This window comes from Methylophaga sp. F7 (assembly GCF_056863975.1).
The window spans coordinates 2,880,001-2,995,343 of the sequence record NZ_CM166511.1 but is presented as its reverse complement, the minus strand read 5'-3'; the positions used below and the strand labels follow the sequence as shown (position 1 = coordinate 2,995,343).

The 115,343-nt window shown below is 45.9% G+C and carries 104 protein-coding genes and 3 pseudogenes (2 of these 107 only partly in view); 63 read left to right on the top strand and 44 right to left on the bottom strand.

Annotated elements, in window-relative coordinates; translation table 11 throughout:
• Nucleotides 1-1,114: the 3' portion of an exopolyphosphatase gene (ppx, locus tag AC08OG_RS15035; RefSeq protein WP_318989631.1), read on the top strand. It extends 392 nt beyond the left edge of the window; the window shows 1,114 of its 1,506 coding nt (coding positions 393-1,506); its start codon lies beyond the left edge, outside the window; the stop codon is at nucleotides 1,112-1,114.
• A gap of 54 nt (nucleotides 1,115-1,168) precedes the next feature.
• Nucleotides 1,169-1,699 (top strand): hypothetical protein, encoded by a 531-nt coding sequence (locus AC08OG_RS15030; protein ID WP_318989630.1) that lies wholly within the window; start codon nucleotides 1,169-1,171, stop codon nucleotides 1,697-1,699.
• A 78-nt stretch (nucleotides 1,700-1,777) separates the two neighbouring features.
• On the opposite strand, the gene AC08OG_RS15025 is transcribed toward AC08OG_RS15030, so the two are convergent.
• Together AC08OG_RS15025 and AC08OG_RS15020 are read right to left on the bottom strand one after the other, a co-directional pair.
• Nucleotides 1,778-2,179 (bottom strand): c-type cytochrome, encoded by a 402-nt coding sequence (locus tag AC08OG_RS15025; protein ID WP_292402799.1) that lies wholly within the window; start codon nucleotides 2,177-2,179, stop codon nucleotides 1,778-1,780.
• Between the two features lie 25 nt (nucleotides 2,180-2,204).
• Nucleotides 2,205-4,253, bottom strand: coding sequence for a TonB-dependent receptor (locus tag AC08OG_RS15020; protein ID WP_482929842.1), 2,049 nt, complete (start codon nucleotides 4,251-4,253; stop codon nucleotides 2,205-2,207).
• Between the two features lie 145 nt (nucleotides 4,254-4,398).
• Here AC08OG_RS15020 and AC08OG_RS15015 point away from each other — a divergent pair, with 145 nt between their 5' ends.
• The 5 genes from AC08OG_RS15015 (at nucleotide 4,399) to AC08OG_RS14995 (ending at nucleotide 8,310) form a co-directional block, all read left to right on the top strand.
• On the top strand, nucleotides 4,399-5,151 hold the full coding sequence (locus tag AC08OG_RS15015) for a sulfite exporter TauE/SafE family protein (RefSeq protein WP_482929841.1): 753 nt from the start codon (nucleotides 4,399-4,401) through the stop codon (nucleotides 5,149-5,151).
• Nucleotides 5,152-5,166: 15 nt separating this feature from the next.
• Nucleotides 5,167-6,105 (top strand): sigma 54-interacting transcriptional regulator, encoded by a 939-nt coding sequence (locus AC08OG_RS15010; RefSeq protein WP_292358327.1) that lies wholly within the window; start codon nucleotides 5,167-5,169, stop codon nucleotides 6,103-6,105.
• Between the two features lie 118 nt (nucleotides 6,106-6,223).
• Nucleotides 6,224-7,057 carry a thymidylate synthase gene (locus tag AC08OG_RS15005; RefSeq protein ID WP_292358325.1) on the top strand — a complete coding sequence of 278 codons (834 nt, stop codon included), beginning with the start codon at nucleotides 6,224-6,226 and terminating at the stop codon, nucleotides 7,055-7,057.
• A 1-nt stretch (nucleotide 7,058) separates the two neighbouring features.
• Nucleotides 7,059-7,490 carry a bacteriohemerythrin gene (locus AC08OG_RS15000; RefSeq protein WP_292358323.1) on the top strand — a complete coding sequence of 144 codons (432 nt, stop codon included), beginning with the start codon at nucleotides 7,059-7,061 and terminating at the stop codon, nucleotides 7,488-7,490.
• A gap of 85 nt (nucleotides 7,491-7,575) precedes the next feature.
• On the top strand, nucleotides 7,576-8,310 hold the full coding sequence (locus AC08OG_RS14995) for a cytochrome b/b6 domain-containing protein (RefSeq protein ID WP_292358322.1): 735 nt from the start codon (nucleotides 7,576-7,578) through the stop codon (nucleotides 8,308-8,310).
• 8 nt (nucleotides 8,311-8,318) lie between these two features.
• Here the strand turns inward: AC08OG_RS14995 and AC08OG_RS14990 are convergent, their stop codons facing one another.
• The 3 genes from AC08OG_RS14990 to radC all read right to left on the bottom strand — a co-directional run bounded on the left by AC08OG_RS14990 (nucleotide 8,319) and on the right by radC (nucleotide 12,734).
• A complete protein-coding gene (locus tag AC08OG_RS14990) occupies nucleotides 8,319-9,455 on the bottom strand; it encodes a PepSY-associated TM helix domain-containing protein (RefSeq protein ID WP_482929840.1) in 1,137 nt (378 codons plus the stop codon).
• A gap of 459 nt (nucleotides 9,456-9,914) precedes the next feature.
• On the bottom strand, nucleotides 9,915-11,942 hold the full coding sequence (locus AC08OG_RS14985) for a TonB-dependent receptor (RefSeq protein ID WP_482929839.1): 2,028 nt from the start codon (nucleotides 11,940-11,942) through the stop codon (nucleotides 9,915-9,917).
• Between the two features lie 117 nt (nucleotides 11,943-12,059).
• Nucleotides 12,060-12,734 carry a RadC family protein gene (gene radC, locus AC08OG_RS14980; RefSeq protein WP_482929838.1) on the bottom strand — a complete coding sequence of 225 codons (675 nt, stop codon included), beginning with the start codon at nucleotides 12,732-12,734 and terminating at the stop codon, nucleotides 12,060-12,062.
• A gap of 359 nt (nucleotides 12,735-13,093) precedes the next feature.
• Between radC and AC08OG_RS14975 the strand changes: the two genes are divergently transcribed.
• The 3 genes from AC08OG_RS14975 to AC08OG_RS14965 all read left to right on the top strand — a co-directional run bounded on the left by AC08OG_RS14975 (nucleotide 13,094) and on the right by AC08OG_RS14965 (nucleotide 15,884).
• A complete protein-coding gene (locus AC08OG_RS14975) occupies nucleotides 13,094-14,146 on the top strand; it encodes an FRG domain-containing protein (RefSeq protein WP_318989620.1) in 1,053 nt (350 codons plus the stop codon).
• Between the two features lie 110 nt (nucleotides 14,147-14,256).
• Nucleotides 14,257-14,610, top strand: a complete 354-nt coding sequence (locus AC08OG_RS14970) for a hypothetical protein (RefSeq protein WP_482929837.1) — start codon at nucleotides 14,257-14,259, stop codon at nucleotides 14,608-14,610.
• 269 nt (nucleotides 14,611-14,879) lie between these two features.
• Nucleotides 14,880-15,884 carry a YihY/virulence factor BrkB family protein gene (locus AC08OG_RS14965; protein WP_482929836.1) on the top strand — a complete coding sequence of 335 codons (1,005 nt, stop codon included), beginning with the start codon at nucleotides 14,880-14,882 and terminating at the stop codon, nucleotides 15,882-15,884.
• A gap of 346 nt (nucleotides 15,885-16,230) precedes the next feature.
• Here the strand turns inward: AC08OG_RS14965 and AC08OG_RS14960 are convergent, their stop codons facing one another.
• The 3 genes from AC08OG_RS14960 to AC08OG_RS14950 all read right to left on the bottom strand — a co-directional run bounded on the left by AC08OG_RS14960 (nucleotide 16,231) and on the right by AC08OG_RS14950 (nucleotide 21,594).
• Nucleotides 16,231-18,216 (bottom strand): site-specific recombinase, encoded by a 1,986-nt coding sequence (locus tag AC08OG_RS14960; protein ID WP_482929835.1) that lies wholly within the window; start codon nucleotides 18,214-18,216, stop codon nucleotides 16,231-16,233.
• Nucleotides 18,217-18,462: 246 nt separating this feature from the next.
• A complete protein-coding gene (gene pstS / locus AC08OG_RS14955) occupies nucleotides 18,463-19,527 on the bottom strand; it encodes a phosphate ABC transporter substrate-binding protein PstS (protein WP_482929834.1) in 1,065 nt (354 codons plus the stop codon).
• A gap of 228 nt (nucleotides 19,528-19,755) precedes the next feature.
• Nucleotides 19,756-21,594, bottom strand: a complete 1,839-nt coding sequence (locus tag AC08OG_RS14950; RefSeq protein WP_482929833.1) for a metallophosphoesterase — start codon at nucleotides 21,592-21,594, stop codon at nucleotides 19,756-19,758.
• Nucleotides 21,595-21,933: 339 nt separating this feature from the next.
• On the opposite strand from AC08OG_RS14950, the gene AC08OG_RS14945 reads away from it, so the two are divergent.
• Complete coding sequence (locus AC08OG_RS14945) at nucleotides 21,934-23,394, top strand: phospholipase D-like domain-containing protein (RefSeq protein ID WP_318989662.1); 1,461 nt, start codon at nucleotides 21,934-21,936, stop codon at nucleotides 23,392-23,394.
• Between the two features lie 234 nt (nucleotides 23,395-23,628).
• Here the strand turns inward: AC08OG_RS14945 and AC08OG_RS14940 are convergent, their stop codons facing one another.
• Nucleotides 23,629-24,915, bottom strand: coding sequence for an MgtC/SapB family protein (locus AC08OG_RS14940; protein ID WP_292358287.1), 1,287 nt, complete (start codon nucleotides 24,913-24,915; stop codon nucleotides 23,629-23,631).
• Nucleotides 24,916-25,157: 242 nt separating this feature from the next.
• Here AC08OG_RS14940 and AC08OG_RS14935 point away from each other — a divergent pair, with 242 nt between their 5' ends.
• The 6 genes from AC08OG_RS14935 (at nucleotide 25,158) to AC08OG_RS14910 (ending at nucleotide 29,198) form a co-directional block, all read left to right on the top strand.
• Complete coding sequence (locus AC08OG_RS14935) at nucleotides 25,158-25,412, top strand: DUF1488 family protein (RefSeq protein ID WP_292358285.1); 255 nt, start codon at nucleotides 25,158-25,160, stop codon at nucleotides 25,410-25,412.
• A gap of 40 nt (nucleotides 25,413-25,452) precedes the next feature.
• A complete protein-coding gene (locus tag AC08OG_RS14930; protein ID WP_482929832.1) occupies nucleotides 25,453-26,073 on the top strand; it encodes a uracil-DNA glycosylase family protein in 621 nt (206 codons plus the stop codon).
• Between the two features lie 119 nt (nucleotides 26,074-26,192).
• Nucleotides 26,193-26,468: a TehB family protein gene (locus AC08OG_RS14925; protein ID WP_292402858.1), complete on the top strand. Its 276-nt coding sequence runs from the start codon at nucleotides 26,193-26,195 to the stop codon at nucleotides 26,466-26,468.
• Nucleotides 26,469-26,567: 99 nt separating this feature from the next.
• Nucleotides 26,568-26,888, top strand: coding sequence for a hypothetical protein (locus AC08OG_RS14920; RefSeq protein WP_292358280.1), 321 nt, complete (start codon nucleotides 26,568-26,570; stop codon nucleotides 26,886-26,888).
• 284 nt (nucleotides 26,889-27,172) lie between these two features.
• On the top strand, nucleotides 27,173-27,469 hold the full coding sequence (locus tag AC08OG_RS14915) for a DUF1840 domain-containing protein (RefSeq protein ID WP_292358278.1): 297 nt from the start codon (nucleotides 27,173-27,175) through the stop codon (nucleotides 27,467-27,469).
• A gap of 154 nt (nucleotides 27,470-27,623) precedes the next feature.
• Nucleotides 27,624-29,198, top strand: a complete 1,575-nt coding sequence (locus AC08OG_RS14910) for a cation:proton antiporter domain-containing protein (protein WP_482929831.1) — start codon at nucleotides 27,624-27,626, stop codon at nucleotides 29,196-29,198.
• Nucleotides 29,199-29,250: 52 nt separating this feature from the next.
• Here the strand turns inward: AC08OG_RS14910 and ycaO are convergent, their stop codons facing one another.
• The 3 genes from ycaO to AC08OG_RS14895 all read right to left on the bottom strand — a co-directional run bounded on the left by ycaO (nucleotide 29,251) and on the right by AC08OG_RS14895 (nucleotide 31,800).
• A complete protein-coding gene (ycaO, locus tag AC08OG_RS14905) occupies nucleotides 29,251-30,993 on the bottom strand; it encodes a 30S ribosomal protein S12 methylthiotransferase accessory factor YcaO (protein WP_482929830.1) in 1,743 nt (580 codons plus the stop codon).
• A gap of 139 nt (nucleotides 30,994-31,132) precedes the next feature.
• Nucleotides 31,133-31,336 (bottom strand): DUF3185 family protein, encoded by a 204-nt coding sequence (locus tag AC08OG_RS14900; protein ID WP_292358272.1) that lies wholly within the window; start codon nucleotides 31,334-31,336, stop codon nucleotides 31,133-31,135.
• A gap of 29 nt (nucleotides 31,337-31,365) precedes the next feature.
• On the bottom strand, nucleotides 31,366-31,800 hold the full coding sequence (locus AC08OG_RS14895; RefSeq protein WP_292402871.1) for a GlcG/HbpS family heme-binding protein: 435 nt from the start codon (nucleotides 31,798-31,800) through the stop codon (nucleotides 31,366-31,368).
• A gap of 214 nt (nucleotides 31,801-32,014) precedes the next feature.
• Between AC08OG_RS14895 and AC08OG_RS14890 the strand changes: the two genes are divergently transcribed.
• From AC08OG_RS14890 to AC08OG_RS14835, 12 genes and pseudogenes are all read left to right on the top strand, one after another.
• Complete coding sequence (locus tag AC08OG_RS14890; protein WP_292358268.1) at nucleotides 32,015-32,326, top strand: hypothetical protein; 312 nt, start codon at nucleotides 32,015-32,017, stop codon at nucleotides 32,324-32,326.
• Nucleotides 32,327-32,424: 98 nt separating this feature from the next.
• A complete protein-coding gene (locus tag AC08OG_RS14885) occupies nucleotides 32,425-33,687 on the top strand; it encodes an acyltransferase family protein (RefSeq protein WP_439503171.1) in 1,263 nt (420 codons plus the stop codon).
• A 72-nt stretch (nucleotides 33,688-33,759) separates the two neighbouring features.
• Nucleotides 33,760-35,355 (top strand): glucan biosynthesis protein G, encoded by a 1,596-nt coding sequence (locus AC08OG_RS14880; RefSeq protein ID WP_482929829.1) that lies wholly within the window; start codon nucleotides 33,760-33,762, stop codon nucleotides 35,353-35,355.
• Between the two features lie 143 nt (nucleotides 35,356-35,498).
• Nucleotides 35,499-36,839 (top strand): tRNA (N6-isopentenyl adenosine(37)-C2)-methylthiotransferase MiaB, encoded by a 1,341-nt coding sequence (miaB, locus tag AC08OG_RS14875; protein ID WP_292358264.1) that lies wholly within the window; start codon nucleotides 35,499-35,501, stop codon nucleotides 36,837-36,839.
• 21 nt (nucleotides 36,840-36,860) lie between these two features.
• Nucleotides 36,861-37,835, top strand: coding sequence for a PhoH family protein (locus tag AC08OG_RS14870; protein ID WP_292358262.1), 975 nt, complete (start codon nucleotides 36,861-36,863; stop codon nucleotides 37,833-37,835).
• Complete coding sequence (gene ybeY / locus AC08OG_RS14865; RefSeq protein ID WP_292402884.1) at nucleotides 37,832-38,296, top strand: rRNA maturation RNase YbeY; 465 nt, start codon at nucleotides 37,832-37,834, stop codon at nucleotides 38,294-38,296. The genes AC08OG_RS14870 and ybeY overlap by 4 nt, the downstream gene beginning before the upstream one ends.
• Entirely contained in the window at nucleotides 38,293-39,162 is an 870-nt protein-coding gene (locus AC08OG_RS14860; RefSeq protein WP_292358259.1) for an HlyC/CorC family transporter, read from the top strand. Before ybeY ends, AC08OG_RS14860 begins: the two co-directional genes overlap by 4 nt.
• Nucleotides 39,162-40,673 carry an apolipoprotein N-acyltransferase gene (lnt, locus tag AC08OG_RS14855; RefSeq protein WP_482929828.1) on the top strand — a complete coding sequence of 504 codons (1,512 nt, stop codon included), beginning with the start codon at nucleotides 39,162-39,164 and terminating at the stop codon, nucleotides 40,671-40,673. The genes AC08OG_RS14860 and lnt overlap by 1 nt, the downstream gene beginning before the upstream one ends.
• A gap of 6 nt (nucleotides 40,674-40,679) precedes the next feature.
• Nucleotides 40,680-42,130, top strand: a pseudogene (locus AC08OG_RS14850) (TrkH family potassium uptake protein).
• Nucleotides 42,130-42,705: a class I SAM-dependent methyltransferase gene (locus AC08OG_RS14845; RefSeq protein WP_482929827.1), complete on the top strand. Its 576-nt coding sequence runs from the start codon at nucleotides 42,130-42,132 to the stop codon at nucleotides 42,703-42,705. Before AC08OG_RS14850 ends, AC08OG_RS14845 begins: the two are co-directional and overlap by 1 nt.
• Nucleotides 42,706-42,828: 123 nt before the next feature.
• Nucleotides 42,829-43,029: a 50S ribosomal protein L31 gene (gene rpmE, locus AC08OG_RS14840; protein WP_014705308.1), complete on the top strand. Its 201-nt coding sequence runs from the start codon at nucleotides 42,829-42,831 to the stop codon at nucleotides 43,027-43,029.
• 144 nt (nucleotides 43,030-43,173) lie between these two features.
• The gene (locus AC08OG_RS14835; protein ID WP_482929826.1) at nucleotides 43,174-44,532 is read left to right on the top strand and encodes a M48 family metalloprotease; all 1,359 of its coding nucleotides are present in this window, start codon (nucleotides 43,174-43,176) and stop codon (nucleotides 44,530-44,532) included.
• 417 nt (nucleotides 44,533-44,949) lie between these two features.
• On the opposite strand, the pseudogene AC08OG_RS14830 reads toward AC08OG_RS14835, so the two are convergent.
• Nucleotides 44,950-47,174, bottom strand: a pseudogene (locus tag AC08OG_RS14830) (penicillin-binding protein 1A).
• A 362-nt stretch (nucleotides 47,175-47,536) separates the two neighbouring features.
• Here AC08OG_RS14830 and AC08OG_RS14825 point away from each other — a divergent pair.
• From AC08OG_RS14825 to AC08OG_RS14785, 9 genes are all read left to right on the top strand, one after another.
• Entirely contained in the window at nucleotides 47,537-48,595 is a 1,059-nt protein-coding gene (locus AC08OG_RS14825; RefSeq protein WP_482929825.1) for a pilus assembly protein PilM, read from the top strand.
• Entirely contained in the window at nucleotides 48,595-49,155 is a 561-nt protein-coding gene (locus AC08OG_RS14820) for a PilN domain-containing protein (RefSeq protein WP_292358246.1), read from the top strand. The genes AC08OG_RS14825 and AC08OG_RS14820 overlap by 1 nt, the downstream gene beginning before the upstream one ends.
• Nucleotides 49,156-49,157: 2 nt before the next feature.
• The gene (locus tag AC08OG_RS14815; protein ID WP_482929824.1) at nucleotides 49,158-49,745 is read left to right on the top strand and encodes a type IV pilus inner membrane component PilO; all 588 of its coding nucleotides are present in this window, start codon (nucleotides 49,158-49,160) and stop codon (nucleotides 49,743-49,745) included.
• The gene (locus AC08OG_RS14810; RefSeq protein WP_292402902.1) at nucleotides 49,745-50,293 is read left to right on the top strand and encodes a pilus assembly protein PilP; all 549 of its coding nucleotides are present in this window, start codon (nucleotides 49,745-49,747) and stop codon (nucleotides 50,291-50,293) included. The genes AC08OG_RS14815 and AC08OG_RS14810 overlap by 1 nt, the downstream gene beginning before the upstream one ends.
• A gap of 28 nt (nucleotides 50,294-50,321) precedes the next feature.
• Entirely contained in the window at nucleotides 50,322-52,457 is a 2,136-nt protein-coding gene (locus tag AC08OG_RS14805; RefSeq protein ID WP_482929823.1) for a type IV pilus secretin PilQ, read from the top strand.
• An 84-nt stretch (nucleotides 52,458-52,541) separates the two neighbouring features.
• Nucleotides 52,542-53,069: a shikimate kinase AroK gene (gene aroK, locus AC08OG_RS14800; protein ID WP_482929822.1), complete on the top strand. Its 528-nt coding sequence runs from the start codon at nucleotides 52,542-52,544 to the stop codon at nucleotides 53,067-53,069.
• A 5-nt stretch (nucleotides 53,070-53,074) separates the two neighbouring features.
• Complete coding sequence (aroB, locus tag AC08OG_RS14795) at nucleotides 53,075-54,160, top strand: 3-dehydroquinate synthase (protein ID WP_292402989.1); 1,086 nt, start codon at nucleotides 53,075-53,077, stop codon at nucleotides 54,158-54,160.
• 8 nt (nucleotides 54,161-54,168) lie between these two features.
• Nucleotides 54,169-54,417: a hypothetical protein gene (locus tag AC08OG_RS14790; protein WP_482929821.1), complete on the top strand. Its 249-nt coding sequence runs from the start codon at nucleotides 54,169-54,171 to the stop codon at nucleotides 54,415-54,417.
• On the top strand, nucleotides 54,402-55,877 hold the full coding sequence (locus AC08OG_RS14785; protein WP_482929820.1) for a hypothetical protein: 1,476 nt from the start codon (nucleotides 54,402-54,404) through the stop codon (nucleotides 55,875-55,877). Before AC08OG_RS14790 ends, AC08OG_RS14785 begins: the two co-directional genes overlap by 16 nt.
• Here the strand turns inward: AC08OG_RS14785 and AC08OG_RS14780 are convergent.
• Genes AC08OG_RS14780 through AC08OG_RS14760 form a run of 5 tightly spaced genes read right to left on the bottom strand, consistent with a single transcriptional unit; the run spans nucleotide 55,852 to nucleotide 61,032 of the window.
• Nucleotides 55,852-57,033, bottom strand: coding sequence for a pyridoxal phosphate-dependent decarboxylase family protein (locus AC08OG_RS14780; RefSeq protein WP_482929819.1), 1,182 nt, complete (start codon nucleotides 57,031-57,033; stop codon nucleotides 55,852-55,854). The genes AC08OG_RS14785 and AC08OG_RS14780 overlap by 26 nt on opposite strands.
• Nucleotides 57,030-57,605: an amino acid kinase family protein gene (locus tag AC08OG_RS14775; protein WP_482929818.1), complete on the bottom strand. Its 576-nt coding sequence runs from the start codon at nucleotides 57,603-57,605 to the stop codon at nucleotides 57,030-57,032. Before AC08OG_RS14775 ends, AC08OG_RS14780 begins: the two co-directional genes overlap by 4 nt.
• Entirely contained in the window at nucleotides 57,606-58,991 is a 1,386-nt protein-coding gene (gene pabB, locus AC08OG_RS14770) for an aminodeoxychorismate synthase component I (protein ID WP_292402991.1), read from the bottom strand.
• 9 nt (nucleotides 58,992-59,000) lie between these two features.
• A complete protein-coding gene (locus tag AC08OG_RS14765; protein ID WP_482929817.1) occupies nucleotides 59,001-60,044 on the bottom strand; it encodes a hydantoinase/oxoprolinase family protein in 1,044 nt (347 codons plus the stop codon).
• Nucleotides 60,037-61,032, bottom strand: a complete 996-nt coding sequence (locus AC08OG_RS14760; protein ID WP_482929816.1) for an ATP-grasp domain-containing protein — start codon at nucleotides 61,030-61,032, stop codon at nucleotides 60,037-60,039. Before AC08OG_RS14760 ends, AC08OG_RS14765 begins: the two co-directional genes overlap by 8 nt.
• Before the next feature lie 66 nt (nucleotides 61,033-61,098).
• Here AC08OG_RS14760 and AC08OG_RS14755 point away from each other — a divergent pair.
• A pseudogene (locus AC08OG_RS14755) lies at nucleotides 61,099-61,749 on the top strand (HisA/HisF-related TIM barrel protein); the annotation flags it as partial.
• Nucleotides 61,750-61,790: 41 nt separating this feature from the next.
• Here AC08OG_RS14755 and fae read toward each other — a convergent pair.
• From fae to pilG, 13 genes are all read right to left on the bottom strand, one after another.
• The gene (gene fae / locus AC08OG_RS14750) at nucleotides 61,791-62,351 is read right to left on the bottom strand and encodes a formaldehyde-activating enzyme (RefSeq protein WP_269147703.1); all 561 of its coding nucleotides are present in this window, start codon (nucleotides 62,349-62,351) and stop codon (nucleotides 61,791-61,793) included.
• Nucleotides 62,352-62,427: 76 nt separating this feature from the next.
• Nucleotides 62,428-63,306 (bottom strand): triphosphoribosyl-dephospho-CoA synthase, encoded by an 879-nt coding sequence (locus tag AC08OG_RS14745; protein WP_292358223.1) that lies wholly within the window; start codon nucleotides 63,304-63,306, stop codon nucleotides 62,428-62,430.
• Nucleotides 63,296-64,222: a RimK family alpha-L-glutamate ligase gene (locus AC08OG_RS14740; RefSeq protein WP_482929815.1), complete on the bottom strand. Its 927-nt coding sequence runs from the start codon at nucleotides 64,220-64,222 to the stop codon at nucleotides 63,296-63,298. The genes AC08OG_RS14745 and AC08OG_RS14740 overlap by 11 nt, the downstream gene beginning before the upstream one ends.
• Before the next feature lie 9 nt (nucleotides 64,223-64,231).
• Nucleotides 64,232-65,215, bottom strand: a complete 984-nt coding sequence (mch, locus tag AC08OG_RS14735; RefSeq protein ID WP_292358220.1) for a methenyltetrahydromethanopterin cyclohydrolase — start codon at nucleotides 65,213-65,215, stop codon at nucleotides 64,232-64,234.
• Between the two features lie 62 nt (nucleotides 65,216-65,277).
• Complete coding sequence (locus tag AC08OG_RS14730) at nucleotides 65,278-66,519, bottom strand: multifunctional CCA addition/repair protein (protein WP_482929814.1); 1,242 nt, start codon at nucleotides 66,517-66,519, stop codon at nucleotides 65,278-65,280.
• Between the two features lie 9 nt (nucleotides 66,520-66,528).
• Nucleotides 66,529-68,472 (bottom strand): transglycosylase SLT domain-containing protein, encoded by a 1,944-nt coding sequence (locus AC08OG_RS14725; RefSeq protein ID WP_482929813.1) that lies wholly within the window; start codon nucleotides 68,470-68,472, stop codon nucleotides 66,529-66,531.
• Between the two features lie 9 nt (nucleotides 68,473-68,481).
• Nucleotides 68,482-68,967 carry a chemotaxis protein CheW gene (locus AC08OG_RS14720; protein ID WP_292358214.1) on the bottom strand — a complete coding sequence of 162 codons (486 nt, stop codon included), beginning with the start codon at nucleotides 68,965-68,967 and terminating at the stop codon, nucleotides 68,482-68,484.
• Between the two features lie 22 nt (nucleotides 68,968-68,989).
• Nucleotides 68,990-70,804 (bottom strand): hybrid sensor histidine kinase/response regulator, encoded by a 1,815-nt coding sequence (locus AC08OG_RS14715; RefSeq protein WP_482929812.1) that lies wholly within the window; start codon nucleotides 70,802-70,804, stop codon nucleotides 68,990-68,992.
• On the bottom strand, nucleotides 70,792-74,715 hold the full coding sequence (locus AC08OG_RS14710; protein ID WP_482929811.1) for an Hpt domain-containing protein: 3,924 nt from the start codon (nucleotides 74,713-74,715) through the stop codon (nucleotides 70,792-70,794). The genes AC08OG_RS14715 and AC08OG_RS14710 overlap by 13 nt, the downstream gene beginning before the upstream one ends.
• Before the next feature lie 28 nt (nucleotides 74,716-74,743).
• Entirely contained in the window at nucleotides 74,744-76,006 is a 1,263-nt protein-coding gene (locus AC08OG_RS14705; protein ID WP_482929810.1) for a methyl-accepting chemotaxis protein, read from the bottom strand.
• 24 nt (nucleotides 76,007-76,030) lie between these two features.
• Nucleotides 76,031-76,579 carry a chemotaxis protein CheW gene (locus AC08OG_RS14700; RefSeq protein WP_292358208.1) on the bottom strand — a complete coding sequence of 183 codons (549 nt, stop codon included), beginning with the start codon at nucleotides 76,577-76,579 and terminating at the stop codon, nucleotides 76,031-76,033.
• Entirely contained in the window at nucleotides 76,576-76,947 is a 372-nt protein-coding gene (pilH, locus tag AC08OG_RS14695; protein ID WP_292358206.1) for a twitching motility response regulator PilH, read from the bottom strand. The genes AC08OG_RS14700 and pilH overlap by 4 nt, the downstream gene beginning before the upstream one ends.
• Nucleotides 76,948-76,953: 6 nt before the next feature.
• Nucleotides 76,954-77,361, bottom strand: a complete 408-nt coding sequence (gene pilG, locus AC08OG_RS14690) for a twitching motility response regulator PilG (RefSeq protein WP_292358204.1) — start codon at nucleotides 77,359-77,361, stop codon at nucleotides 76,954-76,956.
• A 278-nt stretch (nucleotides 77,362-77,639) separates the two neighbouring features.
• Between pilG and gshA the strand changes: the two genes are divergently transcribed.
• Nucleotides 77,640-78,914 (top strand): glutamate--cysteine ligase, encoded by a 1,275-nt coding sequence (gene gshA / locus AC08OG_RS14685; protein ID WP_292358202.1) that lies wholly within the window; start codon nucleotides 77,640-77,642, stop codon nucleotides 78,912-78,914.
• A 25-nt stretch (nucleotides 78,915-78,939) separates the two neighbouring features.
• Here the strand turns inward: gshA and AC08OG_RS14680 are convergent, their stop codons facing one another.
• From AC08OG_RS14680 to AC08OG_RS14670, 3 genes are all read right to left on the bottom strand, one after another.
• A complete protein-coding gene (locus AC08OG_RS14680) occupies nucleotides 78,940-80,082 on the bottom strand; it encodes an FIST signal transduction protein (RefSeq protein WP_292402935.1) in 1,143 nt (380 codons plus the stop codon).
• 206 nt (nucleotides 80,083-80,288) lie between these two features.
• The gene (gene gatB, locus AC08OG_RS14675; protein WP_292402938.1) at nucleotides 80,289-81,731 is read right to left on the bottom strand and encodes an Asp-tRNA(Asn)/Glu-tRNA(Gln) amidotransferase subunit GatB; all 1,443 of its coding nucleotides are present in this window, start codon (nucleotides 81,729-81,731) and stop codon (nucleotides 80,289-80,291) included.
• A 46-nt stretch (nucleotides 81,732-81,777) separates the two neighbouring features.
• Nucleotides 81,778-82,434 carry a histidinol-phosphatase gene (locus tag AC08OG_RS14670; RefSeq protein ID WP_292358197.1) on the bottom strand — a complete coding sequence of 219 codons (657 nt, stop codon included), beginning with the start codon at nucleotides 82,432-82,434 and terminating at the stop codon, nucleotides 81,778-81,780.
• 148 nt (nucleotides 82,435-82,582) lie between these two features.
• Between AC08OG_RS14670 and AC08OG_RS14665 the strand changes: the two genes are divergently transcribed.
• On the top strand, nucleotides 82,583-83,086 hold the full coding sequence (locus AC08OG_RS14665; RefSeq protein ID WP_292358195.1) for an RNA pyrophosphohydrolase: 504 nt from the start codon (nucleotides 82,583-82,585) through the stop codon (nucleotides 83,084-83,086).
• Between the two features lie 8 nt (nucleotides 83,087-83,094).
• Here AC08OG_RS14665 and argA read toward each other — a convergent pair whose 3' ends face one another.
• Entirely contained in the window at nucleotides 83,095-84,390 is a 1,296-nt protein-coding gene (argA, locus tag AC08OG_RS14660) for an amino-acid N-acetyltransferase (protein WP_292358193.1), read from the bottom strand.
• A 122-nt stretch (nucleotides 84,391-84,512) separates the two neighbouring features.
• On the opposite strand from argA, the gene ilvD reads away from it, so the two are divergent.
• Nucleotides 84,513-86,366, top strand: a complete 1,854-nt coding sequence (gene ilvD / locus AC08OG_RS14655; protein WP_292402941.1) for a dihydroxy-acid dehydratase — start codon at nucleotides 84,513-84,515, stop codon at nucleotides 86,364-86,366.
• A gap of 306 nt (nucleotides 86,367-86,672) precedes the next feature.
• On the opposite strand, the gene AC08OG_RS14650 is transcribed toward ilvD, so the two are convergent.
• The 4 genes from AC08OG_RS14650 to AC08OG_RS14635 are packed head-to-tail and all read right to left on the bottom strand — an operon-like array spanning nucleotide 86,673 to nucleotide 91,217.
• On the bottom strand, nucleotides 86,673-88,457 hold the full coding sequence (locus AC08OG_RS14650) for an ABC transporter ATP-binding protein (protein ID WP_482929809.1): 1,785 nt from the start codon (nucleotides 88,455-88,457) through the stop codon (nucleotides 86,673-86,675).
• A gap of 60 nt (nucleotides 88,458-88,517) precedes the next feature.
• Nucleotides 88,518-89,279 (bottom strand): heme ABC transporter ATP-binding protein, encoded by a 762-nt coding sequence (locus tag AC08OG_RS14645; protein WP_292358187.1) that lies wholly within the window; start codon nucleotides 89,277-89,279, stop codon nucleotides 88,518-88,520.
• Nucleotides 89,280-89,286: 7 nt separating this feature from the next.
• Entirely contained in the window at nucleotides 89,287-90,348 is a 1,062-nt protein-coding gene (locus AC08OG_RS14640) for a FecCD family ABC transporter permease (protein ID WP_292358185.1), read from the bottom strand.
• Nucleotides 90,345-91,217 carry a heme/hemin ABC transporter substrate-binding protein gene (locus AC08OG_RS14635; RefSeq protein WP_292358183.1) on the bottom strand — a complete coding sequence of 291 codons (873 nt, stop codon included), beginning with the start codon at nucleotides 91,215-91,217 and terminating at the stop codon, nucleotides 90,345-90,347. Before AC08OG_RS14635 ends, AC08OG_RS14640 begins: the two co-directional genes overlap by 4 nt.
• A 244-nt stretch (nucleotides 91,218-91,461) precedes the next feature.
• Here AC08OG_RS14635 and AC08OG_RS14630 point away from each other — a divergent pair, with 244 nt between their 5' ends.
• The 3 genes from AC08OG_RS14630 to AC08OG_RS14620 all read left to right on the top strand — a co-directional run bounded on the left by AC08OG_RS14630 (nucleotide 91,462) and on the right by AC08OG_RS14620 (nucleotide 94,711).
• Nucleotides 91,462-93,486, top strand: coding sequence for a TonB-dependent hemoglobin/transferrin/lactoferrin family receptor (locus AC08OG_RS14630; protein ID WP_482929808.1), 2,025 nt, complete (start codon nucleotides 91,462-91,464; stop codon nucleotides 93,484-93,486).
• 14 nt (nucleotides 93,487-93,500) lie between these two features.
• Nucleotides 93,501-93,920 (top strand): heme utilization cystosolic carrier protein HutX, encoded by a 420-nt coding sequence (hutX, locus tag AC08OG_RS14625; RefSeq protein ID WP_292402956.1) that lies wholly within the window; start codon nucleotides 93,501-93,503, stop codon nucleotides 93,918-93,920.
• Between the two features lie 254 nt (nucleotides 93,921-94,174).
• Entirely contained in the window at nucleotides 94,175-94,711 is a 537-nt protein-coding gene (locus tag AC08OG_RS14620) for a HugZ family pyridoxamine 5'-phosphate oxidase (RefSeq protein WP_292358178.1), read from the top strand.
• Nucleotides 94,712-94,755: 44 nt separating this feature from the next.
• Here AC08OG_RS14620 and AC08OG_RS14615 read toward each other — a convergent pair whose 3' ends face one another.
• A complete protein-coding gene (locus tag AC08OG_RS14615) occupies nucleotides 94,756-95,433 on the bottom strand; it encodes a TIGR04211 family SH3 domain-containing protein (RefSeq protein WP_292358176.1) in 678 nt (225 codons plus the stop codon).
• A gap of 140 nt (nucleotides 95,434-95,573) precedes the next feature.
• On the opposite strand from AC08OG_RS14615, the gene AC08OG_RS14610 reads away from it, so the two are divergent.
• Nucleotides 95,574-96,026, top strand: a complete 453-nt coding sequence (locus tag AC08OG_RS14610; RefSeq protein ID WP_482929807.1) for an arsenate reductase ArsC — start codon at nucleotides 95,574-95,576, stop codon at nucleotides 96,024-96,026.
• 32 nt (nucleotides 96,027-96,058) lie between these two features.
• Here the strand turns inward: AC08OG_RS14610 and AC08OG_RS14605 are convergent, their stop codons facing one another.
• A complete protein-coding gene (locus AC08OG_RS14605; protein ID WP_292358174.1) occupies nucleotides 96,059-97,849 on the bottom strand; it encodes a GGDEF domain-containing protein in 1,791 nt (596 codons plus the stop codon).
• Between the two features lie 93 nt (nucleotides 97,850-97,942).
• Nucleotides 97,943-99,325, bottom strand: coding sequence for an OprO/OprP family phosphate-selective porin (locus tag AC08OG_RS14600; RefSeq protein ID WP_292358173.1), 1,383 nt, complete (start codon nucleotides 99,323-99,325; stop codon nucleotides 97,943-97,945).
• A gap of 228 nt (nucleotides 99,326-99,553) precedes the next feature.
• On the opposite strand from AC08OG_RS14600, the gene AC08OG_RS14595 reads away from it, so the two are divergent.
• The 3 genes from AC08OG_RS14595 to groL all read left to right on the top strand — a co-directional run bounded on the left by AC08OG_RS14595 (nucleotide 99,554) and on the right by groL (nucleotide 102,133).
• Complete coding sequence (locus tag AC08OG_RS14595; RefSeq protein ID WP_292358171.1) at nucleotides 99,554-100,009, top strand: FxsA family protein; 456 nt, start codon at nucleotides 99,554-99,556, stop codon at nucleotides 100,007-100,009.
• A gap of 147 nt (nucleotides 100,010-100,156) precedes the next feature.
• Entirely contained in the window at nucleotides 100,157-100,447 is a 291-nt protein-coding gene (gene groES / locus AC08OG_RS14590; protein WP_014705256.1) for a co-chaperone GroES, read from the top strand.
• 57 nt (nucleotides 100,448-100,504) lie between these two features.
• Nucleotides 100,505-102,133 carry a chaperonin GroEL gene (groL, locus tag AC08OG_RS14585; RefSeq protein WP_014705255.1) on the top strand — a complete coding sequence of 543 codons (1,629 nt, stop codon included), beginning with the start codon at nucleotides 100,505-100,507 and terminating at the stop codon, nucleotides 102,131-102,133.
• Nucleotides 102,134-102,222: 89 nt separating this feature from the next.
• Here the strand turns inward: groL and AC08OG_RS14580 are convergent, their stop codons facing one another.
• Nucleotides 102,223-102,591 (bottom strand): DUF6164 family protein, encoded by a 369-nt coding sequence (locus tag AC08OG_RS14580; protein ID WP_289281406.1) that lies wholly within the window; start codon nucleotides 102,589-102,591, stop codon nucleotides 102,223-102,225.
• A gap of 64 nt (nucleotides 102,592-102,655) precedes the next feature.
• Nucleotides 102,656-103,111, bottom strand: a complete 456-nt coding sequence (locus AC08OG_RS14575) for an alternative oxidase (RefSeq protein ID WP_482929806.1) — start codon at nucleotides 103,109-103,111, stop codon at nucleotides 102,656-102,658.
• A gap of 286 nt (nucleotides 103,112-103,397) precedes the next feature.
• On the opposite strand from AC08OG_RS14575, the gene glnE reads away from it, so the two are divergent.
• The 14 genes in view from glnE to ybgF are tightly spaced (at most 48 nt apart) and all read left to right on the top strand, a layout consistent with a single transcriptional unit that may run on beyond the window.
• Nucleotides 103,398-106,235, top strand: a complete 2,838-nt coding sequence (gene glnE / locus AC08OG_RS14570) for a bifunctional [glutamate--ammonia ligase]-adenylyl-L-tyrosine phosphorylase/[glutamate--ammonia-ligase] adenylyltransferase (protein ID WP_482929805.1) — start codon at nucleotides 103,398-103,400, stop codon at nucleotides 106,233-106,235.
• A 42-nt stretch (nucleotides 106,236-106,277) separates the two neighbouring features.
• Nucleotides 106,278-107,207, top strand: a complete 930-nt coding sequence (locus AC08OG_RS14565) for a branched-chain amino acid transaminase (protein WP_318988877.1) — start codon at nucleotides 106,278-106,280, stop codon at nucleotides 107,205-107,207.
• A 48-nt stretch (nucleotides 107,208-107,255) separates the two neighbouring features.
• Nucleotides 107,256-108,005 (top strand): YebC/PmpR family DNA-binding transcriptional regulator, encoded by a 750-nt coding sequence (locus AC08OG_RS14560; RefSeq protein ID WP_482929804.1) that lies wholly within the window; start codon nucleotides 107,256-107,258, stop codon nucleotides 108,003-108,005.
• 13 nt (nucleotides 108,006-108,018) lie between these two features.
• Nucleotides 108,019-108,558, top strand: a complete 540-nt coding sequence (gene ruvC, locus AC08OG_RS14555; RefSeq protein ID WP_292358160.1) for a crossover junction endodeoxyribonuclease RuvC — start codon at nucleotides 108,019-108,021, stop codon at nucleotides 108,556-108,558.
• Nucleotides 108,555-109,151: a Holliday junction branch migration protein RuvA gene (gene ruvA, locus AC08OG_RS14550; RefSeq protein WP_482929803.1), complete on the top strand. Its 597-nt coding sequence runs from the start codon at nucleotides 108,555-108,557 to the stop codon at nucleotides 109,149-109,151. The genes ruvC and ruvA overlap by 4 nt, the downstream gene beginning before the upstream one ends.
• Nucleotides 109,152-109,153: 2 nt before the next feature.
• The gene (ruvB, locus tag AC08OG_RS14545) at nucleotides 109,154-110,167 is read left to right on the top strand and encodes a Holliday junction branch migration DNA helicase RuvB (RefSeq protein ID WP_292358159.1); all 1,014 of its coding nucleotides are present in this window, start codon (nucleotides 109,154-109,156) and stop codon (nucleotides 110,165-110,167) included.
• Nucleotides 110,167-110,571 (top strand): tol-pal system-associated acyl-CoA thioesterase, encoded by a 405-nt coding sequence (ybgC, locus tag AC08OG_RS14540; protein ID WP_292358158.1) that lies wholly within the window; start codon nucleotides 110,167-110,169, stop codon nucleotides 110,569-110,571. The genes ruvB and ybgC overlap by 1 nt, the downstream gene beginning before the upstream one ends.
• Nucleotides 110,561-111,229 (top strand): protein TolQ, encoded by a 669-nt coding sequence (gene tolQ / locus AC08OG_RS14535; protein WP_482929802.1) that lies wholly within the window; start codon nucleotides 110,561-110,563, stop codon nucleotides 111,227-111,229. The genes ybgC and tolQ overlap by 11 nt, the downstream gene beginning before the upstream one ends.
• Before the next feature lie 14 nt (nucleotides 111,230-111,243).
• The gene (gene tolR, locus AC08OG_RS14530; protein WP_292358155.1) at nucleotides 111,244-111,690 is read left to right on the top strand and encodes a protein TolR; all 447 of its coding nucleotides are present in this window, start codon (nucleotides 111,244-111,246) and stop codon (nucleotides 111,688-111,690) included.
• 5 nt (nucleotides 111,691-111,695) lie between these two features.
• The gene (locus tag AC08OG_RS14525) at nucleotides 111,696-112,037 is read left to right on the top strand and encodes a hypothetical protein (RefSeq protein WP_482929801.1); all 342 of its coding nucleotides are present in this window, start codon (nucleotides 111,696-111,698) and stop codon (nucleotides 112,035-112,037) included.
• Nucleotides 112,001-112,828, top strand: coding sequence for a cell envelope integrity protein TolA (gene tolA / locus AC08OG_RS14520; protein WP_482929800.1), 828 nt, complete (start codon nucleotides 112,001-112,003; stop codon nucleotides 112,826-112,828). The genes AC08OG_RS14525 and tolA overlap by 37 nt, the downstream gene beginning before the upstream one ends.
• 11 nt (nucleotides 112,829-112,839) lie before the next feature.
• Complete coding sequence (gene tolB / locus AC08OG_RS14515; protein ID WP_482929799.1) at nucleotides 112,840-114,141, top strand: Tol-Pal system beta propeller repeat protein TolB; 1,302 nt, start codon at nucleotides 112,840-112,842, stop codon at nucleotides 114,139-114,141.
• Nucleotides 114,142-114,162: 21 nt separating this feature from the next.
• On the top strand, nucleotides 114,163-114,732 hold the full coding sequence (gene pal / locus AC08OG_RS14510; RefSeq protein ID WP_482929798.1) for a peptidoglycan-associated lipoprotein Pal: 570 nt from the start codon (nucleotides 114,163-114,165) through the stop codon (nucleotides 114,730-114,732).
• Between the two features lies 1 nt (nucleotide 114,733).
• Nucleotides 114,734-115,343: the 5' portion of a tol-pal system protein YbgF gene (gene ybgF / locus AC08OG_RS14505; RefSeq protein ID WP_292402981.1), read on the top strand. It continues 221 nt past the right edge of the window; only the first 610 of its 831 coding nucleotides appear in the window; it begins with the start codon at nucleotides 114,734-114,736; the stop codon falls past the right edge of the window.

Genomic DNA, 115,343 nt, shown 5'->3' with positions numbered 1-115,343 from the left:
ATTTGATAACACCCGTCGCCTGGTCATGGATATTGGTGGGGGCAGTACCGAATTTATCATTGGCGAGGGCCTGGAAGGGCTACGTCGCGAAAGTCTGGAAATGGGCTGTGTCAGTTTCAGTCAACGGTTTTTCAATGATGGCAACGTCAGTCAATTACGTATGCAGGCGGCGTTACTCACCGCAGCAATCAAATTACGTTCTATTCAACGGCCTTATCAAAACCTTGGCTGGGTTGAGGCGGTAGGTGCTTCTGGAACCATTCGCACTGTGGCCAGTATTGTCACGGCACAGAATTGGAGTGAGAACGGTGTTATCACGAATGAAGCGCTGGATAAAATCATTGCTCACATGGTGGAAGCAGGTCATCAGGATAAGTTTCAACTGGAAGGTTTGAGTCCTGAAAGGGCCAATGTGCTGGCCGGTGGTGTCGCGGTTTTGAAAGCCTCATTTGATCGGTTAAAAATTGATCGCATGATCGTTTCGGATGGGGCATTACGTGAAGGTTTGCTTTACGATCTGCAAGGTCGTATTCAACATGACGATGAACGTGATCGCACCGTAAACTCCCTGGCACGACGTTACCATGTAGATGAAGCCCATGCCGAGCGCGTCAGTAAAATGGCCACCGAATTATATGAGCAAGTGGCTGCTGAGTGGCAAATTAATACCGAAGAACAGTTACACCGTTTGCAATGGGCGGCCAAACTCCATGAAGTTGGACTGGAAATTTCGCATTACCAATATCATAAGCATTCATCTTATTTAGTAGCACACTCAGATTTACCGGGTTTTTCCAGAGAAGAACAGCAGGCACTCGCAGCGATGGTACGAGGCCAGCGACGGAGTTTTCCACGTAAACATATCAAGCAGTTATCGGATGATATGCAACAGGCTACGTTGCGATTAACGATTCTGCTACGTTTATCACTGGTATTTAATCGTGGTCGTAGTGAAAAAACCGATACCCATGTTGGCCTTAGTCTGCATCGTAATACATTAATATTGACCTTGCCTTCTGGCTGGCTGGAAGAACATCCATTGACTGAAGCCGATCTATTGCAGGAAAGACAGGAGCTCAAGGAAATTGATATCCGCCTGAAAATTCGGGATTAAAATGGAATTTCGCCTCACAGCAACAGTCAATTATTTACAAGTGAGGGCAGAGTTATGTGGCAATCTCTATCGATAATGGTGTCAGTGGTGATGTTGGCGTCACCGCTTTATGCTGAAGAAATGCGTTATCAGAGCGAGACAGGTGATCGCTTTACCATCAGTCAAACTCCGGATGGCAAGCACTGGGGCACGTTAATCATCAGCGACAGACACACCGCCAGTTTTTCCCATAATGAACTGATTCTGCTGCAAATTGATGATCAAACGCCCATCTCACTTGAACATGGAAACCTCAGCTGTGGCTCACCAGCTAAAGCAGAGCAAACTGTGTTCTATGATTTTTCAGAATCCGCCAGTGATTTACTGACAAAGGTTGATCCCCAGCCTTTGCCGAAGGGTTTTCAACAGGTCAGACAACGTGATGTGTTTACTTCAATCATGGCAGACCGCCGGGCTGAAACCGTTGATTTTCTGTTAAGCGATGTCGCGCTTAATGCTCAGCAATTGCGCTCTGCAGCGACACTGAAATTCCGGTTTGTTACCGATGATGGCCAGCGTCGCCAGGCTACTTTCCAACTGCACTAATCCTTTTGACTGGTTCTAGGTCTAGGGTCTGAAAGTTCAACAGACCCTAGCCTTAGCCCCAGAGCCAATGGAGTGAGCCTATTTGGCTTTTTTGGGCTTGACTTCGCCGATGGCACCATCAGCACGGGCTTTAAGGTAGGCATAAATTTGATCCATGCCTTCCATCACTTTTGGGTTACTTTCCCAAGCTGGCATCATGCCGATCTGTCCCATCTTGCCATGGGTTACCGTAGCAATGAATTCCTCCTTGGTGATGACGTTTAAACTATCCGCCAGATTTGGCCCTACCATTCCTTGTCCAACTGTGCCGTGACAGCGGGCGCACCAGTTGCGGTAGAGCTTATAACCATTATAGGTTTCACTATCCAAGAACTGTCCATCCGTGACGGTATACGGTTTATCTTCGGCAAAGCTAAGCGAGCTGAAAGCTAACACACCTGCCATCAGAATAAAAAAGCTGTGTTTTTTAACGTTTTGCATCGTGATTCTCCTTAGAAACAACCGATTACCAGGACATCGACAGTGTGACGTAAGCATTTCGGCCTACTCCCGGTATGCGATCACCAATGGCAATATCCGGATTGACTACCCGGTTATAGCCCCCCAAATGATCGTCATATCGACGATCAAAAACATTATTCACCCCAGCATAAACAGTAAGTTGCTGGGTAAACCGGTATTCGCCGGTGAGATTAATTAAACTGTAACCACTGGTTTTAGCTTCCTCATTTTCTGCTGACACTTTTGATTGGGCGGCGACATTGACCAGTTCCACCCCAAGCTGCCAATCAAGTTCAACGTAGCTGAGCTGTGTGCGGGCCGTTAATGGTGCAATACGATAGAGGTTATCGCTGGTATCACGGCGTTCACCACGAACATAGCTTATTGTTCCATCCAGCTGCAAGTGATCATTCAAGGCGGCAAACCAACTGGTATCCACACCATAAAGCTGAGCATCCACGTTGCTGAACTGCAATGGTGTGCTATCACCCATCATGGTGCTGGCGGCAATCGCCAGCGGATCGGTGGCAGCGACACCTTGAATATAATCATTGATATGGTGGTAAAAAATTCGTGGTGACAACGCAAAATCGGGCTGATGCCAGTCCAGCCCCAGTTCAAATTGATAAGCGGTTTCTGAATCCAGATTAATATCACCCAGATAATTGTTGCCATCTGCCAGACCCGATGTGGATTGAAACGGTCCCCACAAATAACGTTCTTGATAACTAGGCGCACGCTGTTTGCGGGCCACACCCATTTGTAAATCAAGATCACTGGATAATTTACGGGTCAGGTTAATTGCCAGATCCACAAGATGTTCAGTCTGGTCACGATCCGCATCATTAAAGCGTTGCTGTAAGGCCAGCATGGCGCCCATTGGGCCATTCGCTGTCACAGCATCAGCATCCATATCGACCAGGCTGTAACGCACACCAGCCTGCATACGCCAGGCATCATTCAACTGACCATCCCACTCGGCAAAAAGGCTATAGCGATCGCGCTCTATATTATTGAAATTCTCGACCAGAAAAGCCGGGTTATTGGGGTTAAAGATAGTGGCATTATGCGTAGCATTATCGGCATCAAAACCAAACATCCAGTCATCTTGCTGATAATGCAATTGATAGCCGTGGGAGATTACATCGGCATAGGTTTGCCTGTATTGCATCGGACTAACCGGCGCCTGTCGCAGACTGAAGTTATTCATCAGATGATCGGCATCCTGATAATTCAACCGGGCGGAGACGAGACCACCATTGGTTAATTGCTGACTGATTTCGGCTTTATAACGCTCACCGCGGGCAAACAGAATGTCCATTGGCAATGCAGGCGTCCCGGTGTTGCCAGTATCATGGTGTTCGGCATCCAATGACATTTCCAACTCATCCGTTTGATAGCCATAGCCCAGAGCAAAACTGTCACGTTCATGCTGACTGGGTAGAATCTTACCGCCATCAAAGCGTTGATCATCGCCTTTGTCGCGGGTTAAGCCTAATTGAAGACGATGATTCTGGTTTGCCAATCCACCCAGAAAACCTAATTGGTAACTATCATTATTGTGCGCATAGCCCGAAGTCGCCTGACCATGAAATTCAACTTCATCACTGTTGGTAAAACTAATCTGTTTTTTACTGGCCTGAATGGTGCTGCCAATGGTTTCAATACCGGAGCTTACCGGCGCAATCCCACGGTACAAAGTGAGATTGTCGAGTTGTGATGCAGCAATATAGCTGAGTGGCGAATCCATACTGTTTGGCCCCGCCTGACTAATGCGTACACCATCAACCAGCGTATTTACCCGGTCACCAAATAAACCACGATATTGTGCGATACTGGTCAGCGGTCCATTGCGATTTACGTTGGCTCCCGGCAGTTTCTTCAGCCATTCAGCACTGTCACTACTGGCCTCAGCATGAGCAGGTAATTCCAAAGGAGTGCCTTCTCCGGCAGTACCTTGAACCGACATTTCCGGTAAGCTGAAATGCTCTGCCATCGCTGGCGGATTTAACGCCAGCAATAACGATGAGACTAAAATTGTTTTTTTGAACATAATCCTCTCCAAGCTGTTTAAAACTATTTTAGAAAAGGCTAATGGATGGGAAATGGGTTATTTGCAGAATCACTATGGCAAATCACACAATTATTACAGGGTTAAAATGTTAATCTGTCCGCAAGATGATTTTCAGGCCATATAAATGGATGCGCTCACAACTTCTTTAGTTACTGCTTTTCTGCTGGGCTTGTTCAGTTCGGCGCATTGCATTGCCATGTGTGGTTCGGTGATTGGCGCATTAACATTGACCTTGCCCGCCCATATTCGCGAGCAGCCACGCAAAATGCTGCCATTTGTTTTGAACTACAATATCGGTCGTATCCTGAGTTATTCCATTGCGGGTGGACTGGTCGGTCTACTTGCCTCTCCTCTGGCGCAAATCAATGGTTTGCCCTTTTTACGTTATCTGTCGGTTTTGGTGATGATTGGCATGGGCCTGTATCTGGCTGGCTGGTTTCCCAAATTTGCCCACGCGGAGAAAATCGGCGCGCCCATCTGGCGCAAGCTGCAACCCATTGGTCAGAAACTGTTACCAGTTCGCAGTCTGAAACAAGCCTTTTTATTAGGTGCGGTTTGGGGCTGGTTGCCGTGTGGTCTGGTTTACGCCGGGCTTGCCGTTGCTGCCACTACGGGTGATGTTGTGTATGCCGCATCAGTGATGCTGGCGTTTGGATTAGGTACTTTACCGGCGGTGATGGGGGCAGGTATGTTTGCTGGCATGCTGGCGTCATTGGCGCGTAATCAACTGTTTCGCAAACTGGCCGGTGCCACGATTATTCTGATGGCGCTATTGGTTTTACTCTGGCCACAGGGCGAACATCATCATGGGACGATGGAGATGAATCCGGTCACTGATTCAGTAAAAGATGATTCGTCTGACGTACATCAGCATTAAGGTGAGTATGCCCACATGACGACAGAAATGATCGGCCACTCTCCGCAAATCACGCATATTCAGCGTGTATTGCCAATGATTGCATTAAGTGATGCCAGCGTATTGATATGTGGTGCGACCGGAACCGGTAAAGAGCTGGTCGCACAACGATTGCACCAGTTAAGTCGCCGTGCTGATAAACCGATGGTTACTATTAATTGTGCCGCATTACCGGTGCATGATGCCGAAGTGGATTTATTTGGCCGGGCCAATGCGGATGGTGAGGTGATAGAACCGGGTCGCTTATTGGCGGCGCAGGGCAGTTCAGTGTTTCTCGATGAAGTTGATGCTTTGCCATTAACGGTGCAGGCAAAAGTACTGCGATTTCTCGAAGCCGGTGAATGCCAGCTGGCCGGCAGTCATAAGCTGCATCTTATTGATGCACGTATTCTGGCCGCTACCAGTGTGGATTTACCTGCCGAAGTCAAAGCCGGACGGTTCCGCGCAGATCTCTATTATCGTCTGCAGGTTGTGCCACTGGAATTACCACCGTTGAATCATCGCAGTGAAGATATTCCATTGTTATTAACTTATTTCGCCAAACAGTTTGCGGGCAACAATGCACCGTTGCGGTTTTCCAAAGAAGTGATTCAACAATTGCAGCGATATAATTGGCCCGGTAATGTGCGTGAATTATCGAACTTCTGCCAGCGCCTCAGTTTGTTACAACCGGGAAGCATGCTGCAACTCACCGATTTGCCCCCTGAAATGCTGCAAAATTCCGCCGTCACGCCTCAGCAGTTCTCTATTCCACCAACCGGAATTGATTTGGCACAAATTGAACTTGATTTGATTGAACAGGCATTGGAAATGGCCGCTGGTAACCGCTCCAAAGCCGCAAGACTATTAGGCATTACACGCGATACCTTGCTATATCGTATGCAAAAATATGGCCTCTCAGACGACGCAAAATAAACTTTAGAGGTTGAATGTTTTTAAAAAGGGTTTTGATCCGACAAACTAACCCGCAGTCAGTGCGAAAAAAGCGCTTATGGTTTACAGTAGCGGCACGGCAATAAACGAGTAATCAAGCATGAAACAATATCTCGATTTACTTCGCGATGTGATGGAAAACGGAACTGACAAAGGTGACCGAACCGGTACTGGTACCCGCTCAGTATTTGGTCGGCAGGTGCGCTATGATTTGGCGGAAGGTTTTCCGTTACTGACCACAAAAAAACTGCATATTCGCAGCATTCTGCACGAACTTCTGTGGTTTCTCAGTGGCGAAACCAATATTCGTTATCTCAAAGAGAACGGCGTATCGATTTGGGATGAATGGGCCACTCCAGAGGGTGAACTTGGGCCGGTATATGGCGCACAATGGCGTAACTGGCAAGGTGCTGATGGTAAAACCTATGATCAGATTCTGGCATTAGTTGAGGGGCTGAAAAGTAACCCTGATAGCCGTCGGCATATTATCAACGGCTGGAATGTCGCCCTGTTACCGGACGAAAAACAAAAGCCCTGGGAAAATGCCGCAGCAGGCCGAATGGCGTTGCCACCATGCCATGTTCTTTACCAGTTTTATGTCGCCAACGGCAAACTCAGCGCGTCGCTGTATATCCGCTCCAACGATTTGTTTCTTGGCAATCCTTATAACACGGCTTCATTAGCCTTTCTAACGCATATGCTGGCTCAGCAATGCGATTTAGATGTTGGCGAAATCGTGCTGAGTATTGGCGATGCACATATCTACAGCAATCACTTCGATCAGGTCGAAACGCAGCTACAACGTACTCCAGGTCCGTTGCCAAAACTGAAAATTCATCGAAAACCGGCCTCTATTCTGGATTACCGTTTTGAGGATTTTGAAATAGTTGATTATGTGGCACAGCCACATATTAAAGCGCCCATAGCGGTCTGAGATGGAAAAACTGACAAAACCACTCTATATCGTCTGGCAGGATGCGTTTCAGCAAGGCGAGCCGATCATTGATGAACAGCATCGTGGAGCGGTGGCGATAATCAATTCACTGCATTATTTTATTCAGCAGGGCTATGGGTTGCGAGATCTGATGCCTACCGTCAATGTATTGAAAAGCTATCTGAATTTTCATTTCAAAACTGAAGAAGGTATTTTGCACGCCTTGGAAAGCCCTTTGCTTAAGCAATATCGGCTGGATGAAGCAAAAATAATGGATGAGTTTGATATTCAATGCCGTCTGGGCTTGAGAGATAACGAACCGCAGATATTGCTGCTATTTCTCAAAGACTGGTGGCAGAACCATCTGAAGCTTCATAAAAAAATCACGCCATTTTTACAGAAATGGGAAGGTGATTACTGTCGTACAAGCTGATTTAGTACACTTTAACGTAGTTAATATTAATTTAAGTAAACAAGCTTAAGCTACGGGTAAATTGATAAATGTAAGGAACATAATAATGGCACAATCAACCTTAAAAGCTTATCCGGTATGGGATGGAGGCGTTCGTTTATTTCACTGGATAAATGTGCTGGCGATTCTGGGATTACTGGCAATTGGTTTAGTGTTGATGTTCAGTAAGGATTTGGGCGTTACTGATGATGGCAAAATCCTACTTAAAGCCACTCATATCTGGGTGGGTTATGTGTTTGTGATCAACTTACTGGCCCGATTTGTCTGGGCTTTTTTGGGTAACCGTTTCGCCCGTTGGAAAGCCTTTTTACCGTTTGGCAAAGTGTATAAAGCGCAATTCCAGGCTTATATGCAAGGTCGTAAAATTGGACAAAATGTGCATTTTCTCGGGCACAATCCATTAGGTCGCTGGAGCATTTTAGTGATGTTTCTGTTGATGATAGGCCAAGGCATCACCGGCCTGATGTTAGCAAGTACTGACTTATACATGGCCCCATTTGGTTCTCAAATGAAAGCCTGGGTCGCGGAGGATGAAGCGGCTATCGCGATTGTTCAGCCCTATGAAAAACAGGGTGTCGACCCCATCGCCTATCAGGAAATGCGCGATTTTCGGAAACCTTTTCGCACGCTGCATACCTATCTGTTTTATCTATTGATGTTGTCGATCGTGATTCATATCGCCGCGGTTATCGTGGAAGAAAAACGCAGACGTAATGGCCTGACCTCAGCGATGATTACCGGTGAGAAAGTCTTTAAAGAAAAACCCTTTGATGCGGATTAACTAAATCGTTAAGCCTTATGGCGACTGTTCACCAGTCGCCGGGCCCGGCGCTTTTGTGACCAACGGATCAAACCGGTCACAAATAATATCAGCGGTAAAAGGCCAGCAATAAACACCAGAATCCGGCCGGTCATGCCAAATACTTCACCGTTATGCAATGGATGTAACCAGTGCATTAATACATCGCCACCAGTGTCTTTTTTAGTATCACGACGCCCTAAAATCTCTCCACTAATTGGATCAATCCAGACCTGAGTTCGTGGAAAACGTCGACTGGGTTCTCCTTCTTGGTAAAACGCAATGCGCCAGGCTTTTTGGTTATTCAAACCCGGTGTTTCAACCCAACGTAATTCCGCGTCAGGAAACCGGTTTTTGGCAATCTCAACAGCCTGATCCGCCGTAATTCGATCTGCACTTTCGCCATGGTCTAAGGCAATCTTCGGTGCACTGGTTAACTGTGAAAAAGGCTTCACCAATATGGCCGTCTCATCAGGTAAGGCGAGTGCTGCACCGGTCAGACTTAAAATCAGCAAAAATACTAACCCATAACTACCCGACAACACATGCAGATCGTAATTGAGTCGAGCTTTGCCAGAGCGAAGCTGCGGTTTTAATGCGTGTTTCAAGCCAACCCAACCCGGCCACCAAAGCCAAATCCCCGAAATAAACGAGATCAAAGAAATCAGCCCGATAATGCCGATAATGATTTTGCCGGGTTTTTCCAGCAGCAGACTGTAATGCAAATCGTAAATCCAGGTCATTGCATAATCCCCCCACAAACGGGAGCTGGTGACTTCCAATGTGACGGGATCCACGGTCAGCATTAACGGCGCAAAGTTTTTCCCAATGGACTCAACCGGTGTGTAATAACGCGCCATAATTGGCCAGTCTGTATGCATTGGCTGTTCAATACGCCAGGGATCGGTTCGAGTGGGATGTGCCTGTTGCAGAGCATCCAAAATTTCCTGTTGGGCCGGCATTTCGTAAGGAACGCTAGTAGGTTCCATTTGCGGATTGAGGATTTGATCGATGTTCAGATAAAACACCAGAATACTGCCGGTCAGCCCAAGCAATACCAGCAAGGCGCCGATACTTAAACCGAGATATAAATGAATGCTCAGCCAGAGTCGGCGGGCGTTTTTCATGTTGGGCTTTTATCCGAATGACGTAGCTGATTTGCTGCCAAATATTGACAGCGAATCAACGAAAAAAGTTATGGGCTAGGGCTTGTTGATCTTTCATCTCCGCCTCTGTTGTGAACTGAAAAAGTGTCAATCAAGGCACGAGGAGCGCCTTTTGTGAGATACATCCATGTATCTCACCCCATTGGGGCTTACGCTCAAAAACGCTCCCGGCGTTTTTGTAGTTATTCTAAATAAGTGACGAGTAACGCAGACCGGCGCGCGCCTCCCTGGCGCGCCGGCATACAGTCCATCCGTGGACATAAGTGGCACTTTTTCAGTCACAACCCGAAGGGCTGGGACTATTTTTGCGGCCGCCTGCGTTGTCAATCACTTATGTAGGATGACTACACTGCGTGATTTCCGCCTTGTCGGACACAAAAATAGTCGCCAGCAGTGGTGGAGATGAAAGATCAACAAGCCCTAAAAGTCTACCTGAACCGAGCCATACACCGCACGACCATCGCCGGGGGAGTGCATGCTTTCGGTATTTAACCAAACGTATTCATAATCGCGATCAAATACATTTTTGAGTTCCATTGCCAGTTTTACTTTGCTGGTGAGCGCATAACTGGCCGAAGCATTGACCAACACATACTGACCAAATTTTCGAGTGTCATTGTCCACGGTCAGATAGTACTCATCTTGTGCACTGACCCAGCTGGAAAGTTTCAATTTTGGATTCGCCTGATAATCGATACCTGCATCAAGTAAATAATTGGGCACGTGATCAATTTCGTTACCTTTGGACGTTGGGTTATCTGAGCCAGCTTTAAGTATTTCCGAATCCTGAAATGCAGCGGCAAACCATAACCCTAATTTTTCGGTGGCTTGTGCATTAAATTGAATATCGACACCACGCCGTTCGGTTTTACCAATATTTTCACTGTCATTATTGGCATCACCTAACTTTGTTTTGAACTCTCCCGAAGCAACCTGCTCCCAGAGTGCAACACGACCATTTAACCAATCGGTGGGGGTAAATTTCAGCCCAATCTCCCAGCCTTCGTTAATAGACGCATCCAAATCTTCGGAGAAAACATTTTTCTGGTAGCTGGCGGCACCTGAAGCTACTTGAAAGGTTTTACCCCAATTACCATAAACCGCATAACGGTCGGTCAGCGAATACACCGCACTGAATTTTGGCTGGCTGATATTGCCATAATCATTGATATCACGATGTACACCGGCATCGTTCAAGCTGCCGCGAACCGTATCGACGCGATAAGCTGGTACCAGTTTTAACTTTTCAGTCGGTTTGTAAATGGCCTGAACAAAGCCGCCGTAGATATCAAAGTCAAAGTTTTGATCACGTGTCTGTGAGGTCCGATTTCGAAAATCATCCACAATATAACGGCGGCTTTCATTGTCTTGAAACTCTGCGCTCAATCCACCCATCAAGGCAAACTCATGCGCCCAGCTCACTTCAGGTCGCCAGGTTAACGTACTTAAAGCGCCTTTATGATCTTCCTGGGTGATGCGTTCATTATGATTACCACCTGCAGCAAAAGTCACATAGCGATATTCATCAAGTTGATTCAAATAGGCTTTGGTATTCCAGAATAAGTTATCGCTGAGATCAACATCCAGATGTGTACTGAATTGATTCATCGAGCGATCTCCGCCATCAGGCGCATTATGAGGACGAGATTGTTCTGGATCATCGCGGGCTTCAAAACGGGTTAAATAACCTGCTTCTTCCGCATCGGCCTGACCATGACGGGCGCTAAAACCAATCTGAGCACGGCCACTTTCCGGTGTATAAAACCACTTACCTGAAAACGTGCTTTTTTCGATATCACTATGATCGCGGTAACGATTTGAATCTAAATAACTGACGGCATAGTTTTGTGAAAAACCGTTGCTTTCGAGGCCACTTACAAATTGCACATGACGCGTATCAAAGCTGCCGTAGCTGGCACGCGCCTTATTATAATTACCGCCTTGTTGGGTCAGTATGTCGGCGTTACCGGCAATATTATGTAATCCGTATCGTGGATCATTGGTGCCGCGAACAACTTCAATACTTTCAATCTCAAGTGGCGTCAGTAATTCAAGATAAGGCATGTTTCCTGAATTCTGGTTACTCGGAACGCCATCAATCAGCAATTTAACGGCATTAATTTCGCCTTCACCATTAAAACCGCGAAAGGATATTTTGCCGGACTCATTCCCCATCCCATATTGTGTGAGCATCACGCCGGGCATTTGATCAAACAACTGCCAGGTGTAATTCACATTTTGATCTTCTATGCGATCCTGGCTTAATACATCCACCGAAGTAGAGAGGTTACGTGAAGTCAGCGGGCCGATATTGTCTGAAGACACAACCATACTTCCCAGACTCAAGCTGGCATCATCCAGCAAATTGGGCGTTTCGGCATATACGCCATTGGCATAAATGACAGCTAGAGCAATGCTAAGAGGTTTGAGCGTTTTGCTTATCGTCATAATGTGGGTCACGTCTTATAAATGGTTAGGTTTTAAAAAACCAAAAGCATAACGATCTGATTGCCAACAAAAATGGGTGATATGCATTAATGGTGTGGCAAAAGCCACAAAAGGGGCTTAACAATGCCCCAATTCAGCCAATGATGTAGTTTCAGCATCACCAACAATAATATGATCCAGCACCCGAATATCCACCAGCTCCAAAGCACTGCGTAACCGTTTGGTGATCTGAATATCCGACTGACTCGGTTCAGCCACACCGGAAGGGTGGTTATGAGCAAAAATCACTGCCGCCGCATTGTGCTTCAATGCCTGCTTCACCACCTCACGCGGATACACACTGGCACCATCAATCGTGCCCCGAAATAACGGTTCAAAACTGATTAACCGATGCCGGGTATCGAGAAACAGACAAGCAAATACTTCATGGGGAAAATGTCGTAACTGACGTTGCAGATAGAGTCGGGTAGTGACTGCATCCGTAAACGCATTGCCTCGTGTCAGAGTTGACTCCAGATGCCGACGACTCATCTCCAGCACTGCTTGCAACTGCACAAACTTCGCTGTGCCCAAACCATGCTGCTGACAAAAGCTATGATGATCTGCTTCAAACAAAGCCCGTAAACCGCCAAAGTCCGAAAGAAGGTTTCGAGCTAAATCAACAGCCGAAATTCCGGTCACACCTGTTCGAAGAAAAATAGCCAGCAACTCGGCATCCGATAAGGCTGCAGCCCCTGATTGAAGCAGTTTTTCACGCGGCCGTTCATCTGCCGGCCAATCCTTTATTGCCATGATTCGCTCCCTGCGATTTTAGATTTTAATGAAGCTTAAATTTAACGATGGTGAATCATAAATACAAAACGAGATTGATGAATCTGTGAACTGGTACGAGTAGTTTTTTAGATGGAAATAAAACAATCCATCAGCGTTGATGCAACATTGAATAATTGTGAATGATTCATGATTAATTTTTTCGGTTATAGTTAACCAAATATAAGAGATTAAATTTCAATCACTTAAAAAAGACAGATTGAATTGAAAAATAATTATGAGGTAGCAGAACTGATTAAACGTTTCTTACTATAACGAGAGGAGGTTCGATGAGAGGGCAATGGCTGGGAAATTATTCCGGAAGCACTACCGGAAAGATAATGATCAACATCGATGAAGTAAATGATCATTTTGAAGGCGTTGCCTATCTACACCCTGACCCAAAAGATCTTCCTGGAACCGTTGCATTTTTTTCAACAGAAGATAGGGGGTTAGAGCACAAGGTAACTGCCTATGCTGCGCCAATTGACCCTAGAACTGGATTCCAAACATCTTGGGATCAGATAAAAGCACTTTATCCTGAGGGAGTCGTGCATTCCCAAGAAGCGGAGACCCTGATAAAGCAGTCGGGTAATTCTCTAACTGTGGGTGGCACAACAGATATAGGAGTGACGTTCTCGGGGGATTTAACTCGGCCAGATCAAAAGGCTGGCTCTAAGATTTCTGGTCAGGTGATGTCGTGGGTAGAGTTCAAGGAGCATGTCTCAAAAATAGCTGGGGCGGGGTACCTTTTTCGAGGTCAGAAAGAGCCATGGAGATTATGTACCTCTTTCCACCGACGTGAACGCTATCGAATAAGTGAGTTTATATCCAAAGATGTAAAACAACTATATCAACGCCTTAGCGCTATTACATCTCATTTTTTTGACCTTACGGTTCCGGAGCAGAATGGTGCTTTTTTTAATTTACTCCAGCATCATGGATACCCAACCCCCCTATTAGATTGGTCTCACTCTCCCTATGTCGCAGCATTCTTTGCCTTTCGAGACCGCCCCATTGGTTATTCTGGTGATGAATCCGTAAGAATTTATCTGTTTAATAATCGAGAATGGCAATATCGTTACAGGCAGATTGATAACCTAGATCCTGCATTCCCACATCTGTCGGTGTCAGAATTTATTGCTATCGATAACCCAAGACTTGTGCCTCAACAAGCTGCGACTACCGCCACAAATCTTTATGACATAGAAGCTTATCTACTTGAAAAAGAAGAAGAATGTGGAGTAAGTTTTCTTCAAGCAGTTGACATACCAGCTCGTGAGCGAGACGCAGTGATGACAGATTTACGTTTTATGGGAATTACAGCGGGGTCTATGTTTCCTAGTATTGACGGGGTCTGCGAAGAGCTCCGAGAGCGTAACTTTGATCGGTAAAAGAATATCAAGGGGGCCAGCCAACTTGATTTTCTGCCAGCTTAAACGTGAATTAGAGTTTTTATCTTTTAATCCTTACTCTCTGAACCTAAAGATTCGAAGGGCTTATTATGAGAAAAACAGTGTGTTATTTATCTTCGATGGTAATTGCCTTTCTTACTTTTTATCTATGGGCTTGCACTCAAACTTCCGATCTACCGCATTTCAGTGAAAATGAACCTTATTCAAGTGTTCGATTGAAAATGTTGGAAGCAGGCTGGGAGCCCTTTCATTCCGACGATGCAGAAACCTGTACCGAAGGTGACTTACGCTGCGAGGGTCGCCCAGAGATGCAGGTTTGTGCCGGCACGGGAATGGCAAATTGTAAATTTTTATGGAAAAAAGAAGAAACAATCACAGCAATTTGCACTGTCGGTGAGGTTGCTGTTTTCGATAGTTTTTGCGATTACACAAGTATTAATTAGATTTTTATCTTTGGATTAATACGCAGATCTGACATCTTCAACCTACTCACGATCTAGGTTAACGCCTGATTAGCCTAACTCATTAAAATCATTATTCACCTAGACCGTAAAAAGCATATAGAGGAACCTGCTTTGTTAGATCCGGTCCTCTAACTATCTCCATCAATTCGACGGATAAACGCATATCAAGTTTTCAGCCAACTTGATTTGAAAGTGACAGAGTCTAAATCCCTGCCAATCTAATCCGATGTCAACAAAAAAGGAGCGCTATGCCAAAAGATGACGTCACTCCGCATTCTGCACAAACATCGTCAGATGATAAACGTGGGCGACAAGCCAGCAAGCCGCCTGAAATCTCCTGGCGAGGCTGGTGGGATATCGGTCGACGAGTCATTGGCAATGTGAATCGACATGATATTTCATTGCTGGCAGCCGGTGTGGCGTTATTTATGATGTTGTCCATCTTCCCGGCACTGAATGTAGGGGTTTCACTTTTTGGGCTTTTTGCATCTCCAGAAAATATCATTTCTCAAGTGGAGCCTTTTCGGCAGCTGTTGCCCGAACAAGCATTCAGTATCTTTACCGATCAGCTTACCGAGCTTACGAATACCGCTGGAGCGGCCTTTAATGTAACGCTGGTCTTATCTCTGTTGGTCTGGCTGTGGGTGGCGCGTAAGGGCGCTATGGCGGTCATTAAGGCTTGCAATATTATTTATAAAGAACAGGAAAAGCGCCCTTTTTGGAGCCTGCTGCTGGTGTCGCTTTTATTTACGGTGGTAAGTATTTTCAGTGTGGTGATGTTAGCGTTGCTCGCCATTTTGGTGCCCATCGTCCTTGGCGTGATCCCCTTGGGCGAAACGTTAGAATCCCTTTTGAGAACATTGCGTTGGCCAATTCTGGCGATGTTATTCATTCTGGTACTTGAGTGCGTTTACCGTTTCGCCCCCAATAGAAAAAATCCGAAGTGGCGTTGGGTCAGTGTCGGTGCGGTCATTGCGACTTTACTATGGCTTTTGGCTTCTTTCGGTTTCACAGCCTATGTGCAAAATTTTTCTAATTACAATGAAACCTACGGTGCGATTGGCAGTGTGATCGTTCTGATCTTCTGGTTTTATATTAGTGCCTTTGTCGTGCTGCTGGGGGCCGAAATAAACGCCGAGATGGAACATCAAACAGAAGTCGACTCAACGGTCGGGGAAGACAAGCCAATGGGCAAACGCGGTGCATATGTAGCAGACACGGTCGGAGCAGAACCATCAGAAAAGCAGCAATAAACGACAAAATAGGAGCGGTTTGTTCCTTATCCTTCAACAGCCTTCAGGCAACTTGCTCATTATTCCGAAATTTTGCATCAGAGTGAAAACGCACGATCATTTGAGAATAAATCAGCCTTTCGTTGAGTCATTACGCTATCACCAAATTATTCTGTGAATCATTATTTGAGATTGTAATCTGGCCTAACAGACCGTTATCGGCCTATTCCAATAGCAATAGAAAAAGTATTCGTAAAGCTGCCAAACGAACCTTTGCATGAGGTAACGATTTAGCTCGGACGACCATTTAAGGATCTTGAATATCCCGATGAATTTCAGGTACAGCAGATTTGAATTTGCAAAGAGTTCAGGACTTATTTTTCTTATCTTCTTTTAATGCTTGTTGAACCGAGGTGACCGGAAAAAATAAACGCAGCGGTTTTTCCTTAATCTGTTCCCATAGGCTGCTTAGCAAGACTGGAAAACGACTTATTTGTGTGCCGCGGGATCGTAATGCGACCATTAAGGCGAGTGAAAAGCTGACCCAGAGATTAACAAAACCTATCAATAATACGTAAAACAAATGGATTAAAAATTCCACTAAGCCCATCTGGGTGCTCAAAGCGCTGTAGCCTAAATTGGCAGATGAAAAAGCCACATGACGTATATCCAGTGGCAAGTCCAGCAAATAGCCTATATAGCCCGTCGTCCCCAGCAATACCCCAAAAAAGAAATTACCAGCTAGCGAGCCGTAATTGTCGTGCATATACTTTGCGAATTTATCCCGGCGTTGTTCTTTTAACCATTGTAATAATCGATGTTGCTGAAGGCGCATTTCTAACTCGAGGTAATCCGCTCGATTATCAAAATATCCGGCAATAATCCCTGAGCAAAACAACCACAAACCTGCAATTGCAGCATAAAACAGGGCGAGACCCTCGAAGGGGGCAATCGCATGCAGCTGGTAACTGACAGTCGAGGCATCTAGTAAAGGACTATCGGTGAACATAAAGAAACTGAATGCAATCACTGCCGCCAGCAAAATGGCTGTTGAAAGATTGCCCCAAACGGCTGCCCACTGAGAACGATTTACGTCAATCAATAAGCTGGCTAATTTGCGATGAGCAGCCCGTCCATTTTCACCTTGTTCAACTTCACTGGCAAAACTGGCTGCTGTCATGGCAGGTTGTTTGGTGGCAATGGTGAAATGTAACAGATGGATAAGGACAAACCCGAGACCATAGTTCAGGCTGGTGAGCACTGTTTCTTTTAATGGACTGAAGCCCATGTTCACGATACTGATTTTTAACAAAGCCATTAACGCAATAATAAAACCCGCACCGGCCGCTGATCGGAAAAGCGCATAAAAGGAGCTTTTACCACGGCTGATGTAATGTTCGCCATGATCACTTTTGTTCTCAGTAATACTGCGGGAGAGCATGGCAAGACTGTTGCGCATCAAGGCGTAGAGGCTGTTCTTGTCAATGGCCGAAACAATCAATGATTGCCAGAGCGCCAGACTTTTACGTTCTACTTCTATTGTTTCTGTGGTGGTTAAAATGGACATAATTTGTTCAATACGCCCCAGCGTCTGTTCAAGACGTTCTAGCAAATGTGCCACCGAGACTGAAGATCCTGCTGCCCCGGCGCCTTTGCGTCTCAAGCGTGAGACCTGTTCGCGACATTGATCCAGCATTACCCAAATATGTTCGGGATCATAGGCCGGAAGTTCAGGTTCCTGAATACGGTCGAACTCCGTTTGTGTAAACAGGCGTAGTTCACGTTGCAGACCAATAAAGGCAGAGTCAATATCGATCAGTCGCCGATCCATTCGAATCAATTCAGGTTCAAGTTCTTCGGCTGCAACCCAGATACCCAGCATTTCAACTGCATAAAGACATTGTTGGCGAAAATGTTTGACGGCGGTATTCAATGTCTCAGGTGTCGTGTGATCAACAAGGATTTGATACAGACGCAGCCATTGATCGTTGGTAATAGTGTCTAGCCATTTTTTATCTGATTGACGGTGAAACAGGAGAGTCAACACCCCTCTTGAGCTTTCGCGATCAATGGGGGGCGGATTAACTTTGTCATAAAGACGGGTCATGAACTCATTAAATACACCCCGCCGGGCAAAAATTCCTAAACTCACCAAAGCCGGATACAGGTTTAATTCAATTAGCCAGCTATGAAACTGCTGACCAAATTCTGCTCTCAGTTCTGGATTCGCTTCGATCATCTCCATAATGTCATCCAGTCGCTTTGATGCGTTTTCTGGATCGGTCTCTCTTAGCTGTTCGATGATGTCGATCAAAGCATCTAACAGTGGAGCCTCTTGTTTTAGGTCATGCATGAGACGTTCAGCGTTGAAATTGCTTGCCATTAAAATCGTTACTCGTTGAAAGAGGGAATTAAGTCATTACAGCTTAACAAAACCAGCATGATTTAACTGTTCTGTTCATATGAAGAAAAATTCATATCGAGAGATAAGAGAGGGGACAAAGTGTTATTGGTCGAGCTGGCATAAGCCAGAGCTAATGTGCTGGATGAAAGCTCCAAAGAGCCAGAGAAAATTGATATTTGCTTCTGACTCTTTGGTTCACTGGATAATATACAGCCCCAACTTTTCCTGTTCTGCCTGAATAATCTCTTTCGATAAAGGAAGGTAATGCAATGGAGCTGCTAATGATTGGCCTTCATTCAGCGTCCATTTTATAAAATCTCTTACATCACTGCCGATGCCAGGGGTTTCATATTTTTTCCGTATTAATGCCCAGGTATATGCGACGATTGGGTAGGCCGATTCTCCCTCAGGATCAGTAATGGATGAAACGACTTGCTCTGCTTCTGAATAAAATTCATCGACGAGTCCTATGTCGCCCGTCTCGTTATTGGGCAGAACAAATTTTCCGCTTTTGTTTTCCAAACTTGCGACTTTTAAGCCAAGGCGCTGAGCAAAGCCGAATTCAACGTAGCCGATGCTATTATTGGTAATTGCCAGGCGTTGGGAGACTCCTTCGTTACCTTTTGCTTCCATTGTTTTTCCGGGCCAGTCCAGTTTTTTTGTTGCTCCAAATATTGTTTTCCAGGCTGGGCTAACCGTCGACAGATGATTGGTAAACGCAAAGGTTGTACCACTGTTATCGGAGCGTGCAATGACCTGTATAGCGCTGTCAGGTAAATTGATATCAGGGTTTACTTCAAGTATTCGTGGATCATTCCAGCGGGTGATTTCACCAAGAAAGATATCTGTATACACATCTCTTGGAAGTTTGAGTGTGTCAGTTAGACCCTCTACGTTATAAGCAATACTGATCATGCCGGATGTGACGACGATTTCTTCAAAATTCTCATTTAAGCGAGCTGCTTCCTTTTCATTAATTGGCGCATCGGTTGTCCCGATATCTGCATCACCCGTTATAAACTGCTCAATACCTGCGCCACTGCCTATCGAATGGTAGCTAAACTTTGTGCCCTGCTCATAGGTCTGCAACACTTTTTCAAAGAATGGGGAGGCGAAGGTCGAGCCTGCAATGATTATTTCAGAACGGTTGTCATTAATCTCTGATATTTCAGCGGGATCATTGTTGGAGTCGCAGGCGGTAAGGCTTAATGACACTAGCGTAACTGCAAAATAGATAATGGATGTAATCAAACGATTCATTGTATTTCCCTTTAACATCAATAGGTTCATGCTGTTTATCTGGTTCAGCTAACGTTTAGCATGTACTGGGAAGATACATATGTATTATTACATATATATGTAAATCCATATGTTTTAGAGCGCTGATATATCCTGATGCGCTCAAATACATAGCAAATCCACGATTTGCTTATCGTTATGAGTCAGAGAGATGTATTGAGATACGAGGGTGTTTGGGGAATGCCTAAGCTAATTGCCTATTGAAAATTCATCAAATAACTGAACTTCCGATGCTGGATCCGCGGTATCGAAAACATAGCTTTTCACCGTGCCGGTGCCTGTATCCAGAATCGAGAACGTGGTGAGTTGGTTACTGGAAACAAATGGTAAGGCTGGAAGTGTCTTATCTATTAAGCTCATTGGGCTGAAAAGGCTGGGTTGGATCATTTGTCGTCCATGAGGATCGCCATTGGCAGCGTAATTCGCCGGATCCCAACGTGAGTTTTCTGAATTCAACTCTATCCAGAAGTTGGCTTTGCTGTTGCGATTGTTTTGTTGATATGTGTCGGTTGGATCATTGTAATAAGCCCCTAGTGTATTCCCGACATTGGAGGTTTCCAGATAATGCATATTGCCGACTTTTGTGCGGTTCCATAGATGTGAGTGACCGATTTGCACCAGATCAACCTGGTGTTTAAGCAATAATGGTTCAATATCTCTAAGCCAAATATCGTCTTTAAGTAGATATTGATAACGTATTTCACGGATGTTGGGCAGCTTAGGCAATACGGTGTTTTGCCAATCTTGCGGGCTGATGGGAAAAGTTAGCTCGGTCAGTGTGTCGATATTGTTTTCATCTGTTTCTACCAGTTGCATCAGTGGATTGGCCAGCACCGGTACAACATTATCGCCCAGTCCAAATACCCCTTGATGAGCGAGTACCACTTTGTATTTTGCCTCTTTAAATGCATCAGAATGCAACACACTTTCAAGCCATTGGTATTGCTCTGACTGGGTATCAAAACGCTCGAACATAAATTCGCCAAAGCCCCATGCATCAGGAGTTTGCAACTCGGATAAGGCTTCTACAAACTTGCTGCGATGCTGACCGCTTACATTCCATGATCGCCAGATCCGTGAAACATTCATCGAAATCAGAAAAACGTCCCCAAACGCCATGGCGTAATATTCTTTACCACCGGGACTGTCGTCCGGAAAGGTAAAAACATCCAGATAAGTTTGCTGATTATGCGAATTATCCTGAATCCATTGTGCTTTGCGTTGAGGATCATTGTCGGGATTGATTTGCTCTTTAAGCTGCCCATAAGCGATTTCGGCATACCAGCGCGGTTGAGGATCATTAAAGCTATTGTTCATTAGGTGATCAGATTGCTGAGGGAGAAAACGCCCCATCACTTCATGATTACCGATAGCAGCAAATAGTGGGACGTGTTGCAAAATTTCACCGCCGTTATAGACCGCCTCGGGTTTGAGTTGTTGATAGCGTCCCTGCAGCGTCGGGAAAAAGGGTGGTGCATCGTCTTCGAGTTGATCAAACCATTCTGATGCACGATCGGGAATATTGACCAGATCACCGGCAAAGAAAACCGCATCGGGTAGACCGATGGTTTCCACCACTTTCTGATAGTTAGCCGGAGAGTTGGTTTTTGATTGCAGATCCGAGGTGAGTAGAATTTTCAGTGACGTATTTTTTTCTGGCAACGGCGCGAGGCTATAGCTGTCACTGAGAAGAACCTGTCCCTCATCGGTTATGCTTTTCACCTGATAATTCAGCCGCACACCGGCCCTGAGTGACGTTGCCGTCGCTTCATGGCGGTAGACCTTTCTCAGTGTAAGAGTTTGATAATCCCTGCCAGGTTGGGATGAATCTGCATCCTCAAACATGCTGGTCATCTTGGTGGTTGTGGCATCAGCAATCAGTCCATCACCATAGTGCAGTTGATGGCTTTGCCCTGCAAAGTTGGTAAACCAGACCACATTGACTGAATCTGCCGTGGGCAGTTGTAGAAAGGGATCGCTCAGAAAATCGCTATTTTCTTCGATGCTTTCCGGTACTTTTTTGACCACTGCTACTCCTGACGCATGAAATCCTGATAAAAAAACGAAACCCGTGATGATAAGACACAATTGCATTAACTTTGTCGTCAACATCCTGCGCGCTCTCAGATAGAGTGTAAGTGAATTTTTCTATCGAGTATCGTTAAAGCTTGTTACCAAAGGATGATCAGGAGTTGATTTGGCTAAAATTTTTTGTAATGACTATTTAAACCATTGAAATATCGAATGTGATTTTTGAACAGCGCACAGCCATCAAGTATTCTTTCTCAACAAAACAAGCGTCATGGCGACGCAGTGCAGATGGATTTGAAATGGATAGATATGCCAAGTTAAAGGGAGCGTTGCTAAATGAAATTGTTTATTGCTGACAAGCCTACTCACCGTCGGCACTTGGGATTATGGTTGCTAACTTTGTTGATTGTTGTGTTGGTGGGCATGGGCTTTTACCACGTCTACAAACCGCTACCTCCCGGATTGGATATTTTTGCGTCCGAGCGCTCAGCCACCGATGTGCAGTTTTTGGCGGACAGAACGTTTACCAATATGGATGGAGAGCGCCATACCGAGCAACAGATATTCGATGCTGTTTTTGAGATGATTACCGGTGCCCGCCGGTTTGTGCTGGTGGATATGTTTTTATTCAACGATTTTCAGGGCCAGCTGGCGGAGACGCACCGCCCTCTATCTGACGAACTGACAGATGCTCTGATTGCCCAGAAAAGGCGCTACCCGACGCTTGATATACAGGTTATTTCCGATCCACTGAATACTCTTTATGGTGGACGCCCTTCACCACATTTTGCTCAACTTGAAGCGGCAGGTATTTCTGTCACATTGACCGATTTGACTCGCTTACGCGATAGCAACCCGGCATATTCTGCCTTCTGGCGTCTGTTTATTCAGCCCTTTGGCAATGATGAAGGGGAACTGTTGCCCAATCCTTTTGGGGAGGGACGGGTTTCGCTGCGGAGTTATCTTGCCATGCTCAACTTCAAAGCCAACCATCGCAAACTGATCATTGCCGATGATGGGACGCAACTTTCAGCATTGGTTACTTCTGCTAATCCTCATGATGGTAGTAGTGCTCACGGTAATGTGGCGTTGCGGTTTAATGGGCACGCAGCCTGGGATTTGTTTGAAAGCGAAGCAGCGGTACTGGAATTTTCGGATGCCCCCGTTCCAATACCTGAAGTAGCACAGATATCAGAGGCAAGCAGTAACGGTCTTACCGTTCAGGTGGTCACCGAACGCTCTGTTGAGCGAGCCTCAATCGATATGATTGATGGAGCCGGGCCTGGCGATAAGTTGGATATGGCGATGTTCTATCTGTCTGACCGCGACATAGTAACCGCACTGAAGCGGGCGGCAGAGCGCGGCGTGAGTATGCGGGTTCTGCTGGATCCCAACAAAGATGCATTTGGTCGGAAGAAAAATGGTGTACCGAATCGACCCGTGGCCCATGAACTAGTCGATGCGGGCATCACGGTACGCTGGTGTGATACGCATGGCGAGCAGTGCCATGCCAAATGGTTGATGCATCGAGGGTCTGATGACCAAAGTGCAATGATGCTTGGCTCAACCAATTTAACCCGTCGCAATCTGCATAACCTCAATCTTGAAACCAGTGTGATCCTACGAGGATCTGCTGGGGCTGAACCTTTGCAGCGCGGCCAGGATTGGTTTGAAGAGCGCTGGAATAACAGGAATCAGCGAAATTACAGCGTAGTTTATACCCAGTATGCCGATGAACGAATCTGGCCTCGTATGCTTTATCGCATTATGGAAGCCACCGGCATCAGCACTTTTTAAGTTCCTTTCTGGAAAAAGCAAACTAAATCGGCTTTTTTTAAATGGACTTGCATTTGCTAACACCAAATCAAAGTGAGTAAATCAGACTAGGGTTTCTCTTTACGCCATATATTGCAGCACTCCGCGGGCTTTCGGAGAGAGTGTAGAGCAGTTTTTCTAACGGATATTTAAGCGTATTGCCAAAAAAATTAAAGAAAAATTTTGATCAGTTGTAAGTTGAAAACGCAGGCAAATTTACATCCTTAAAAAAACCACCGCTAAACCGGAGGATAATGATAGTAACATCGGTATCAGTACACGTGTGCCCAATCCAACGGTTCCGATGCCAAGAGCCAGACTTGCTTTGAAAAGATTGTTAACCATAGCGGCGATAATAATTGCTAACACTGCAGTAGCCGCCATTAAATCCTCACGTGCCATGCGGGTCAGGGATAAGGTAATAGCATCCACATCTGTCAGTCCGGAAATAGCAGCCAGTAGAAAGACTCCTGCATCACCCATCACATTTTTCAACCATTCGCCGAGCAATAAAATCACTACCAGTAATAAACCAAAAAGCAGAGCAGAGCGTAGTTCCAGTGGATTCTGCCCTTGAGGCTGACTTACGTTAACTGAGCCGGAGTGTTGCCACCATATCAGTGCAGCTGAGCCATAAAGAAGGCCTCCCATTACGATGACAGGTATCAGCAACTCTTTCAGCAACGGTGGATAAATCAGTGCAGCATAAAGCAGAATGCGTGGGAACATAGTGCCGCATGCAATGAGGATTCCTGCGGCCAGGAGCGGGCTTAGCTGACGTGAGTTTGACTGTCTTGAAAGGCGTGAAAAATGTAAAGTTAGCGCAGTTGATGAGCTGAGACCTGCAAACAGGCTGGTAAACATGATACCGCGTGTCGAACCACCGAAACGCATAGCAAAATAACCGATGAAACCAATTGCAGCGATGAGCACCACCATCCACCAGATTTCTCTGGGATTGAGTACATCGCCCGGCCCAAACCCTTCGTTTGGCAATAACGGCAGCACCACCACGGAAATCAGCAGAAGTTTCAGTCCTGCGTCCAGTTCATTGGCTTCCAATGTTTTCAGAAAACGATGAATAGATTCTTTGTTATCTAGAATCGTTGCAGTCACAACTGCAGCGGCAGCTGCGATCACAGGTTGTCCGGCAACTACCAGCGCACCAAAGCAAAATGTCAGTACCTGACCCACCCAACTGGTAATACTGAAATCTTGCTGCTGTCGGTTTTGCATCAAAAACCCGGCAAGTCCGGCCAATGCAACCATAACCAACAATATTGCGGGTACCCAGTTACCCAATTCGCGGCCGAGTTGAACTGACAGGCCACCAAGCAAACCAAGGAGCGCGTGCGTGCGAATTCCTGCAACGCGTTGTCCTGCTGCTTTATCACGGGCGAGCCAACCACGTTGTAATCCGATTAAGGCACCCAGAGCTAGAGCAATACCGAGAGCAAAAAGGTCCTGGCTGACTGCGCCGAGAAAATCACTCAGTTGGTACATTAAAATAATTCCTGATTAATGACTGACAAGCATTATAAGCATCAGCTGGTACTCTTTAGTAAGCATTGTAATAATAATTAACAGTAATTAAAGATCAACGAATCCAAATAAAATCATGGGAATGCAATGCTTAAATTAAGATCCGTAAAATTGATTTACCGAAGATAACTTGTCAGTATAAATCCACAACTTACTTTGTTTCGCTTATTAAGCTAAAGCCTGAGCAACCAAAAGGAGATGTTATGGATATCGACTTTACCGGTGAATATTTGGTTAATGATCAAGATGTGACGTTTTATGCCATAGTCAATAATCAGACGGTGGCATGTATTGTTTCTACAGCGGCCCTTGATGAGTTGGCTGACCCGGATGATGAGATGGATGCTGAAACCGTGTTTCTGGAGCATCAATATAAATTTGAAGAGATTGCTGAGGGATTGATCCTCAACCATAAAGTAGTTGATGGCGAACTACATATTGATCGGGGTGAGTTGTAATTATTCTGTTTAAGGTTCACTGGCTCCGGGATTATTCGTTTTGAAAAAATCTGCCAATTGCCAAGAAGATGATGCGTTTGCATTGCTGAATGAGGTTCGGGGTTGTCGGATTTGTGCTGAGAAGTTGCCGGTTGAGCCACGACCCGTTTTGCAATTTCATCCTGCTGCACGAATTCTGATTGCCGGGCAGGCCCCAGGCCGAAAAGTACATGAAAGCGGAATTCCGTTTGATGATGCCAGCGGTGATAGATTGCGAGCCTGGCTTGGCATATCACGCGATGTTTTCTACGACGAACAGCAGGTTGCTATTCTGCCCATGGGATTTTGCTATCCGGGGACGGGTAAGTCAGGTGATTTACCACCCCGACCGGAATGTGCTCCGACGTGGCGTGACGACTTGCTGTCCAAATTGGAAAATATTCAATTGACCTTGGTGGTTGGCCAATATGCTCAGGCTTATCATTTTGCTGATAATAAGGCCTCACTCACCGAAAAAGTCTTAGCATGGCATGAACTATGGCCACACGTTGGGCCTTTGCCACATCCAAGTCCGCGCAATAATCGCTGGTTGAAAAACAATCCATGGTTTGAACAAACGTTATTACCGGATTTACGTCATCGGGTGGCCGAAGTTTTATCCTACTCGCAAGAGGCTACATAAGCTGGTCGTGGGGGAAATGCAAAACGACATAATTGAATGTTATATATAGTCGAGAATCGACGATTTTATATATGAATTTGCAGATTTCTGCATGCTCCGGTTCTATTTAAGAGGTAAAGATGATGAAATCGCTACCAGACAATGTTGTTGCATATAAACGCACGCCGGAATTTGATGAGAGCTCTATCCCCACCGGTTTACTGAACAATCACCAAACCAAGGAGGGCGTATGGGGAAAGATTGTGGTTGTAAGTGGAAAATTGCTTTATACCATTCAGGATCCATTCGAAGAAATCCTGTTGGATTCAGATAAATATGGTGTGGTGGAGCCCGCTGTTTTGCATCAGGTAAAACCGATTGGGCATGTCGATTTTTTTGTCGAGTTTTACCAGTAATGAGTATTACAAGTCCCTTTAACCAAAATTATTGTCGGCAAGATCGCATAACAGCGGATAATTGGTTGGTACTAGGGTTTATTAATTGGAGACAACAAAATGAAAATACTGGCATTAGTGGTAAGTCTGTCAGCTGCATTAGTCCTCACCGGCTGTGCAGTGAAAACTTCCGGTGTTAAAAAAGTTGGCCCTGATACCTATACGGTTTCAGCTGACCATCTGAATGCCTCCACGGCAAAAGCTTCTGTTCTTGAACAAGCTGGTGAGTATTGCGTCAGTCAGGGAAAAGAGCTACTGGTCACTAAAACCCTGAAACGGCAAAAGGTGAAATATTTTTATGATGTAACTTTCCTGTGTCTGGATGAAGGTGACCCACGGTTGGTAAGTCCGGAATACGAAACTACGGTTGAGCCGAGATAATCACGGCTATTCGTCATTAACAAATCCGGCAGATCGAATCGTTCTGTCGGGTTTGGTATGAAAGAGGTTAGATAGCAATCAGCCTCATTTTGCTCTATGGTTAACACAATGAAGTGATGTATTTGCCTCCGCATTTCTTGCGTCCATTTTCCCTCGCTTGATATACCCTGTTTTGCTTAAGCGTCGTTGATAAACCGCAAAAACTTTTCCGATACTTTAGCGCTGAATGTACTGACCGTGACGTGGTTATTTACAGCTCAATAAACTTTTAATGGAGAACTAGAATGATCGTAACGTTTAGCACCAAGGCTTACGCCGATATCACCATGTTTGGTGATGTGGCCAAAGATATGTTGAAGATTATGGGGCATAGCGGCACCATTCCAGGCGCCTTTCAGCCGCAGGACTTACCATCGGCTTTATCAAAACTGCAAACAGCGGTTGATTCCAGTAAAGCAGCTGAGCAGGATCCTCAAGATGGTGAATTTAAACCGGGCCTGTCACAAAGAGCATTACCGTTAATTAATCTGTTAAACGCAGCAATTGATGCCAATGCCGATGTTATGTGGGAAGGTAAATAAAACTATTCACAATTTTCTGGATTAACGCACCTTAACCTGTCAGAACGGACGAAACGAATAAGATCAATAGGCCCTGATATTTTGTGCGGTATGATTAACCTTTATTCGATATAACGATTGGCTTTAAATCAGCCAGCAGACGGGGAGTCATATCGTGGAACCGGCTTATTTTATTTATGCTTTTGCAGGTGGATTGCTGGCGATGATTTTACGCCTGCCACCACTGGCAGGATTTCTTGCCGCCGGTTTTTTACTCAACTATTCGGGTTATGAGCTAACACCAACGCTTGAGGCCATCGCCAGTCTTGGTGTGACCTTATTATTGTTTACCATTGGACTTAAGCTCAATATTCGCACCTTATTGCAATCTGAAGTATGGGGAGTGGCAAGCTTACATATCACCCTCTCAAGTCTTTTATTTGTAGGAATCCTCGGCTTACTCAAGTTCGGTGGTATTTTGCTGATGCAATCTACCGACTGGACAGCGATAGTGATTCTGGCCTTTGCCTTGTCATTTTCCAGTACGGTGTTTGCCGTTAAAGTCCTCGAAGAGCGCAGTGAAACCCAATCGTTTTATGGCCGCGTAGCGATTGGTATTCTGATCATGCAGGATATTTTTGCAGTGATTTTTCTCTCTGCCACTACGGGCACGATGCCGTCAGTTTGGGCTTTAGGTCTGTTTTTACTGATTCCGGCTGCCCCTTTTTTACGGCAATTACTGGATCGCCTTGGACATGGCGAAATGCAGGTATTGTTCGGCTTTGTGCTGGCACTGGTGGTAGGTTATAAGCTGTTTGAAATGGTGGGCTTAAAAGGTGATTTGGGTGCATTGATTATGGGTGTTTTGCTGGCACCGCATAAAACATCAGCCAATCTGGCGCGTTCTTTATTCAATATTAAAGAGTTGTTTCTGGTCGGCTTTTTTCTGTCGATTGGTCTGACCGCTTTACCGAGTTGGGAGCATGTTGGGCTGGCGCTGCTGTTATTAGTGCTGTTGCCGTTGAAAACCTTGTTGTTTGTGCTCATGTTCCCACGGTTCCGGTTACGTATCCGTACCTCGGTGTTAACCTCACTCACCCTGACCAATTATTCGGAGTTTGGTCTGATTGTGGCTGCATTGGCGATGTCTGAGGGCTGGCTCAGCAATGATTGGATGGTGATACTTTCTCTATCTGTTGCCATGAGCTTTGTAGTGTCAGCCATTTTGAACAACTACAACGAGCGGATATATCAGCTAAGCAAGTGCCGATTAACAGAGGTGCCGACAGACCAGTTACATTCGCATGATAAACCAATTGAATTGAATTCAACTCAGGTAGTTATTTTGGGAATGGGCAAGATCGGTCGTGGGGCGTATCAGCGTTTGCAGCAAAAATACGGCTTAAAAGTACTCGGTGTTGATAATGATCAAAATAAAATCAGTCGTTTAAATGAGCGATTCAGGATCGTAGAAGGCGATGCTGTTGACTCCGACTTTTGGAATAAATTGCTGATGAGCGATCAGATACAACTGGTGGTACTGGCCATGCCGCATCATGCCGGTAATGTGTATGCGCTTAAACAACTGAGAGGACGTGACTTTAAAGGCCATGTTGCAGCCATTGTGGAATATCCCGATGAAGTTGAGCGTCTGAAGAATCTCGGTGCTGATGAAGTATTTGAAGTCTATGAAGGCGCAGGTTTATCGCTGGCGGATCAGGCAATGCAGAGGATTGAGTTTAAAGACTAATTTGGACTTGTGGGCTGCTTAAAAGCAGCCCTGCCATTTTAAAAATTTTTCTCTATTTCCAATTTGACCGTTTGGCTTGCTGGAGTTTTTCATAGCCTGCCAATAACGCATTATGTCGTTCAAACCCTTCCAGGCTGAGGCCGGGGCAATGCAGATTGTGGAATAGTTTTTCACCTTCGACGATTTGAATGCCATCATCGACATTTTGCTGACCATACATTAATGCCAGGCCTTTGGTGTATTCAGCGTAATCACGTTCATCATCCCATTTGATTTCCAGCAGTGCTTTCAGACAACGGTAAAATAAAATATTCTGCTCGCTGCCCTGATCCAAAGCCAGACACCAGTCAATCCAGTCAATTGCTTCTTCATCTTCCAATGCCAGATAGAGCATGGCTTTGAGTTCGCCAAGACGAATATCTGCCCATAAAGTGCCGGGATCTGCGGCCAGCCCGATAAACGGTGCGACGGGAGTTTGATCGTTATAACCGCCTTCATCCAGGCGATCCAGAATATCCTGCCATTGTTCCGGGTCACCATCTTTCAGAGTCAGGAAATCCTCGCGGAATAATGCGCCTTCATTATTGTTTTCCCACACCAGTTCATCAACGGGATAAATATCCGACATGCCCGGCACCAGAATCCGGCAGGCGTAAACATCAAGGTGACTGTAATCGGCAATGTAGATATCAAATCCAAGTTGATGGATTTTATCGGTCAGGAATTTGAATTCGTCAGCGGTGGCATCATCATAATCCCAGTCGAAGAAATCATAGTCCGGTGTTTCACGGAAAAAGTCGTTAGAGATATAACCGCTGGAATCGATAAAGTGCATTTCCAGATTGGCGGGGGAAGCGACTTCATCGAGATCAAATGTTGGTGGGTGGAAAACATCCAGCTGATCCAGACCGCGTCCCTGTAATAGCTCTGTGACAGTCCGTTCCAGCGCCACTTCAAAACTTGGATGTGCCCCAAACGAGGCAAATACTGACCCGTCTTTAGGATTAATCAGTGTGACGGACATTACCGGAAATTGACCGTCCAGAGAGGCATCGGCCACTTTTAAGTGATAGCCATGATCACGCAGTTCCTGTAATGCCTGTTGGATTTTTGGATAACGGTTTAATACTTCATCCGGTACTTCGGGCAGACAGATACCTTCAGCAATAATTTTGTTTTTCACATAGCGTTCAAAGACTTCGGATAAGCCTTGAACCCGGGCTTCATTCTGGGTATTACCGGCCGACATACCATTGCTGACGTAAATATTGCCGATAAGGTTGACTGGAATATAACGAACTTCGCCATCACCAAGGCGTTGATAAGGCACTGCACAGATACCGCGTTCGCCATCGCCGGAATTGGTATCAAACAACATGTCCGGGGTCAGTTCATTTTCCGGATCAAAATATTTCCACAGGCTTTCATCCATCAAGCCTTCGGGCATTTCATCACCATCCATGTCAAACCAGCGTTCGTTGGGATAATGCACAAATTCACTATTGCTGTGATGTTCGCCCAGATAGAAGTCGGCAAAGAAATAATTGCAGCTGAGCCGTTCGAAATATTCACCCAACGCACTGGCAAGACAGGCTTTTTCGCTACTGCCTTTGCCATTGGTAAACATCAAAGGACAGGTTTTATCACGGATATGGACTGAATAAACATTGCTGACCGGGTTAAGCCAGGATGCTTCTTCGATATCAAAACCAAACGACTTTAGTTTGGCCTGCATGGTGGCGATACTGGTTTCCAGATCGCTGTCTTTGCCTTTGATAAATGTTTTCTCAGTCATGGTGGATTCTCACTTGGATAAAAAAGCCCCCAATAACGGGGGCTCTTTCAATTAGCCGATTTAGAATCACATCTTAACAGTTCGGCAGATTTAGATTCTGACTAGTTGTCTGGAGGTCAAACGTATAAAACGAATCGTTTTATTTGCGACCCAAAGCCAAAAAGCCACCAACGACTACCGCAACTGCGCCACCGATGATGTACCACATGGTTTCATCAGTAAAACGCCCAGTGAACGTTTCGGTCACTTGATCGCCCAATGATTGTGAGGCATTAAAACCAAATACCAACAAGATAATGCCGATAACTACTAAAATTATGCCTAAAAGCTTTTGACCACCCATGTTCTCTCTCCGGTTAGCGATTTATTTTTTTAAGTTCTCCATGGGTGTTCTGGTAAGTCACAAACGCCGATTGTTTCAACGCCTGCACGTGCAACCAGATCATCATTTTCAACCGAGCTGCCACTTACCCCAATCGCACCTGACATAAAGCCTTCATCATCAACGATTGGCACACCGCCTGGAAAAGTAATCATGCCATCATTTGAATGTTCGATGCCATATAAAGGCTGACCCGGTTGAGATAATTGACCGATTTCACCACTGGGCATACCAAAATACACTGCCGTACGGGCTTTTTTGATAGCAATATCAATACTGCCAACCCAGGCATCATCCATACGATAGAATGCTTTCAACGCGCCACCAGAGTCAACTACAGCAATACACATACGGGTGTCAGTTGATTCAGCTTTTTTGAGGGCGCCATCAATCGCTTTTTTAGCCGCTTCTGAAGTAACGTGCATGGTTATCTCCTTAATTGAGTTGCTGGATCAGAAACTGTTGAAAAAGTATTTTTTCAACAACTATATTTCATGGAGAAAATAGGACCCAGACAGGGTTTAAGATTTATATTGAAATCTTAATTTTAATAAATGCCTTTCTACTGTAAGTGGCCTCGATATAAACGCAATAACATAAGTCAAAACCCTTGATAACTATTGATTACAGGAAAAGTCTATGAAAGCAGTTTTTTTACTAGTGATGATATTAACGAGTGTATTTATTAATCAGGCAATTGCAGAAGATCGGCGTTTAATCCAGCAACAACTTGATGAAGCTTGTGAAACGGCAAGGTTGGAAAAGTTGGCGCCTATCCGGGAAAAATATGCAGCAGAGTGCGTTGCTGAGTGGGATCGCAGCCAGCAATATTGTGATCGTTTCTATAGCGATTATGGTAATAAGGGGGGCGACCAGCCGGTATTGTTTTATGATTTACCGGAATGCGAGAAAGCCTGGAATTACCAGCAACGATATCGCAGTGCAGATTAAAGCCAGCTTAATGGAACACCTTGTATAACGAATTGGTTAAACAGTTTTGTATGACAGCCTGTAAAATTTAGCGCAATTTATTTGTTCAGGGAATCAGAGTGGAGCAACGCGGTAAGGAACATTTTATTGGGCTGGAATGGCTGCGGTTTTTGCTCGGTTTATATATCGTTGTTTTTCACACGTTACATACTTATAAACTCAAAGAAAAAGCCCCCTGGTTGATGGATATGGTTGGTGTGGGTTTTTTTGCCACCAGCAGTTTTTTTGTATTGTCCGGATTTCTTTTAGCGCATGTTTATTGCCGAAACGGTGAACTCCGCGAAGCAGCGACCAGCTTTTGGGCAAAGCGCTTTTCTAACTTATATCCGCTACATGTTTTTTCATTGCTGCTCACGTTTTCGGTACTGAGCATTATCAATTATCTGGGCCTTCCTCCAGATGATGTGAAAGCCACAGTAAGGTTTGTGGTGTATGACACAAATGTGGATTTGGGTGAAGCAGGGCGGGCATCAATTGAACATTACATGAGTAATAGTGAGTTACTAATTAATTCGTTATTGCAGATATTCATGTTGCAGGCCTGGAACCCTTATTATCTGACGTTTAACGCGCCATTATGGTCAATTTCGACGTTGTTTTTCTTTTATCTGACCTTTCCTTTTGCTGCGCCGTATCTGATGCGGGTAAAACATAAAATTCTGTGGCTTTCAGCATTGATGCTGATTTACCTTATTCCACCTCTATTGGTTATTTGGAATGGCGATTACGGGATGCCATTTACCGGCATGTTGCATCGCATGCCGATTATTCGTATTCCAGAGTTTTTTGCTGGCATTCTCTGCTATGCCTTGTTTCGTCAGCTGCGAGATAGTGGGCGTGATCCACAATTCATGATGCGAATCCTGATGGGGTTGTTTGTCATGCTGTGTTTTCTCGGCGCGATATGGCTGCTTAGAGGCGAACGTTACTGGTATTTCCTTCTGCATAACGGTTTGTTATTGCCGGCACAGCTGATGCTGATTTATCTGTGCGCTTTAGCAGGAACGCCACGCAATGAATGGTTTAACAACTGGTCACGTCGGCTGGGTGCAGCATCATTGCCATTGTTTGTATTGCATGTGCCTGCCTTTGTATTATTTTCCCGATCAGAAAAAATACTTAATGTACTGTCGATTGAGTGCTTGCAGAACTGGAACAGCTGCGCGGTTCAGGCAAGCGAACAAAGCTTGTCGATTTGGTTTTATCCATTGTTCCTGCTGCTGACCGTTATCTTGTGTATCTGGTCAATGGAGCACGCGGTGGTGCCTACCCGTAAGTGGATATTAAAACGGTTGCCATTTACGGCAATCAAGCAATCCTGATTTTTTATGTGCCAATGGCGGCCTGATTCTATGTATAAGCAAAATTCATTTTCAGTCACAACAGAGGCAGTTATGAAAGATCAACAGACCCTAACAAATCGCTCAGGACGTTCATCCACATTTTTCAGTCGGTTTGTTGCCATCAGCTTATTGATGATCTCAAGCAGTCTTTATGCCTTTTCGCTCGACGATGTCGCTGAAAAAGCTCAGGCACTGGTCAAACAGGACTATGTCAAACCACAAAGCAATCTGCCCGCAGAGTTCAGTCAGATGCAGTTTGCCGATTACATGAAAATCCAGCCAAGAGCAGAGCAATTTCATTGGAACGAACAGCAAACGCCATTCCGACTGGCGTTTTATCATCAAGGAATGCACTTTAAAGTGCCGGTAAAGATTAATGAGATCCTACCTAATGGCATGACGGAAATTAACTATGATCCGGAAAATTTCTCTTTTGGTGATTTAACTTTTGAAAAAGCCACCACGGCGAATCTGGGGTATGCCGGTTTTCGTGTTTTATATCCCATCAATAAAGCGGATAAATACGATGAAATCATGAGTGTGTTGGGCGCGAGTTATTTCAGGGTGATTGGTGAGGATCAGGTTTATGGGCTCTCGGGGCGAGGGATGAATATTGATACTGTGGTTGCTGATGATATTGCAGAAGAGTTTCCGGAATTTCGTGAATTCTGGATTCAGCGTCCCCAACCCGGTGAAGAGAATCTGGTGATTTATGCATTGCTGGATTCGCCTAGCGCGACGGGAGCTTATCGTTTTGATTTACAACCAGGCACCGATACCGTGCTGGATGTCGAAGCAAAAGTGTATTTGCGTAAAGACGTTCATGAGCTAGGTCTAGCGACACTTACCAGTATGTTTTTATATGATGGCCGACAACCACCGAGCCAGCATAATTTCCGCCCACAAATTCATGATTCGAACGGGTTAGCCATTCATGCTGGAAACGGGGAAAGGATTTGGCGTCCGCTGAATAACCCGGATGGGGTGTCTGTGAGTACTTGGCAGGTCGAAAACCCGAAAGGCTTTGGTTTGTTGCAGCGCGGCCGTGAGTTTTCGCGCTTTCAGGAATTGGATGATTTATACCATTTACGACCAAGTGCCTGGATTGAAACCAAAAGTGCCTGGGGTAAAGGTCGCATCAAATTGATTGAATATCGCACAGCAGATGAGACTAATGACAATATCGGGACTTTCTGGATTCCGGATACTCTTCCGCCGCTGGGGGAGCCGCTAGAAATGTCTTATCGGATCCATTGGACGCTGGATGAGCCGTCATTGGCAGACCCCAATATTGCCTGGGTGTCACAAACATTACGTTCTGCAGGTGAAGACAAACAAGCCAATCTGATTCGTGATTTGGATGAAACCATATTATTGCAAGTGGATTTTGAAGGACCGGTATTGACAGAGCGGGGTGAGCATCAAGTACCAGCAACACAAATCAGTATCAGTGAGCATGCCGAAATTTTAAGCAGCCACTTACGTTATAACCCAGCCACCAAAGGCTGGCGTTTAATGATGCGTACGCAGATTCATGATCCAAATAAAGTGGTAGAAATGCGTGCCGCGCTGGTCGATGAACATCAGCAACCCTTATCCGAAACATGGAGCTATCAGATTCCTGTTGGCTATGCTGTAACCCGCTGAAAAAATTACTAGAAGGCTCAGCCCAGCATAGACAAGTGATTTGTTTTACGGTGACTAATTTTGCGCTAACAAAAACAATCACTTGTCTGTACTCTAAGGCGTAAAAAGCGTATGCTGTGCGCCCTTTATCACTGACTGATTTTATGGCCGGAAAACTTTTTATCAGAACCTTTGGCTGCCAGATGAACGAGTACGACTCGAACAAGATGGCCGAGGTGCTTGCTGCGTCACATCAATTGGAAACAACCGATATCGCTGAAGATGCCGATGTGTTGTTGCTTAATACCTGTTCGATTCGTGAAAAAGCTCAGGAAAAGGTTTTTCATCAACTGGGTCGCTGGAAGCGCTGGAAAGATAAAAAACCACATCTGGTGATTGGGGTTGGCGGTTGTGTGGCCAGTCAGGAAGGTGAGGCGATTCGTAAACGTGCGCCTTATGTCGATCTGATTTTTGGACCACAAACTCTGCATCGACTGCCCACCATGTTGGACGATGTCAGAAAAAATAATAAACCGGAAATTGATATTTCGTTTCCGGAAATCGAAAAGTTCGATAATTTGCCTGCGCCAAAAGCCGATGGCCCAACAGCATTTGTTTCCATCATGGAAGGTTGCAGCAAGTACTGCACATTCTGTGTTGTGCCGTATACCCGGGGTGAAGAAGTCAGTCGTCCAGTGGGTGCTGTGTTACGAGAGATTCGACAACTGGCCGCCCAGGGCGTGCGTGAAGTCAATCTGTTAGGACAAAACGTTAATGCCTATCGCGGTATTATTGAAGATGATGAAACCGCTGATCTGGCGTTATTGATTCACTATGTCGCAGCAATTGAAGGTATTGAGCGAATTCGCTTTACTACCTCGCATCCGGTGGAATTTTCCGATTCATTGATCGAAGCGTTTGCCGAAATTCCGGAATTGGTCAACCACCTGCATTTACCGGTGCAGTCCGGCTCAGATCGAATTCTGGCGATGATGAAACGCGGCCATACTGTCGCGCAATATATTGAAAAAATTGAACGGGTCAAAAAAATCCGTCCGAATCTGAGTATGTCGAGCGATTTTATTGTCGGATTTCCTAATGAAACCGAAGAAGATTTCAACGCGACGATGGCGTTGATTAATCAGATAGGTTTTGATCACTCTTTTAGCTTTATATACAGCGCGCGTCCTGGTACACCAGCAGCGATGTTTAATGATTCAGTTTCTGATGAAGAGAAAAAACAGCGTCTGCAAATTATGCAGGATCGTTTACGTGAGCTTGAAAATGCTGTGAGTGAATCGATGCTTGGTACGGTGCAACGTGTCTTGGTAGAGCGTGCTGCACATCGCGATGCCGGTGAAATCGCCGGCAGAACTGAAAATAATCGGGTCGTCAATTTCCCCGGTGATATTGCGCTGGTGGGCAAGTTTGTCGATGTGCGTGTCACAGAGGCACACACCAACTCCTTGCGAGGAGAACTTCTTGCTGATAGCGTTATCCTCTAACTCCTTTTTGGAATCTAATTTGTGGTCACTCCAGCTGTTACAGTTGACACGATAAGCTTTGAATTAAGTCCTGCGGATAATCCCCGCCTAGCCAACCTATGTGGTCATCTGGATGAACATATCCGGATGATGGAACGTGGATTCGGTGTGGAAATCAATAACCGTGGTGGCAAGTTCCAGATCATCGGTAAGCCGGATATTCTGGCTGAAGTACAGGATGTGATACATGCCTTGTATGCTGACACCGCCCAATCTGTTCTGGAACCGGAACAGGTACATCTGGCGATTCGTGAATCGGGTGGTACTGAAACCACCGGGTTTGAAGAAGAAAAAGAAGTTACCATCAAAACCAAACGCGGCCTGATTAAGGCGCGGGGTGAAAATCAACAAGCCTATTTGCGCCGTGTAATGACCCATGACATCAACTTTGGTGTTGGACCTGCCGGTACCGGTAAAACCTATCTGGCGGTTGCCTGTGCGGTAGAAGCGCTGGAACGCGACTTTGCCAGACGTATTGTACTGGTCAGACCGGCGGTTGAAGCCGGTGAAAGACTTGGTTTCCTGCCAGGTGATCTGGCCCAGAAAGTGGATCCGTATTTACGGCCTTTATTTGATGCGCTCTATGAAATGCTCGGTTTTGAACGTGTTGCCAAACTGATTGAACGCAATGTGATCGAAGTAGCCCCACTGGCATATATGCGTGGCCGTACTTTGAATGAATCGTTTATTATTCTGGATGAAGCACAAAACACCACGGTTGAGCAGATGAAAATGTTTCTGACCCGTCTGGGATATAACTCGACAGCGGTGATCACCGGCGATATTACCCAGGTGGATTTGCCGGGTTCCACCCGTTCAGGTCTCCGTCATGCCATAGAAGTCTTAAAAGATATTGAAGGCATTGGCTTTACTTTTTTCCAGGCAAAAGACGTGGTGCGTCATTCCTTGGTGCAGAAAGTTATTCTGGCTTACGAAAAGGCTGAAACAAAGTCGTGAACGTCATTATCGATTTGCAGCAGGCAACTGATGCAGATGTGCCATCTGAACAACAATTTCAACTCTGGGCCAGTGCTGCGCTGGCGGAAGTCAACGAAGACTGTGAATTAAGCATTCGCCTGGTCGATGAAACCGAAAGTGCCGAATTGAATAATGATTATCGCGGCAAAAACTATCCGACCAATGTTTTATCATTTCCCTTTGAGTCACCTGTGCCGCTAGAACCTATGTTGTTAGGTGATCTGGTGCTGTGTGTTCCGGTAGTAGAGCGTGAAGCTGCCGAGCAAGAGAAAACCATAAATGATCATTGGGCACATTTAATTGTGCATGGCTGTTTGCATTTACTTGGCTATGATCATATTGAAGACGATGAGGCAGAATTAATGGAATCGTTGGAAATTAAAATTTTACACAAGCTTGATATTAACAATCCTTATACAGAGCAGAGGGTTACATCATGAGTGAGGGACGACCGAGTCGCTCAGACAGTCCAGTTTCCTGGGTGCGAAAATTAAGTAATCTGTTCCTGGAACCTAAAGACCAGGAACAGTTGATTGAATTACTACGCAATGCTTCTGAACGGCATATTCTCGATGCCGAAGCTTTGTCGATTGTCGAGGGCGCTTTGAGCGTCTCACAGATGCAAGCTCGCGACATTATGATTCCGCGTTCCCAGGTGGTGATGGTTTCTCGAGATGCGCCACCGGAAGAAACACTTAAGCTGGTCACGGAAACATCGCATTCACGGTTTCCAGTGATTGATGATGATCGTGATGATGTTATCGGGATTCTGCTCGCCAAGGATTTGCTGGCGGCAGTGGTCAGCTCTGGTGAGTTTAATTTTGATCTGCGTGAATTGTTACGTCCAGCGGTGTTTATCCCTGAAAGTAAGCGTTTAAATGTTCTGCTGCGTGAATTTCGTGCCCGTCGTAATCATATGGCAATCGTTGTGGATGAGTATGGCGGTGTTGCCGGCATGATCACCATCGAAAATGTGCTTGAACAAATTGTTGGTGAAATTGAAGACGAGCATGATGTGGATGATGATGCGCCGATTCTGCAACGTGATGACAATACCTTCACTGTCAAAGCATTGACCCCGGTAGAAGACTTTAACGAGTATTTTGAAACCGAGTGGAGTGACGATGATTTTGATACGGTTGGCGGCCATGTAGTGAATCAATTTGGTCATCTGCCCGGCCGGGGAGAGCAAGTCACAATTGGTGCACTGGAATTCACCGTGTTACGTGCAGATAAACGTCGAGTTCATTTGTTACGGATGGTGAAGTTACCCGAAGAAACTGAAAGCGAAAGCGAAACAGAATAATGACAACTTCCAGGCAGATGGCTTGGCAAGGCGCATTTGGCAGTTGGGCAGCATTATTGGCCGGTGCCATCCTGCCACTGAGTCTAGCCCCTTTTCACTATTACCCATTGGCGGTGTTGAGCCTGCTCGCGCTGTTTCTCAGTTGGCAAGGAGTCAGTCCTCGTCAGGCGTTGTGGCGAGGCACGCTGTTTGGTACCGGTATGTTCGGTGTAGGTGTTTCCTGGGTTTTTGTGGCTATCCATGTTTTTGGACAGGCCAGCATACTGCTTGCAGGTTTGCTGACTGCATTGTTTGTGGTTGCTCTGGGTTTCATGATCGGCGTATTGGGGTGGGGTTTAAAACGCCTGACCGGTCCAGCATTATCCAGTAAAGATTTCCTGATATTACTGCCCAGCAGCTGGCTTTTGTTTGAGTGGTTTAAAGCCTGGTTTCTGACAGGATTTCCCTGGCTGGAAGTGGGTACCGGACAAATTGAAGGCCCACTTGCCGGTTTTATTCCGTTAATCAGTGTTCACGGTGCCTCCTGGCTGGTGGCATTGACCGCCGGTAGTCTGGCAATAGTGATTTACCAGCGTAAATGGATATTTCTCATTTTGCCCGCAGTGATTTGGGGCAGTGCTTTTTCCCTGCAATCGGTTGAATGGACCAAACCCATTGGTGAACCGGTTAAAGCAGCCTTGATTCAAGGCAATGTGCCGCAGGACATTAAATGGGATCCCCAGCAGTTACGTAATACATTGCAGTTATATGCTGATCTGAGTCGAGAGAATTGGGATGCAGAGGTAATTGTCTGGCCTGAAAATGCAGCAACAGCGTTTTATCACCAAATAGATGAAGGTTATCTCGAACCATTAGGTCGCGAAGCACGTTCGCAGAATACCGATATTATTCTCGGGCTGCCGGTGTTGGATGAAAATGGTGAAGATTATTACAACAGTATGGTCAGTCTGACCGAAACACCGGTGTTTTATCACAAGCGTCACTTGGTTCCATTTGGTGATTACGTTCCTTTTGAAACCCTGCGTGGATTGATCAAATTCTTTGATTTACCGATGTCAGCGTTTGTACCGGGCGGTTCCGAGCAACCGCAAATGGTGTTGGCAGGCTATCCAGTCGGGGTGTCTATCTGCTATGAAGATGCCTTTTCATCTGAAGTTCGTGAAACTGTACCGGCGGCAACCATGTTGATTAACGCCACCAATAATGCCTGGTATGGTGATTCTTTCGCACCGCACCAGCATTTACAGATCTCACGAAGCCGGGGCTTGGAGACCGGGCGGCCGATTTTGCGGGTCACAACTAACGGGATTTCAGCGTTTATTGATTATAAGGGCGTTATTAAGCAACAGAGTCCTCAATTTGAACTAGCTGTACTGAAAGGTGACATTCAACCCAGAGAGGGAGTCACTCCCTACGTGCGTTTCGGGCAATGGCCATTATGGATTTTAACTTTGCTGATGCTGACTTTGTGGGCGTATTATCAGTATTTTTATCGGCGTAAAGAGTCTTAATCTTCCATGCAATTAATGACTATCCAGCGCATTCTGGGCATTTTACTGAGCCTGTTCAGTATCACTATGCTGCCACCTGTGCTGGTTTCATGGTGGTTTAACGACGGCGCTGCTACCGCCTTTCTGACAGCGTTCGTGATTCTGGTCAGTACTGGTTTGCTGTTATGGTTACCTGCGAGAAAACACCGTAAAGAGTTGAAGATCCGCGATGGATTTATCGTGGTGGTAATGTTCTGGATTGCTTTGGGTTTTTCTGGGGCATTACCGTTTTATCTGACCGAATCACCCGCGATGAGTATTACCGATGCGGTGTTTGAGTCCATGTCGGGTTTAACCACCACCGGGGCGACGGTTCTGGTTGGTCTGGATACGCTGCCAGAAGCCGTATTGTTTTATCGTCAGTTTCTGCAGTGGTTGGGGGGGATGGGGATCGTGGTATTGGCCGTTGCTATCCTGCCATTATTAGGCGTCGGTGGCATGCAGCTGTATCGTGCAGAAACACCTGGTCCGATGAAAGACGCCAAATTAACTCCACGTATTACCGAAACGGCTAAAGCACTCTGGTATATCTATTTGAGCCTGACGATCGCTTGTGCCATCGCCTATTACTGGGCAGGTATGTCATGGTTTGATGCCATTGGCCACAGTTTTTCTACCGTCGCCATAGGCGGTTTTTCCACCCACGATGCCAGCATGGGGTTTTTTAACAGCGCGACGATTGAAATGATCGCGGTGGCTTTCATGCTGGTTTCAGCGATGAATTTTTCATTACATTTTCTCGCCTGGCGCCATCGCACTCTGATGCATTATCTGCGAGACTCAGAGTTAAAAGTATTTTTAAGCATCATGTTCGTTATCTCGCTTATAACGGCAACTTATCTGTATTTCACCGGCACCTTTGATGATGGTTGGACCGCTGCTCATCATGGTATTTTCCAAGCGGTTTCCATCGGTACCACCACTGGTTTTACCACTACCGATTATTATTTGTGGCCAGGTTTTCTGCCAATTTTATTATTGATGACCAGCTATATCGGTGGCTGTGCTTTTTCCACAGGTGGCGGTATTAAGGTGATTCGCGCGATGCTGCTGTTTAAACAGGGATATCGTGAAGTGTTAAGGTTGATTCATCCTAACGCTGTATTTGCCATTAAAGTGAACGGTAAAGCGCTACCCCCAAAGTTGTTGGTGCGGTCTGGGGCTTCTTTGCCTTGTATGTTTTCTGTTTCAGCATCATGCATCTTTTATTGATGGCCACTGGCCTTGATGTGGTGACGTCGTTTTCTGCTGTAACCGCTTGTTTGAATAATCTTGGGCCGGGACTGGGGGATGTCGGGGCAAATTTTGGACAGATTAATGCCCCATCAAAGTGGATATTATGCGTTGCCATGTTATTAGGTCGTCTTGAAATCTTCACCTTGTTAGTCGTGTTAACCCCGGCATTCTGGCGTCGATAATGTCTGATAGTCAGCAAAAATGGGATCAGCGCTATCAAACAGAGATTGCTGTTTATCCTGAGCCTGCTCTGGTGCTTACTCAAAATCAGCATTTACTGCCTGAGCAGGGAATAGCGCTGGATTTGGCGTGTGGTTTAGGTGCCAATGCCTTGTTGATGGCCGGTCTGGGGTTACAGACTCACGCATGGGATATCAGTTCTGAAGCTTTGGCGAAACTGAATGTAGAGGTTCAACAGCGACAGTTACAGGTTATTACTGAGCAGCGGGATGTGAGTGTGGCAGCGCCTGACAATTCGAGCTTTGATGTCATTGTCGTCAGTCAGTTTCTGGATCGCAAACTTTGCCCGAAACTTATCAATGCGTTAAAGCCCGGCGGCTTACTTTTTTATCAAACCTTCTGTCGCGATAAGGTAGATGGTTCCGGTCCGCAGAATCCCGAATTTTTACTGGCAGATAATGAACTATTAAATTTATTTACGAGTCTGAAATTGAGAGTTTATCGAGAAGAGTCGACACTTGGAGATACTTCCATGGGGTGGCGAAACATGGCGATGCTGGTGGGGCAAAAGTCATAATAAAAATAAATACTTAATAGGACTTGCTGAAAAGTCGCCGGATCAGTAGAATTACGCGGTTCAGAAAGGGCAAACATAAAAATCGTGTTTGTCGGGCAAACATCATTATTGGCGAGAACAGATATGAAAGCGGATATCCATCCAGATTATAGCGAAATCAATGTTACCTGTAGCTGTGGTAACAGTTTCAAAACCCGTTCAACACGCGGCAATGACCTGACGCTGGATGTATGCTCAGAATGTCATCCGTTCTACACCGGCAAACAGAAAATGCTGGATAGTGCTGGTCGTGTTGATAAATTCCGTCAAAAATACGGAAAATAATCTTGCGGGCTTAAGCCGAAGATACTAATGAACATCATCAACATTACATACAAAAGCCTCTGTCGATTGACAGGGGCTTTGTTATTTCTGGGCCTTTTATCCGGCTGTGCGCAAAATCCCGTGACAGGTGGCCAGGATTTTGTGATGATCAGCGAAAGTAAAGAGCTTGAGATGGGCCGAACCTACCATCCTCAGATCATTGAACAATATGGTCGTTATGAAGATGAAGCGTTGCAGAGATATGTTCAGGATGTCGGACAAAGACTCGCTGCAGTCAGTCATCGGGATGATTTGGTTTATCGCTTTACTGTTTTAGATTCACCGGTTATCAATGCGTTTGCATTACCTGGTGGGTATATCTATATCACTCGGGGAATGATGGCCTATCTGAACTCCGAAGCTGAGCTTGCAGCCGTTCTCGGGCATGAGATTGGTCATGTAACTGCTCGCCATGGCGTGCGCCAGCAAAGTGCAGCCCAGGCAGCAAGTTTAGGATACACACTGGGAGCAATACTGCTTCCGGGGTTACGCACGGCAGGTGCCCAGGATCTGTTTAATGTGTTTGGTGGTGCTTTACTTAGTGGTTATGGTCGCGAACACGAATTAGAGTCTGACAGGCTTGGTGCCGAATACCTGGCCCGTTCTGGCTATCCTTCAGAGGCCATGATAGAAGTTATTGGTGTATTAAAAGATCAGGCAACTTTTGCCGAAGCCGAGGCTAAAAAACAAGGCCAGGATTATCAGGGTTACCACGGTCTGTTTGCTTCTCACCCAGATAATGACACTCGGCTGCAGGAAGTTGTTAAGGCGGCTGATAAATACAAAACCACTGTTCGAGAAGATGAAGGTACTGAGCGCTATCTGCAGCGTATCGATGGCATGGTGTTTGGAGACAGTGAATCTCAGGGTATTCGCTCTGGTCGAAATTTCTATCATAGTGAAATGCAGTTTGCATTGAGTTTTCCGCAGAATTGGCATATTCAGAACAACCCTTCCAGTCTTCGTGCAACCGCGCCGCAAGGGGCCGCTATTATTGAGATGGGAGCTTCCGATCTTAATCGTAAACAGACCCCCGCTGAGTTTATTAGGGAAAGGTTGAATATTAAAGATTTGAAAAATGGGGAGCCGCTCTCCACTAATGGCTTACAGGGTTATACTGGTTTGACCGTAGCTGAGGGCAAGCCTGTTCGAGTGGCGGTCATATATTTACGAGAGCAAGCGTTTATTTTTATTGCGACCACCAAATCGTCAGGAGATTTCAATAAATTTGATCCGGCGTTTCGTGAGACGGTGATGAGCTTCCATGCTATGCGTCAGGATGAACAGCAATTCGCTGAAGCACAGCGTATCGATGTGGTCAAAGTCGATAGTAACGATAGTTATTCCAGCTGGGCGGCCAAAACACGAATCAGTAATAGTCCGATACAGCAATTGCGGCTATTGAACGGCGATTATCCAAATGGTGAACTGAAGCCAGGACAATTGGCCAAGCGTGTTCGTTAACTGAGAATTGCAGTGTGCTGATTGACGTTCAGCATCCAATTAAGTATCTCCCCAATTGCAATTTGAACCACCTATCCTAAATAGGGTGGCATCACTGTTGCCAATTTATTGAGCTGTCATTCTGCCGGCAGTTTATAGCGAGATAGTGTTTTCCATTTGCCATAGTTTGTTAGCTTTTCATAGCCACTACCCGTTATTTCCCCTACGACCTTAGAAATGACTTATATAGAAACTACAGCGACATATCCACCTTGTTGAACAAAATGAGTCACCACATCAATACTGGCGACTAGTTTCGTGTCTGCCAAAGCGCAAATTGAGTGGGATACATGCATATATCCCACAACCACTCTTGTCCTACATTGATTGATGCTTTTTCAGCCCACAACAGAAGTGGCTAAGAAAGATCAACAGAACCTAGAACAGCTCTATCAGAGAGTCATCCTGTTCAGTGGATGTGGCACCACTGCCACCACGCATTGCCGGAACATTATCTTTACGGAAGGTTTCGTAGATTGCTTCGGTATCGCCGGGACGTGCCAGTAATCCAGTTTCAGGGTCGATGCGAACAGTGACCATATCAACAGGTTGTTCAAAGTTTTGCTCGGGCACATCTTCAAGTGCAACTCGCATAAAATCAATCCACATTGGCAAAGCTGCACGCCCGCCTGTTTCATAGCGGCCTAAAGTGCGGGGATTATCAAATCCAACCCAGCTTATGGCAACCAGATCGGGATTAAAGCCATTGAACCAAGCATCCAGTTGATCATTGGTTGTACCGGTTTTACCAGCCAGGTCACCGCGATTTAAACTTAATGCCTGACGACCTGTACCAAATTTCACTACATCACGCAGCATGCTATTCATTATGTAAGCATTTTGCGGAGTAATGACCTGTTTTGCTGGATAAAAGCCTAACAGTTCAGCTTGCATCAGGGCTTCTTCTTCACTGATATCAGCTGCGGGTATGGCACAGCTGTCGCAGACTTTCTTGGGTTTGGTCTGCATCAGGATTTCACCAGCAGTATTTTCAACCCGGGAAATAATATAGGGATCTATCAGATGACCACCATTTGCCAAAGTAGCATAAGCTCTTGCCATATCAATTGGTGCTGCATTACCACTTCCCAGTGCAATAGATAGATTAGGTGGAACCTGTTCAGGCTGAAACCCGAAACGTTGTACATAATCTACCGTATAGGCAATGCCGATATCTCTTAACAACCTTATTGATACCAGGTTTCTTGAATGAGTAAGTGCTTCTCTCAGACGAGTTGGGCCAAAAAATCGACCACTGTAATTTTCCGGACGCCAGACATTTTCCAAACCGGGGTCATCAAATACCACCGGCGCATCGTTGATCACGGTAGCCGCAGTATAGCCTTTTTCCAGCGCAGCAGAGTATACAAATGGTTTAAAGCCAGAACCCGGTTGACGTTTTGATTGCACTACCCGGTTAAACTTATTCTGAAAGAAATCAAATCCGCCCTGTAGAGAGGTGATTGCTCCATCTTCAGAAGCAAGAGAAATCAGGGCTCCCTGGACTTCCGGTATCTGTGTCAGCTGCCATGAATCCTCTTCCAGCTCACGCAGATAGATGATATCGCCAACCGTCAATACGTCGTCGATAGTCTGTGGTTTTTTGCCCATGCTGTTAGCACTGAGTTGTGGCTGAGCCCAACTCACTGCGGCAAACGGTAACTCGATTTGGCCCAAGCGTTTTACAAAAACCTGGGCAATATTATCTTCTATACTTAATACCAATGCTGGACTGATGGCTCCAATAATTGAATAATCCTTCAGGAACAGTTCTGAAGCTGCCAGATCCGGTAATTCGCTTAACTCAACCTTGGCAGCCGGGCCGCGATATCCATGCCGTTTGTCATAAGCCAGTAATGCATCCTGCAGAGCTTTAGTGGCAGCCTGCTGATGTTTGGCTTTAATCGTCGTAAAGACCCTAGTACCGTTTTCATAAATTTCTTCGCCAAACTCCTCGATCAGATAGGTGCGAACCATCTCTGAAACATACGGTGCATAGACTTCTATTTCACGTCCATGATAGCGGGCACTTACTTCTTCATTTATTGCTTCTTGATATTCGGCCTGAGAAATAAACCCTACATCAAGCATTCTACTGAGCACGTAATTACGACGATCCAGCGCTCTTTGTGGGGAGGTAATCGGGTTAGTCGTCGAGGGCGCTTTAGGAAGACCGGCTATCATTGCCATTTGACCAAGCGTTAACTCATCAAGCGTTTTCCCGTAGTACACTTCAGCCGCTGCTCCAACACCATAAGAGCGGTGACCAAGAAATATTTTATTCAGATATAAGGTGAGAATTTCTTCTTTGGATAACGTGTTTTCAATTTCCAGTGATAGAAAAATTTCATTGATTTTGCGCAAATAGGTTTTTTCATTGCTTAGGAAAAAATTCCGGGCAACCTGCATGGTAATGGTGCTGCCCCCTGTGATTTTTCACCAGTGAGTGCCAGTGAATAGGCTGCTCGAAGCAAGCCTTGATAATCCACTCCCGGATGTTCAAAAAACCGGTCATCTTCCGCGGCCAGGAAAGCTTCTATGAGTTGAGTGGGGAAGTCCTCATAAGCGACCGGAATGCGGCGCTTTTCGCCAAACTCGGCCATCAAAAGACCTTCTTCACTAAAAATACGTAAAGGAATCTGCAACTGAATCGTGCGCAACGATTCCGTGCTAGGCAGCTTGGGTGACAGAAATAGATAGACTACAGCGATAAACAGTAGACCAGCTATCAAAAAGGTAAAGGCCCATTTAAAAAGGCGTGACACAAGTCGCGACATTGGATTATTTCGTTCGCAAAAAATAAAACCGTAGAGTATATATAAACATCCTAATAAAGCCAGTTAATGACTTTTTGGGAAGATGTCACAGTTTTAGTTGTTGACATCCTAGTAATTGTTAATAAACTACTTTAACTTACAAGTGTAAGTGTACTGCACACATCATTTCGATGGAATTGGGGCGATGCATGTTTGGACGTAAGAAATCCCCTTTACTAGGGATAGACATCAGTTCTTCGGTTGTGAAGCTGCTAGAACTAAATAAACGCGGTGATCGTTATACCGTCGAATCCTACGCAGTGGAACCGCTTCCTGTAAATGCTGTGGTAGAAGGTCGTATTGAAAACAGTGACGAAGTTGCCGGTGCGATACGACGTGCTATAAAGCGTTCAGGCACGAAGTCCCGAGAGGCTGCAGTTGCGGTTTCGGCAAATTCTGCTATCACCAAAGTTGTTTCCTTTCCATCCTCCATTTCAGAACGCGACATGGAAGAAAACGTGATGCTGGAAGCTGAAAACTATATTCCCTATCCACTGGATGAAGTGCGTCTGGATTTTGAAATATTGGGTCCTTCTGCAGCCGATGCTGATGCAGTAGATGTATTGTTAGCCGCTTCGCGTCGTGAAAATGTTGATGCTCGCACCAATGTGCTGGAAAAAGCTGGTCTCAAACCCCGGCTGGTCGATGTTGAAGCCTATACTGTTGAAAATGCCTTTTCTCTTATCGCCAGACAATTACCCAATCAGGGTAATGGATTAACGGTTGCTGTTGCCGATGTCGGTGCAAACGTTACTACCTTGCACGTGCTGGTCAATGGCAAAATTGTATTTACCCGCGAACAAACTTTTGGCGGCCGGATGCTTACCGAAGATATTGAGCGTTATTATGGAATGTCTTATCAGGAAGCGGGCCGTGCCAAAAAAGATGGCAGCCTGCCGGATGACTACGCGCCAAAAGTACTTGAGCCTTTCAAACGTTCCATGGCTGTAACCATCACTCGAGCCCTGCAGTTTTTCTTTTCAGCTTCAAGCCAGTACCAATCAATTGATCATATTATTCTGGCAGGAGGCTGCGCCTCTATTGAAGGTGTCGATAAAATTGTTGAGTCAGAAACAGGCACCTCGACGTCAGTAGCCAACCCTTTCACTGATATGGGGCTGGGTACCCGGGTCAAGGTGCAGGCATTGAGTAATGATGCGCCCTCGATGATGATAGCGTGTGGGCTGGCCATGAGGAGTTTTGACTAATGGCACATATCAACCTTCTCCCCTGGCGCGAAGAAAAACGCCAAGAAAGACAGCAGCAGTTCTTTATTGCGATGGGGCTGACATTAGCTCTCGCCATTATCATTTTTGCTATTTTCAATAGCCATATGAACAGTTTGCTGGATAAACAGAATCAGCGTAATGCTTATTTGCAAAAAGAAATTGCCATTTTGGATACGCAGATTAAAGAAATCCAGGATTTAGAAAAACAACGTGATCGTTTGCTGGCCAGAATGCGGGTTATTCAGGATTTGCAGCAGAGCCGTCCTAAAGTTGTAAAAGTATTTGATTCTATTGTGAGAACTGTACCAGAAGGTATTCATCTTCAAGTTTTAAGCCGCGAGGGCGATAAACTGATTGTGCAGGGCGTGGCACAGACTAATGCCAGAGTATCCGTATTTATGAATCAACTCGATAATGATCCAGAGTTCACCGAATCAACACTTCGCGTTATTCAGCGTACATCCTCCCGTGATGATGCAATTCGTCAATTCACTCTGGAAGTGACTGAATCCAAACCTGAAACGGATGAGGAGCTATAGTCGTGGATATCCCTTCAGTTAATGATATTGATTTCAATGAAAGTGGCGAATGGCCTCTGATTGGAAAAATCATTGCCGGATTGCTGATTTTTGCAGTGATTTGGGGCGCTGGTTATTACTTTATAATCAAAGATAAGCGCGTCGAATTGGCGCAACTTGAACAAACAGAAACAGAACTGCGCACAAGCTTTGAGATAAAACAAAGCAAAGCCGTTAATCTTGAAGCATATAAAGAACAGATGAAAGAAATGGAATTGTCATTTGCTTCCATGTTGCAGCAGTTACCCCGGAAAAGTGAAGTGGCTGATCTGCTGGTAGATATTTCCAGAACCGGTTTGGTAAATGGGCTTGAATTTGAACTATTCAAACCGGAAGAAGAACGGCCAATTGATTTTTACATTGAATTGCCGATCACCATGCGTGTAACTGGCACGTACCATCAATTTGCTGAATTTATTAGTGGGATAGCGGCCTTACCCCGTATTGTGACACTGCATAATTTCAAAATGGGTCCATTGACCAGCGATGGGAATATGACCATGGATATTACGGCCAAGACCTATCGTTACTTTGACGAGCAGGGTAATTAATGATGAACATATCCATAGTTATCCATTCATTGATTCAGAAGCTTCTTCTGCTTTCCATGGCATTTATGCTCGTGGCCTGTTCACAACCAAAAGACGATCTGCAAGCCTATGTTGCCGAAGTAAAAGCACGTCAAGTAGTTGATATTCCTCCCATTCCAGTGATGAAGCCTTACGAAAAATTCAGTTATGCTGCTGCTGAGTTACGTGATCCATTTGTTCCAACCGTCATTGATGTTCCCGAACCGGAACCGGAGCAAGTGGTTGATAACGGCATTCAACCTAATGAAAACCGGATGAAGGAAATTCTGGAAAATTATTCGCTGGCTGATTTGCAATATGTCGGCACCCTGGAACAAGACAGTTTATGGGCATTAATACGGGCTCCAGACAGTACGATACATCGTGTGCAAATTGGTAACTATATGGGTATGAACCATGGCCAGATTGTTGCGATCAGTGAAACACAACTGACATTAAAAGAGATCGTTCCTGAAGGAAACGGCTATAACGAGCGTGAGACGACAGTACCCGTCGTAGAGATAAATTAAGGGCCAAACAATGATGAGTATATACGGAATGAAAATCACTCGGCGTCAAGCCTTCACCAACATCGACAAGAATTTTATGGAGCGGTGGCGGTCGAGTCTGGGTTTGCTTTCATTATTGTTCGTCAGCAGTCTTGTTTCAGCAAATGAACTGCAATCCTTGGATTATTCAGCGTTATCGGGTAACAAAGGTGTTGTCACATTAACTTTTTCCGAAGCGGTTGAAAAACCAGAAAGCTTTGCTACCGATGAGCCCGCACGGATCGTTCTGGATTTCCATGGTGTAAGCAATAAACTGAATGAAACCACCCAGCAGATAAATAATGGTCAGACCCGAAGTATTGCTACCGTAGAAGCAGGTGACCGTACCCGGATGGTTATTAATTTGCTTCGAAAATTACCTTATGAAATTGAAGTTGAAGGGAAGATCGTCAAAGTTTTCCTTAATGAAAACAATGGGCAGATTGCAAAAGCACCACTTCCAAATACAACTCCGTTAGCTGCTCCAGATATTAATTCGGTGACGGATATCGATTTCAGACGCGGCGAACAAGGCGAAGGCAGATTAATATTGCAGTTAAAAAATGAAAATACTGCTATGGATATTCGTCGTGAAAGTGGAGACTTGATTGTAGATTTGCCTGGGGTTGACTTGCCCGACCAATTGAAACGCAAACTGGATGTAATGGATTTTGCGACCCCGGTGAATTTGATTGAAAGTATGCAAACACGCGATGGGTCCAGGTTGGTGCTTACAACTACTGGCAAGTTTGAACATCTGGCTTACCAATCTGGCGATAAGCTGGTTGTTGAGGTAAAACCAGTTGCAGAACGAACTACAGCTGAGACCACTGAAAATGAATTTGGCTTTGAAGGTGAGAAGCTGTCGCTGAATTTCCAGAATATTGAAGTTCGTGCCGTTTTACAGTTACTGGCTGATTTTAACGGTATGAATCTGGTGACCAGCGACACAGTGACCGGCAACTTAACCCTGCGTTTGAAAAATGTACCTTGGGATCAGGCATTGGATATTATTTTGAAAACCAAGGGTCTGGGTATGCGTCAGAATGGTAATGTCATGCTGATTGCCCCAGCAGCAGAAATTGCCGCTCGCGAAAAACAGGAGCTTGAGGCCAGACGTCAATTGGTCGAGCTGGAACCACTCTATTCCGAGATATTTGAAGTCAACTTTGCAAAAGCCACGGATATGGCTGAGATTTTAACGACAACTCAAGGTCAAACTACAGCCGGGAGCAGTGCTGGGGGATTTCTTTCAGATCGTGGCAGCGTAGTAGTTGACCAACGGACCAACTCTTTACTGCTTCGTGATACTGCTAGAAATCTTGCCGATGTTCGCAAATTAATTGAAAAACTGGATATTCCGGTACGTCAGGTGTTAATTGAATCGCGGATTGTTATTGCCAACAATGACTTTACTAAGGAGCTGGGGGTGCGTTTTGGCACCTCAGCTGAAAGTGGCACCTTGGGAGCAGGCACATCCGGTTCTCTGGAAGGTTTGCAGGTTCCGGCGAATAATCTGGATGCGGTGGTTCCCACAAACCAGGCTGGATTACGTGGTCAGGATTTAAATGTGAACTTACCGGTTGCCAATCCGGCAGGGACTATTGCTTTGGCGTTGGCTAAACTGCCTTTGGGAGCGGTACTGGAGTTGGAGCTTTCTGCGATGCAGGAGGAAGGCAAAGGTGAGATTATTTCAACACCACGTGTCATCACTTCAAACCAAAAACAGGCTACCATTGAGCAAGGTACCGAAATTCCTTATCAGGAAGCTTCATCAAGTGGTGCAACCTCGGTTTCATTCAAAGAGGCACTGTTAAAACTGGATGTGACTCCGCAGATTACGCCGGATGATCGCATTGTGATGGATCTGGAAGTGAATAAAGACGAAGTAGGTGCTATTTTCCTCGGCGTTCCTAGTATTGATACCAGAAGCGTTCGCACGCAGGTATTGGTGGATAATGGCGAAACTGTGGTGTTGGGGGGTATTTATGAACAAACCTCTAGAACAGAATCGACACGTGTACCATTCTTTGGTGATTTGCCTTATGTGGGCTTTCTCTTCAAAACCAATACGAATGAAGATCGCCAGCGTGAGTTACTGGTATTTGTGACACCAAAAATTATTAAGGAAGGTATGGATTATTAATTCCTGCTTTTTCAGTTAATATAAAAAACCGGATCTACTATGATCCGGTTTTTTTTCACGATAAACAGTTGAGTCATTAGCCACGTGATTTCAGGTAATATATTTCTGGTGGGGCCAATGGGGTCTGGAAAGTCTACCATTGGTCGACAGCTTGCCAAAAAGCTGCATCGCAAGTTTTTTGATAGTGATCGTGAGATTGAAAAGCGCACCGGTGTATCCATCTCCTGGATTTTCGAGATGGAAGGTGAAGAGGGCTTCAGAGAGCGCGAGCAAAAAGTGATTGATGAGCTTAGCGCAATGGAGAATATTGTAATGGCCACTGGTGGCGGTGCTGTTCTGGCGGAGGCAAATCGGCGCAATCTGAAACGTGGCAAGGTTGTCTATCTGGCGGCCACAGCCGAACAACTTTACCGCCGCACATCACGTGATACCAGCCGTCCTTTACTGCAGGTAGGGGATCGTCGTCAGCAAATAAAACAACTAATGGCACAGCGGGATCCTTTATATCGGGAAGTGGCTGATGTGGTGTTACAAACGGGTGATCAGTCTGTCACTCGAACCGTGAACGCAGTGATAAAACAACTGCAACAATTAAAAACAAAAGAAACCTGAATATGATGAAAACGCTTCAAGTTGCACTCGGTGATCGCAGTTATCCCATCCATATTGGTGAAAATCTGCTATCGGAAAGTGATTTATTTACCGCCCATATCCGGGGAAAGGAAGTGTTGATTGTTACCAATGAAACGGTGGCACCTCTATACCTGGATACCGTAAAAACAGCGTTAAAAGACTATCGGCTGGAAAGTGTTATTTTGCCAGATGGTGAACAATATAAAACGCTGGACACCATGCAGCTGATTTTTGATCGTTTACTGGAAGCCAGATTGTCTCGTCAGGTAACCATTATTGCGCTGGGTGGTGGTGTTATAGGCGATATGGCAGGATTTGCTGCAGCCTGTTATCAGCGGGGGGTGCCCTTTATCCAGGTTCCCACCACCTTATTATCACAGGTCGACTCTTCAGTCGGCGGCAAAACCGCGGTCAATCATCCGTTAGGCAAAAATATGATTGGTGCGTTTTACCAGCCGCAATGTGTACTGGCAGATACTGCCACGTTAAAAACGTTGGATGATCGTCAGTTTTCTTCGGGACTGGCAGAAGTCATTAAATATGGGTTGATTAATGACGCTGAATTTTTTGACTGGCTTGAACAGAATATGTCGCTGCTGGTTTCGCGTGATCCTGAGGCACTGGCACAAGCGATTGCCCGATCCTGTCAGGATAAGGCAACCATTGTGGCAGATGATGAGCGTGAACAGGGTGTCAGAGCTTTGTTAAACCTTGGTCATACATTCGGTCATGCCATTGAGACTGGTTGTGGCTACGGGAATTGTCTGCATGGTGAGGCGATTGCAATAGGTATGGTGATGGCAGCCGACTTGTCGCAACGTATGGGATGGCTTAGCACGGAAAAAGTTACCCGTATCAGCGACATTATGAAAGCCGCTAATCTGCCTGTTACTGTTCCGGGCAAGTTAAGTTCTGCAGATTTTATGAACCTGATGGCGGTAGATAAAAAGGTTCAGGATGGACTGATTCGTCTGGTGTTGTTAAAAGATATCGGTCAGGCCATTATTTCCGATGACTACGATGGTGACGCTCTGGCTGAAACCCTGGCGAAATTTACTGCTGGAAATTGAGTAATGCAATGACTGCAGCGGCAGCTGAACCAAAATATATTTCAAGATTAGCGCTTCAGTCGAATCCATTCAGTGCTGAGGTGACAGAAGCCGGACTGTATATGGGGCCGGAAATTAAGCAGCGTCTGGACCTGGTTCTGCATCTGCTGCGGGCCAGTGACAAAATTCCTTTGCTGTATGGCAGCAACGGTCTGGGTAAAACCACTACTTTAAAAGCCTTAATGAATCGGGGGGCGATGATTTGCGTTTTTGTCTGATTCAGGCAGAACCCTCATTAACCATTCAGTTTATGGTCAGCAGCTGTTTACAGGTTTTTGGTGCGCCTCAGGAGAGTACGCTGGGCAGTAACAACCTTCAGCTATTACAACAGCGATTACAACAACTGCAGACTTTGCAGATTCGTCCGGTGTTATTGATTGATGATATCAGTAAGCTTGCCGAGCCATTACTCCAGCAATTAAAAACCTGGTTTGACTGGCAACATGAAGGCAACTATCTATGGCGGGCGGTAGTAACTGATGTTACGGCTGATGTCATGGCTTCTCAAAATGAGCGCATTCAACCCTTACTGCTGGGGCCAATTCCACAACAGGAAACCGCTGCTTATTTATTGCAGCGGTTACAGGGTGTTGGTTTCAACGGTGACAGCCCATTTGATAACAAAGCATTAATACGTTTTCATCGACAGTCTTCAGGTGTTCCGGCAGCATTGAATCATCTTGCCCATAAATTTTTACTGGGACAGGGCAAACCGGTGCAGCTGCCTTTCAGCTTCAAGTTTCCTGCTGTTTCTTTGCGCTGGAATAAATGGTTTGGACTGGTTCCGCTGGGTGTTTTATTTGCATTGGTTTTGTTTTACCAGCAGCAGATAAATGACTTGTTTGTTGCTGATAAAAGCACGATTGAAGACGATGTGCTAAATACGGATGCTTTAACCGAAAACTTGCCCATGGTCGTTGTGGATGAGCCAGAAGAACTTACCAGTGTTGCAGAAGCCGATCGCCAGGAATTAGTCGAATTACTCGAAGAGTTGGAGCAGACAGATATAGAAGCTGAACCGACGACTGACTCTGATGTTGAAGCAGCAATCGAAACCATTTCCCCGACCGATGAAGTAGAGCCTGAACCTGAACAGGAAGTCGCTGCAGACGTTTTACTTGATCCTGTAGAAATAATTGAACAACCCTCTCAGACTGCTGATTCAGAGGAATCTATTGCTGACGTTGACACGGTGAATGATGATTCAAGTTCTGAAACAGAAAAAGTGACTTCTGAAACAGCAGATGAACAAGAGGTTGAGCCACCTTCACCGCCTGAACAAATTAACCCTCCAGTCGAATTAATTCCCGAACCCGCTACCACCACGGAGAAAGCTGATACAGCATTTTCTGATCTGGTTGATACGACTCTAAAGGATAAAGAGTGGATTATGCAGCAATCCGCTACTGATTTTACCTTTCAATTAATGGGTACATGGGATAGGGCTGAAGTGGACAGCTTTGTGGAAAAAAATGAACTGACAGGTAATGTTGCAGTTTTTGAAAGTATCCGCAATGGTGAAGTCTGGTATGCCGTGATCTACGGGGTCTATCCTTCAAAACAGGTAGCAATGCGTGATAGTCAACAATGGTCCTCTCCGTTAAATAAAATATCGCCTTGGCTAAGACGCTATGACGGCGTTCAAAAACAGATTATAGATAAGGCGCCAGATCGCTAATCAGTGTGTCACTACGGGTGCCAGGTCCGGCAAAGACTGCCCTATAGACTTTCTTTCCAGCAATTTCCGTAAGTGAAAAAATACCTTTTTTAAGCAAATCGGAAAGGTCTTTTTGTGTTGGTGGATTAAAACAGACAATGCCAGTGGGAGACTCCTCTACCTGCCATCCTGGCTGCTCATTGAGAAAACCTGCAAAATTTCTGGCCTGGTCGAGTTGAAAGTCGATTTGATCCCCAAGGCCTGTTTTTCCAAGTGTTTTGATGGTCAGCCATAAAGGCAGTAACAGTTCTGCTCCATAGGAACCCGGTAATGTGTCACGTGGGTTTTGTGTCAGGTATTGGGTTGGCGAGGCCGTGGCTTTGATTGGTTGCTGATACATCAATAACCCGCAGGGACGGGGCTGCCCCAGACTTTTGTGCGGATCAAAACAGACTGAGTCTGCTTGACCGAGCTGTTTGTCGGTCAGTGGACTGGTGTTGATCAAACTTAAAAAACCACCCCAGGCTGCATCGATATGCAGCCAACACGGACTATACTCAATGAGCGCTTTAATCGCGTTGATATCATCGATCTGTCCGCTACTGGTAGTGCCTGCTGTGGCAACAATGGCCATTGGAGTCAACTCGTTACAGGCAAACGCAAGTGCTGAAATATCCATCTGCTGGGAATCATTGGTGGGTATCAATTGTAATTCCAGACCCAGAATGTCACACGCCTTGAAAATGGAATAGTGAGATTGATCGCTGGCATATACCCGGTTTGAATGGCCACCGAATTTTTTTCGAGCCTGCCATAACGCATCAAGGTTGCCATAGCTGCCACCATGCGTCGCATGCCCGTGTTGTTGACCAAATAAAGGACAGAAAAAATCAAAGATATCTTTTTCAATGATTGCAAGTTCTGGATAAAGCTCTGATGAGAGCAGATTACCTTGATGCAAAGCCGCCACAAGCTTTCCCAGTGCGGCTAATTCATTTACTGCAGGCGTCATATGACCTGCCCAGTTTGCTTGTCTGTGACGCTGTCCTGCAAGGAGTAAGGTATCTATTTGTTGGGAAAGCTGTTGAAGCGTTTTAGCATCGATGTCGAATTGTTGCAGAGACTGATTAATTAACGCTGACAGCGTGGTGGATAGTTGACTTAAAGCAATGCTCATCTGAGCTTAATTCCATGCTCAGGAAAGTTATCCAGGGCTTGATAATGGATCAATTGAGTTGAAATTGGTCTTTGTTGGAACAGTGCAGTAAAACCCTGATCAATAATGCCTTTTTTACTTAACTCGTTGAGATCTCCACTCTCTGCGGAAACACGTTTGATTAGACTCAAGCTGCTTTGTGGAAATTGCTGTGTAAACCACAAAGCCAGACTGTCGGAAGTGATCTGCCAGTTTTGGGTAATTTCTTTGACTTGCAGTAATTGATCATCTGGCAACCAGATAGCCAGTTGGCAATGGCTGGAAACTTCTGCTGGCGTTTTTACAAGGACAGCGGAGGGTAACAAGGCCTGAAGCATCAACCCATATTGTGCCATGGCAAGGATCGCCATATGGTGAGCATGTTGATCATCAAATTTATGCAGTTGCTGCGCCTGACGCACCATATCAGCAAAAGGACCACCGCCCGGAACAATTACCACAGACTCATTAAGCGCCGTTTGTTCCAGCAATGTTAACCAGGATTTGAGTTCAGCAGTGTGATATAGGCTACCACCCAGTTTAACGACATACATTTAACGTAATGACTCCACCAGACCCAGCATTGCCGCGGCTTTATCAGCCACTTCCTGATATTCGGCTTCCAGTTCGGAATCCGCCACAATACCGCCACCAGCCCAGAAACGCAGACGATTATCACTGAATACCAATGTACGAATCGTAATATTGCTGTCCATATTGCCGTCAAAGCCAATAAAAGCAATGCTGCCACAATAGACCCCACGGCGTTGCGGTTCGAGTTCTTCGATGATTTCCATCGAGCGCAGTTTGGGTGCACCGGTAATGGATCCCCCAGGAAAACAGGCTCTTAATAAGCTGACAGCATCCTGATCTTCAGCCAGTGTCCCGGTAATAGTGCTGACCAGGTGATGTACGGTAGCAAAAGACTCGAGCGCAAAAGGAGATGGCACGGATATGGAACCTGGTGCACAGACTTTCCCCAGATCATTGCGTAGCAAATCAACAATCATCACATTTTCAGCGCGATCCTTGAGGCTGTCCTGTAATTGCCGGGCGAGCATGCGGTCGCGCTCTGCATTGTGCAAATCCCGTGGACGTGTGCCTTTAATGGGTTTGGTTTCCACCAGATTGTTTTTGACCCGTAATAATCTCTCTGGTGATGAACTTAATACGGCTGCCTGAGGCGTTGCTAAAAAGGCTGAAAAAGGTGCGGCATTCTGTTTTCGTAACTGCTGATAGGCAATCCAGGGATCCCCTTCAGCATTTACTTCGTAACGTTTGGCCAGATTGACCTGGTAACAGTCCCCATCGGTAATATAGTTTTTTATTTTTTCAAAGGCCGTTTGATAGGCCTGTTGATCCATGTTGCAATGTAATTCACCGGTTACTTTAAAGCTTGCGGAGTCAGGGATTGGCATTTGGTGTAGTCGGCTGAGTAAATCTGACCATTGCTGATGAGTGAATGGGTCAACACCATAACTGACTAACCAGCAGCGCTGTTGCTGATGATCATTAATCACTGCCCAGTCATAAATGCCAACAGCCATTTCCGGTATTTGTTCCGAATCTACCGCCAGACTTGGCAGGCTTTCAATTCTGCGGCCCAGATCATAACTGAAATACCCAATGGCACCCCCACAGAAGGGCAGTTCGGTTGACTGCTGAGCATATTTTTTCAGCACAGTCTGCAACAACAAAAAGGGATCGTCCGCCGAATTCAGGCTATTTGCAGTTCGATAGTCAATAGTTGTTGTTTGACCGGTGGTCTGCAGCGTAATAAAGGGATCTGCCGCGATGATATCGAAGCGGGCATTATCGCCTTCGGTAATGGCACTATCCAGGAAAACCGCCCACGGCAAATCACGAATAGCAGCAAACAGTGTGGCACTGTCTATTTGATAGGGAAGCTCGGCACATAAAGGCGGCAATTGAGAATTCATCACAGTATTTTACGTGAACTGCCTCTGGGCTAGAAGGGCGAGTGCGCTGGCTGGTGCGTATGACGCAGCGGTTGCATGCGAGCCAAGCAGGCTATCAAAATCAACATATGGACGCTGTAAACGCTTAGCAATCTGGCTGACGATAAATCGTCCAGCACCTGCGCCAATCACCGGTGCTTGCATATCAAGATCACTATGAGCGGATAATACCTGTAAGCAGGCATTATGGATCTGCTGGATTTGCTGTTCAGAAAACCATATTGCGACATTCTGCCAGTCTTCTGCTGTAAACAAATTGGCATCGGTTCCCAGCATTCGAGCTAATCTGCGTTGGCAGTTTTCGGTTTGCCAATCATTGCCATCCGCACTGCTATCATTAATCTGTGTAGCACTGATTTTATCCAGCAGCCGCCAGCAATCCCCAGTAGTCGCAAATAATTCAGCCGTGATAGTTTGCCACTCTCCACGAAACGGCAGCTTCTGCCCGATAGCCATCAAGGGGGTACGGATAACACCTGTATACAGTAACTCACCACTTTTTAGCCGGCCTTGATCATCATATGCGGTTAATTGTGGCTGAGATTGATTAAGTGTAATAATGTCGGTGGTTGTGCTTCCACAATCAATTAAAAGTCCTGCTGGATAATTTGTAGCGGCTAACTGGGCACTGGCCAGCCAATTCATCGAAGCTACTTTATCCCAGTGAGTGCGGGCTTGTTCCTGACTTAACCAGCCATTGCTGCTGAATACCGAAACCCGATCAGTTGGAAAATATTCAGCTATACAGGCCAGAATTTCCGATACACCGGAAGCTCGGTCAGCAAAGCAATCTGCCAGTTCGCCGGTCATGGTAACAAGTTGTTGATCCAATTCATTGTTCAGCGTATCAACTGCCAGACGAATAGCCTTGCGCAGCGCTTCTTTGCCCCGCCAAAGTGGGCTGGGCAGTTCAAGCGCCTGTAATAATTCGCCCTGATTATTACAGCGAACTACTTTCAAGTGTGCTCCACCAATATCCCAGCCGGTGAAACAGCCTTTTTCTTGTCTATGCATAATATGCTTCTTGTTGCTGCAAACGTTGTAGATGCTGCCATAACGGCAGGGCAGGGTTACGCTGTTTATTGGCTGCCAGGTTGACATAGGCTGTTGTCAATCGGGGGTTAATATCTACCACCACTGGCCCTTGCTTAGTTAATATAAAATCGATACCAACGTAGCCGGATAATCCTGCAATCGCCTGATCAATCAAAGTGGCAAGCTGCATTGCCTGCTGGTCAGTAAATTGCTGTGTCGCAATAGTGTTTACCTGACACCCATGAAAGACAAATTGTTGTGCCTGTTGTTCGATTAATTGCTGATTAATTGACAGTAACTCGATGTTATTTTGTCCCACATACAAACTAATGCTCAAGGCCGGGCCATCAAGGTAAGGTTGCACAATCAGTTTGTTTCGTACCTCTTTAGGCAGACCTATCAGGTATTGTCGAGTTTGTTGTATCGATTCAAATTTGAGAGTATCAAGACAACCGGCACCGTCCTGAGGTTTGACGACATAAGGCTGGTCGAGCAAGCACTGGTCTAATAAACCATCGGCAGCTGATAAAGTCACTGGTGTAGCAATGCCTTTTTTCAGCAGTTGCTCAGAACATTGAATTTTGTCCGTACAAAAGCTGGTTGCCTCAATTGAGCACCCCAGATAGAGATTGTTCGCAGCGATAACCTGCTGTTGCAGGGACAATAAAATATTATCGGTTTCGGGAGCAATCAGTAAAAAAAACGAAAGGTTTTTTAAACAATACTGCCAATTTTGATCAAATTCCTGGCGACTAGCGCAAGTTTTTATCGTGATACTGGAGGTCTTCATCCAGTCAGACTCACTAAGTCGCTTATCTCTAAGGATAGTGATATGAATCTGACCCAGCCGGAGAAGATCCTGCACAATGGAAGAAAGCATCATTTCGCCTTCATGTGAGAGCGATGGGGGTAACTGCTCGTCACACAATGCGCCACTGGTGATATGCTCGTAGACGACTAAGTTCATTTTTCTAAGGTTACTTAAAGAAGTGTTGATTATACCGGTCATTGATCTGATGGGGGGAAGGTCGTACATGCACAAGGTGGAAGGCGTGATCACTATCAGCCGCTTAAATCGCAATTAACCTCCAGTGTCTATCCAAATGCGGTGATTAAACAGTTACTGACATGGTATGCGTTTACCGATATTTATATTGCGGATCTGGATGCAATCGAAATTGGAAAAATCGATAAAGCGTTTTATTTGCAACTGCACCGGCTATTTCCACAATTAACCATCTGGCTGGATGCGGGCATCCGTACTCTGAATGATTGGCAGTTCTGGTGTGATATACCAAATATTAAGCCGGTATTAGGGAGTGAGACTCTGCAGGATCTTCAATTGTTAACCACGTTGCAACCTAAGGAATTTATATTATCGCTGGATTTTCGGCAGGGACGGTTATTGGGTCAACATGATTTGTTAACGCGTGTAGATTTATGGCCTGAAACTATTATCGTGATGAGTCTGGATACAGTGGGGATGGATAGGGGGCCAGATGAAAAGTTACTGAATAAAATTCAAATGATTAAGCCTGGTGCGCAATTAATTGCGGCGGGTGGTGTGCGTGGGGAAGAAGATTTAATGAATTTGGCAAAAAACCAAATCAAAGGGGCTTTGATTGCCAGTGCTTTGCACAAAGGCAGGCTTGGCGTCGATACAGTACGCCAGATAATGAACTGAAAATGCCGCCCCGAAGGGCGGCATTGACATCAGTCTAAAACTTACTTAGCACCAAATGGGTGTTCAGAAGCTTTGTATTGTGCAACAACGTCAGCCGCTTTAGGCTCACGAGCTACTGCACGTTTGATAGCTTCTTTAGTTGCGCGGTAGTTCCAGTCCTGGATTTTTTCATCACTGTCAGCAGTTGGTGAGATAAATACACCAACGCAAATGAAGCAATCATCAGCTTCACTGAGAGGGATAGTGCCATCTTCAACACACTCAGCAACCGCAACAGAAACTCCACGTTGTGCAGGGCCAAACATTTGCACAGCTTGTTTCATGTTTTTGATGGTTACTTTGTTGAACATAACGGTAGCTGGTTTGACCATCAGGTTAGGTGCAACCACAGCCAACAGGCCGTTAACACCTTGTTTCTGGTCGGTCATAGTGCGGCAGAAAGCATCTTCTGCTGCTGAACCACGTGGGCCCATTAATAAATCAATGTGAGCAACGTTGTCTAAGTCACCATCTTCAATGACTAAGGATTCACCTACAAGTACGCGATCGATAACTGGCATGTTATATTTTCCTGTTCCAAAAAAATTGTCAAAAAGGCTCATTTTTTCCTCAACCTTTTTATGTGAGATTGAGGTTTATACGTAATAAAGGAACGTATCACCTGCTCAGTGCCGCCCGCTATAAGCATCGTGCTACTGAAATTCGGTTTGAATCAAACGCCTGCTCGAACGCAAATAGCAGCAATGCTGCTGCGGTCATATCTGCGGAGGTTCCGGGATTTATGGCGTGACTCTTTAATTCTTGATCCCAGACGGTCAACTCGGCTGTTGATTTGCTTAAGGGTCTATTTTTATTCATTTTTAAAATAAATAACTGTGCCTTCTGTGCCACTGTCTGGGCGATATGCCGGGATTGCTTTCTGATAATTAGCGTATCCGGCACACGTGCTAGTAAGTAAAGATACGCGATTGTGGAGGCCCATTCAACCTTTTCCCCACATTTCAACGCTTCTGTCAATTGTTTATAGCCGATATCCCATACTTGCTGGTAGTTATTTACATATTGCAAGGCGATTGTGTCTCGATTTTGCGCTAATTCCATCGCTTTTCGCAGGGTGACTTTTGGCTGTTGATGTATGTCTTCTTCAGCTTGCTGACCCATTCCGCCCGCATCAGCCAACCGAATCGCTTCATAACACAGACGGGCATCTTCAATGGTTAAAGCCGCTAGGGTTTTTTCAAGCTCTGAAGATAGTTGATCAAAGCTGGAACATCGCTGAATTGCATCACATAACGGGGCAAATAATAATACGATACCAAGGTTGGTATTACAGTCGACGACTTTACGGGTAGCTTTAATGGACTGCAAAATCCGTTCGCCAACCTTTAGATTGGGTTGCGCCATTACCGGCGCAATTGCTGCAGCACTGGAGAGAAAGTCCTGCACAGCCATATTATGTCCGTCACTCCAGACATTTACATTGCCGGGTTTTGGAGCGTTGACTTCCTGCTCACAGGCCCAACGGACACTGTCAGCAATCTGTTGTTCAGCTAGCATGTTCGGGGAGAGATACCTGTCTGGTTTGCTGAATATGAGAAGCAACCATTGTTGCAAGTCGAGCAGCAATATCAATACCTGTTGCCTGATATAAGCCTTTCCAGGCGGGTACGCTATTGACTTCCAATACACTGAATTGGCCTTGCGGATCCTGAATCAGATCGACGCCGGCATAAGGTGCTTCCACCGCAGCCGTCGCTCTGATAGCAAGTTGTGCCATTTCATGGGTCACTGTACTGGCAAAACAGCTGGCACCTTGAGCAAAGTTGGTTATCCAGTGATTCGAGCGACGAGTCATGGCCGCAATGACTTCTCCATTGACCACCATCAAGCGCCAGTCCTGCCAGCAACCGATTTGAGCCGGTGCCACATAATGCTGAAGATAATAAGCCTCACCAACTACTGAGAGATTATCCAGTTGTGCTAACGCATCAAGCCGTTGAATACCTTTACCCTGACAACCAAATAACGGTTTAACGACCAGGCTGAACCCTTTGGCGAATTCTTCGCGGGCAATTTGCAATGCCTGTTCGCGGCTTTCGCAAGCCCAGGTATGTGGAGAAGGGATATTCGCCAGATGGAGTCTTAATGACGTACGCGCTTTATCGACGGTGAGTTCAATAGCATGGGCGGGATTCAAAACTGGCACACCTAATTCGGCAAGGGTATGCAATACGTCCATGCGTAAGGTGATTTGTTCGAGGCTTCCGGGAGCGATCCCTCTGACCAGCACGGCATCAGGCAATGTTGTTTCAAACTGAGGAATCACCATGCCTGTTGGACTGCGGGTATCGATCCGGCATTCCGCCAGATCGATAAGCACCGTTTCAATATTTAAGTCAGCCAGTGCTTCAGTCAGCTGAGCACTATGCCACCCGTGAGTATCATTAAAAACAGCAACGCGGGCGCTAGGCATAGTCAATCATTAAAGTCCGAAAGATTGCTTCAATAAGTCAGCATTCAATTCACCAGCAGTGAAGCTTTTCCCGGTTTGGGTGCTGGTGATAATGACTTTTGCCGGACTGAAAAGCATCGGATCAATTTTGAAAAAGTCATATTCGTACGATTTGAAAATCTGACCGAACGGACGGCCGTAATCAGACGATGTATTGCTGGGCATTTTCTTGGCAAGATCTTGTGCTTCATCATTGGTGCTGTCCACAAAAAGATGCACGGTACCGCCATACAGAATAGCGTCGTTGGTACGGCCCATGCCGGTCATAAAATCACCACCGGGTGGTGCGACAGGCGTGGTTCCAAAACCATCCACAATTTTATCCATCGGGAAGTGCAGGGTATGAGCTTTATGCATGGCCACTTCCAGTACACGAATGGCAATTTGCATTACCCCTGCCAGACTGGTGGTTGGGGTCAGAATTAACGTTAGATTTTCAGGTTTGATACCACAGTTATCAGCAACTTTATCGGCGATTTCGACGGGTGGCATGCTATCTACTTCCAGCACGATAACCGTTGAATCTGCTTTATCCTGATAGCCAAATTCCTTGAATAACTCTTCACGGGCAGCAAGTGCACGACCTGGCCCGGAGCCCAGGGCGAAAAATTTCACATCCTCACTTTTATGAGAAAGACTCCAACCCGCATATTGACTGCCAAGACAACTTAATACCGGCGTTTTTGCATGAACATTCACTGACCATGGCCAATCGCTAAAACCGCTGGTACTGCCGAGAGTTGCGGTACCCAGTCCACCCATGCAGATTTCACCAATCAGTCGACCCGCTTCCAGACCACCGGTGGCATTGATACCTGCATCAACGACGCGTGTACCATTGGATAAATGACTGATTTCCAATTGCAGGGCTTGAGCATTGTCGATTAATTTATCAACCAGTGGCTTACTGGCGGCGTTAACACTGGTCCAGTTGGCGGAGATTTGACTGCTCATGAAAAGATCCTGTCTGATAAAAAATGAAAATAGTATACGTTATGCATTGGGCGCTGTAATGATCAGCTAACTTTTCCATCGGTGTTTTTACAAAATGGTTTAAGTACCTGTTCGATTATTCTGCATCGCTGTTCTGCCATGGCCGAGGCAATAGCTGGACCCTGCAATCCCTCATTAACAAAAGGTGCTGCGCTTACCTCTGATGCAGCTTCAAAACAGGCCTGAAAAGCGACTTTTTCGGGAAAATCAGTGTTTTCGTAACCAGGACGTCCTCGAAAGTCGGCCTCACAAGCCAAGAGATATTGTGAAAATCGTTGCGGTTTGCGAAACGCATCAAGCCCTTCTATTACGTTTAATACTTCACGCGCTGATAATTCAAAAAGTAAATGGCAATGTGTGTGAAATTCAGCGACTTTTAGTGCCAGACTGCTGATCTCACGTGGTACGCGTAAACGTTCACATAACGTATGGGTTAATGCGATACTGCGTTGTTCGTGCCCTTTATGACTTGGCAAAATGTCTGCAGGGGTCGTTCCTTTGCCCAGATCATGACATAACACGGCAAAACGCACGGCCAGATCATCAGTTAGTCTGGCGGCTTGATCCAGCACCAGCATCACATGCACACCGGTATCCACTTCGGGATGCCATTGAGAAATCTGTGGAACACCAAACAGCCGATCAATTTCTGGAAACAGTGTTTTTAATGCGCCGACTTCTTTTAAGCTGAAAAAAAATAAAGAGGGTTGGCTGCTTAATAGCGCTTTTTCCAACTCCTGCCATACGCGCTCAGCGACCAGATGTTCCAGTTCACCATTGGCTATCATCTGATGAATTAATTGTTTGGTCTCATCGGCTGCATGAAAACCGAAGCGGGCAGCAAACCTTGCCATGCGTAATACCCTGACCGGATCTTCAACAAAGGCATTTGATACATGGCGTAAAGTCTTGTTATGCAGATCGGTTTGTCCATCAAATGGATCGATGACATTGCCATCGTCATCTTCAGCCATTGCGTTGATAGTCAGATCCCGACGTGCCAGATCTTCTTCTAAAGTAACCTCTGGTGAAGCGTGAATTTCGAAACCATGATAGCCCGGCGCCGTTTTCCGTTCCGTACGGGCAAGCGCGTATTCTTCGTGGGTTTGGGGATGCAGAAAGACGGGGAAGTCTTTGCCCACAGGGCGAAATCCCTGAGCCAGCATTTCCTCTACAGTGCTGCCCACAACAACCCAGTCTTTATCTTTTACCGGCCGTCCCAGTAAGCGATCCCGAACACAGCCACCTACTTTATATATTCGCATGACGCTATATTAAGGGTTTTTGGGGCGTACTGCTGGCATGCGTTCCGACATTCGCTTGATAGCCTGTTTTCTTTGAAAGTCATAGGTAGCAGCATAACTGAACACCGAGCGAACATAGCGACGGGTTTCGGTAAATGGAATGTTCTCTACCCAGATATCGGCAGGCATGGTTTGTTCCGGTAGCCAGCGTGAAACACGATGAGGTCCGGCATTATAAGCTGCGGTGGCCAGTATTGGATTGTTTTGAAATTGATCCTGCATCCGGCGGATATAAAAGCTTCCTATCTCGATATTACGCGGCGGATGATAAAGCTCAGAATCCTGCTTTAAAGGCTTATTCAGCCAGCGTCCAACCTGTTTACCAGTAGCGGGCATGACCTGCATCAACCCCATTGCGCCAGCATGTGAGCGCGCTCTGGAATTAAAAGCACTTTCCTGCCGGGCAATGGCAAGTAACCACGAAGCATCTACTCCTACATCAGCACTGGCCTGCCGCATTTCAGTGTCGTAAAGCACCGGAAAACGTAAATCCAATGCATCCCAGTAGCGTGCAGTGCCTAACAAGGCAATGGTTTGATTGTGCCAGCCCCACTTATGGGTTTCCGTGGCAACAATCTGCAGTTCCCGTGGAGTCAATGTTTGTTGCAGAAAATAGGCTTCACGTCGGGCATCAAGTAACTCATCCTGCAGATAGAACTCACGCATGCGTTGTACGCTGTCCATGGAGAGAATCGACTCGCTGTATTGGGGCTCAGCGATAATAGGATGATGATTCATTGCATAGTCAGCATCAACTTTATCTGCTGCCAGAAAGGCATAAAAATCACGCTCATCCACCAATGTGCGCCATATTGCTTCGGCTTCAGTACGTTGGCCCTGTTCTGCCAGACTTCTGGCAAGCCAATATTGCCAGCGTGTTTCCTGACGTGTTTGTTCATCCAGGCTGGCGATAGCTTTTTGTACTTCAGGCCAGTTTTGTTGCCATAAGGCTGCACGGACACGCCATGGATGATTTGGGGTGTCACCATAATAATAAAGTGCTTTATCGTCACGATCCAACGCGGCCCAAAGTCCAATGCTGCCCTGAACATCATGGCGTTCATCAGTAGAAAACTGATAACTGTTTTCCAGACGTGTCCAGTGATAGTGGGCTTTAGCGGGATCATTTCTGGCTAAACGTTTCAGGCCATAAACAATAATTTCTCTGGCCATAGCAACATCCTGTGCCAGAGAGACTCCCTGAGCAGGTGCCTGGGCCGGTAACTGAGACAGCAAGCTGACAGGGTTTGTATGAATATCTTCCCAGCGTTTTGTCCAGGCCTGGGCGGTTGCACTCTGTTTTACCGTTTTGGCAAGATAGTTAGCCAGAGCAAATTGCTGGTTGCGTAATGCCAGTAGCAGCCGTTGCCAGCGTAATTCATCCGTTAACCAACCACGCTGTTCTGCATGATGAAAAACGGCATCACATGCCTTGTCCTGCGAGGCGGCAACCAACCAGAGTTTTTCGAATGCTTCAGCAGCGGCCTGTTGTTGATTGGTAGCGATTAATGCCCGGGCATAATGACATTCACGTGCTGCTGACTGAGGCGCTTGATAAAACTCCAGATACTGATGCCATTGTTGACTGTCTGCCAGTTTGTCCAGCCAGGCGCCGCGCAGGCGCGCCTTGAAAAAGCTGTCTTCACGAGTTTGCAGAAAGCGTTTGATGTTTGCTGCTTCGGTATCGTTTATCCGATGTTGCAGATATAAATAGTCCAGATATTCCTGCAACGGATAACCTTCCAGTTGATCCTGGAGTTGACGAAACTGAGTCAGCTGATGTGTTTGCAGCGCTTTTTTGGCTTGCTGATAAAGCTTGCGCTGTTGATTGATGTCAGATGCTGCAGTCACTGCCTGAATAGGCAAAAAAACGGCAAGCATCAGCAATATTGCAATGCGAATTTGATTTTTCATGCCGGTATCTTAAAGCAAATTGTCAGAGATTGTATTACCCGACAAGCTGTTTTGCAGATGAGTTTCAATATTGTCTAGTTTTGGAATAAAAGCGACATTGGATCCGATCTTAATCTGGCAGTGAAGCCAGTCCGAATCGACAATATCATGCGTGGGTTGCAGAGCAGTTTCATTAATGGTGATAAGTTGAGGCGCGCCACAGCAGGCAACTGCATAATGTTTGATTTTAGCGTCGCTGTTGATGCCGTTGATCACGCATAGTTTATTGATTTGGCGGTTGTTTTGTTGGCCACTTCCAATCAGCGTTTCCAAATCAATCACTTCTAATGGCAGATCACGCCAGAAAAACTGTCCGATACACCAGGATGAGTTGATATCACTATCAGTCAGACGCGGCAGCGGAATAACTTCGGCAATCGTTGGGTTCGGTAACAATAAATAATGCTGCCGTAATGGAATCAACATGCAATGAATAAAATCTTTTTCTTTCTGCATAATTGCCTTTTGTGAGTTTTTCTCAACGCTTTTCGTTAGGATATTTATAGGCGAGTTGCTGTTTCATCGAAATAATCAACTCATCATCCTGATAGGGCTTACCAAGGTAGGCATTCACTCCAATGCTCATCGCGCGTTGACGGTGTTTATCCCCGGTACGAGAAGTGATCATAATGATTGGCAAGTGTTTGAATTGCGAATCGTTACGAATAATCGAGGCGAATTCAAAGCCATCCATTCGAGGCATTTCCACATCGAGCAACACGATATCGGGTGTTTGTTCGTATAATCGGGCCAGTGCATCAACACCGTCTTTCGCTGTCACCACGTCAAAGCCAAGACGGGTTAACAGGCCTTCCGTTGCTTTACGCATGGTAATTGAATCATCCACAATCATTGCCAGTGGATTACGATTTTCTTCGATTTGCTTAAAGCTCTCACTGGCCTGCTGCAGGTTAGTTGTACCTGAGGGGGCCTGGTAATCCTCGATTAGTGTTGGAATGTCCAGGATAAAAATAACCCGACCGTCCCCCAGGATAGTTGCGCCGTTGATCGCACTGATTTGTCCGAGCTGCTGTCCGACTGATTTGATAACGATTTCCCGATTGCTATCAATACTGTCAATGGCCAGGGCAATTTTGATATCACCGCTACGGAATAACAGTAACGGCATTTGGTGCGACAGATTTTCCAGCAGGTTTAAAGGCTGACCAAGCAGGTTTCCGAGTGGAATAAAGTCATAATGTTCGCCATGGAAAGTATAGGTAGGCTTCTGCTGAGCCATCAATTCGCCAATACGCTGTATGCTGATACGCTCACCGGCGTTGACAGCTGATAGTGGCACAGCAAACTGCTGTTGATTAACCGAAATCAACAATGCCTGCATAACCGACAAAGTTAATGGCAGCCGCAGGTGAAACTGAGTGCCTTTACCAGGTTGTGAACTGATTGATAAACGACCTTTCAGTGCCCGAATTTCGTTACTGACAACATCCATACCGACGCCACGACCGGCTAATTGAGAGATAGTGTCGGCAGTACTGAACCCCGATGTCAGAATCAACTGGATCAGTGTCTGTTCATTAGGAATGTTATTTGGATCAATCAGGTTCTGTGCGATAGCGCGCTGTTTGATTTTTTCAATATTCAGCCCCTGACCATCATCAGCTATGGTGATGACGACCTCCGAGCCTTCACGTTGCATGTCGATCTGTAACCGACCCGATTGCTGTTTTCCTTGTTGTGAACGTTCGTCGGCAGTTTCCAGCCCATGAGCGATAGCATTGCGAAGAATATGTTCTATCGGTGCCACCAGCCGATCCAGGATAGTACGGTCCAGTTCCAAATCTGCGCCACTGACCAGTAATTGGGACTGTTTATTTAATTCACTATTGGTTTGACGGACTATCCGTTCCAGACGCGGCACTATCGAATTAAATGGCAGCAGACGGGTATGCATCAAACCCTGCTGTAAATCAGTATTCAGCCGGGATTGTTGCAGTAGCAAAATATCGGTTTCACGCATCAGGTTACCCATTGAACGACTGATATTATTCAAGTCGTTAACGGTTTCGGTCAGGCTGCGTGATAACTGCTGGATAGTCGAAAACCGATCCAGTTCCAATGGATCAAATTCAGTGTTGGTATCCTGAACCGTGTCTTCATAGCGATACAGGATCTGGGTTTCGGTTTCTATTTCCAGTTTGCGTAATTGCTCTTGTAAGCGGGAAACGGTTTCTTCCATTTCCTCAAGCTGCTGATGCATGACACCATGCTGCTGGGTTACCTGATCGCGGGTGATGCTGACTTCACCGGCAAAATTGCTCAAATAATCCAACAGGTCAGCTCGTACCCTGATTTTTTCCGAGCTTTGTGAGCTGCTGGATTTAGCGGTATCAGCTGGAGCCTTATTAAAGCTGCTGGTTTCGGGGGAAGTTGCTCAACAGTCGAAGCTGATTGCGGCAACGTATCCCTATTATCAATATCTGCCGGTACATATCCCGAATACTGTTGAATTTCCTGCAGTAAATCATTGGCTGCGGGAATGTCAGACCGGCTCGCCAGCTGTTCCTGCATTTCGGTCAGCCGATCCTGGCAGCGTTGCAGCAAACTGAAAAAACCATCGTCCGGCGTTTCCTGCTGGTCGGTAACGGACAGCACCAATGTTTCAATCTGATGAGTTAAATCCGCCATAGCCATGGTTGCAGTCAGTCTTGCACCACCTTTTAGGGTGTGCAAATCACGTTGCAACTGCATAGGGCCTGCTGGATTTTCCGGCTCAGATTGCCATTGTTTAATAGCACGATCGGTTGATACTAATAATTCAGCAGCCTCTTCGGTAAACGCTTCCAGAATTTCCGGATCGACCTCAACCGTGGAAACACTGTCAAAAGCTGTCAAAGTGGCACGAATCTGTTCACGGAAGAGGGTGAAATCGGCTGGTGTCTTATGCTGTATCAGCGCCTCAATCTGATCATTAACAATTTCCAACGCTTCATCAAGCAGGGCTTTTAAATTCTCGCTTCGGCTTTGAGGATGCGAGATAAGGCGTTGCATTAACTGATAAAGGGCTGCCAGTTGAGGCAGTACGCTATTTTCGGCATTTTCTGCGAGCGTATTTAATGTCTGTTGTAACGCTAGGGGAGGCTCGCTATCCGTTTGCTGCCATGCAGCAAGTTGCTGGCTGTACTCATTAAGGAGGGCATCAGTCTCTTCAAGGAAGCTGACCAACTGTTCCGGGTCCAGTCGCGCAGTGTGACTTTGTTCTGACTTTTGCGGACAAAGTTCAAAAATTCGCCGATCCAGCAAGCGAATATCCGGCTCATCTTCCCCTGTTTTTACAGCCTGCAACAACTGACTCAATTCCATGACGATGTCATTCAATTCGCTGATTGATTCTTCAGTGAACGTTTGTTGCTGGTGGTAAAGATTACGGAAAGTCTGGTCGAGCTGGGTGGCAATGATGGCGACGGGTTTGACACCGGCAATATTGGCACAGCCTTTGAGAGAATGCGCTGCACTGAGCATGGATTTATTAATGACTTTGCCGACTTGTAAAACAGCTGTTTCAGCAAATAGGTTTTGCAGGTGCTGTTCTGCTTCCTGATAGAAAATGTCTCGTAAAGCTTTGTCTTCGTCCTCTTCATCTGCACTATCCAACACACTTTCCTGTTCAGTGAGTTGTTTGGCCAGTATGGTTAATGCTGCTGCAGATTCAGTGAAATCAGATTGTGCCTGGGTGAATAAATGTAAACACTCGTTAACTTCCGGAACGGCTTCCATGACTAACGCCATGATTTCATCCGAAACAGGTAAAGCATCTTCTAAAATCTGATTTAATAAATGTTCTACTGCTTGTGCCATATCGGCAATGGTAGTTGCACCAGCCATCCGCCCGCTGCCTTTTAGGGTATGAAAATGACGGCGGATGGTTGGCAGATCGCCATTTTCCGGAGTTTCACTCCAAATAGGCAGTAGTTGCTGCAAATCGTCTAAAACTTCATTGGCCTCTTCAACAAAAACTTCAGCGATTTCAGGATTAATATGCTCTTCAAATTGCCAATTCCCGGAGATATAGTTATTGCTACTTTCGGAGGAGTCGGCAGCTTCAGCAGAAAAAGATGTTGGTTCTTCAAAAGCAATTGATTTGGCGGCCTCGGATTCTTCCTGATCAAAGTGGATGTCCGTTAACTGATAATCCTCTAACTCCAATGGTTCATCTGCAGGGACATCCTCGCTGAGGTCTACAACAGACGGCTTGAAATCTTCGAACTGCAAAGTTTCAGTATCAGTTTCCCTGTCGTCAAGCGCTTTGATATATAAATCGACAGAACTCAATTTCAGAGGTTCAGCTTTTTCAGCGGGGGCTTCACTGGAATTTTCAGCAGAAAAATTAATCTCAGGCAGCTCTAACGCTTCAACTTGTTCTTCTGAGTAGCTGATGTCTTGCGCTGCAAAAGATTCCTGATCCGGTGGAGCGATGCTGAGCTGAGAGGCGTCAATATCTGCTGTGTTATCTTCGAGCGCTTTGATATACAAATCAACCGAGCTTAACTTCTCATTTTCAGCACTAGCATCATCCTCACTGGACTTATCGGCAGAAAAATTAATCTCGGATAGCTGCAATTCATCAGTTTGTTCAATGCTTTGCCCAAAATTTTGCAACGTCCTAAGAGCTGTTTGCAGAATATTTTCATCGGCCTGACCGGTTCGGTGCAGATTTTCCAGATAGATTTCTGCCGACGCTAATATTTCGGCCATATCCTGTTGAGCTTTGGGAGTATTAATCGATAAAGCATCATCATTGAACTTAGTTGCCAATGATGAAAACAGCTGTGATGCTTTACCGATATCCAGGACATCGAGACTGCCGGCCAGCATGTTTAGGCTATTTGCCAGGTTTTGCTGAGTTGTTTCATCATTGTCCGCCTGATGATTTGATTGAAGAATCAATAGTTCTTTAACACTGGCCAACTCATTAAGGCACTCGGTTAATACGGTTTTTTGTAACTGACGATGAATCGCGTCTGTGGCATCGGTTTTTCTGAGTAAGGCTTCGATTTGCAATAAGTCATCAGCCAGACTGGTCAGTTGATCGTGATAGGACTTATCAGTCGCCAGGCATTTCTGCAGTGCTGTATGTTGTTTATGTAAAAAATCACTTTGCGTCTGATGTTGTAAAAGTGTCAGCGTATCCGCCATGCTCAGTAGTTGCAGACTAATATCGTTTACAGCCTCATCGGCCTGGTCTTCGGCCGTATCAAACTGACTGATACGCTCTTTCAGTTCTTCAAGTTGCTCGAGCAGAGCATTTTGCGCTTCCTGTAATGCTGCGTCACTGTGACCAATTAATTGTGAAGCCTGATCGTAGAAGGTCAGCCCAAAATGCGCTTTTACTCCGGTAACTAAAGGGCCATAGCTGCTTGAGCGGGCAACCAGTAACAGTAACTGTTTCAGCAGGGTTTCAGGATAACCGGCCAGTAATGAATTCTCATCACCTTCACAGACCAGTCGAATTGGCGAAGCCATTTTGCCAATAAGTTGTTTGGCGCTGGAATCATCGCGGATGCCTCGGTGTGCAAGACCTTCGAGCAGAGCCTCAGCGACCCACCAGAACAGCGCGGTTTTTTCCTGCAAACATTGCAGCCGTAAATGTCGCAGAATGCCCCGCATCTTACGCAGACTTTTATCGTCCTGTTCGCGCATCCAGGTCAACAGCAAGTGTTGAAATACGTGCGCTATTTTATGTCTTTCCAGCTCTAGTGGGGGAGCGGTGTGAGCCGGGTTAGGGGCAATACTGTCCGGAAGGCTGATGGATAAATCCGGGGCAAACACATCGGTTTCAGCAATAGCGGGTTTATCTCTCAATAGTCTTAATTCATTTATTGAGTCCAGCAGACACAAAGCATTGTCTGGAAACTTCTCATTCACTTTCTGTAAATACGTCGGCAACAGAATCAAGCCACGGGTTAACGTTTCCAATGCTGAATTTTGTTTATCATCCGGGAATGAACGCATATAACCCGCAATGGACTGCATTTCAGCCGCAAGCATCTGTGCGCCGTCCAGATTGAGCATTTCCAGCGTACCGTTCACCTGATAAAGATGCTCTACACAACGGCTCAGCGATTCTGACTGTTGCGGATCATCAATATAGGTCTGAACCGATTGTAATGACGCAGCGAGAGACTTCTGCAATTCATCCTGCAGCCATGTCAGAGCATTGTAGTTGCCTCTGGATTGGGTCATAGTCGCTTCTCCACCAGCTCAGGCTGCATCAGGGTAATTTGAAACCAGAGACTGACTTACGCAGTTCATTTGTCAGTTCAAGCAGTCTGCCGATCGCCGCCGCACTCTCATTGGTACCGGTTGACGTCTGCATGGTGATTTCCTGAATCACACTCATATTTTCTGAAGTCCCAATCGCTGCTGTAGCCTGTTGTTTTGCATTGCTGGAAATATTGTTAATCAGTTCGGCTAATTGCTGAGAAACGGTTTCAATTTGTTCCAGCGAGGCACCGGCATCCTGCGACAGGCGTGCTCCGGAAACCACTTCAGCGGTACTTTGTTCCATGGAACTGATGGCTTCACTGGTGTCACTTTGAATGGTACGTACCAGCGCATCAATCTGGCGAGTGGCACTGCCTGAACGTTCCGCCAGTCGCTGAACCTCATCGGCAACTACCGCAAAACCACGACCGGCTTCACCGGCCATAGCGGCTTGAATCGCCGCATTCAAGGACAGAATATTGGTTTGTTCTGCGATGTCATTGATTAGTTCAACGATTTCACCGATTTGCTGCGAACTTTCTCCCAGACGTTTCATCCGCTTGGATGTTTCCTGAATCTGTTCGCGAATGGTGTCCATTCCATGAATAGCCTTTTTCACCGCACCATTACCTTGTACGGCAAGACTTACCGATTGTTTCGCAACTTCAGAAGACTGTGTGGCGTTTTCAGACACCAGTTCGATAGAAGCTGCCATTTGGGTAATGGCCGAGCTGACTTCGGAAATCTGTTGCGCCTGATGTTCACTGGCATCGGTAAGATGTAAGGCCGTAGCCTGGGTTTCCTGTGCTGCAGAAGCAACCTGTAAGGTAGTTGAGTTGATTTGGGCTACCAGGCTGCGTAATGCATCGATAGTGTAGTTCACGGAATCGGCTATCGCACCGGTAATGTCTTCCGTGACGGTCGCGGTGACGGTCAGATCACCATCGGCCAGATCGCCCATTTCATCCAGCAGGCGCAAAATCGCATCCTGGTTATGGCGGTTCTGTAACTCCATTTCATCCATGGATTGTTTGATTTTACGCAATGGTTGATACGCCACCATCAACGCGAATATCACCGCCAAAATGACGCTAAGACCACTGACTGCAGCTGTTACCAGTGGATCGGGATAAACCAGAACATATTGTCCGGACACCATTAACCAGATACCGGCGAGCGTCAAGCCACTGAAAAGAATTATCAAGATAAGGTAAAACAGATTTTTGCCGCTAAGCAGCGAAGAAAAAAACAGTTTACTGGTGGCATTCATAGGGCATGTCCTGAAATAAAATCGTTAAGCGGCTGCATTCAAAAATTTTGGGTCTTCAGCCAGTTTAAGCAGGCTGAATACGTGCCAATAGGTTTCTTGCTGGTAAAGTCGACCCTGCAGATACGGTTTAAGATGTAAGTGCTGTCTTGCATCTGCCGGTTCAGGTTGGCGTTGGAAATGTTTTAGACCGAAAACCTCATCCACTATCAATCCAGTGAAAAACTCAGGATGGTTCAAAACAATAACGCGTTTGCGTTTATCCGGTGGGCTAGAGCTACCATGCAAAAACAGGTTCAAATCGATTAGCGGTAAAAGATCGCCACGCAGGCTGGTTATGCCAACGACCCAGGGCTGTGATTTAGGAACAGGGGTAATCTGTAGTGGTAGCGGGAAAACTTCTCGGGACTGGCTGAGGGGAATAAGCAGATGTAAATTTTCCAGACGGAAGCCGATAGCTGTCCAGGCGCCCTCCATATTATCCTGCTGCGATAAGCCCGCCATACGCTGTTGACTGCGTCGCTCAATATCCTTAAGGGTGGCAATGATATCTGCCGGGTTGTCCATCGTGGTCATGCTGAGATTTCCACTAATTCGTTAATCTGTACTATCAGGTCATTCTCGGCGACGGGTTTTCCAAGATAGCCCCGGGCGCCTTGTCGCATGCCCCACATACGATCAGTTTCCTGATGTTTGGAGGACACAATAACAATTGGAATATGCGATGTGGCGGCGTCTTTCGTTAATCTGCGAGTCGCCTGGAAACCATTTAAACCGGGCATAACCACATCCATCAAAATTAATTGAGGCATTTGAGATTGCGCCATTGCAACTGCCTGCTCACCATCTGTGGCCACAATCACTTCATGACCATTTTTTTCCAACATTTTCTGTAACACATACACTTCAGTTGGCGAGTCATCGGCTATTAAGATTAAAGCCATATAAACCTAAGCGTCCTTGTTTTTGTCGAACAAATGCGTCCGTATCGCATCCAGTAAATCATCGCGGGTAAAAGGTTTTGTCAGATACTGTTCTGCGCCAACAACCCGCCCCTTTGCGCGGTCAAACAATCCATCCTTGCTGGATAGCATTACCACCGGAATATCGCGGTATTTAGGATTGTTTTTCACTAAGGCACAGGTTTGATAGCCATCCAGACGCGGCATCATGATATCGATAAAGATGATATCGGGATGCTGCCCACTGATTATAGGCAACGCCTCAAAACCATTGTCCGCGGTAAGAACCTCACAACCTGCTTTCTGCAGCAGGGATTCGGCACTGCGGCGAATCGTTTTGCTGTCATCGATGACCATCACCTTAAGGCCTGAAAATTCTGATAAAGTCTCACTCACGGTCATTTGTACCTACAGCCTGAAACATTCGATTAAAATCAGCCTTGAAGATAACCCATTTTTGATCGTCAGGCTAGTGACTACTTTCGATGTTAAGGTCTGTTATTCCCTCATTTATAAACGCATGGCAGAGTATGTATGACTTGAAATATCCGATCTGTGTCCCATATCACAGTAACTAGGCTCTGTTAATCTTTCATTGACACCACTGTCGGCGATGAGAGATAAACAGACTCTAACCCCGTCATCCTCATTTTTATTGATTCAGAGAGTTCATCATGACATCAGCCGTACCGCACCTTACTACTGCCCTGAACGGGCCTTTACTGGAACTGGAAGCGCATTTACTGGAGCGGCAGGCCGATGTCGAGTGCTGGTTGCGAGAGCAATGGCTAAAAACGCCGGCGCCTTTTTATGCTTCGGTAGATTTGCGAAACTCCGGTTTTAAACTGGCGCCCGTTGATACCAATTTATTTCCTGCAGGCTTTAATAACCTGAATCCTTCTTTTATGCCGCTATGTGTGCAGGCTGCACAGGCAGCTGTTGAAAGACTTTGTCCCAAAGCCCGGCGGGTATTGATTATTGCGGAAAACCACACACGAAATCTTTTTTATCTTGAAAGTGTAGAAACCTTAAGGGATATTTTCGAAAAAGCCGGTCTGGAAGCACGTATTGCCAGTTTGCGCGATGATATTAAGGAACCGATAACGGTTGAGCTTCCTTCGGGCAAAATCTGTGAAATTTCACCATTAGAGCGTCAGGGTAATCGAGTTGCCATTGGCGATTTCTCTCCCTGTCTGGTGTTAATGAATAATGATATGTCAGGCGGGCAACCAGCGATTCTGGAAAATCTGGAACAGGAGCTGGCACCACCATTGAAAGCCGGCTGGTCAACCCGTAAAAAGTCAGATCATTTTACCCACTATGCGATGGTGGCCCATGCATTTGCTGAACAGATTGGCATTGATCCATGGCTGGTTTCACCACTGAGTCTGCAATGTGGTGAAGTCAATTTCATGGAACGTAATGGCATGGAATGTCTGGCACGTAACGTCAATACACTGCTAACCGCTATACAGAACAAATACGATCAATACGGCATAGACAGAGAGCCGTTTGTGGTTCTTAAGGCCGATTCAGGTACCTATGGAATGGGCATTATGATGGTGAAAAGTGCAGACGAATTATTGAACCTGAACCGTAAACAGCGTACCAAGATGTCCTCAGCCAAAGAGGGGCTGGTGGTGGATAACGTGTTGATTCAGGAAGGAGTCTATACTTTCGAAACGCTGGGAGAGGATGAAGCGGTTGCTGAGCCGGTAATTTATATGATGGATCACTTTGTTATCGGCGGATTTTATCGTGTGCACACCGGGCGAGGCGTGGATGAGAACCTCAATGCTCCAGGTATGCATTTCGAACCGTTGGCGTTTGCCCAATCCTGTATTACACCGGATAAATTTGATAAACCTGATGCAGAACCTAATCGCTTTTATGCTTACGGTGTGATTGCCCGGCTGGCCCTGCTCGCCGCTGCAAGAGAACTGGCATAGGCGTTATGCCAATGCCAGTTTAGTCTCAGGAGTTATGTTCGCTTAAATAGGCGATAGTCATAGTCTGGTTATGCAACAGGCTGTGACTATCATCTTCTCCGGAGCAGATTTCGCCATTAGAGTAAAAACCGGTAATGCCAGTTTGCATCCCCAGCAGACGCTGCACCGCATAGACTTCATCTGAAACCTGATCTTCCATCACCAATTTGCGTCCAACACAACTGACACAGATGGCTAATGCCTTATCGTTAATATCCACTTTCTTCAATAAAATCTGTCTCGCGGCCTCACTGGCACCAGCAACCAGTTGATCGTGATCAGATTTGAGAAAACGGACGGTTGAGCCTTCAGCAATGTTGCCGGCAAAAGTCATGCTGTTCTCTTTTTCGTTAATCGACAGCAATGTTCGAATCACATTGACGTTTTTATCATCCATGATGGCAAACGGAAAATTCAGACCCGAAGAGGGCAATTCGCTGGCGTAGTAGCCGATATACATTTTGTAAAGTGGCAAGGCGGGTTTATTGTCCATTTCATAAACCACATTTTTGATGGCTTTGGTAATGCGTCGAGGTGGCCCATAAGGTTTCCAGCCTCCCAGTGCTCCACTGGTTACAATGGCATCTTTACCGTATATGCCGACGGCAATCACAATGCGATCCTTGATTTGATCATTATTCAGTAAAAGGGTCTTGGTAAATTTGGCATCGTCGCCAGCCAGTCCGCCGGTAATCGGGGTATTAGGGAGTACTTCCTGCAGACCTTCCACCAGTTCCGAGCCGTTTACGTTCAGACCGTCACTGAGGACAAACACGCCTTTCAAATCTGGCGCGACTAATTCGTTGGCTATCTGCGCACCTAATGCATGTGATTGCTCCATGCTGTTCACCGGTTTACAGATAAAGCGTAGCTCGCTTTTCTGCCATTGCATGGCTGTGATGTGCACGCTGTCATCGAACACGCCGTCACCGGTAATTTCACCGGAGGTGGTGCAGCCGATAATCTGCGCTTTGGGATAGCGTTTCTGTAATTGACTGGCGAAGTTACGTTCGCTAAAACGGTTAACCGAGCCGAAGACCAGGACCCAGTTTGCATCACTCAACGCCGATGTTGAGGAGAGTTTGTTCAAACCGGTTTTGGTAGGTAAATGTTCCTGTACAAACTTCATTTTAGTAGGCCCAACATCCTGAATTTTAAATGAATCATTAGCATCCTTGTTATGCGTGTTCAAAAAACATCAGCCGATACTACATCAGATTGTCGAATACTGGGAGTAGCTTAATCCAAAATGTGAACTGATTTGCACAAATCTGGCACATAAAAAGCCCTGAGCACCTATCCTGCGTCAGGGCTTTCGAGTTCATTGTAAAAAGCTTAACCAGCCAATTTTTGTTTGAGGATCTCGTTGACCTGAGCGGGATTGGCTTTGCCTTTTGAGGCTTTCATCACCTGTCCTACAAAAAAGCCGAATAACTGCTCTTTACCGTCACGATATTGCTGTAACTGTTCCGGATTAGCAGCAATCACTTCATCAATCATCGCTTCGATGGCACCAATATCGGTGACCTGCTTCAGACCTTTGGATTCGATGACCGCATCGGCGTCAGCGCCTTCCCCATTCCAGATGGCTTCAAATACTTGTTTGGCAATTTTGCCAGAGATGGTGTTGTCCTGAATACGTAATAAAACGCTGCCAAGCTGTTCAGCAGATACTGGAGATTCGGTGACTTCCAGACCAGCTTTATTCAGCGCGCCGGACAGAGTACCGGTTACCCAGTTGGCGCATTGTTTAGGATCTTTATTTCCTGTCGCCGCCAGCACCGCTTCAAAATAATCGGCCAGTTCACGACTGCTGGTCAGCACGCTGGCGTCATATTTGGATAAGCCCATTTCACTGATCAGACGATCACGTTTTTCATTTGGCAATTCGGGCAACGTAGCACGGACCTGTTCCAGCAGTCCTTCATCAAGTACCACAGGTAATAAGTCCGGATCTGGGAAGTAACGGTAGTCGTTAGCTTCTTCTTTGCTGCGCATGGAGCGGGTTTCATTTTTATCGGCGTCATACAGACGGGTTTCCTGAACGACTGTACCACCAGATTCGATCACATCAATCTGCCGCTCAATTTCGATATTGATAGCGCGCTCAACATTGCGGAATGAATTAATGTTTTTCAGTTCAGCGCGGGTGCCGAATTTTTCCTGACCTTTGGGGCGAATGGATACGTTGGCATCACAACGGAAAGAACCTTCCTGCATATTGCCGTCACAGATTTCCAGATAACGCACCAGAGAATGAATTTTTCTCATATAGGCCACAGCTTCTTTAGCGCTGCGCATATCCGGCTCGGAAACAATTTCCAGTAATGGTGTACCAGCACGATTCAAATCGATACCGGTCTGACCATGAAAATCCTCGTGCAGGGACTTACCGGCATCTTCTTCAAGGTGGGCGCGGGTAATGCCGACAATTTTCTCGCTGCCGTCTTCCATTTCAATGCTGATTTGACCTTTGCCAACGATTGGCAATTCAAACTGGCTGATTTGGTAGCCTTTAGGTAAATCAGGATAAAAATAGTTTTTGCGGGCAAAAACTGAGCGGTCAGCAATTTCAGCATCAACGGCAAGGCCGAATTTAACGGCCATGCGCACTGCTTCTTTGTTTAATACCGGCAATACACCCGGTAAACCCAGATCAACGGCACACGCCTGAGTGTTTGGCGCCGCGCCGTAAGCAGTCGCTGCTCCGGAGAAAATTTTTGATTTGGTTGCAAGCTGGGCGTGGATCTCTAACCCGATAACAACTTCCCATTCCATAATTGACGGCCTGAATTTAAGTGATTAAAACCCCGAATTGTAGCAATTATTCACGCAGACTGAGGATTTTCCAGTCACGTTGTCGCGCAACTTCGGCCAGTTTGTCGTCAGGATCCACGGCGATTGGTGTATCGACCTGCTCCAGCAACGGCAGATCATTATGCGAATCGCTATAAAAATAACTTCCTGCAAGATCCTGCTGATGTTCATCCAACCAATGTTGCAGACGTTCTACCTTACCGTGCTGGAATGACGGTACGCCGAAAACTTTTCCGGTATAGCGTCCATCCAGCATTTCAGGATCAGTCGCAATCAGATTGTCGATTTTCAATAGTTCTGCAATAGGTGTCGTTAAAAAACTATTGGTTGCGGTGATGATTAACAACGTATCGCCTTGCTGGCGGTGTTGTTCAATCAACTCAAGGCCTTTTGGCAGAATAATCGGCAGGATTTTCTGTTGCAGATAATCTGCACGCCATGCCAACAGATCTTTCATGCTGTTTTTAGCCAGAGGCTCAAACACAAATTGCAGGAAAGCATTTATATCGAGTTGCCCCGACTGATAGTCGTTATAAAAGGCTAGATTGGTGTCGTGATAACTCTGCGGATCCACTATGGCATTTTCCGCCAAATAGCGCCCCCACAAATAATCACTGTCACCGCCGAGTAAGGTATTGTCTAAATCAAATATTGCTAAAGCCATTGTAACTGGTCATGTCCCGATAAAATGAGCGCCTATTGTAAGACAAAATGCGTTGCATCCTCATGTCTCATTCACTAATCTAAACCTATTAAATAAATTATTGTGCCGGCGGCCATTGCTTACCGTTGCCCCGGTGAGAGATTGAACCGTGATAGACAAAGATGGCTTCAGAGCCAATGTGGGGATAATCCTCTGCAATGATCTCAACCAGGTGTTGTGGGCGCAACGTGCTCAGCATGACTCATGGCAGTTTCCCCAGGGCGGCATAAAAATCAACGAGACACCGGAACAGGCTGCTTTCCGTGAACTTACGGAAGAGATTGGTCTGGGCCGTGAGCATGTTGAGTTGATTGCAACCACGCGGGGCTGGCTGCGTTATCGGCTACCGAAGCGTTATCTGCGCTACGGTAACAAGCCTTTATGTATCGGACAGAAGCAACGCTGGTTTCTGATGCGCTTTACCGGTGATGAAACCGATGTGCGGCTGGATCTGCATGAAAAACCAGAGTTTGATGACTGGCGCTGGGTAGATTACTGGACTCCGGTTGAGGAAATTGTGTTTTTTAAACGCCGAGTATATGAAAAAGCCCTGCATGAATTCGCGCCGCTGTTATTTCCAGAGTATCGCAAACGCGCCGGCAACCGCGATTGATCATCTGGCTAAACCAGTTGTTTACGAAAGACACTGGAATTCCGCTGATAGTTATACAGAGCCTGTTTTTGCATCGGTAAATCACTGATTGCAGACGGCTGAAAGCCATGCTCGATAAACCAGTGTGCTGTTTGTGTGGTGAGTACATACAACGTGTCCCAACCGGCGGCTTTGGCTTGTTTTTCCAGAATATTTAATAACTGTTTGCCGCGACCCTGATGGCGGTAATCAGATGATATTGCCATACAGGCCAGTTCAGCCGCATTGTTTTCCGGGTAGGGGTATAACGCCGCACAGGCAACGACAGTGCCGTCGCGCTCCATCACGGTGAAATGGTCAATTTCCCGTTCCAGCAATTCCCGTGAGCGTTTGACTAATACACCGCTTTGTTCAAGCGGTTGCATAAGTTCCAGAATACCGCCAACGTCATCAATATTTGCCTGACGGGTCGTTTCAAAAGACGTCGCACTGATCAATGTGCCAACCCCGTCCCGGCTGAACAATTCCTGCAACAAAGCCCCATCAACAGAACGATCCAGTAAATGGACCCTGCTAACACCAGCTTTACAGGCGGTAACGGCAGCATTAAGCGAAGGATGCTCATAATCCCTGGCTTGTTGGATGGTTATTTCGCGCGGTAAATTTTCATTACTCTGACCAATAAAAATAAGTTTGTCAGCCTGTAACCGGGTAGCCACTGCGGTTGCGATTGATTCCGCTGATAAGTTAAAGATCTCACCGGTTAATGAATATCCCAAAGGCGGTAGCAATACCAGATTGCCACTGGTCAATTGCTGTTGAATACCTTCGGCATCAATTCTTCTGACTTCACCGGTATGTCCCAGATCAATCCCATCAATAATGCCAGCAGGTCTCGCGGTAACCAGATTTCCACTGACACAGCGAATCCGTGAATCAGCCATTGGGGTATGTGGCAGACCAAAAGAAAGTTTTGATTCAATGGCAATACGCAAGTCACCCACTACGGCCCGGGCAATTTGCAAGCTGGCATCATCAGTAATTCTTAAGCCTTGATGATATTTCACTGCTACACCAAGCTTTTCACATTTCGCTTCAATTTGTGGCCGGGCACCGAATACCAAAACCAGTCGGATATCCAGACTATTGAGAATGGCCAGATCATGAATCAGATGATCAAAATTATCGGCTGCGACCGTTTCGCCATCAAAAGCGATAACAAAAGTCGCGCCACTGTGGGCATGAATATAGGGCGCAGCCGCTCTGAACCACGAGGTTGTGGTCGCGAAATGGGCGTCAGCAGGTTGTTGTGATGATGAATTCATAGTGTCTTTTTATCGTAGTCTCACCACGCTTGCCAAGTTGCGTGTAAAATCTCGTGGTTAAACTGATGTAGTTCCGCTGTGGCAGAGCGTCCGTCAGTCTCAATTTCAGTTGGAGAGTATTAATGCCTGAATATCGTTCAAAAACTTCTACTGCTGGCCGTAATATGGCGGGCGCCCGTGCTTTATGGCGAGCTACGGGCATGAAGGATGATGATTTCAGCAAGCCTATTATAGCGATTGCGAACTCATTCACACAGTTTGTTCCGGGTCATGTGCATCTGAAAGATCTGGGGCAGTTAGTCGCGCGTGAAATCGAACGGGTCGGCGGTGTTGCGAAAGAATTCAACACCATTGCGGTCGATGACGGTATCGCCATGGGGCATAGTGGCATGCTTTACAGTCTGCCCTCGCGTGAAATAATCGCCGACTCTGTTGAATATATGGTTAACGCGCATTGTGCTGATGCGCTGGTGTGTATCTCCAACTGCGACAAGATTACTCCCGGCATGCTGATGGCAGCATTACGCTTGAACATTCCGGTAGTGTTTGTTTCCGGTGGCCCGATGGAAGCCGGTAAAACCAAATTGGCCGGGCAGGATGTCAAGCTTGATCTGGTCGATGCCATGGTGCAGGCGGCAGATGACAATGTCAGTGATGAAGATGTTGCTCAGGTAGAACGCAGTGCATGTCCAACCTGTGGTTCGTGCTCGGGTATGTTTACAGCCAACTCAATGAACTGTTTGACAGAAGCGCTTGGTTTGTCATTGCCGGGAAACGGTTCCTTACTGGCGACACATGCGGATCGCCGCGAACTGTTTCTGGAAGCAGGTCGTCGTATCGTCGATCTGGCAAAACGTTATTACGAAAATGATGAAGAAGATGTCTTACCCCGGGCGATTGCCAGCAAAGCGGCATTCGAAAATGCGATTGCTTTAGATATCGCGATGGGCGGATCAACCAACACCGTTCTACATTTACTGGCTGCTGCGCATGAGGGTGAAGTGGATTTCACCATGGCGGATATCGATCGGATGTCCCGCAAGATCCCGAATCTTTGCAAGGTAGCCCCGGCTACCAATAAATATCATATGGAAGACGTGCATCGTGCCGGTGGTGTTATTGGCATTTTGTCTGAACTGGCTGCTGGTGGATTGTTACATACCGAAGTACCAACAGTGCACAGCAAAACGATGGCCGAAGGGCTGGCTTTGTGGGATGTAGCACGCAGTGATCACCAGCCTGCGCAATTACGTTATCTGGCCGGTCCTGCCGGAATACCAACGCAGACCGCATTTAGTCAGGACTGCCGCTGGCCTTCTCTGGATCTGGATCGTGAAGAGGGCTGTATACGCGATGTTGAGCATGCCTACAGCAAAGACGGTGGCTTAGCAGTGTTGTTTGGCAATCTGGCCGAAGAGGGATGTATCGTCAAAACTGCTGGTGTGGATGAGTCGATACTGAAATTCTCTGGTCCGGCGCGTATTTTTGAATCGCAGGATCATGCAGTGACCGCCATTCTGACTGAACAGGTTCAGGCTGGTGATGTTGTGCTGATTCGCTATGAAGGGCCGAAAGGCGGACCGGGTATGCAGGAAATGCTTTACCCGACCAGCTATCTCAAATCCAAAGGACTTGGCAAACTCTGTGCATTGCTGACCGATGGCCGATTCTCCGGTGGTACCTCCGGTTTATCTATTGGCCATGCTTCCCCAGAAGCGGCAGAAGGTGGCAATATTGGTCTGGTCGAAGAGGGCGATATGATTCACATTGATATCCCTAATCGCAGCATCAATGTTGACTTAACCGATGCCCAGCTGGCGGAAAGACGTATCGCGATGGAACAACGTGGTGAGATGGCATGGAAACCGGTTAACCGTGAACGTAAAGTCAGCCTTGCATTGCAGGCCTATGCCGCTTTGACGACCTCTGCTGCCAAAGGCGCGGTACGTGATGTGGAGCAGTTGAAACGCCGCTGAGGATTTAAGATATTAACCACAGAGACACAGAGGGCACAGAGGTTTAAAAAATATATCCGCAGATTACGCAGATTAATTAGCCGTTTTTCTTAATGTTTATTATGTCTTTCAGAGATTAGACAACTGACAAGCAAATCCTTAAAGGGCCGGTTAGAAATAATATTTATGTATCAGCAAGCTAATAGCTTGCTGATACATATTAAGAATCGGCGAAAATCTGCGTAATCTGCGGATAAAATAACCACATACTCCCGAAAGCTTTCTCTGTGCCCTCTGTGCCTCTGTGGTTATTTTGTGGTTTTGATATCAAATCTGCTGGGCATAGAGTTTCTGATAAATGCCGTGTTCATGAATCAGGCTGTCGTGATCGCCATCGGCAATGATTTCACCACCATCAAACACCACAATACGATCGGCTTGCCGAACAGCACTTAAGCGATGAGCAATGATGATGGTGGTGCGGTTTTTCAGATAATCCGCCAAGGCGATATGCAGATGATGCTCGGTATTGCTGTCCAGCGCTGAAGTAGCCTCATCGAGCACCACCACACTGGGATTCATTAATGCCATTCTGGCGACGGCAAGGCGTTGGCGTTGGCCGCCGGAGAGCTTAACGCCGGAACGGCCAACCAGTGTATCCAGTCCTTTTGGCATGGCCTGAATGACATCCTCAATCTGCGCGGTTTTTATCGCCTGCCAGATTGCTGCATCGGGATAATCACGTCCCAGTGTAATGTTTTCCCGCACCGAGTCATTAAACAATGCAGGATGTTGTAATACGGTTGCGACATGCTCGCGGACCCCTTCCAGCCCTATCTCGCTGACCGGCACATCATTGAAATACACCATGCCTTTATCGGCCGGATACAAGCCTAATAACACATTGACCAGCGTGGATTTACCGGCACCACTGGCGCCCACCAGAGCCACTTTTTCACCGGCTTTGATTTCCAGCGAAACACCGCTGAGTACCGGATTATTTTCGTCATAACTGAAATGCAGATTTTCAATGCGGATACTGCTGGCCTGGCCTTCGATAAACGGATTGGTTTTGGCCGGATAAACAACTTCCTGTTTTAACGAAAACAATTTGTTTAGACGAGAAACCGCGGCACCCGCAGCATAAAAGGCATATTGGATATTCAACACTTCCTGTACCGGTCCCATCATGAACCACAGATAGCCAAACACGGCAAACATCTGACCGATACTCAAATCGGAAAACACCACCATCCACATGCTTACCGCGCGAAATATATCAAACCCAAACAGGAATATGACAAAAGAAATACGATTGGCGGCATCGCTTTTCCAAGCATAGTCAGTGGCATGGGTGCGGACTCCGCGAGCCCGATCGATAACTCGCAGAAAATAATGTTTTTCTCGGTTGGCGGCACGGATCTGCTGAATGGCATCTAGCGTTTCAGTCAGGCTCTGCTGAAAAACCTCAACCGCCGTATTTTCATTTTTTTTCAGATTTTTGACGTGTTTCCCCACACGCATGGTGAAATAAATCACCAGGGGATTCATAAACAGAATCAATAAAGCCAGTTGCCAGTGCAGAAACAGCAGGATCACGGCGGTCCCGATAATACTCAGCACTGCAACGATAAACCGGCTTATGGTATTGCCAATAAAATTATCAATCACCTCAATATCGGTGACAAAATGCGAGGATATGCCACCACTGCCACGGGTTTCATATTCACTGATGGCGATTTTTCCCAGCCGTTTGATCAGTTGACGGCGAATTCGAAAGGTAATGCGTTTGGCAATGATGGTGAAATAGCGTGACTGCAATACATTTAAAACCAATGAGGCCAAACGTAATACCAGCGTAAGAATTAACATGGCGCTGATAAAGAGAATTGGACCGTGCAAGTGCTCGGGCGTAAACGAAGAGATAAACGCCACGGCGGTACCGGGTTGGTCCAGTAAGACTTCATCCACCATGATCGGTAACAATAAGGGCACAGGAACTGCACAGAGAGTGGCAAACAGCGCGATCAGGTTGGCTTTAATCAGATGCTTTTTATAACTCAACGCCTGTTTGAGTATGCCTTTAAGCTGATAGCTGGTTTCTGTGCTCATGGATGTTAGTCAATTCAGTTAGGGTCTATAGGCAGCAATTTAACGGTGACTTTACCCTCCTCAGACCAGTATCTGCTGGCCCTGGCTGTTAAAAAACAGCTCCGGTTGATAACCCCATATTTTCATTACTGTTTCAGGTTGAAGCACCTGCAGTGGTGAGCCCTGGGCGACGAGTTCCCCCTGTTTTAAAAGCCACACTTTGTCAGCATAACGACTTGCTTGGTTCACATCATGCAAAATACTGATCACCGCAAAACCATTTTCCTGACAAAGCGATTTTACCAAATTCAATAACTGATGTTGCTGTCCAAGATCCTGCGCTGATGTTGGTTCATCCAGTAATAACAATGGAGCCCGTTCTGCCTGCGACAGTTGTAATAATACTCTGGCCAATTGTACCCGTTGTCGTTCCCCGCCTGATAAGCTTGTATAAAGCCTGTCAGCAAATTGCCAGGTATCCGTTGCCTGCATCCACTTTTGAACTGCATAATTAATCTCACGGAGACTCAGGCTAAGGGGAGTGGAACCTATCGCAACGACCTCCTGCGCTTTAAATGGAAAAGATAACTGGCTGGCTTGAGGCAATACACCCAGGTGTTTGGCCAGTAATTCTCTGTTCCAGTGTTCTAAAGAGTTGCCATGCAGATATATCTGGCCTTGACTGGCGGGCCATTCACCACAGATGGCTTTGATTAAACTGGATTTACCAGCTCCATTAGGACCTAACACCGCAATGAACTCGCCAGAAACCAAACTGGCTATTGGCAAATTCAGAATTTGGCGGTGTTCCTGTTGAATAAGCAGATTTTCGATAGTGAGCATAGGCGGGTTATAACGTACTGAGTCGTTTACGTTGCTGGATTAGCAAAAAAGCAAAGAAAGGCGCACCGATTAATGCGGTCACCAAGCCTACCGGTAATTCGGCAGGAGCCAGCAATACTCTGGCACCAATATCTGCCATCAGTAACAATACTGCTCCGGTCAGTGCGGATAATGGCAGTAATAATCGATGATCCGGGCCCATGGTCATGCGAACCAGATGTGGTACCACCAGACTGATAAAACCGATAATGCCGGTGGCTGAGACAGCAATACCTACGCCGATGGCTGTGACCACGATCAATTGCAGCTTTAATTTCTCAACATGGATGCCCAGATGGCGGGCTTCGGCTTCACCTAGCAGAAAGGCATTTAATGCCGGTGCCTGGATTTGGTAAAACACCAATAGGCAGAGACAGGTCATTGCGGATAACCAGATAGATGTACTGTTTGCGCCGTTAAGCGTACCCATACCCCACAAGGTCAGCTCGCGTAAAGCCATATCATTGGCAATATAAGTCATAAAACCAATAATCGCCCCGCTAAAAGCCGCTATGGCAACGCCAGCTAGCAATAGAATCAATACCGAGGTACCACCATTCTGTGATTGTGCCAGCCGATAAACCAGTAAGGTGGTTATCAAACCGCCAAGAAATGCAGCGACCGGAGTCGTCAGATAGCTGAGCGAAGCCGGTAACAACACGATGGCAATGGCCGCGCCAAGTCCTGCCCCGGAAGAGACACCAATAATGCCGGGGTCAGCTAACGGATTACGGAATAGTCCCTGGGTGACGGCACCGCAGAGGGCTAATAAAGCACCAATAAATAGAGCGAGTAGTGTTCTTGGCCAGCGTAACTCCCAGATAATGGCCGTTTGAAAGGCATTTAATTGACTCAGTTCACTGCCGAGAAACTGATCTATTATGCTCAATAAGCTTTGTTTTGCAGGCAAGGTCATTGGACCCAGGATGATTGATAACAAAATACTTGCCAGCAATAACAAGCAAAACATTGGCCAGACACCACGTCGCCAACCCTGCGGTCGGGCTGGTAAATATTTGGCATAGCTCATCTTGCAGAAGGAAAAATTATTTCTGCCAGTTGGTTGGCTTGATTTACGGCGGTGATACTCAAGCCTGCAATCAATTTACTGGCATCTACACTTACTATGCGTTGGGCTTGTCCGGCTGCAGTATTTTTCAACAAAGGATAACGGGCCAGCAATTGTTCCTTTTCCGGAGCACCATTGATGCGTTTACCAACGATGATGACATCAGGGTTTATGGCCAGAATAGACTCCAGCGACACAGTCTGAAAACCATTAAAATTGCTGACATTCTCACCATGAAGCAATGTAATCAGTGCGTTACCAACGGTGTCCCGACCAGCCTGTGATAGACCACGATCATTCAGATCCAGTAAAAAAACCATGTTTAATGCTGAACCGTTCTGTTTGCTGACAATAGCGTTTTCCAGTTGTTGAATATCGTCAATGAGTGCCTGTCCGGTTGCCTCGCGATTAAGTGATTTTGCTAATCGATGAATATTACGACTCAATTCTGCCACGCTCTCCGGACTATCGAGCTGGATAAAGTTGATTTGTGCCTGCTGAATCGCATTTACTGTGGCGGCAGGTCCTGTATGGTCGCTGCCAACAATCAGATCCGGCTGTAGGGATAAGAGCGCTTCGGCCGATAACGTGCGGTGATATCCTAGTATTTGAATATTTTCTCCCTTAAGTAATGGCTCACTGGTGATATCGGTAGCAATAATTTTTGACCCAACCCCAAGGGCCAGCAAAATTTCTGTGGCATTACTATCGACACTGATGATTCTCTCAGCATGAATCGGCTCAGCGATGGCTATTTGAGTACTGAATAACACTAAAACGCCGTAAAATAGCTTTCTAATGGAGCGACGTGAAAATTCAGATTGATTCATACAAATCTCCAAAGGTGTATTCAATTCTTTATATCTGCTGATGATGGGGGAAACCATCATTGTCATTGCAGAAGTTTAACCAGAAATCATTAAATTGTTAAGTTAAATCTAAATAATAATCATTACTATTTACAGAAAGTATTTGTTGTGATAATTTTCTCGGCCATATGCCACTTGTTTTAACGTTGCATAAGCACACTTTTAATCAGGCGCTCTGTTAAAGCGCGTAGTTTCTGCTGAGGAAATGATGAACGCTGAACGTAAAATCTTATCCATCCTGATACAGTCCTTACTTTTACTTACTCCATTGATCTCGGTTGCCCAAACGCCTCTGGAAATGGAAGAAATCAAGATCACTGCAACACGTAATGCAGAGCCGTCAGGCACGCAGAGTCGAAATATCACTGTTATTGATAAAACCGAATTAGATGAACGGCAGGCGACGTCTGTGCCACAAACAGTTGCACATCTGCCGAATGTCACACTGAGCGGTGGACCTAGGGAAGATGTTCAGAATGTGAATATCCGTGGGTTAGGAGATAACCAGGTATTACAGCTGGTGGATGGGGTCAGACAAAACTTTATGTCAGGTCACCGACCAACCTATTTTTTGGATCCGGAATTAATTAAAAGCGTTGAAGTAGTTAAAGGTCCAAGCAGTGCATTATGGGGTTCAGGTGCTTTGGGCGGCGTAATTTCACAAAACACCATTCATGCAGCTGATTTACTGGGAGTAAGTGACTTTGGCGGATTTATCAAACAGGGTTATCACAGCAACAGTGATAAATGGTTGACCACCACGGCGTTGGCAGGACGGATGGATAGTGTCGACTGGCTGTTGTCCGGATTTTACCGTGATGGCAATGAAATAGAGCTGGGCAATGGCGAAAATCTGGAAGGATCTGCCTCTCGAGATAAAGGCGTAATGGCCAAAGTCGACTGGTTTATTGATGATGCACAAACAGCAACATTTAACCTGCGTAGTTCAGAGGTAAACGGAGAGGTTCCTTCTAATGGTGCTGCCGATTTGAGTTCATCAAATTTTATGATTCATCGTGAAAACCAAACTGATCATGCCTCGGTAGATTATCGTCTCAATCCCGATAGTGACTGGCTTAATGCCCAATTGATGCTGTACTGGAACAATACTGATATGCAGGAATACCGCTTATCGGATCGCCGTGCTGATAATACTGAGATTGAAACACTGGGGTTAAATCTGAATAACCGAACAGAGCTGAGTAATATCAGTTTTATTTATGGTGTTGATGGCTATCAGGATAAATTAAGCAGTAACCGTGGCGGACTGGATCGTCCCACTCCACCTGATGCCACAACAGAAGTATGGGGCGCGTTTACTGAAGTGCACATTCCTTTTGCTGAGGCATGGCGGTTGGAAATGGGCGGACGTTATGATGATTTCAGCACTAAGGCTAAAAATTTAAATAATGATCGTAGTGATAATGCACTTTCACCTTCAGTAGCTTTGGTATGGCAAACTACAGATCAGCTGAATCTGACACTTCGTTACGATGAAGCTTTCAGGGCGCCAACCGCTGAGGAGCTTTATACCACCGGAACACATTTTTGCATTACTTCAACTTCTTGTAATACCTTTATTCCAAATGCTGATCTGAAACCAGAAGAATCTCAAAATATCGAATTCATCGCTGACTTTAATACGCAGAATCTCTTTACTCCACAAGATCACTTTGGCATCAATGCGGCATTGTTTTATAACAATATTGATAATTTTATTGAGCAAACAGTTGATAGCCCTGTTTTTTCATCATTACCTTTTCCACCTTTTTTCAGTGTTGATGCCGGGAACACAACTTATAACAATGTTGATGAAGCTCGATTAAAAGGTTTTGAGCTAAAATTTAACTATGGTCTAAATGATTTTAATGCTGCATTGTCATACGGCCAGACCCGTGGTGAAGATAAACAGACTGGTGAGAAACTTAGCGGTATTCCAGCAGATAAATGGGTATTGGATCTGAGTCAGCGCTTTATCAATCGCAGCGTTAAAACGGGGCTGAAGGTCAGCCATATCGAGACTCAGAATCGAACTCCTTCAGAAGATAGTCGAGATTATGACCACTATACCCTGACCGATATTTATGCCACCTGGCAGCCAGCTGCCATATCTGATCTCAAGCTGGATATCAGTGTGAATAATCTGTTTGATCAATATTATCGTGTGGCGTTTCAGGAGCTTTATATGCCGGGACGTGATGTAAGATTGGCAGTACGCTATCAGTTCTAATGCGGAGTAGATTTATGCAACAGGAACAAGCAGCAACACCAGCCTCAATAATGCCGGGACAAAATGCGCAACAGTTATTGGAACAGATCAGTGATTGGGGCTCGATGACAACCATCATTATTCATGGTGGCAGTGTATTCGAATTTACCGGCGCCTTTCCAAAAGCAACCGTGGCAGAAGGTTTCTATAACCTTAAAGCTGACGGTAACGGTTTTCATGGCCATCTTAATCTGCAGAAAATTGAGCGAATCAGCTTTCAGGCCAAACCCCATCGAGGTCGTGAAAGTTATGCCTTTGTGTTTGAGGATGCAAACGATGAAGTCATCTTCAAAGTCTTTCTCGGTCGTGATGAACAGGGCGAATTGATCGCATCACAACGTGAAAAGTTTTTTCAGTTAATGCAGCAATATCAAGGGCCTGTTAATCTTTCTTAGCCACCACTGCTGGAGGCTATTTTTTGTCCGACAAGGCGGTAATGATGCGATGTAGTCATTCTAGATAAGTCATTTCCAACGAAGTAGGGGGAAAATAGCACCCAACCCTTCGGGTTGAGGCTGAAAATGCACCACTCTTTCTTGCTCGTCGTTTATTTAGAGTCACTAAACTTCACTCCTCGCGTCTTGATTGGTGCATCTTCAGTCACAGCAGAGGCGGCTATGAAAGTTCAACAGGCCCTGGGGGCACACAAATGAAAAATAAAGGTTTGGAACAACAGATCAGTGATGAAATCATGATGATGGTCAACAGCCGTAAAACGTTAATGCTGTCGACTCTGGATGAAAATAATCACCCCTATGCATCATATGCTGCTTTTGCACTTGGCAGAGACTGTCTTTATATACTGGTCAGTGATATTGCTGTCCATGGCGTCAATCTGCGAATTCATCCACAAGCGTCAGTGTTAATCATTGAAGATGAAGATTCGGCGATTGAACTGTTTGCCCGTTTGCGTGTGACTTATCAGGTGGAGGCGGAATGGATTCAAGTTGACTCTGATGCCTGGCATGTGGGAATTGCTTTGTTAACCGAGCGTCATGGCCAGCGTATAACGAACTTAAGTCAGCTGAGTGATTTCCGTCTATTCAAACTTAAACCCCGTGGCGGGCGATATGTGAAAGGGTTTGGCAAAGCTTATCAGATTGATAGTGGGACACTGGCGGGAGAGAACCTGCAACATTTACGTGAGGGACATAAAAAGCGTGAAGTAGTCATTAAGTCAGAATAACCCCAAAGCGCCGCAATATTTTGCGGCGCTTTTCTGTTGGTAGTCTAGAAATTACCCCATGAGCTTTTTTTACGCATTCTCAGACTTGGTAAAATCAGTCCGATAATCATCCCGCCAAACAACACAGCAGCACCAATCAAAAACCAGTTCTTTGCATCATTGTCTTTCAGCGTGTTGTTTTCGATGACAATGGATTGAATTTCATGATCGATTTGCTGCAGCCGCTCTTTTAATTGACGATTTTCGTTTTCCAGCGCTACAGCATTTGAGGCCGTACGGCGTAAATCATCCAGTTCTTTACTGAGTCGTTGAGCTGTTTCTTTAAGTGACATGTTCTGGTTATCAGCTTCACTGGTCTGTGAGCTCAACTGTTCAATTTCTTCTTTATAACCGGTAATTTCCAGTTCCAGATTGGCAATGCGCTGTTCTTTGGCCGCCAGCTGGTCACGGGCACTCGGATTGTTGACCAGATAACGCGATAAAACCCAGCCTTCAACCCCATCATTGGTGCGCACCTTCGAATAACCGGAGGGATCATTTTCCAGTACAGCAAGTTCGGTGCCTGACTTAAGCATTTTGCGAATACCGAAATCCAATCCCTGGCCATTGCGCATGGTGATCTCAAGCTCATCTGAAACGTAGCGAGTTGTTTGAGCGGCGCTTATCCCAGGCAAAAGTATCGGAGCGACAACGAACAACAGGCTGATAATAATTTTTTTCACATGCAGATCCGAGTTGAGTTAAAGCGTCATTCTAGCAGAAGCCATATGGCTGATTTCAAGAGCAGATAAGAATCATTATTAAGTTTGATGTGAATTAATGGGTTTGTCATAAAAGCTTGTTAAGTTGAGCGGTGATATAAATGAGGTGGGTTATGGAAAAGTTCAGAATAATGTTTTTGTGCACGGGAAATTCCTGTCGCTCTCAAATGGCCGAAGGCTGGGCCAGATTTCTGGCCGGGGATGAAATTGAAGTTCGTTCAGCCGGTATTGAGTCTCATGGCCAGAATCCTCAGGCAATACAGGTGATGTCTGAAGTAGGTATTGATATTTCACGGCAGGAATCAATACGGGTAAATGGCGAAATGCTGGAATGGGCAGACTTACTGGTCACCTTATGTGAAAATGCTGATGAACAATGTCCTGTTGTCAGCCCCCATACTTTGCGGTTGCATTTACCGCTAACCGATCCGGCAAAATATCGGGGCAGTGAAGCCGAACTACTGAAGGAATTCCGGATTACCCGGGAAAAGATCAAGCAGCGTGTTAATTATGTACTGCAACAATTAAACAAATCGGTAGTGAATGGCCGCTAAATATTAGGCCGTTTTTCATCATCTTATTTGACTTAACCTGCCTCCGCCAATGGCTGGCAATCTGATAGATTCAACTGATAAAGACTGTTGCCCGGCATTTTCTTCGCTTTCGATTTAGCCTTGGTAGCATGCTCTGCAAGATCTGTTTCATCAATCAGATAGTCAAAATCACTAATGGTTACCGCACCGATGGATAAGCTTAACAAAGGATAAAAGACTTGCTGGCCATGGCGATCATAGGCCTGAATGCCTCCTTGTTGCAGATGGGTATCACTATAAAGTTCACTATAGAGTAACGCGAACGCCTCCAGCATCATTTCACAGCGATTGCGCCAGTCATGACTATCAAATATGACGATGAAATCATCGCCACCTACATGACCTAAAAAATCATTTTCATGGTCAATAAACTGACTGAGGATTTTTGCCGTTTTGGTAATGACCTTATCGCCTTTGTTATAGCCATAGGTATCGTTATAGGGCTTGAAATTATCCAAATCGAAATAACATACCGTGGCATGACGTTTTTCCCGGATAGACTGTTGAATGTGCTCATTTAATGGCACATTACCGGGCAGGCCGCTCAGTGGATTGGCATGACGGGCGATGGTTAATTGCAAGTCAGTAATCTGCCGCAATAAATCCATCAAACTACCTACACCACGGTAGAATCCTTGTTCCGAAATGATAAAAACGCTGTGCTGATGAGAAGGTTCCTGACTCGTAATTTGCTGGCTGAGCGACTTTAGCTGCAAAGTCGTCTCAGCAATGATAGGGCGATTATCCATAAATAGATGAATCGGTTTGCGACCATGTAAGTCTCGGCCATAACGACTTGCATACAGGGTCATAAATTCATCGCGCCATACCATGCCAGCAATGGTGTCGTTTTCATGTAATACCGGCAATGCGGCCAGTTTTACGGCATTCTGGAAGCGTTCGCCTACCTGATTTACATCATGATAAGTACGCACCGGGGTTAATTGTGTCAGCAGGCTTCCCACCAGTGAATCTGAACGGGGCACCCCCGAATGAATTTTTTCTCTGGGTTGGCGTTTGGCAAATAATTCAGGCGGTAATTCTCGCTTGGGATTCGGCGTTGGGCGGCCGAAATAATAGCCCTGAGCAAAATGCATATCCATGGACTGTGCAACTAAATACTCTTCCCGGACTTCTACACCTTCTCCAATCACCCTACAGTTACTGCTTTGTGCAATATCGATCATTGATTGCACAAACTGTTTTTTCTGCTGATCTTCATGGATATTCTGCATGAAGTGACGATCCAGTTTGACATAATCCGGCTTTAACTCTGACCATGTACGTAAACCGGAATAACCCGCCCCTAAATCGTCAATGGCAATCGAGAAGCCCATTTCACGATAATGTTCAGTAGCTTCGCGCATCAGCACATAATCATCTATTGGATATTGCTCAGTTAACTCAATGACTACCTGCTCCGCAGGGATGCCGGCTTTTTTCAGGAACTTGGTCGTTAAACCGTGTGGATAGTCGGGCTGTAACAGCGCTGCTGGGATGGTATTAATAAACAGCTTGGCTTTCAGATCCAATTCACCAAATCGGGCAATGGCAACTTCACGACACAATAAATCCAGTTCAGCCAAACGGCCGTGTCGACTGGCTGCATCAAACAGATTAATTGGAGAGTGTAAAACACTATCAGAAGGACCACGGATCAGAGCCTCATAACCATAAATCTGATTGTTTTTTAATGAGACAATCGGTTGAAATATAGGAGTAAGTGCCGCCGTGGCAAGAATATCTTCCAGTGAGGTAAATTGCAGTAATTCTTCTTTTGTCATTGGAATTCAACTCTTAGTAAGCCAGATACAAAAAAGCCCCACCCAAAAGAGTGGGGCAAGTTTGCAGAGGAGATAACTCTCTAGATTCCGCGCCTACCAGAAGGCTTGAGCACGGAATTTCAGAGCAGAAGGTTCTGCATCTGAGCTTGCACCGTTGACTGTCAGGTCAGTAATTTTGTCGTAGTTCAACATAAGGCGAATATTTTTACGTGGGATGTAGTTAATACCCAAGGTGTATTTATCTGCTTCGTCTTCAGTCTGCATGCTACCACCGACCAGGCCTTCTGTTTCGATGTTCTCGAAACGGGCAACTAGCTGCCAAGCACCATATGCTGATTTCGGTGATACGCCTGAATTGTAGCCTTTTTTCCATTTGTAAGATTCACCGGTTAAGAAGTAACCTGCTTCAACAGAATAACCAGTAAAATCTTGGTCAGAATTGACTGAACTTTCTGCAGTGTAATCGACATATTCAGCCAAGGCATGGAAAGGACCATAGATACCTAACACGTCAGCGGTAAAGGCTGAAGAACCATCATAACCCGCTACAGAAGTATCGATTGGACGCTCTGATGTAATGTGACTGACGGCACGTTGACGATAACGGAATGTATCATCACCGTTACCGCGTGTAAGATAACCAGCACCAACTTGCAACATATGCTTTTCATCTTGCATGAAAGGGACAAAAGAACCACGTACAGCCCATGAGTCTGCATCATCAATGTCAGTTTCACCATCTTCAATTTCACCACTGGTGAAAGAAGTCGCTAATAACCAGCGATAGTCTTTATCATTTATTTGAAAGACTGCACCACTTTCACGAGCGGGAGAAATACTTGAATCGGCGTAAAATGGGCGATCAATAAAGCTCATATATTTTGAGCTGGCTTTGGTGTTGTAACCAAATGCAATATGAGATTGACCCAGCTTTACACCCCATTTTGTGCTGTCAGTCAGGCTGTTACCGTAACCTACGTATGCATCTTTGATCGAGGCATCACCACCGGCAAAGTCAGCTTCAAATTTGTAGCTCCAGTCGTAAATATCACCCTCAAAGCCTAAACGTGCACGACGTAATTCTGTTCCACGACCTTCATTGTCGCTAATAGCTGTACCATCATATAAGCCATCGTTATCGACAGAAATGGCATCCCACATCACACGACCGATAGGCTGGAATGACCAGTTACCATCACGATCTGAAACCACCAGTTTTCCATCAGTTTCAATAACCGGCATATTGGCTGTTGCTGTTTCAACTTCTTTTTTCAGCTCTTCTTTATCAGCTTCTGCCATTTCTTTATCAGCTGCTGCTGCATTGGTCAGCAATTTGTAATCATCGTTGCTGATTGTGCCTTTATCACGCAAAACCTGTAAAAGATCCATCATGGCATCATTGTTAGCCTGTGCAGGCAGTGTGGCGGCACCGAACAGTGCGCCGGCGATTAATATTGCAGACGTTTTTAATTTCAAGGGACTATCCTCTTAGTTGATAAAACACGTTCGGTCTGTATCTCCGAGACCTGCACACCTTAAAACCCAAATATTTCAGCGTGATGAAAAAACTGTGACAGTTGTGTGACAACGCAACAAATCGCCAGAAATGTTGTTAAAAAACCACATCAATAATCGACAGATTTGCTTGAAAAGCCCGGATAAGCCCCAACCTTCCTAGTGAGTGCTATCCGTTAAGGAATAAATATGTTCAAGTGGCTATTTTTATTATTTCTGCTGGTTCCAATCGCAGAAATTTACGTATTAATTGAAGTTGGTGAGGTGATTGGCGCTGGCTGGACCATTCTGTTTGTGATTGCGACTGCAGTTTTAGGTGCCTGGTTGGTTAAGTTACAAGGGCTTTCCACCATGCAGCGAGCACAGGAATCAATTCGTCGTGGTGACACTCCGGCTCTGGAGATGCTGGAGGGAATGACCTTATTTATAAGCGGTTTTCTCTTACTGATTCCTGGTTTTGTAACCGATGCGGTGGGCTTTTTATTATTGGTTCCGGCCTTGCGACGAGCTCTATTGCTGAAATTAATTCGTAACAGCAATGTGATATTTCGTCAGCAGTGGTCTGCGCAGAAACGTTATTCGCAAAGTGAGGATATTATTGAGGGTGAGGTAATCAAGGATGACGATCAGCGCAATATTCGTTAATGCTGATAAATCAAGCAATTTACTGCATCTGACAGTTTTTTCAGAAATTTTTTAACTCAGGCACTTGAAGTTTATTCAGCCAGCCCCATTAAAGGGGTTCCTGGAATTTTCTTGGTCATTTTTTGTTACTTTTGGAGGATAAAACTAATGAACCTTCGTCCCCTTCATGATCGTGTGATTGTTCGTCGCATGGAAGAAGAAACTACCTCTGCTGGTGGAATTGTCATTCCTGACAATGCAGCAGAAAAACCATCTCGTGGCGAAATTATCGCAGCGGGTAACGGCAAACCTACCGATTCTGGTGAAGTCCGTCCTCTGGCTGTTAAAGTCGGTGACAAAGTGCTGTTTGGTAAATATGCCGGCACCGAAGTCAAAGTGGAAGGCGAAGAACTGCTGGTAATGCGTGAAGACGATATCGTTGCTGTGATCGAAGCGTAAGCTTCCCGACGATTTCACATCTGGTTACGTTAAACATAGCTATAAAGAGGAATTAAAATGGCTGCTAAAGAAGTCAAATTTGGCGCTGATGCGCGCCAGCTGATGGTCAAAGGCGTTAATACGCTGGCCAACGCGGTAAAAGTGACATTAGGACCTAAAGGTCGCAATGTTATTTTGGATAAAAGCTACGGTGCACCAACTATTACTAAAGATGGTGTTTCAGTTGCTAAAGAAATCGAACTAGAAAACAAATTTGAAAACATGGGCGCACAAATGGTGAAAGAAGTTGCTTCGCAAACTTCTGACGCTGCGGGTGACGGTACTACTACCGCCACCGTACTCGCTCAAGCCATTCTGCGTGAAGGCATGAAATCAGTTACTGCGGGTATGAACCCAATGGATCTGAAACGCGGTATCGACAAAGCCGTTACTGCTGCCGTTGAAGAGCTGAAAAAAATGTCTTCTCCATGTGACGATGATAAAGCCATTGCTCAAGTCGGTACTATCTCTGCCAACTCTGACAAATCAGTCGGCGACATCATTGCTGAAGCAATGAAAAAAGTCGGTAAAGAAGGTGTAATCACGGTTGAAGACGGTCGTGGTTTTGAAAATGAACTCGACGTTGTTGAAGGTATGCAGTTTGACCGTGGTTACCTGTCTCCATACTTCGTTAACGAACAGCAAACTATGTCAGCCAACCTGGATGACCCATACGTTCTGCTGTACGACAAAAAAATCTCTAATATCCGTGAACTGCTACCAACACTGGAAGCGGTTGCCAAATCAAGCCGTCCACTGCTGATCGTTTCAGAAGATGTTGAAGGCGAAGCGTTGGCCACTCTGGTTGTTAACAACATGCGTGGTATCGTTAAAGTCTGTGCGGTTAAAGCGCCAGGTTTTGGTGATCGTCGTAAAGCGATGTTGGAAGATATCGCTGTGTTAACTGGCGGTACCGTGATTTCTGAAGAAGTTGGTCTGAATCTGGAAAAAGTTACTCTGGATGATCTGGGTCAAGCGAAGAAAATCTCTGTCAGCAAAGAAAACACCACTATTATTGATGGTGCAGGCCGTGCGGATGAAATCACTGCACGTGTTGAACAGATTCGTGCACAAATCGCTGATTCATCTTCAGACTACGACAAAGAAAAACTGCAAGAACGCGTGGCTAAGTTAGCTGGTGGTGTTGCGGTAATTCGTGTTGGTGCTGGCTCTGAAATTGAAATGAAAGAGAAAAAAGCCCGTGTTGAAGATGCATTACATGCGACTCGCGCTGCCGTTGAAGAAGGCGTAGTTGCTGGTGGTGGTGTTGCTCTGGTTCGTGCCGAAGTAAGCTTGGGCGAACTGAAAGGTGACAACCTGGATCAGGATGCTGGTATTGCTATCGCACGTCGTGCAATGCAGGAACCTTTACGTCAAATCGTTACCAACTCTGGCGATGAAGCCTCTGTTGTTTTAAATGAAGTCGCTGCAGGTAAAGGTAACTACGGTTACAACGCTGCAAGCGGTGAATATGGCGATATGATTGAAATGGGTATTCTGGATCCAACTAAAGTAACGCGTACGGCATTGCAAAATGCTGGTTCGGTTGCGGGTCTGATGTTGACCACTGAAGCCATGATTGCTGAAATTCCGAAAGAAGAAGCTCCTGCAATGCCTGATATGGGCGGCATGGGCGGCATGATGTAATTCGTTACAGCATAGCTATCAGCACACAAAAAAGCCCTGCCTCGAAAGAGGTGGGGCTTTTTTTGGGCTAATTAAATTGAAAAGAGCTTTTAAGGGTGTAATGTTTTCCAGAAAGGAATCAACATCAGGCTCAATACAAAGGCTATTAACAGTAATACGCCTATAAAGCGAAATGGATGCTGAAAAATGGATTGGAAAAATCCCGGTATTTCGCCATTGGCACGCAGATTTTCATATTGCTGACGCTGATCTATAGCGCGTTTGGCCTGATATTCATCGAGCGTGGCTTTGGCAATAGGCAGTTGTTCATCATTTATCAACCAGATGGCCGCAACACCAAGGCCAAAAAATCCAGCCTGAGTTTCGTAAAAGGCAAAGCCTTTATCGTCCAGCAATTGCCGAACGTCTTCCGCTTCGTCTTCAGGTACATTGTTGAGTCGAAATAATAAAGTCGCCATAGTCGTCCTTGTCTGTCAGCGCGGTTAGAATCTAACCCGATTTGTTACTTCATTCAGCGGCATATTAGGCGTTTTGCAATTGATTGGCAAAATCATGATTTACATCACGATGCTTGGCCTCATCATCTCTTACAACTAACACTACATCGCGCAGCAGCGCATCCTGTGGCAGGTTCCAGTAATCAATGGCAATTTGCGGTGCGGCTACGTTTTCGTATTTGCCTGAATCGATACCTGCTAAATACTCGGTATAGCTGTACACAGCTTCTTCCTCAAGATAACCAACAATTCGATGCGCTACTCGAGATGAGAAAATATATAAAATAAAGAACAAGTTAAAAAACACACCCTGAGCAATGATAATCAACACGCGTTCGAACCAGCTTGGTTTGGCAATATGCACAAAGGTAAGCAGATGCATGCGTTCATTATCAGCTTCTTCCAGCAAGGTACTGATCCAGCCATCATCATTTTGCATCCGGCGCAGTGAACGAAGATGCTGAAGAGCTCCGCCAACCATGCCAGGTACGGCTGCAACCGTTTCCAGTACGACAGCACGATGTCCGTAACGCCCGGAAAAAAGACGTCAGCAAAAAAACGCATAAATTTTACAATTGCCAGCGCCACCCGATCAGAAACGCTTTTTGGGGTGAAATGCGGGGCGTTATATTCATTGCTGTCCATCGTTGTCTCCTTTGACGAGACGAAGGTTATTTAGTCTGAGAAAATACATTTGCCGATGTGAAAATTTCGTGGTTATTACATCGCGATAAGTCATATGTTCTGTTAGTTTAGACACATTTTCAATGACTGTGCATTTTGAAATATCCAATGAGGCAAAAATGACCACAACACAACTTACAGAACGATGGCAATCGATTCTGCAGGATAAGCAAAATCTGCTTGATTCTGCCTCTGAAGTATTAACGGCCAGTGAGTATGTGTTGAATCAGGGCGACAGGCAACCACAGCGTTTGCGTGAGTTGGTCGAAAGTGGTGATTTGGAAACTGTCTATGCAGAAGATGGCTATCAGCAACGCCTGCAAACCCGGCTGGCACAGGTAAATGATGAAGCCACTTTGCAACAACAATTGCGGTTCTTTCGACACCGAGAAATGGTGCGTATTATCTGGCGGGATTTAAGTGGATGGGCCGATCTGGCAGAAACGGTGCGTGAGTTAACGGCATTGGCGGATTGTTGCGTTGAGCAGGCATTAAACAAGCTTTATCAATGGCAAACCGAACTGCTTGGCACCCCGATGGATGAGTTGGCTCAGCCACAGCATTTAATCGTGCTGGGGATGGGCAAAATGGGTGCCGGGGAATTGAACCTGTCTTCTGACATAGATTTGATTTTTACCTATCCTGATGATGGCGAAACACAAGGCGCACGGAAAAGCCTCACCAATGAAGAGTTTTTTACTCGCTTGGGTCGCAAACTGATTCAGGCTCTCGATAATGTGACCGTTGATGGATTTGTGTTTCGGGTAGATATGCGTTTGCGCCCGTTTGGTGAAAGTGGATCATTAGTCGCCAGTTTTGATGCCATGGAGGATTACTACCAGACTCAGGGCCGGGAATGGGAACGCTATGCAATGATCAAGGCAAGACCTGTTACGGGCAGTGAACAGGATAAGAAAGCTATCAGCGAGCTACTACGACCGTTTGTCTATCGACGTTACCTTGATTACGGCATGTTTGATTCACTGCGTGAAATGAAATCCATGATTGCCGGACAGCTTCATTTAAAAGGCATGGAAGACAATATCAAGCTTGGAGCAGGAGGGATCCGCGAAATTGAGTTTATTGGTCAGGTGTTTCAGTTAATTTATGGCGGGCGTGACAAACCTTTGCAGCAAAGACCCATTCTGACGATTCTGGATTTATTGGCTGAGCGAAAATTATTGTCAGATTACGCTGTAACAGCCTTAAAAAATGCGTATGTGTTTCTGCGTCGAACAGAACATCGTATTCAGGCCTGGGCAGATCAACAAACACATTTATTACCCAGTAATAATGAGGCCCGAATTCGTTTAGCAAGGAGTATGGGATTTGAGAGCTGGACTGCTTTTGTTGAAACTCTCAGTGAACATCGGCAGCAGGTGCATGAACATTTCCAACAATTACTGACTGCACCACAGGCCGATGATGAGAGTACCGACAGTATTGCATTGTTAACTTCCAGCGAAGCAGAAATAACGTCTTATCTTGAAACATGGGGATATCACGAACCAGAGCAATCCCAACAGACGATTGAAAAATTGTTGAACCTACATGTCGTGAAAAACCTTAGTCATACCGGTCTCGGACGTCTCAAAAAATTATTGCCATTATTGGTTCAGGCTGCTGCTGGCACTGATGAGCCTGATACTTGCCTGAATCGGATGATTCCGTTATTGGAATCGATTATGCGACGTTCAGCCTATATGTCGCTATTAGTTGAAAATACCCTGGCGTTATCTCAACTGGTCAAACTCTGCGCGGCGAGTCCGTTAATTAGCCATCAGCTAGCACGTTATCCAGTATTACTGGATGAATTGCTGGATCCGCGATCACTTTACGAAGTGCCAGGCCGAGAACAGCAACAAGCCTTATTAAACCAGTTCCTCTCAGCTGCTGAAGACACCGATCTTGAACAGCAAATGAATTTATTGCGGGAGTTTCGGCAAATTGCCACTTTGCATGTTGCTGCAGCAGATGTCACCGAAGTATTACCGTTGATGCGGATCGGTGATCAACTCAGCGAATTGGCAGAAATTTTGTTGGAACGTGTGTTGCAATTGGCTTGGCAATATCTGATCTCGCGTCACGGATTACCGCCCGCTGCGGATAAAGATGATATGACGGAGTGCGGCTTTAGTGTCATTGCCTATGGAAAATTAGGTGGACTGGAGTTGGGGTATGGCTCAGATCTGGATTTAGTTTTTGTATTTGATGATGCGCGGGAGGGAATGACTGATGGTGATAAACCTGTCGATTTGATGGTGTTTTATACACGTTTGGCTCAGCGGATGATCCATTTATTAAATACCGTGACTGCGGGCGGAGTGCTTTATGAAGTAGATATGCGACTGAGACCAAGGGGAAATTCAGGGTTGCTGGTGAGTCCAATTTCAGGCTTTGCTGATTATCAACAGAATGAAGCCTGGACCTGGGAACATCAGGCTCTGGTCAGAGCCAGGTGTGTCGCTGGGGATAAAAATTTAGCTGAAGAATTCAGTAACATTCGCCAGCAAGTTTTGTCCAAATCACGCATTGAATCCGAGCTGGTAAAAGAAGTCAGTGAAATGCGCCATAAAATGCGTCAGCAACTTGATAAGTCGTCCGCAGGAAAATTTGATCTTAAGCAGGGCGTAGGTGGTATCACTGATATTGAATTTATGGTGCAATATGCAGTACTTGCCTGGTCAGCAAGCTTGCCAGATCTGATGGTTTACACCGATAATATCCGAATTTTGGATGCTTTAGTCGCGACAGGCAAGCTCAGTGAACAAGAAGGGACCATGCTTGCAGATGCTTATCGCTATTACCGTAGTGAAGCAAATCATTGTGTCCTTCAGGAGCAACCGACAGTGGTGTCGGAGGCCAAAGTGGCCGATTTTCAGCAACAAGTGAACGCAATTTGGCAACGCTGGTTACGTTAAAACCAGTTTGATATCAATATTAAGTCTCAAAAGTAGGTAATTATGGCAGCAGTAACAATGGCAGATCGTGATGGCGTTATCTGGTTGGATGGCGAATTTGTGCCTTGGCGCGAAGCTAAAGTCCATGTGCTGACGCATACGCTGCACTACGGAATGGGGGTGTTTGAAGGAGTCCGTGCCTATCAAACAGATGCTGGCGCTGCTATTTTTCGCCTGCAGGAGCATACAGACCGGCTCTTCCGTAGCGCCAAGATTCTCGGTATGAACATCCCGTTTGATAAAGCGACTTTAAACGAAGCACAACGTGCTGTGGTTCGAGATAACAATCTGGATTCTGCCTATATTCGTCCGATGTGTTTTTATGGTTCTGAAGGCATGGGTATCCGCGCTGACAATTTAAAAACACATGTGATGGTGGCTGCCTGGAGCTGGGGTTCCTATCTGGGTGAAGAAAACATGACCCGCGGTATTCGCATTAAAACCTCTTCGTTTACCCGTCACCATGTGAATATCACCATGTGTAAAGCCAAAGCCAATGGCAACTACATGAATTCGATGATGGCGTTGCAGGAAGCCGTGAATGATGGTTATGACGAAGCACTTTTATTAGATGCTAACGGCTTTGTTACTGAAGGCAGTGGGGAAAACTTTTTTATGGTGCGTGATGGTGTACTTTATACACCTGAGTTGACCTCTGCACTGGAAGGTATTACCCGCGATACCGTTATGCGTCTGGCGAACGATATTGGTTTGAAAGTCATTGAAAAACGCATTACGCGTGATGAAGTTTATATCTGTGATGAGGCCTTTTTCACCGGCACTGCCGCAGAAGTTACCCCTATTCGTGAGTTGGATAATCGTCCTATTGGCGAGGGCAAACGCGGTCCAATCACTGAACAGTTGCAAAGCATGTATTTCGATCAGGTTTATGGTCGCAGCGAATATTATCGCGACTGGAATACTCTGGTTTAATTCAGGAAAACGAAATATTTAACGTAATAACAAAGAGGTTAGTACCAAATGGCAGGTCATAGTAAATGGGCGAATATCCAGCATAGAAAAGGTGCGCAAGATGCCAAACGCGGCAAACTGTTCACCCGGCTGATTCGTGAAATTACTGTTGCCGCCAGAATGGGCGGTAGTGACCCGGCGACTAATCCACGCTTACGTGCAGCCATCGATAAAGCTTTGGGCAGTAATATGACCAAAGATGTTATTGAACGAGCGTCTAAGCGTGGTGCAGGTGAGCTCGAGGGTGCTGCATACGAAGAGGTACGTTACGAAGGCTACGGGCCAAATGGCATCGCTATTATGGTGGATTGCATGACGGACAATCGTAACCGCACGGTTGCTGAGGTACGCCATGTTTTCAGTAAACGCGGTGGCAATATGGGCACCGATGGCTGCGTGGCTTTCATGTTTAATCAAAAAGGCATTATCAGTCTAGCGCCAGGTCTGGATGAAGACGCGGTCATGGAAGTCGCGCTGGAAGCGGGTGCTGAAGATATTGTCACCAATGATGACGGTTCCATCGATGTGTTTACCACGCCGGATGAGTATGCTGTTGTTAAAGATGCCTTGGATGCCGCTGGCTTTGAGGCGCAATCAGCCGAGGTCACCATGCACCCTGACAATACCGTCAGTCTGGAGTTGGATGATGCACAAAAAGCCATCGCCATGATAGAAGCGTTTGAAGAGCTTGATGATGTGCAACAGGTCTATTCAAATGCAGACTTTTCTGATGAGGTGATGGCGCAGCTGGAGAACTAGCGGCCATCCCCCTATGTCACGCATTCTCGGTGTTGATCCCGGCTCCCGTAAAACCGGTTTTGGCATCATAGAGCTTGACGGTAAACAGATTAAACACGTCATTAATGGCAGACTGCTGGTGGGTGATGGTGAGTTTGCTGATCGTCTGAAACAGATTTTTGATGGACTGACCGATCTGATTCTGCGGTATCAACCTGAAATCATGTCTATCGAGCAGGTGTTTCTGCATAAAAATGCTGATTCAGCTTTGAAACTTGGTCAGGCCCGAGGGGCTGCCATTTGTGCCGCAGTCAATCAACATTTAAAAGTCCATGAATATTCCGCCACACAAATAAAAAAAGCTGTCGTTGGTAATGGACATGCCAAAAAAGAACAGGTCCAGTATATGATGTCGGTCATGTTGCAATTAAAAGAAGCGCCAATGGAAGATGCCGCAGATGCCTTGGCCTGTGCGGTAACCCATGCAAATCATGCAGCACTGGATAGTCTCAGCAATAAACTTCCCGCAGGAATGCGGATCAGTCGTCGTCGAGGAGGACGCTATAGCCGATGATTGGTCGTCTTACCGGAATTATTATCGAAAAACAGCCGCCGGAATTGGTGCTGGATGTAAATGGGGTGGGCTATGAAGTCTCCGCTCCCATGTCTACTTTTGTAAATTTGCCGTCACTTAATGAAAAAGTGAGTTTATATACCCATTTAGTCGTGCGCGAAGACGCTCAATTGTTGTATGGTTTTGCTACTACTCGCGAACGATTATTATTTCGCAGTTTACTTAAGGTAAATGGAGTGGGAGCGAAACTGGCACTGACGATTTTATCGGGTAGCGACGTCGATAGCTTTGCCCGAAGTGTGCAGGAAGGTGATTCCGCAAGTTTGACGCGTTTGCCTGGTGTCGGTAAAAAGACAGCAGATCGTCTTATTATAGAGATGCGCGACAGACTTAAGGAAGTCGGTTCTGCAATGGGGCTTGATGAACAAATTACGACGAATATGCCGAGCAGTAGCGGGGCACGAAAAGAAGCACTGGAAGCTTTGATTGCTTTAGGGTATAAAGCCGCCGAAGCAGACAGAATGATCCGTAGTTTTGATGCCCAGGATATGACTACTGAGCAAATCATCAGACAGGCGTTACAGCGTAATTAACTATGGATGAACGTTTTATTACTCCGCAAACGCTGAATGATGATGACCGGGTGGATCGGGCTATCCGACCCATTAGACTCGAGGACTATATTGGTCAACCGGTGGTGCGCGAGCAGATGGAATTATTTGTTTCAGCGGCCCGGCAACGCAAAGAAGCGTTGGACCATACACTGATATTTGGTCCTCCGGGGCTGGGTAAAACCACATTGGCACATATTATCGCCAATGAAATGGGCGTTAATTTAAGACAAACTTCGGGGCCGGTTTTAGAGCGTCCTGGTGATTTGGCAGCGTTGCTGACGAATCTAGAGCCAAATGATGTATTGTTTGTCGATGAAATTCATCGATTAAGCCCGGTGGTTGAAGAAGTGTTGTATCCGGCAATGGAAGATTACCAGATCGATATCATGATCGGTGAAGGACCGGCAGCTCGTTCAATTAAGCTGGATCTTGAGCCATTTACCCTGGTCGGAGCAACAACCCGCGCTGGTTCACTGACCTCGCCTTTGCGAGACCGATTTGGCATTGTGCAGCGATTGGAATTTTACAATGTCGCTGATTTAAGTACGATTGTGCAGCGTAGCGCACGTATTCTAGGCTTAACGCTGGACGTTAATGGTGCAGGTGAAATTGCTCACCGTTCCAGAGGCACGCCGCGGATAGCCAACCGTTTATTACGACGGGTTCGTGACTACGCAGAAGTGCGGTTTGATGGTATTGTCACAGCAGAAATTGCCAGACAGGCACTGGATTTGCTGGATGTCGATAAATTTGGTTTTGATATGTTGGACCGCAAACTATTGCTGGCCATCATTGAAAAATTTTCCGGTGGCCCGGTAGGATTGGACAATATTGCCGCGGCTATTGGAGAAGAGCGTGGCACGATTGAAGATGTTATTGAACCCTTTTTGATTCAGGAAGGATTTATCATGCGGACACCTCGTGGCAGAATCGCTACCAAACGGGCTTTTTTGCATTTGGGTCTGACACCGGATTTAGATCTGACAGGTGATTAATGCAGTCTTTTGATTGGCCGGTGAGAGTGTATTACGAAGATACGGATAGTGGTGGCGTGGTATATCACGCAAATTATCTGAAGTTTATGGAGCGGGCGCGAACAGAGTGGCTACGCCAGCTCGGTTTTGAACAAAATGTTTTAAAAGACGAACATAATTGTCTGTTTGCAGTCCATTCGATGCAAATTAATTTTCGTCGCCCGGCACGTTTTAATGATGCCTTATTGATTCGATCTGAAATGACACAAACGAGCGGTGCAAGCATGCAGTTTGAGCAATCAGTACTGCGTGACGGTGAACTGTTGTGCGGTGCGTCGGTCCGAGTGGCCTGCCTGGATGCTTTGCGATTTAAACCGTGCCCGATACCTTCTTTTATTTTGACGGAGATGCAATGTGAATGCTGATCTATCCTTGATGTCCCTGATATCTGAAGCCAGTTTACTGGTGCAGATTGTTATGCTTATTTTGCTGCTGATATCAGTTTATTCCTGGACTATTATTTTCAAAAAACGCAGCGAGTTAGCCAATGCCCGGCGAGATGCTGATTTATTTGAAGATAAATTCTGGTCGGGAAATGAATTAAACAGACTCTATGAAGATATTACTGCCAGACCGCACTCCGGTCGGGGTATGGAGGGAATTTTCGAGGCGGGTTTCAAGGAATTTGTCCGTTTAAAAAAATCCTCTACTGACTCAACCTATGTGTTGGAAGGGACTCAGCGAGTAATGCGTATTTCCTTGTCCCGTGAAATGGATGAATTGGAAGTTTCGTTACCCTTTCTGGCGACAGCAGGCTCTACCAGTCCATACATTGGTTTGTTTGGAACGGTCTGGGGTATCATGAATTCATTCCGAGCTTTAGGCGAAGTGCAACAGGCGACACTGGCTATGGTTGCCCCAGGTATTGCCGAGGCTTTGATCGCGACAGCAATGGGCTTGTTTGCAGCGATACCAGCGGTTGTAGCATATAACCGTTATTCACATGAAGTTGAGAGATTGATTAGTCGTTATGACAATTTCGTTGAAGAATTCTCTTCAATTTTGCAACGGCAACAAGGTTAATAACGGAGCCAACTATGGCGCTTTATAAACAACAACGCCAACGTCGCAAGCCTATGGCAGAAATTAATGTCGTACCGTACATCGACGTGATGCTGGTATTGCTGATCATTTTCATGATTACCGCGCCCATGCTAACCCAGGGCGTTCAAGTCGATTTACCCAAGGCCGATGCCAATCCGGTTGAAGCGCCGGAAAACCTTGAACCTTTGGTGATTTCGGTTGATGCTGAAGGTGCTTACTATGCATCTGTAGGTGATAATCAGGATCAAAGTATCGGTGCTCAGGAACTGGTTGCCAGGGTGTCGGCTGTATTACGCCGAAACCCTCAAACACCAGTGATGGTCAAAGGCGATAGTTCAGCAAGTTATGGACAAGTGGTAGGGGCTATGGCTTTATTACAAAAAGCAGGCGTACCGAATGTCGGTTTGATTACTCAAAGACCGGAAACGGAAACACAGTAATTAAGATGAAGCATCCAATTGTGCAAACTCTTCTTGCCGGCGGCACTTCAACAATATTGCATATATTGTTATTTTTACTGCTGATCTTCAGTTTTGATATGCCTACTGATATTCGCCAGTTTGGCCAACCAGAAGTAGAGATCGTACAAGCCACCGTAGTTGACGAAGATTTAGTTCTTGAAGAAATGGCGCGTTTGCAGGAAGCGGAAGAAAAAAACGCGCAGCAGAAGAAGAGCGTCAGCAAAAACTGGATGAGCAACTTGAAAAAACGCAAGATGAGCTGGCTCGTAAAGAGCAAGAATTTCTGGATATGCAGGAACGTGCCAAGCTTGATGCCGAAAAACTAAAACAGGAAGCCGAACTTGAACAACAACGCTTGAAAGAGCTTGAGCAGCAACGTATAGAACAGGAAGAAGCACGTAAACAGGCAGAGTTGGAACGTCAACAAGCAGAACAAGCTAAACAAAAGGCAGAAGCTGAGCGAAAAGCGGCTGAAGAAGCTAAACAACGAGCTGAAGCAGAACGCTTAGCAGCAGAAAAGGCCCGAGAAGAAGCTGTGGCTAAACGCAAAGCGGAAGAGGAAGCCAGACGCAAGGCTGAGGAAGAGGCCAAACGTAAAGCGGAAGAGGAAGCCAAACGTAAAGCAGAAGAGGAAGCCAAGCGTAAAGCAGAAGAAGAGGCTAAACGTAAGGCAGCTGAAGCTGAAGCTAAACGAAAAGCTGCTGAAGCTGAGGCCAAGCGAAAAGCTGAGGCAGAACGCCTGGCCGCAGAAAAATCACGAGCAGAAGCAGAACAAGCATTACAAAGACAATTAGATGCTGAGGCAGAACAGCGCAAGCAGAAACGGATTGCTGGCGTTCTGGATACCTACGGATTGCAGATTCAACAAAGAATTACCCGTTACTGGACTAAACCAGCTAATGCAGAAGCTGGGTTACTTGTTACGCTGGAAGTGAAACTTATTCCGGGTGGTGATATCCGCAGTGTAAGAGTGATAAAAAGCAGTGGTAGTGAAATATTTGATCGTTCTGCAGAAAATGCTGTTTATAAGGCCGCTCCAATGCCAATGCCTTCAGACCCTGATGCAGCACAAAAGATTATCAGTGAAGGCATTGAAATATACTTTAAACCTGAATGAGAGAAGTTAATATGGCCCCGAAATTAATTCGTTCGCTTGCCTTAATGGCGATGTTTTTTATGCCAATTCAGGCATCTGCCGTGTTAAAAGTCGAAATCACCGGAGGTTCAGATAGCGCACTCCCAATCGCTATTGTGCCGTTTGGCGCCGAAGGAATTAAAGCGCCTGAGGATATAACCAGCATTATTCGTAATGATCTCGAGAGTACTGGTCGTTTCGCACCATTAGATAACCAGGATTTGGTTTCTCGACCCACTGAACAATCACAGGTCAATTTTGCAGATTGGCGTTTATTACGTTCCGAAGGGCTTGTTATCGGCAAAATCAGCAGTCAGGATGGCGAGAACTACCAAGTTCAATTCCAATTGTTTGATGTTTACCGTGGTCAGCAATTGGCCGGAAAACGTTACCAGGTGCCTGCATCTGGATTGCGTGCATTAGGCCATCAGATTGCAGATGTTATCTATGAAACATTAACCGGCGAAAAAGGTATTTTTTCAACGCGTCTGGCGTTTGTCACACAAATAACGGCTGGTGATGGTAAAAAACGTTTCGCTTTACAGATATCGGATGCTGATGGAGCAAATCCACGGACTGTATTACAATCTACTCAACCGATTATGTCGCCGTCCTGGGGACATGATGGCAATCAATTAGCCTATGTATCATTTGAGAATGGCAAAACAGAGGTTTTTGTTCAGCAGTTGCAAAGCGGACAACGCAAGTCAGTTGCCTCCTTTGAAGGCATAAATAGCGCACCGGCTTGGTCGCCTGATGGCAAAAAGCTGGCCCTGACTCTGTCGAGAAATGGTAACCCGGAAATTTATGTCATGGAATTAGCCAATGGTGATTTAATACGGGTCACCAATAATGCTCAGGCAATTGATACTGAAGCAGTTTGGTCACGCGATGGCAATGAGATTTATTTTACTTCTGACCGTGGTGGTCGACCACAAATTTACAAAGTTTCAGCAAATGGCGGTAGAGCTGAACGGATAAGTTTTGAAGGAAATTACAATGCTTCACCTGATTTATCACCAGATGGAAGCAAACTGGCCATGGTACATGGTGCCAATGGTGGTTTTTATATTGCTGTACAGGATTTGAAAACCGGCGCAATGCAAGTTTTGACGGATTCAGGAAGAGCTGAATCGCCGAGTTTCGCGCCGAATGGCCAAATGATCCTGTATGCTACTGAGCAAAAAGGTAGCGGTGTTTTAGCTGCTGTCTCTGTTGATGGCCGGATCCATCAACGTTTGAGCGAATCCGGAACTGTTGTGCGTGAACCAGCATGGTCTCCGCTGAAAAAATAATTTATGTCAGGAGTGTTTGTTATGAATCGTTATAAGTTCTCGGCTCTACTTATTGCATTGTTTTTACTCAATGCCTGTAGCGGTAATGCCACAAAAGATGGAACCGATGATGTGTTGGTTGAGGAGCGTAATGGCGCATCAACTTCAGGTGTTACTGGTCAAGGAGCTGATGGTAGCGATCTGGGAGCAGAAGCAAGTGTTATTGTTGGCGAAGATGGTTATTCAGGAAGTGAGTTGAATGACCCATCCAACCCTCTCTCCAATCGGGTAATCTACTTTGATTACGATAGCGCCAGTGTAAGACCACAAGATCAACCTATCGTTGAGGCTCACGCAGCTTATTTGGGTAAAAATCCTAATCTGACTGTCCGTCTTGAAGGTCATACTGATGAGCGGGGCTCGCGTGAATATAATCTCGCATTAGGTGAACGACGTGCTTTATCTATTCGTCAGTTACTGATGTTGCAGGGCGCTAGTGCCCAACAATTTCGTGTGACAAGCTTTGGTGAAGAACGTCCTGCCGTTGATGGTAGTGATGAATCTGCATGGTCACAAAACCGTCGAGTTGAAATAATTTACATTGGTCGTTGATATGCCGTTTAAAAAGCAAAAACAACTTGCAATCGTATTAATGGTGGGCGCTATATTGGCGCCCGCTGTTTCTTGGGCTGAAGAAGAAGCTTTACAGGCTCGCGTGGATAGGTTGGAACGTATTATTCAGGGGCAGGGATTAACCTCCTTGCTCACTCAGGTTGATCAATTGCAGCGTGAGATTCAACGTTTAAATGGTGCTAATGAAGAGCTTAATCACCAAATAGAACAGATTCAAAAACGCCAGCGTGAACAATATTTGGATCTTGATCAACGGATAACAGAAATCCAGCAGCAAGCTTCTGTTTCTCAAGCTCCATCTGTTATCGATTCACCTTCTATGGATAACAATTCAATTGATGAAGAGTTAGCCGATGGTGGTTTGCAGAATACACCCACTGATCAGACAGATGCTGGAGAGAGCGCACCTGTGCCCGTCGCAGTAGAAAGTGGCGAAGCTGCATATCAGTCAGCATTACAGGATCTGCGTGGCGGCCGTTATCAGGAAGCTTTGTCAGCGTTGGGAGCATTCCCCCAAAATTATCCAAATAGTTCATATCTGCCTAATGTCTATTATTGGCAAGGCGAAGCACATTATGTTTTGCGTGAAT

What these genes read in the sequence shown, in the direction of transcription:
- fae (WP_269147703.1), bottom strand. Translation starts at nt 62,351, where the DNA reads ATGAGCCTTTTTGACAATTTTTTTGGAACAGGAAAATATAACATGCCA.
- rpmE (WP_014705308.1), top strand. Translation starts at nt 42,829, where the DNA reads ATGAAAGCGGATATCCATCCAGATTATAGCGAAATCAATGTTACCTGT.
- tolB (WP_482929799.1), top strand. Translation starts at nt 112,840, where the DNA reads ATGGCCCCGAAATTAATTCGTTCGCTTGCCTTAATGGCGATGTTTTTT.
- AC08OG_RS14730 (WP_482929814.1), bottom strand. Translation starts at nt 66,519, where the DNA reads ATGCGAATATATAAAGTAGGTGGCTGTGTTCGGGATCGCTTACTGGGA.
- AC08OG_RS14775 (WP_482929818.1), bottom strand. Translation starts at nt 57,605, where the DNA reads ATGTATGTCGTTAAACTGGGTGGTAGCCTATATCACACTGCTGAACTC.
- AC08OG_RS14935 (WP_292358285.1), top strand. Translation starts at nt 25,158, where the DNA reads ATGGATATCGACTTTACCGGTGAATATTTGGTTAATGATCAAGATGTG.
- AC08OG_RS14705 (WP_482929810.1), bottom strand. Translation starts at nt 76,006, where the DNA reads ATGAATGCCACCAGTAAACTGTTTTTTTCTTCGCTGCTTAGCGGCAAA.
- groES (WP_014705256.1), top strand. Translation starts at nt 100,157, where the DNA reads ATGAACCTTCGTCCCCTTCATGATCGTGTGATTGTTCGTCGCATGGAA.
- AC08OG_RS14595 (WP_292358171.1), top strand. Translation starts at nt 99,554, where the DNA reads ATGTTCAAGTGGCTATTTTTATTATTTCTGCTGGTTCCAATCGCAGAA.
- AC08OG_RS14975 (WP_318989620.1), top strand. Translation starts at nt 13,094, where the DNA reads ATGATCAACATCGATGAAGTAAATGATCATTTTGAAGGCGTTGCCTAT.
- AC08OG_RS14845 (WP_482929827.1), top strand. Translation starts at nt 42,130, where the DNA reads ATGTCTGATAGTCAGCAAAAATGGGATCAGCGCTATCAAACAGAGATT.
- AC08OG_RS14680 (WP_292402935.1), bottom strand. Translation starts at nt 80,082, where the DNA reads ATGAAGTTTGTACAGGAACATTTACCTACCAAAACCGGTTTGAACAAA.
- AC08OG_RS14760 (WP_482929816.1), bottom strand. Translation starts at nt 61,032, where the DNA reads ATGAACTTAGTCGTCTACGAGCATATCACCAGTGGCGCATTGTGTGAC.
- radC (WP_482929838.1), bottom strand. Translation starts at nt 12,734, where the DNA reads ATGGCAATAAAGGATTGGCCGGCAGATGAACGGCCGCGTGAAAAACTG.
- AC08OG_RS14920 (WP_292358280.1), top strand. Translation starts at nt 26,568, where the DNA reads ATGAAAATACTGGCATTAGTGGTAAGTCTGTCAGCTGCATTAGTCCTC.
- groL (WP_014705255.1), top strand. Translation starts at nt 100,505, where the DNA reads ATGGCTGCTAAAGAAGTCAAATTTGGCGCTGATGCGCGCCAGCTGATG.
- mch (WP_292358220.1), bottom strand. Translation starts at nt 65,215, where the DNA reads ATGAGCAGTCAAATCTCCGCCAACTGGACCAGTGTTAACGCCGCCAGT.
- AC08OG_RS14970 (WP_482929837.1), top strand. Translation starts at nt 14,257, where the DNA reads ATGAGAAAAACAGTGTGTTATTTATCTTCGATGGTAATTGCCTTTCTT.
- gshA (WP_292358202.1), top strand. Translation starts at nt 77,640, where the DNA reads ATGACATCAGCCGTACCGCACCTTACTACTGCCCTGAACGGGCCTTTA.
- AC08OG_RS14580 (WP_289281406.1), bottom strand. Translation starts at nt 102,591, where the DNA reads ATGGCGACTTTATTATTTCGACTCAACAATGTACCTGAAGACGAAGCG.
- glnE (WP_482929805.1), top strand. Translation starts at nt 103,398, where the DNA reads ATGACTGTGCATTTTGAAATATCCAATGAGGCAAAAATGACCACAACA.
- pal (WP_482929798.1), top strand. Translation starts at nt 114,163, where the DNA reads ATGAATCGTTATAAGTTCTCGGCTCTACTTATTGCATTGTTTTTACTC.
- AC08OG_RS14610 (WP_482929807.1), top strand. Translation starts at nt 95,574, where the DNA reads ATGAGGTGGGTTATGGAAAAGTTCAGAATAATGTTTTTGTGCACGGGA.
- AC08OG_RS15000 (WP_292358323.1), top strand. Translation starts at nt 7,059, where the DNA reads ATGGAAAAACTGACAAAACCACTCTATATCGTCTGGCAGGATGCGTTT.
- gatB (WP_292402938.1), bottom strand. Translation starts at nt 81,731, where the DNA reads ATGGAATGGGAAGTTGTTATCGGGTTAGAGATCCACGCCCAGCTTGCA.
- AC08OG_RS14820 (WP_292358246.1), top strand. Translation starts at nt 48,595, where the DNA reads ATGGCACATATCAACCTTCTCCCCTGGCGCGAAGAAAAACGCCAAGAA.
- AC08OG_RS14720 (WP_292358214.1), bottom strand. Translation starts at nt 68,967, where the DNA reads ATGCAGAAAGAAAAAGATTTTATTCATTGCATGTTGATTCCATTACGG.
- ruvA (WP_482929803.1), top strand. Translation starts at nt 108,555, where the DNA reads ATGATTGGTCGTCTTACCGGAATTATTATCGAAAAACAGCCGCCGGAA.
- AC08OG_RS14605 (WP_292358174.1), bottom strand. Translation starts at nt 97,849, where the DNA reads ATGACAAAAGAAGAATTACTGCAATTTACCTCACTGGAAGATATTCTT.
- AC08OG_RS15005 (WP_292358325.1), top strand. Translation starts at nt 6,224, where the DNA reads ATGAAACAATATCTCGATTTACTTCGCGATGTGATGGAAAACGGAACT.
- AC08OG_RS14630 (WP_482929808.1), top strand. Translation starts at nt 91,462, where the DNA reads ATGATGAACGCTGAACGTAAAATCTTATCCATCCTGATACAGTCCTTA.
- AC08OG_RS14990 (WP_482929840.1), bottom strand. Translation starts at nt 9,455, where the DNA reads ATGAAAAACGCCCGCCGACTCTGGCTGAGCATTCATTTATATCTCGGT.
- AC08OG_RS15025 (WP_292402799.1), bottom strand. Translation starts at nt 2,179, where the DNA reads ATGCAAAACGTTAAAAAACACAGCTTTTTTATTCTGATGGCAGGTGTG.
- aroB (WP_292402989.1), top strand. Translation starts at nt 53,075, where the DNA reads ATGAAAACGCTTCAAGTTGCACTCGGTGATCGCAGTTATCCCATCCAT.
- tolR (WP_292358155.1), top strand. Translation starts at nt 111,244, where the DNA reads ATGGCGCTTTATAAACAACAACGCCAACGTCGCAAGCCTATGGCAGAA.
- AC08OG_RS14620 (WP_292358178.1), top strand. Translation starts at nt 94,175, where the DNA reads ATGAAAAATAAAGGTTTGGAACAACAGATCAGTGATGAAATCATGATG.
- AC08OG_RS14700 (WP_292358208.1), bottom strand. Translation starts at nt 76,579, where the DNA reads ATGACCACGATGGACAACCCGGCAGATATCATTGCCACCCTTAAGGAT.
- AC08OG_RS14940 (WP_292358287.1), bottom strand. Translation starts at nt 24,915, where the DNA reads ATGTACCAACTGAGTGATTTTCTCGGCGCAGTCAGCCAGGACCTTTTT.
- AC08OG_RS14925 (WP_292402858.1), top strand. Translation starts at nt 26,193, where the DNA reads ATGATGAAATCGCTACCAGACAATGTTGTTGCATATAAACGCACGCCG.
- AC08OG_RS14670 (WP_292358197.1), bottom strand. Translation starts at nt 82,434, where the DNA reads ATGGCTTTAGCAATATTTGATTTAGACAATACCTTACTCGGCGGTGAC.
- AC08OG_RS14895 (WP_292402871.1), bottom strand. Translation starts at nt 31,800, where the DNA reads ATGCACGTTACTTCAGAAGCGGCTAAAAAAGCGATTGATGGCGCCCTC.
- ybgC (WP_292358158.1), top strand. Translation starts at nt 110,167, where the DNA reads ATGCAGTCTTTTGATTGGCCGGTGAGAGTGTATTACGAAGATACGGAT.
- miaB (WP_292358264.1), top strand. Translation starts at nt 35,499, where the DNA reads ATGGCCGGAAAACTTTTTATCAGAACCTTTGGCTGCCAGATGAACGAG.
- ycaO (WP_482929830.1), bottom strand. Translation starts at nt 30,993, where the DNA reads ATGACTGAGAAAACATTTATCAAAGGCAAAGACAGCGATCTGGAAACC.
- AC08OG_RS14995 (WP_292358322.1), top strand. Translation starts at nt 7,576, where the DNA reads ATGGCACAATCAACCTTAAAAGCTTATCCGGTATGGGATGGAGGCGTT.
- AC08OG_RS14635 (WP_292358183.1), bottom strand. Translation starts at nt 91,217, where the DNA reads ATGAATCAATCTGAATTTTCACGTCGCTCCATTAGAAAGCTATTTTAC.
- AC08OG_RS14880 (WP_482929829.1), top strand. Translation starts at nt 33,760, where the DNA reads ATGAAAGATCAACAGACCCTAACAAATCGCTCAGGACGTTCATCCACA.
- AC08OG_RS14825 (WP_482929825.1), top strand. Translation starts at nt 47,537, where the DNA reads ATGTTTGGACGTAAGAAATCCCCTTTACTAGGGATAGACATCAGTTCT.
- AC08OG_RS14900 (WP_292358272.1), bottom strand. Translation starts at nt 31,336, where the DNA reads ATGGGTGGTCAAAAGCTTTTAGGCATAATTTTAGTAGTTATCGGCATT.
- ruvC (WP_292358160.1), top strand. Translation starts at nt 108,019, where the DNA reads ATGTCACGCATTCTCGGTGTTGATCCCGGCTCCCGTAAAACCGGTTTT.
- AC08OG_RS15010 (WP_292358327.1), top strand. Translation starts at nt 5,167, where the DNA reads ATGACGACAGAAATGATCGGCCACTCTCCGCAAATCACGCATATTCAG.
- AC08OG_RS14745 (WP_292358223.1), bottom strand. Translation starts at nt 63,306, where the DNA reads ATGCTAGCTGAACAACAGATTGCTGACAGTGTCCGTTGGGCCTGTGAG.
- AC08OG_RS15020 (WP_482929842.1), bottom strand. Translation starts at nt 4,253, where the DNA reads ATGTTCAAAAAAACAATTTTAGTCTCATCGTTATTGCTGGCGTTAAAT.
- AC08OG_RS14765 (WP_482929817.1), bottom strand. Translation starts at nt 60,044, where the DNA reads ATGCATAGACAAGAAAAAGGCTGTTTCACCGGCTGGGATATTGGTGGA.
- AC08OG_RS14810 (WP_292402902.1), top strand. Translation starts at nt 49,745, where the DNA reads ATGATGAACATATCCATAGTTATCCATTCATTGATTCAGAAGCTTCTT.
- ruvB (WP_292358159.1), top strand. Translation starts at nt 109,154, where the DNA reads ATGGATGAACGTTTTATTACTCCGCAAACGCTGAATGATGATGACCGG.
- AC08OG_RS14960 (WP_482929835.1), bottom strand. Translation starts at nt 18,216, where the DNA reads ATGCATGACCTAAAACAAGAGGCTCCACTGTTAGATGCTTTGATCGAC.
- pabB (WP_292402991.1), bottom strand. Translation starts at nt 58,991, where the DNA reads ATGAATTCTCAATTGCCGCCTTTATGTGCCGAGCTTCCCTATCAAATA.
- AC08OG_RS14645 (WP_292358187.1), bottom strand. Translation starts at nt 89,279, where the DNA reads ATGCTCACTATCGAAAATCTGCTTATTCAACAGGAACACCGCCAAATT.
- pstS (WP_482929834.1), bottom strand. Translation starts at nt 19,527, where the DNA reads ATGAATCGTTTGATTACATCCATTATCTATTTTGCAGTTACGCTAGTG.
- AC08OG_RS15015 (WP_482929841.1), top strand. Translation starts at nt 4,399, where the DNA reads ATGGATGCGCTCACAACTTCTTTAGTTACTGCTTTTCTGCTGGGCTTG.
- AC08OG_RS14565 (WP_318988877.1), top strand. Translation starts at nt 106,278, where the DNA reads ATGGCAGCAGTAACAATGGCAGATCGTGATGGCGTTATCTGGTTGGAT.
- AC08OG_RS14740 (WP_482929815.1), bottom strand. Translation starts at nt 64,222, where the DNA reads ATGCCTAGCGCCCGCGTTGCTGTTTTTAATGATACTCACGGGTGGCAT.
- AC08OG_RS14780 (WP_482929819.1), bottom strand. Translation starts at nt 57,033, where the DNA reads ATGAGCATTGCTTTAAGTCAACTATCCACCACGCTGTCAGCGTTAATT.
- tolA (WP_482929800.1), top strand. Translation starts at nt 112,001, where the DNA reads ATGCAGGAACGTGCCAAGCTTGATGCCGAAAAACTAAAACAGGAAGCC.
- AC08OG_RS14640 (WP_292358185.1), bottom strand. Translation starts at nt 90,348, where the DNA reads ATGAGCTATGCCAAATATTTACCAGCCCGACCGCAGGGTTGGCGACGT.
- AC08OG_RS14945 (WP_318989662.1), top strand. Translation starts at nt 21,934, where the DNA reads ATGAAATTGTTTATTGCTGACAAGCCTACTCACCGTCGGCACTTGGGA.
- AC08OG_RS14965 (WP_482929836.1), top strand. Translation starts at nt 14,880, where the DNA reads ATGCCAAAAGATGACGTCACTCCGCATTCTGCACAAACATCGTCAGAT.
- hutX (WP_292402956.1), top strand. Translation starts at nt 93,501, where the DNA reads ATGCAACAGGAACAAGCAGCAACACCAGCCTCAATAATGCCGGGACAA.
- AC08OG_RS14790 (WP_482929821.1), top strand. Translation starts at nt 54,169, where the DNA reads ATGACTGCAGCGGCAGCTGAACCAAAATATATTTCAAGATTAGCGCTT.
- AC08OG_RS14985 (WP_482929839.1), bottom strand. Translation starts at nt 11,942, where the DNA reads ATGACGATAAGCAAAACGCTCAAACCTCTTAGCATTGCTCTAGCTGTC.
- pilH (WP_292358206.1), bottom strand. Translation starts at nt 76,947, where the DNA reads ATGGCTTTAATCTTAATAGCCGATGACTCGCCAACTGAAGTGTATGTG.
- AC08OG_RS14650 (WP_482929809.1), bottom strand. Translation starts at nt 88,457, where the DNA reads ATGAGCACAGAAACCAGCTATCAGCTTAAAGGCATACTCAAACAGGCG.
- AC08OG_RS14890 (WP_292358268.1), top strand. Translation starts at nt 32,015, where the DNA reads ATGAAAGCAGTTTTTTTACTAGTGATGATATTAACGAGTGTATTTATT.
- AC08OG_RS14805 (WP_482929823.1), top strand. Translation starts at nt 50,322, where the DNA reads ATGAAAATCACTCGGCGTCAAGCCTTCACCAACATCGACAAGAATTTT.
- AC08OG_RS14725 (WP_482929813.1), bottom strand. Translation starts at nt 68,472, where the DNA reads ATGAAAAATCAAATTCGCATTGCAATATTGCTGATGCTTGCCGTTTTT.
- AC08OG_RS14915 (WP_292358278.1), top strand. Translation starts at nt 27,173, where the DNA reads ATGATCGTAACGTTTAGCACCAAGGCTTACGCCGATATCACCATGTTT.
- AC08OG_RS14575 (WP_482929806.1), bottom strand. Translation starts at nt 103,111, where the DNA reads ATGGTTGGCGGAGCTCTTCAGCATCTTCGTTCACTGCGCCGGATGCAA.
- AC08OG_RS14560 (WP_482929804.1), top strand. Translation starts at nt 107,256, where the DNA reads ATGGCAGGTCATAGTAAATGGGCGAATATCCAGCATAGAAAAGGTGCG.
- ilvD (WP_292402941.1), top strand. Translation starts at nt 84,513, where the DNA reads ATGCCTGAATATCGTTCAAAAACTTCTACTGCTGGCCGTAATATGGCG.
- AC08OG_RS14525 (WP_482929801.1), top strand. Translation starts at nt 111,696, where the DNA reads ATGAAGCATCCAATTGTGCAAACTCTTCTTGCCGGCGGCACTTCAACA.
- AC08OG_RS14710 (WP_482929811.1), bottom strand. Translation starts at nt 74,715, where the DNA reads ATGACCCAATCCAGAGGCAACTACAATGCTCTGACATGGCTGCAGGAT.
- argA (WP_292358193.1), bottom strand. Translation starts at nt 84,390, where the DNA reads ATGAATTCATCATCACAACAACCTGCTGACGCCCATTTCGCGACCACA.
- AC08OG_RS15030 (WP_318989630.1), top strand. Translation starts at nt 1,169, where the DNA reads ATGTGGCAATCTCTATCGATAATGGTGTCAGTGGTGATGTTGGCGTCA.
- AC08OG_RS14835 (WP_482929826.1), top strand. Translation starts at nt 43,174, where the DNA reads ATGATCAGCGAAAGTAAAGAGCTTGAGATGGGCCGAACCTACCATCCT.
- AC08OG_RS14860 (WP_292358259.1), top strand. Translation starts at nt 38,293, where the DNA reads ATGAGTGAGGGACGACCGAGTCGCTCAGACAGTCCAGTTTCCTGGGTG.
- lnt (WP_482929828.1), top strand. Translation starts at nt 39,162, where the DNA reads ATGACAACTTCCAGGCAGATGGCTTGGCAAGGCGCATTTGGCAGTTGG.